Below are 84,025 nucleotides of genomic sequence, written 5' to 3' on the forward strand. Positions count from 1 at the left end.
ATATAACGCGACTGAAAGCTAGATAAAATCTAGCTTTCAGTTTAAGATTTTTTTATACTTTCCTTTACATTAAAAAATAAGGCAGCCAAAATGACTACCTTATAAATCTATTTTTATCCTAAAGTTTTTATTCTTGCTTCAACTGCTTCAAGCATTTCAACATATTTTTCCCTCTTAGCCTTTTCACCATCTACTACTGCTTGAGGAGCTTTAGCCACAAAGCCTTGATTTCCTAGCTTTTTATCTATTCTTTCTATTTCACCATTAAGCTTTGTAACTTCCTTGTTTAATCTTTCAAGTTCTTTTTCCTTATCCACTAAATCTAGAAGAGGCATAAATAACTCTCCACCTTTTACTACTAAGGATACTGCATTTTCTGGAACCTCACTCTTATTTTCAATAAAATTAACTTCTGAAGCAGATGCAAGCTTTTCTATATAAGCTACTCCTGATTTAAATGCCCCCTTAGCTTCTTCTCCAATATAACAAATAACCTTTGCTTTTCTTGAAGGTGGAACATTCATTTCAGCTCTTACATTTCTAAGCCCTTTAATAGCTTCTATTATATATGCCATTTCTTCTTCTGCATTTTTATCAACTAATTTTTCTTCAAATGCTGGCCATGGTGAAGTAGTAATTGTCTCTTCATCACTTAAGTGAGTAAATATTTCTTCTGTTATAAATGGCATTACTGGGTGTAATAATTTTAATCCTGTAATTAAAACCTTATTTAATACATTATAAACTACACCTTTAGATTTTTCATCTTCACCATAGAATACTGGTTTTACAAGTTCTATATACCAATCACAGAATTCAGTCCACATAAAGTCATAAACTTTTTGTATAGCTATTCCTAGCTCAAATTTATCCATATTTTCTGTAACTTCACTGATTAAATTATTCATTTCTGATAATATCCACTTATCTGCTAAAGAATATTCTGCACAATCTTTATACTTGTTCATAACTTCTTTATCTAAGTTCATCATTACAAATCTTGATGCATTCCAAATCTTATTAGCAAAATTTCTAGCTGATTCTACTTTTTCAGGATAATATCTTATATCATTTCCTGGAGCATTACCTGATACTAACATATATCTTAAAGCATCAGCCCCATAATTATCTATTACATCTAATGGATCTACACCATTTCCTAAAGACTTACTCATCTTTTTTCCTTCTGAATCTCTAATAATACCATGAATTAATACTGTATCAAAAGGAGTTTCATCCATATTATGAAGTCCTGAGAAAATCATTCTAGCAACCCAGAAGAATATAATATCATATCCAGTAACTAGTGTGCTTGTTGGGTAGAAGAAATCTAAATCTTCTGTTTTATTTGGCCACCCAAGTGTTGAGAAAGGCCAAAGTGCTGATGAAAACCAAGTATCTAACACATCCTTATCTTGTTCTAAATTAGTAGATCCGCACTTAGTACAAGTTTTAGGTGCATCTTCTAATACCATCATTTCTCCACAATCTTTACAATAGAAAACTGGAATTCTATGTCCCCACCATAATTGTCTTGAAATACACCAATCTTGAATATTTTCCATCCAGTTAAAGTATGTCTTTTCAAATCTCTCTGGAACAAATTTAGTTTTCTTGCTTTTAACTACATCCACAGCAGGCTTTGCTAAAGATTCCATCTTAACATACCACTGCTTAGATATTATAGGTTCTACAGTAGTCCCACATCTATCATGAGTACCAACATTATGAGAATGGTCTTTAACCTTTACTAATAATCCTGCTTCTTCTAAATCCTTAACTATTGCTTTTCTTGCTTCATATCTATCAAGGCCTTCATACTTTCCACCAAGTTTATTGATAATTCCCTTATCATCCATAACCCTTATAATTTCAAGATTATGTCTTTTACCCACTTCAAAGTCATTAGGATCATGAGCTGGTGTCATTTTAACTGCACCAGTTCCAAATTCTAAATCAACATATTCATCTCCAACAATAGGAATCTCTCTATTTACTAATGGTAAAATTACAGTTTTTCCTATAAGATGTTTATATCTTTCATCATTTGGATTTACAGCAACACCACTATCTCCAAGTAATGTTTCAGGTCTAGTAGTTGCTATTTCTAAACTTCCTGAACCATCAGTTAATGGATAGTTAATATGCCAAAAATGGCCTGCTTGTTCTTCATATTCAATTTCTGCATCAGAAAGAGCTGTTTGACAATGTGGACACCAGTTAGTTATTCTATTTCCTTGATAAATTAATCCTTCATTATATAGCTTAACAAATACATGTTTAACAGCTTTATCTAAATTATCATCCATTGTAAAAGCTTCTCTTGTAAAATCAGCTGATACTCCAACCTTCTTTAATTGGGTTCTTATTCTTTCTCTATATTCATCAGTCCATTCCCAAACTTTTTCTAGGAATGCTTCTCTTCCCATTTCTTTTTTATCAAAACCTTTTTTAGCTAGTTCGTTTGCAACCTTAACTTCTGTTGCTATTGAAGCATGGTCTTCACCTGGAACCCACAAAGTACAATAACCTTGCATTCTCTTAAATCTTATAAGCATATCTTGAAGTGTATTATCAAGAGCATGCCCTAAGTGAAGTTTACCTGTTATATTTGGTGGAGGCATAACTATTGAATAAGGTTTCTTACTCTTATCTACAACTGGAGTAAAGTATTTTTTTTCTTCCCAAGTTTTATATATTCTCTCTTCAAAGTCTTTTGGATCATATGTGGTTGATAAATTCTTGTTTTCTTCCATATCTATTTCTCCTTTTCTTTTTCTTTCAAAATAAAAAGAGCCTTCATCCTAAAAAGGACGAAGACTCGTGGTACCACCTTTATTCCTACTATAGTAAATTAAAACTATTATAGGCTCTTGTTTCAATAACGATTTAGAAAAACCGTCCTTAGCTACTAAAAAATTTCACTAAAGAAGCTCAAAAGCTACCTTCAGAACCTTCCATATAAGGGCTTCCACCTAATCCCTCTCTCTTAAATACATCTAAGTTCTTACTCCTCTTTATCACAGCCAATAAAATATTAATTTACTCCATAATATATTAAGAAAATAATTTTGTCAAATATTATTAATCGATCTTATCCTTTAAAAGCATAAGATCCATGATATTTATTTTACCATCCCCATTTAAATCAGCATTCTTTGTGTTGATATTGCTTATTTTACCTGTAAGATAATACTTTAAATTTGTGTAATCTAAAAGACTTATAATACCATCATCATTAACATCTCCTAAAAGTGCAGGTTTTACAACCATTCCAGTAACATGTGTACCATTAGTACCTAAATTAACTTGATGATCTAAACCTATAAATTTACCACTTTCATCTTGCCACAATGTAGGTCTAACAAGATCCATTTTTGCTTGATCAACTGTTTTGAAATCATATCCTAGTATTCCTCCAGTATCTCCTGAGTTTGCATTAACACACCAAAAAGTATGATTCAATTTATTTTCTTTAATTAAATCAGCTAAATCCCTCATCCATTTTTCATTTTTTCCACCATCAAGGTTTCCACCCCATTCTCCAATTAAAACAGGTGCTATATTATTTTCCTTAAGATAAAACCAATTATCACGCCACACATCTTTAATTAATGAATCCTTAGTAAAGTCACCTTCAAACCATGACTGAGCAGATACTCCTGGACCATAATCATGTGGAGAATAAACTATTTGATTTTTATATTTCCCTGGATTTACAGGAAAATCTTTAACTCCTCTAAGATTTCCTCCCCACCAAGAACCATAGTAATCACTTATTCCTTTAGCGTCATAAGTAAGTCCTTCTTTTGGATAGGTTTCTACTCCTTCAACTACAACTAAAAGATTTGGATTAATATCTAGAATCTTTTCTCCAACTTTTTCAGCTTCATATTTCCAGTTATTTTTATCAGCACTTCCATCCCATTTAGCTGATTCACCTGCCTGATAGGACTTTCCATGGGGTTCGTTAAAAACATCTGCAGCTACTACTGTGTCATCATTTTTATAATGTTCAGCTAAATACTCCCAGCAATCTTCAAAATCTTCTGTTGTATAATTTCCTGTGTACCAAGTAGGAGTTTGTCCACCACTTGCTATTCTATGCATATCTAACATTACTTTCATACCTACTTTTTTACAGTAAGCAATTACCATATCTAAAATTTCTAAGCTATTCTTCCCCTTTAAATCAGGATTAAGATAATCATTTGGTGAAGAAGGCATTGGATATGTACCTTGTCTCCATTGATTTACCAATTCTACTGATAAAGGCACCCTTAAAATATTAAATCCGTTATTAGCAACCGTATCTAAAATATTCCATGGTGTATTAGCCCATATTCCATGAAAGGAATAATCAGGTGTTTCATTTCCAAACCAAGCTATACCTGTTAACCTCACTTCATTCCCATTTGCATCTAAAATCTTACTTCCATCAGTATGCAAATAATCATCATTATTCTCTGCAGCTAAAGCTGTTAGTGAATTACTAAACATCATCATAGCTGACATTATAATTGAAAAACATAATGACCTCTTTTTCATCAAAAATTCCCCCTTAAATTTAAGTAAAACTACTGTAATCACAGCAAGTTTTATGCTATAATATTACATAAATACATATAATATGTAAAGTAACTTTACTTTAAATATCGATATTTAAATCGTAAATTGTAATTAAATATTATAAACCTATCCAAATACATAAGTTAAAGACTGAGTGACATATTATGGTTGTCCATAACGATTTATACTCTTTAAATAAATATCCAAAAACTAAACTCACCATAGTCGTAGTTATAGATGATTGTATTATATTTGTACTAGAATTTATCCATGTTGGAATATGAAGACTAACAAATATAATGGTGGTTAAAATATTAGCCAACCAAAAATTCATCTTACATTCTAACTTTTGGAAGAGAAATCCTCTAACAGGTATCTCTTCCAAAAATCCTACCATAGTTCCACTAAGCCAGAGTATTCCTATATTGAAATTTACATAATTTGTCCCATTAACTATATTTTTAAGTACAAGTAATATTACTAACATGATACTGACTATAAATCCAACTAAAATACCTTTAAAAGGATTTTCAGTTAATTTTAAATATTTTAATGGATTTATCCTGTCTACTTTATATATGTAAATGAAAACAGGTATATTAAACACTATAAGATATAAGAAAATTCCTAAAATTAGGTTTTTAAAATATATTTCCAAACCAACACCTCTTTAACAAAATTATGATATAATATGAAATTCATAGATATATTATATAGCAAATTATGTAATTTAGGTAATATTGTTATAGAAGAAAGGAGTTAAAAATGGTTATTACTGATAACTTAAGTAAAAAAATTACCAACTTTATTGGTGAGACATTGTCGAGTTCTACTGATGATTTAGAGAAAATTGAATATGGCATTAAAGTTATATTTGCAAATTTATTTAAAATGCTTATTCTATTTTTTATTGCTTATATGCTTGGAATATTAAAATATACCACTGTAGCTCTTACTATTTTTGCAATCTTAAGAATTTTTGCTTGCGGAGTGCATGCAAGTTCTAGCATTCAATGCATTATTATCATTCATGCACTTTTTCTTGGAAATGTTTATGCAAGCATGTATATAACTTTAAGTAAATTATCATTTTCTTTGATATTTTTAATTAGTGTTATATTAACATATAGCTATGCTCCGGCTGATACTTCTGAACGTCCTTTAGTTAGTAAAAAATTACGCAATAGTTTAAAATTCAAATCAATTATGACTATTGTTATTTCATTTATAATATGTATTTTTATTAAAGATAGTATCTATATTAATATAATTACCTTTGGAATTCTTGAAGAATCTTTATCGATTACTCCAATATCCTACAAGATTTTAGGTAAAACTTATAATAATTATGAAAATATTCAATTATAGACATATTAATGAAAATAATGTTATAATATACTGTAACTATTTTATGGGGGGAATTTACATGAATATAATACTTTGTGAAGATAGCTCACGCCAAAGAAAAGAATTTGAAGATATAATAACAAATGAAATTAATAATCTAGATTTTAAAATTGTCCTTTCTACAAATAATCCTCATAAGGTTGTAAAACACGTAGAAGATAATTCAACAGGCAACTTTATTTACTTTCTAGATATAGATTTACAAAGTGATATAAACGGAATTGAATTAGCAAAGAGAATCAGAAAGTATGACCCATCTGGTTATATTATCTTTTTAACAGGCCATGCTGAGTTAACCCTTCTTACTTTTCAATATAAAGTAAGAGCAATGGACTATATAATAAAAGGGGACAACCAGGTAGTAAGACAAAAAATTCATGATTGTATAACTCAAATATGTGATGATATATCAAATAGCAAAAACAAAAAAACTAATTTAATACCTATTGATATTGGTAATAATCTTGTATTTTTCGATCTAGATGAAGTACTTTTTTTTGAAACAGCTGATACTGAACATAAAATTAGAATTCATACACCAACAGGATATTCCGAATTTTATGGAACACTTAGAGATATAGAAACTACATTAACTCCATCATATTATAAGCCACATAGATCCTACTTGGTAAATACTAAGAAGATTAAATCAATAGATAAGGAAAATCTTATTATACATATGATGAATGGAGAAACATGTTACGTAGCTTCTCGTTACTTAAAAGGCTTACTACAAAAGTGTTTAAAATAATATTTTAAATCTTTGTTAAAATGTAAACGATTTCAAATTAATGGTATTTACAGAAGGATGTGTAAAAATGTCAAATTTAGTTTTTGGTGTAGTATTTCCTTTAATAATGTCACTTATTATGATACTGCCCTTAGTTTGTATTATTAATTTATCTTTTAGTAAGAAACCATTTTTTACATGTTTTTTTATTAATTATTTATGTATTATATCATTTCATATGAATATGAAAGATATAATTTGCATTTTTATATTACTTGCTACTTCCTTCGTTTATTTGTATTCTACATCAAAAAAAGTAATATATTCCATTTCAATTGTTATACTTATAAATATTGTTATATCTTTGAGTGATCATATTACAGAAATTATATTTACAAATATAATTAATTTGACTTTATTACAAATAGAAGAGAGCAGGCTTTTATATTTCATATTTGCATTTTTAACTTTATTATTTTCTTGCTTAATAAGCAGGATATTTAGAAAACTTTTCCTTAATATGAACAAAACTCATTTATGTTCTAATAAAACTAAAAACAAATAACTCATAAAAACCAATATAGTATTAAAAATTTTTACTATATTGGTTGTTCTTTTTATTTCAAACATATTAAATGAGCTAATATAATTTACAGAAAGGTGGATTTAAATGTCAAGTTTGACTTTTTATACATTATATCCGTTAGTTATGACACTTCTCATTTCTATACCAATTTCTATACTAAACATTATGAAAAGCAAAAAATTTTTTTTAATATATATAGTTTTATGCTACTTTTTTATGATTATTTTTTTATTCAAAAATTTAACAAATTTTGCAATAGTAATTGAAATGATTTTATCATCTTTTTATCTCTATATTAACAATAAAAATTTAACTTATTCTCTAATTACTCCTGTATTTGTATTTTTTATTATTGCTATTAGTGATACAGTTACTGGAATTTTTGTTACAAAAATATTACATTTTAGTTATATTGAAACTAAATCAAATTTAAATTTATATTTTTTTATAGGAATAGCTATACTTACCTTAACTATTTTAATTACTAAATTTATAAAAAAAATATATATACAAATTATTAGAAATATTGAGTTACCTAGATTCTCTAGTTTTTATCCCGTTATGGCAATTACCTCCATACTTATTTTTGTACTTTTATTATCCTATATTTCAGCACTTAGATTTTTTATTCCGTTTGTAACTGAAAACTTTATTGCTTTATATTCTTTATCTGTTCTTTTTTTTCTATTAATATTTATTATTATTATTTATTTAGCAGTACATTATGTAAAATTATCAATAAAACAAAATTTTATTGATAAAGAAAATAAACAATTAAAAGATTACTCTAATATGCTAGAAAATATGTCAACTGATTTAAGACGATTCAAACATGATTACATAAATATTCTTTCAACACTTGGAGAATTTATTAACCAAGGTGATATGGATAATCTAAAAGAGTATTATAAAAACGAATTACTGACTGAAAGCACAAAAATAATTAATAGAGATAAATATATTTCTCTTCTAAAAAATATAAAAATAACACCTTTAAAAGCTCTGATTTCTTCCAAAATCATTTATGCTCAATCAAAAGGAATAAAAACTATAGTTGAAATACTCGATGAAATAGATAAACTTCCTATTAGAACTTTTGATATATGTAGGATATTAGGAATATTTTTAGATAATGCTATAGAAGCTTCTTTACAGTGTGATAATAAATTTATTCATTTAGCTATTATCCAAAATGATGATGCTACAATAATTATCCTCATAAATTCCTGTTTAGAAGATACACCTCCTGTATATAAAATTTATACTAAAGATTTTTCAACAAAAGGAAAAGGTAGAGGAATTGGTTTAAAATCAGTTAAAGATATGTTAAATCAAAAATATAAAAATATTTTATTAAATACGACAATTACAAATTGTACATTTAAACAAGAAATGATTATGAATAAAAGTGATAACTAAAATTTGTTATCACTTTTATTTTTTCTCCTAGTCTACCTCATATAAAGATTTAGGCATCTTCGCTTCCTCTACCAAAAAAAAGAAGCATAAAGATGATGATGTTGTTGCAGCAAACATTGCAATTGCAGAAATAATTAATGCAATAAATTTCTTAACCCTAAAAGATTTCATTCCTTAGTCCCCCTAATAATCGTTTACATTAATTATAGCATAACTTACATATACATCTTATAATTTTTATAAAAACTTTACTTAATTTTTTTATTCTTAACATCCTACTGAGAATTAAATAAAAGCGTCCAACTTCTCCATCAGTTAATTCAATAAGCATTTCTAGTCAATTGTAACTTTAATTCATTTATTATATTTTTTCTTGTTGTTGACATAAAAATATCTAAGCAAAGATTTTTCCTTGCTTAGATAATTTTCTTACCCTTCTACTGGGAACTTCTTAATCTTTCCAGTTACAAATTTTTTAAGATATAATGAATCTACAAGAGTAACCTTGCCATCTCCATTTAAATCTGCAACTTTTTCACCTGCTTTATTTGGAATTGCATCTCCATAATTTAAATAATTTTGCATTAATAATAAATCACTTATATTTACTACTCCATCTCCACTAAGATCTCCATAAACGATTGGTTCTGGTGGAATTGTTGTTTCATGATTATCATCTATATAAGAAGTAATCCATGCAAATGGTGCATTCCAGTTAATTGTGATTTCGTTTGTTGACCAAGACTCTATATTATCCATAAAGCATTTTTCTGATGCCATTGCTCCTGGAAGCCATCCTGATCCCTTAACCCATGGATCTTGTAATCCTGAATTAGGTCCACCAGATATACATCCTGCTGGTGCTTTAGGGAATGAATTATCTGTTTGATATGCCCAGAAACGATGATGTGGATTTTCTAATGGATTTTCACCATATCCAGTTACATAACTTTGAACATTAGGATTACATCCAAGTAAATAATCCATTGATCTTGCAGCGCCATCAAGATACTTAGTTGTAGAACCATCACTAAAGTCATTAGCATAAGCCATTACTATAGCAGAATTTGTAACAAATGCATTTGATCCCCATGGAAGTCCTTTTATTTTATCCTTTGATTGTACAACAGATAAATTACTTTCACTAATTGGAGTACCATATCCTTGAGAATTTTCTATATCAATAAACTTATCAGCAGCTGCCTTAATGTTATTTTTAGCTTTTGTAAGGTCTGCTTGAGGTAAGTTAGTTTTTACTGTTGCTAATGTAATTGTTCCTAAACCTTGTGTATTACCCCAGTCAAAACAACCAACTGTTCCATCATCTTCTCCACCAGTTAATTCAGTAGGCATTTCTAGATAATGCTTAGAACTCTTAGCTTCATTTAAATAAGTATCATTTCCAGTTGTTGCATAAAGTTCGCAAGCTGCCCAGTAGAATTCATCTCCTACATAGGTATCACCATAGTTTCCTCCACCAACATCTCCTTCAAGAGTTTTATAAATGTCTGGATGAGCTTTAGCTGCTTTCCAAGCCTTTTCTGATGCTACTTGACACTTATTAGCAAAAGTAGGATCTATGTCTTTCCATAGACGAGCTGCTTGTGCTGTAACTGCTGCAAAGTTTAATGTGGCAGCTGTTGATGGTGGTTGTAAATAACGAGGTTGTGGATCTTGATCTGGACGAATTCCAAGTGCTGTCCAACGTTCATCATGTGCCTTGTGATGTACCATTCCTGCTAATGCTTGTCCATCTGGTACTTGCATCTTCAAGAATAGTTCCACATTCCAACGCGATTCATCAAGAATATCAGGAATTCCATTTCCACTTTCAGGTATATTCATTGAATTATCTGCAAATGGTGCTTTTGTTAAATCTCCACCTTTTGATTTAACTCTCTCAAATTGATTCATCATAGTCCAAGTAGAAATACCACCATTAACTATATATTTACCATGATCACCAGCATCATACCATCCACCAGTTACATCTAGTGTATAATTAGGATTATACTGTTGTTGATACCAAGTTTTTGTGCCATCTGTATTATACATAGCATTTGATAATACATCACTTGGATGTCCAGCGGCTCTAGCTAAATCTGGTCTTTCAACATATTGAGATTTTATATCTATACCACTTCTATTTTGATAGAAATACTTAATTGCATCAGATTTCATTTTAGTATATAAATCTGTTCCTATATCAAAAGACATACTTTCAGTTGAAGAAACATTTGAAGGCACATCAGCTCCATTAACAACTAATTTATATCCTTTTCCTTCTTTTTGGAAATCTGTGAAATCAATTATATGAACATTGTCTCCTGAAGCTTCATCAGCCCCAAATACTTTTGTCTTTCCTTGATAAACTTGATTACCATCAGCATCTACTAATTTCCAATCTATAGGACTTGTTGCACTTGATAATACTGTAGCTTTTTTCTCAAGCTTTGGGAAATATCCTACTTGATTAACACGTACAGCATTTGTTGGTTCTGGTATTGTCTTTGGATATCCAGCAAATTGTGGATCATCTACATAGATGTTATCAAATTTGAATGTATATGGTATTTTAGCTGCTGCACAATCACCAGCTAAATGGAATGCAAATTCACATTTAGCATCTGTTGCATCATTCATAGTAAACTGAGCAGTAACAGTCTTTGGAACTCCTGCTTGTAAATCATATGGATTCCAGTTGTTATTCCAGTATTCTTTATAAGGTTCCCCTTGTTGTCCTATTTTAGGATAAATTTTACAATTTTGATCGGCAGTTACTGTAAATTTTACAGTATAAGTATGACCTTGTTCAAGTGTTAATCCTCTATGACGAAATTGAACAGACCATCTATTATCCTTACTTGGATTATCAGCAATTTTGTTTACTGTAATATTATATGATCCACCTTTAATATCAAATTGTGCTGTAGATGGAAAAGTCTCAACCTCAGTCCATGGCAATCCAACTCCATTATCAAATGTACTATTTTTTATAAGATGTCCTTTTGTTGCTGGATCTAATTCAACTTTATTAGTTCCACTTGTTACTGTTGCTGCACTAACTTTTTGACTAGTATAGTTTGAAGCTGGTGTAAGCAATGATGTACTTATCACTCCTACAGCAAGAACTGTACATAATAATTTTTTCTTAATCATTCTTTTCCCCCCTATTTGTCCTTTTATATCATATCTTTAAGTGCTACTAAATCCATGATATTAACTTGCCCATCTTTGTTAACATCTGCATTTGTTTTGTTAATTTTGTAAGATGGATTAGTTAAATATTTCTTTAATGCAAGTACATCAGCTAATGATACTTGCCCATCACCATTAACATCTCCCAATATTGCATCATTTGGTAATTCCTTAACTAACATGGAATATGTTCCATTAGCTATAGCAATTTCTGATTGAGCCCAGAAACGGTGATAATTAAATTCAGGTGTCTCACCTTTATTATAAGCTTCTTGTAATTTTGCAAATTGAGGATCTTGTTTGTACTTTGAACGAATATCTATAAATTTGATACCTGACTTGATTTGATCTCCATTAGCCATCTTTCCATTATATCCACTTGGTACAAAAACTTCTTGTTCAAAGAACTTTTTGTAATCTGCTCTCTTTTCACTTACTGATAATCCTTTATCATCTGAATATTTTTTCCACATACGATCAAGCAATTCTTTTGAAAGTTTTCTAGCTTCTTTATCATATCCATCAGTAAATTTATCTTTATCATACTTGCTAGTAGCTGCAGTATAGTATGCTAATGTATTAGCTAAAGATGCTGTTGGACCAAGATCTTGTCCATAATCTGTAACTTTTACATGAAGATTAGAATTTCCAGTAGCAGAACCATTCCATGTATCAGGTTGACCTGTCCATTCTAAGTTACCTGGTATTTCAAAAGATCCATCATCTTTAAGATGTACTTCTCCTTTAACCCATTTAACCCATTTATCAAGAACATCGCCTGCTTTTTTATCTCCAGTATTATAATAATATTCAGCTACACGTTGCATTGACCAAACTTGCATACCAAACCATTTATTACTTGGTGGATCATTATAAACTGGTGCTGGATCATAAGCCATTCCGTAGAATGTTGCAGTTCCTGCTGGATAATTTTGATAACTACCATTGTCAGTAGTATATGAATTTGTAGCTCCACCAGCTATACCACCTTCTGAAGATTGTAGCCATTGATAGAATTCAAGCTGACGATCTAAACTCTTAGCCCAATCTGACTGACCTTTTTGAGACTTAGGTGTAAAATCTTTACTATTTGACATAATCCATGCTGTCATTGGATTTTGATATCCCATATGATTATGAGAACAAGATATCTTCCAAGACCAGTCTGCATTGTCGCTTCCACCCCAAGAATAGTACCAACCTAATAAATAGTGTTGATTAGTACCTTGCTTTTGGTCATTTGTAGCAGTTCCTATTTCTTTAAAATATTTATCAAACATAGAATATCTTAAATAATCACCCATTTTTGTAGCTTTTGATACTTCATCATTAACATCTGTTCCTTGCTCTTTAGCCCATTGATCAGCCCAATAAGTTGCTTGAACTGCACGTGCATCTGCATCTGAAGCTATAGTGTATCTCCATTGCTTTGAATAATTATTATCTTGACTGAATAAAGGTAAGAATCCTTTGTCACTACCCCAATTAAACTTTTCATATGATGGATGTGTAATTGCTTTCCATACTGATTCATTAGCACCTCTTTGATAATTGTTAATATATGCTGGATTAGTATCATTTGCATTACCACGATTTCCATATCCATACCAATTATCTGTATCAAGAAGCCAATGCATTCCATACATTTCTGATGAACCATATGCATTCTTCAAATCATCACTAATTGGATCTTGTCCAACTGGAGCTCCAAACATTATTTTACTTGGATATTTATTAATTGATGTATATTCATTCATAAGATCTGCAGGATGACTTGGTTTATAAGTATTCATACCCTTTTGATCTTCCCCATGAGGTATAATGTACGTATCTGCTGATTGCCATGCACTCTTAAATTCATCCCAATTGTTAGTAAACTTACCATACATAGCTTCAAGCCACATATAATAACTGTAAGTTTCACTTGTTGTCTCATGTCCATAATCAGGACCTTCAACCATTAAAGTTTCAACTGAATGGTATGGAACTTTTAAAGTCTTTCCATCAGAAGTCTTAATTTCCCTAAAATATCCATTAGTTGGATTATGAATTTTGTCTCTTAAATTTAAGAAACGCTCTTGATACTCTTGTGATTCTGCATCATTTGCAGCTTTAGCTGTTGAAGTTAATGCTGGTGTTACTACAAACGAAGCACCAAGAACAACTGCTAATATTAATTTAGATTTTGCCTTTATCACTATAAATTCCCCCCACATGTTTTAATATTATATATTGTAAAATCGTCTGTGTTTTCTTAAATTAATTTAACCAACCTCCTTATTTAATTTTCAACACTTCCGATTGACAACCAATTTATTTTTTAATTTAATATAGAATTAAATTAAATCCTTTAAAGCTACCAGGTCCATAATATTAATTAAGCCATCTTTATTTATATCTGCTGCTTTCAAATTAATATCTCCTGTTTTAGAAGTTATATATTTTTTTAGCAATAAATAATCTGCTAAAGTTACACTTCCATCATCATTCACATCACCTAATATTGTGTTATTTTTATAAGTTAATTGCACAATTCCTGCTAAAGCTCCTACAAAACCTGCATTATAATCAATTGCAACTTCACTAAACTGATATTGGCTTATCTCATCTGTATAGTTATCATTTGCGTCTGGTCCACCTACTAATGCTCCAGTTAATACATGTTTTGCTTCCTTTTTATAGTCATCATGTTCATAGGTATATCCATTAGCTGCTCTATGGTGTGGATGCTTTGGATAGTTTGACCCAAAACCTATCATATATGACATATTCTTTGGATTTTTACCTAATATATAATCTAATTGTGATTTTGCAAAATTCTTTAAAGACTCATCTTGAGTTTGCTTATAATATACTAATGCAAGCATTGATTCAGCTGCGGAATATCTAAGCACTCCCCATTCAGTTAAATATTTCAATCCACCTGGGGTTGTTCTTACAGAATTTTTCCAATAATCTAAGTTAAATTTCATCGCATCTTTATATTTACTTTCTCCAGTTATTTCTGCCAATTTCAGAATTACTGGAAGCTTCATACTATTCCAACACATTGTCCAGTTATCATTTAAAGAATTTGAATTTAGCATTATAAATTGCTTTGCTTCATCTAAGTACTGACTATTACCATCAGCTTTATATAACCATGTAGCAGCCCAAGCTAAATCATCACCATATGAAGATGACACATAATAGCTTTGTCCATTACCACATCCTTGTGTGCTTTTTCCCATATTGTATAAATCTTTAGCCGCCTGTAAGCATCTGCCAGCATAACTTGCATCTTTATCTTTATAATTTAAGTACATAAGACTCAAAGCTGCAGAGGTTTCACCCAAAACATCTGATGCTGGTTTACTTGAATCAGCAACATATAATGTTTTTCTTGCATCAGCTTGATTTTCTGGACTTCCCCAGTAATTATGGTCAACATCCCCATCTCCAACTTGATAATAAAATGTATTAGAATTTGGATGACATTTTAAGAAATAATCTGTAAAGTATTTCAATTGTTGAATTTGCTTTTCTTTATTGCCACTTAAATCAAAACCATCTTTAAATTCATATAAAGCCCATCCCATTACTGAAGCTGCATACCCTTGAGTTATTCCAAACTTCACATGGTCTCCAGCATCATGATATCCACCTGATAAATCAAATCCAACATCACTTCCATCAGTAACATGGCAAGCACTTCTCCAATTAAAATAATTATCCTCGCCAGCATCTTTACCACACTTATTTGCATCATAAAATATTATTGAATCTTTTAGTGCAGTTTTATAATCAATATCTTCACTGGCTTTAACCATAGTGCCAGGAATAATAGTTGTTGCTATCATTCCCAAAATTGCAAATAATGTGATATACTGCTTTCTTCTTTTAATCATTCCCTATCCCCCCTAATTCAAAACAAGATAGAATTTAATTAATAAAAAACTAAATAGCATCTTTTAATAATGCAAGATCTAAAATATTTATTGTATTATCCCCATTCATATCTGCATTTGTTTTATTAATTTCACCAATTTTTGAACTAATATATTTTTTTAACGCAAGTACATCTTGTAAACTTACTTTTCCATCCCCATTTACATCACCTAGTAGAACATTAGGTGTGTTTTTTTCACTCATAGCTTTTGCATTTTCCATAATTACACTTGCAATAGAACTTGGATATAGTACACGGAATCCATCATAATCTGGATAGTCTTGTTTTCCATCAAAACCCACTCCAGTTAAGATCCAAAACATTGTTCCTGCGCCACCATTATTTAACACTGTATCATTCCAAGTCTTATATACACTCTCTTGATTACTCTTTATTCCATACTCTTCTAATACCGAAGGTTTATTAACAGCTTTTGCTGCATCAATATGATCTTTTATCCATTGAGTACCCCATTCTACTGACCTACCCCAGCCATCTGGATACAAGTGGTAAGTACCATAATCAATTGAAGGAATTGTTATTATCTTCTCCCAATCTACACCAGCTCCACCATTATAGTCATAATCACTACTTCCTTTTCTATTAAAGAAACCTTCATCTCCAACAGCTACCATATGATCTGGATCTATACTCTTGATATATTCACTCATTTCTTTAACCCAATTATAAAGAGTAACACCTGAAGTATCAGCTCCACATCTAGGTTCATTAGCAAGTTCCCAAGTCATAATAGTTGGATCATCTTTATATTTAACTCCTGTTAATGAATTAGTTCTATTTAAGAAATGATTCACATAGTTTTTATATGCTGTCTTACAAGCTTCATTAGTAAAGAAGTTGTCATGATTACCTGCTCCTGTCCATTGAACATATTTATCAATTCCGCCAAAATCTTTCCAGTTGTTTATGAATGGAATTACCAATTTCATTCCTGACTCTTGAGCTTTTTTTACTGCATAATCAAACTTTTGAAATCCAGCTTCATCATAAACTCCAAGACTTGGTTGTAAAACTATATCACAACTCTTATCTCCATCTAAAAATCCCCAAGTACGCATTACCTTAAGTCCCATGGCTTGTGCTTTTTGGAATACATCATCTATCATATAATTAGGTGCATATGGTAAGTAATAGTTATTTGTACCTGCAAAGTAGAATTTACTTCCATCTAATTCAAATTCACTTCCATTAGCTTTTACAAATCCACTCTTTGCTGTTGTATCAGTAACTTCATTTGATTTACTATTAGAATCAACTGCTGCACTTACATTAACTTTATTTCCTGAAATAATAGTTGTTGCTAAAATCCCCATAGTAGCAATTATTGTAATTAAACTTCTTTTTTTTCTAATCATTTTCCCTATTCCCCCTTAAATTCAAATCACCATTTTTATATTAAATCTTTAAGTAATGTAAGATCTAATATATTAATTACTGAATCTCCATTGATATCTGCATTTAATGTATTTATTTCAACACTATTTGTGCTTATATATTTCTTTAATGCTATAAAATCTGCCAAACTTACTTTTCCGTCATCATTAACATCACCTAACTTTTTAGCTTTTGAATCTAATACTAGATGATAAACTGATAATTTTGGCACTTCATATGTTAAAGTATTATTACTTACATCAGTTATTGGTGTTTCTTCTTTTATATCTGAGCTATTTTCATCAAATCCCCAAACCTTTCCTGATGAATACACTTTATCCCCATCAAGTTTTAAATTAACTTTCATTGGCTTATCATAGTTTTTATTTATTAAAATAACATGAAGTTTTGAATCATCCTTACTATCTACTGCAGAATAAACTGATGAATTTTCAATATCTGATGTATCAGCTTTTACTTTTATATCTCCATAAGTCGAATTATTTCCATCATAATTTCTATATAAATTATAAGCAGCTTCAATATAGTTAGACCCTCCGCTTAATCCCCAAAGAGAAGCAAAGTATAAATTTTGATTAGCGAAAATACCAAAAGCATCTGCTTGTGCTATTCCTCCTGAAATATGACCACCGCCACCAAAATTGTATTCTGTTATAGCAAGCTTTGTTCCTGGATAATATTTATTTATTGAATCTTTCATTTTAGGAATTATCGGCGTTAAATTCTTACACCATTGTCCTATCCAACTATCTTCCGTAAAGCTTGAATCCCACAATGTTCTAGGTGCTTGAATACGTGCCTTGTTACAATCAACATTGCTATAATTTTTATCATCAGTTACCCTAATTCCACCACCTTTTGCTTCTGAATAATAATGAACATCAAAAACATCTACTAGTCTTCTACCTTCCTTAGCCTCAGCTTGTTTCATTTTGTCTAAATAGTAATCTACAAACCAAGTGTAGTTTCCTTGAGCTTTAACAGCATCCCAATCTGGAGCAGTTACTAGGGATTGAAAAGCTCCCATTCCAAATAAAGCTGGTCCATAAATTTCAGCTTTAGGATCTACATCCTTAACAGCTTTAGATAAAGCTACACTTTTATCAACAAGTTCACTACAACTAACCTTATTTGGATGTACCCTTGCATGTGTGGTATACCATAACCCTGGTTCATTGTCTAAAGAATATGCTTTTATACCTGTATCAGTATCTGCTTTTCCATATTTCTTATTTAAAAAGTTAACGAATTCGTCCATATATACTGCATTATCATTTAAATCTGGTGTATCTGTAAATGCACTATCTTTCTTTGGTTTTACTTCAATCCATCTTGAAGATGGTGCAACTTCAGCCTCTGAAACTGGTCCATTTTTATCTTTAGCAACATAACCTGCCATCTGTAAAGTAACTAATGAATATTTTGATTTTGTCTTTAATGTATCATCTTGAAATTTAGTTACTACTTGCCCTGGAATGTTTTGCTCAGAATAAGGACTATTCATATTTAAATAATTATCACTTTCATGAAGATAATCACTGCCAGCATTTGATGCATTATTTTCCCAATTATATGCTGTAAATCTATTTCCCCCAGCCCTAACAGCTGTAGCAACTTCTGGTATTCCCCCATTAACCTTATTAAAATCATAATTTGTTCCATATATATATGGACTAATATTTTGTCTGCCTGAATTTGTATCTATATTTACATTTATACTATTTACTTCAGTTTCATCTGCAAATGCTGGTCTACAAATGGAAACTGTTGATGTTATTGAAAAAATCAAACATAATGCCATTAATTTTTTAAGTTTCATTATTTTCACCCCTCATACTTTTACCCTATATCATTCCTTGTAAAAGGAATAAATCCATAATATTTATTGATCCATCATTATTTATATCAGCTGCCTTAGTATCAATTTTTCCATTCATTGTACTTATATATTTCTTTAAAGTTAAATAATCTAAAAGTGTTACTTCTCCATCTCCATTTACATCGCCAATATTTATAGTTTCTTTTGACTCTGGAGTATTTCCATATACTAAAACACCATCATCATAAACTGGTATCTTTTTTGTTTGAATTGGAGCTTCTCCAGGTGTTTTTTCTATTTCTTCATATGAATAATCATTTGTACTATCCCAATAAGGAGCATTTTGAGCAATAGATGGAGCTGACATTCTAAATTGAACTTCTTTCCTATAATGTGGTTGTCCACCTGGATATATTTTAGTTCCTGTAAAATCTACATTAACATAATATATATTCTTCTCTGCATCCCATGGTATTAAATTAGATACTTTAGCTCCTTGATTATAATTTGTACTTATTGAAACATCTTCAGCTTTATATCCAGCTTTGACAATTTCACTTATGTCTATAAAATACTTAAAAGAAAGTTTATCTCCAACCTTTGCTGGCCAACCTGATTTGTTATATAGATATGCTTTTACTTCCATAAAATTAGGTCCACTAGCATTTACAGAAGCTTCTACATAAAACTCATCATTAGTTTTAGGCTCTATTGACTTAAAGTTTTCTATAGGATTGCCTCCATGCTCCTTATACATTTTTGCTAATGCCCCAACAAAACCAGCATTATAATCACATGCTACTTCGTTATGAGTAAAATCTTCAACATCATCATTATAACTATCATCAGCACTAGGTCCTCCTACTAACCCTCCATAAAGGATATGTCTTTGATAACCTGGTACTTCTTTCTTATCTAACCAAGATCCTTGCGCTCCTCTATGATGTGGATTTTGGGGAGAATTAGTACCAAAACCTACTTCAAAACTTCTTCCTGTACTTCCTAATGCATAATTTAATTGACTCTCCATAAAATCTTTGTATATTGATACTTTTGAAGGCGTACATCCTGCCCATTCTGAATATACTCCTGCTAAAAAGGCTGTGGTAGTTGAATATCTTAATGCTCCCCATGAGCTTATCCATGCTAATCCTTTTGGTGTATATTGAACTCTATTTCCATTATATCCAGTTGTCCAATAATCTAAGTTTCTTTCTGCACTTTCTTTATATAATGAATTATTTGTTATTCTTGCTAACAAAATTTGAGCCCCAAAGTGAACATCATCCCAACATTGTCCCCATTTATAAGATATTGTTGTTGTTTGTTGTTCAACTCCCCAATGACTAACATAACTTTCTGCCTTCTGTAAATATGAATTATCATTAGTTGCTATGTATAACCAAGTTGCTGCCCATGAAAGTTCATCCCAAAATCCACTACTTAAAGAATAATATCCTGATGCTGCTTTATAACCTGTATCGCTTTGTGCTTCATCAGCAAATTCAAATAATTCTTTTGCATGTTTTAAGCAAGTTGCAGAGTATTCAGCATCTGTATCCTTAAAAACAATTGCTGCTGAAGCAAGCGAAGCTGCTGTTTCTGCACTAACTGTTGTTCCAGGATTTTGTTTGTCTAACTTGTATGATGGTCTTTCCATCTGCATTACTTCTGGAGGTCCCCACCAATTATGATCTTTTCCTCCATCTCCAACTTGATAATAGTAAACATCTTTTTCTGGATGACATTTTATAAAATAATCATTTGCCCATTTAATTGAATCCATTATATATTTAAGTTGTCCACTTTTTTCATAAGAATCTCTATCTTCATATAAAGACCAAGCCAACATTGTTGATGTATATGACATAGGCAAATTAAATTTCACATGATCTCCTGCATCATAAAAACCACCTGTAAGATCTAATCCAGCATCTGCCCCATCATTCATACCTGAATCAGCTCTCCAATTATCCCTTTTATCTGAAGGTAATTTGCCTGAACGTTGAAAATCGTAAAACATTATAGCTTTTTGTAAAGCCTCACCATAATTGAAAGTTTCATCTTCTGCTGCATTACTTACTAAACTTGGCATTATTATTGATGCACAGAAAGTAAGGATTAATAGAGTAACATATTTCTTCCTTTTCTTCATTGCTATCATCCTTTCTTAAAAATCATGTATCTAATTTTTTAGTGGCCAATCTTTATAAGCAACTATAAAGATTAGCCTTCTTATATTTTTTAATCTATTTCTTTTACTTTACATTAATAGTTCCAAGTTTAACTTCAAATGGTATAGAATCTTTTAAAGTTTTATACATATTAATTTTAAGTGTTGGATCTTCTTTTAATGTTGTTGTTCCTTTTGCTGCATTAGCCTTAACTTTGAATGTTACAGTTGCAAAAGTACCATCAGTCTTTATACTTCTTGCTCCAGCTTTACTTGATTGCATGAAATTCATACTAACAAGTGATAAATCAGTTGTATTTTCAGCAAAGAAATCAGAAGATGGATTTGTAATTAACGCTCCATTCTTTACTCCAACACATTCCAAAACTTTTGAGTCATAATCAATATTTACTGATCCAACTAAGATTCCATCTGCTGGAACACCCTTTAGTAATATTGGAACTTCAAATGTTTGTCCTGCTACAACATCAATTGAATCTGTTGCAATTGTTAACTGTTGTGATTTTTTTGCTGTTACATTAACAGTTAATGTTTGATCTTTACCTGCACTAAAGTCAAAAGTAAGAGTTACTGAACCTGCTGCTAATTTGCTTAAATAGCTTTGAGATAATACAATTGTGTTATCTTTTTCAGTATAGTCTGTTCCCTTTACTAGAGAATAGTTATTGCTATCTTTAATTCCATTAAGAGTATTTCCATTATATTGTACACCTACTGATACATCAGCTGGACTATTTGCATCAAAACTTGCAGAATCCTTATCTAACTTAGAATCTACTGCCACTACTGTTTTACTAACCTTAATAGTTAGACTTTGGTCTTTTCCATTATTGAAATCAAATACAAGTGTATTGTCTCCCTCTGGTAATGTGTTTAAATAATCTTTACTTAACACTACTTTTCCATTGGATTCTGTATAATCTTTACCCTTAGTTAAAGCAGTATCTCCATTTTTAATTGCATCAAGAGTATTTCCGTTATACTGTACATCTACATCAACATCACTTGGAGTTGTTTTATCGAATCCTGCACTGTTAGGAGTTATTGTTGAATCCTTTTGTTCATCAGTACCATTTTCTATAGTTACAGTACCTTCAGTATAACTTGTTACATAAGGATTAAAATCTACATCATCAGCTATTGCCTTTGGTACTCCATAGTATTCCCCTGCATCTTTTACTGTAATTGCACTTACACCAGCTTGTGCATTAGCTTTTATTTTGAAACTTACATTTATTAACACTCCATCACTAAAGATTGTTTCTGATGGATCATCATTTAATGTTGAATTTGTGAATCTAGCTTTAATTATTCCATTAGTTGTATCAACATCTGATGAGAATGTTGAGTCTGGATTTGGGCACCCCTCTGCTGGTGCAACTGTTACTGCTTCAAATTTTGTTGTATCATATCCTAACTTAAAGCTATATGCATATAAGCCCTTATCCTTTTTAATTCCCTTAACTGACACTGGTACCACTACTGTATCTCCTGGTTTGCCACTAACTTTTGCAATATCTACACCTAATGAATCTTCAACTACATTAATATTTAATGTTTGGTTTCCACCATGATTAAACTCAAATACTAAAGCAGTTTGTCCTACTGGTAATGTCTTTAAATATTCTCTACTTATTACTACTTTTCCATCAGTTATTGTATAATCTTTTCCTTCTTTTAAGGTAACATCTCCATTTTTAATTGCTACAAGCTTATTGTCCTTATAGTCTACACTTACATTTATTGAATCTGGTGATTGTTTACTTACCTCAGTTTTATCTGCTGTTATTACTGAACTAGGATAATTATCTTGTATCTCTATTGATCCAGTTGTATATCCTACCTTATATGCATTAAAGTCTATGTCTCCACCTAAATCCTTTGGTACTCCATAGTATTCCCCTGCATCTTTTACTGTAATTGGACTTACACCTGGTTCTGCACCAGCTTTTATTTTAAAGCTTATATTTACCAATACTCCATCACTAAAGATTGTTTCTGATGGATCATCATTTAATGTTGAATTTGTGAATCTAGCTTTAATTACTCCATTAGTTGTATCAACATCTGATGAGAATGTTGAATCTGGATTTGGACATCCTTCTGCTGGTGTAACTGTTACTGCTTCAAATTTTGTTGTATCATATCCCAACTTGAAGTTATATGCATATAAGCCCTTATCCTTTTTAACTCCTGTAGCCTTTACTGGTACTACTACTGTATCTCCTGGCTTACCACTAACTTTTGCAATATCTACATTTAATGAATCTTCCACTACATTAATAGTTAATGTTTGATCTTTTCCATGATTAAAATCAAATACTAATGCAGTTTGTCCTACTGGTAATGTCTTTAAGTAATCTCTACTAATTACTACTTTTCCATCAACTATTGTGTAATCTTTTCCTTCTTTTAGAACAGCATCTCCATTTTTAATTGCTACAAGCTTATTGTCTTTATAATCTACGCTTACATTTATTTGATCTGGAGATTGCTTACTTACTTCAGTTTTATCAGGTGTTATTATTGAACTAGCATAGTTATCTTCTATCTCTATTGATCCAGTTACATAATTCACCTTATAAGGATTAAAATCTACAGTATCTCCTACTTCCTTTGGAACTCCATAGTATTCTCCTTCATCTGTTACTGTAAGTGGACTTACACCTGGTTCTGAGCCTGCTTTTATTTTAAAACTTATATTTACTAATACTCCATCACTAAAAATTGTTTGTGATGGATCATCATTTAATGTTGAATTTGTAAATCTAGCTTTAATTACTCCATTTTCTACATCAACAGATCCTGAGAATGTTGAGTCTGGTTCTGGGCACCCTTCTGCTGGTGTAACTTTTACATCCTCAAATTTTGTTGTGTCATAACCTAATTTGAAATTATATGCATATAAGCCTTTATCTGCTTTAATCCCTGTAACTTTTACTGGTACCACTACTGTTTCTCCTGGCTTACCACTAACTTTTCCAATTTCTACACTTAATGAATCCTCTACCACATTAACAGTTAATGTTTGATCTTTTCCTCCATCAAAATGGAATACTAAAGAAGCTTGTCCTACTGGTAATGAACCTAAGTAAGACTTAGTTAATACTACTTTTCCATCAACTATTTTATAGTCTTTGTTTAAAGTTAAAACAGAATCTCCATTTTTTATTGTTTTAAGTGTATTTCCTTTATATTGAACATCTACAGTAGCATCTTTAAGTGCCAACTTATTTACATCTATACTGCTAGGTGTTAATACTGAATCTTGTGCATTAGAATTTATAACAGTAAGAGCTAAATTTGAATCTGCACCTTGGTTAAAATCAAATGCAAGTGTATAATCTCCTAATGATAATGTGCTTAAATAACTTTGACTTAATACTACCTTTCCATCAGCTTCTGTGTAATCTTTACCCTTAGCTAAAGTATAATCGCCATTTTTAATTGCACTTAAAGTATTTCCTTGATAATCCACATTTATAGTTGCATCTTTTATGGCAGCCTTATCTACTTCAACATTTTTAGGATTAATTACTGAATCTTTAATTGGAACTGGTCCTTGCCCCCATATAAGTTCACTTCCAAGTTCTGCTGTTACCTTGTTCCAAGGTGATGTACCATTTGCATTGAATGAATAATCATTTGATTGGTCATAGTTTGTCCAATTCTCCTTAGCAATTCTTGTTTGAACCTCCATTGTTTGACCAGCTTCAAGTGTTCCAGCTGCACTATTAAATGCAATTTGCAAATAAGTATTAGTGTTACCACCATCTGCTGTTGTATATGGATTAATACTTCCTACAACATTTCCTGTGAAGTTTTTGTAAGTTCCTGATGTTGTTCCTGAATAGTCACACCAGAAATTTTGTTTTTCACTTCCATCTGAATTGTAGTAATATTTTAATTTCAAATCTGAAAGATTTATTGCTTCCCCTGATGTATTTGTTATTTTAAACTTAGGGTTTAAAGCATTTGTACTAGTAGCATTATTACTATTTGTTACATCTATAGTAACTTTGCTGCTTTCTGTTGCAGCTATCTTATCTGAACTTAACATTTGTACATTAGTATTATTTTCTTTTGCAAAAGCTGTTGAATTGCTGATTGGTGCTGTTATTGATGCAGATACCAATGCTGCTGTAATAATTGAACAAACTTTTAATCTTTTCATTTATATTTCCCCTCCCAAATATTATAAAAATTTATTTATATACTAAAATTAATATAGGTAAAAACTCCATCTATATTAATTTTGAGTCTACTAACTTGAATATTGCCTTCCATATTATTACACATTTTTCTTCTATATTTCTACTTTTTTTCTTTTATTACCCTTATATTGTCATAAAACACTTTTTTATTACAATAAGTATTTTAAGATACTTTTTTTAATATTTTACGATATATTACATAATATCTTTTAATGTTGCTAAATCTAGTATGTTTATTACTCCATCTTGATTTACATCAGCATTTTTCAAATCAAAATTATTTAATTTAACTCCGCATATATATTTTTTTAGGAGTACAAAATCAGCTAAGCCTATTTCTCCATCATCATTTACATCTCCATAAAGTGGTTTTTCTTCTTCTTTTATATCTCCATATATAGCGCCTAAGCCATTAGTTGCTATATATACTCTTCCATAAATCCTTGGATCTCCTGAAATATCAGCATTTGCAGCTCCATATTGATGATTATCATCATTTATTCTTATCCATGTTTTACCTTCATCATCTGATCTAAATATTCCACGAATATCTCCTATTTTTGCACCAGTATAAATTGACATATAGTCTTTTCCTTCTCCTGCTTTACCAAATCCAACCGTCTCTGCTGATTGAACTCCATCTATCTTTGTAAAGCTATTACCTGAATCTTTAGAATGCCACATACCATCAGCACCACCAGCAAGCCATATTTCTCCTTCCATTCCTGGTACAGCTTTAAACTTACCATTAACAGGTAATCCTGCTGCAGATGTTTTAGCAAATGTTGCTCCACCATCAGTACTTACATAAAATTCTCCATTTACATAACCATAGAATTTCTTTGGATTAACACGATCTGATGCTACTTTTGCTCCATCAGGTAAACCACTAGTTGCAATCCACGCACTACCATTATTTGTTGAATAATAAGCTTTCTTAGTTCCAGATCCACTTGGACTCCAAACTACTACACTTGCATCTGCTGCTGCTGCAACAGTTCCACCAGCTTCTTCACTAATTCCAGGAATATCTTGTCCTGAAAACCAATTATGTCCTCCATCATAAGAAAATGCACAGCTCCTTGTAGTATTCTTTTTATCCTTAGAAACATTTCCTGATCTTACTACAAAGTTTGCCTTTGTTTCAGCATAATCTATGCTACATGTATTAAAGTTTGGTGTATTCATCATAGTTTTCGGAACAGCTGTTAAATCATCATGAACAAAACCACTTACATCTCCCATGCCAGTGATTAAATGTGCTGTTCCTGATGAAGGACTTGCCAATGCTAATACATTTTCTTCTTCAATACCTGTTGCTTTTACATCTATCTTAATCTTTTCACCTTTATCCCAATTTGTGAAATTATCACTACCATAAAGAGTAGCTCCTGTACCATACATCATCCTATCAGAGTTAAATGGATCTATAGATATTCCTCCAGTCATCCATCCAAGCTTTGGATTTACCTCTGGTATTTGTGCAACGGTTCCCCAATCAAGCCATGGTGCTTTAGATATATCCATAGTGTAATTAAGCTTACGTGTTGGATATCCTTCCCATTCCCATGCTGATTTCCATGTTGCTCCTCCATCTGTACTACGATAAATATGAGTATCAGGCCACCATGATGATATAGTTGTTACTGCTATTGTATTTGGATTTTGAGGGTCTACAGCTAAACCACCATACCCAAAGTAATTATCATCACTACTTGATGGTATTGGACTTACATTTTTCCATTCACCAGTCTTTGTATTATACTTCCAAACGTCTCCTCTACTTCCATCATAAGGTCCACAATCATTACTATATGTAATATACAAATTTCCATCTGATGCTAAAACCCCATGATATGGTAGGAACGCTCTTGGTATTTTTTGCTTTGTAGTGTCATCAATGGTTATCCAACTTGGTTGATTTGCTAAATTAGGTTGTCCTTCTACAGCATTCCATGTCTTTCCACCATCACTACTTTTATAAATACTATTTTTCGTATCAGCTACTCCAACATATATTGTTTGTGTAGCACTTCCTTTGCTTCCTGTGCTAGGATCAAATGTAACCCATACTACTCCAGTTGTATCCTTAAAGTTTGGATCAACATAATCACCTGTATTAGTAAATGACTCTACCTTATTCCAAGTTACTCCATAATCCTCACTTTTCCATAAACCATTTCCATTATGTGTTCCAAGATAAAGTATCTTATCATCATTTGGGTCGATTACCAATCTTTCTCCCATTGAACGTCCTGGCATATTTCCACCTATTTTAAATGGCAAATCTGTTTTTTCCCAAGTATCGCCTTTATCTGTAGATCTTAAAATTGCCCCATTTCCTGCCCAATCATTTGTATATGTACCTGCAGCTATATATACTCTATTTGTCTCTACAGGATCTGTAGCTAAACTTTCACAACCAAGCAGATTCCAATTATCATAGCCTATCCAATCTGATAATCCTATCCATGAATTAGTTTTTGAATCCCATCTATATGCTCCCCCCATATCTGTACGTGTATATATTAAATCTTTTTCACTTTGGTTGAATATGATGGCTGGGATATAACCGCCACCTGCTCCTGTATTTGCTTTGTTCCATGTATAAGTACTTTTATAGTTAGGCACAGGATTTTCAGTAGGTCCTGTACTTGCAATTGCATTAGTTGTAGTTAATATTGAACCTACAACTAATGCTCCTATTAAAGCACATAATTTTTTGTTCATTATTTCTCCCCCTCTAAGTCATAGTTTTTATTATTTTCTCACATATATTGTATTTTTTTCTACATATTTTCATAAAGTGTCCTGTAGTACTCGTAAATCCCCCAAAAATATATCCAATTATTCGTCAAAATAATTTAGGATAGAAAACTGCCTCTTTAAGATATTTGCAAAAAAGTAAATATTTATTTTTTTGCAAATTTTCAAACTTATTTTTTAATATCTCATATGTATATTTTCTCACAATTCCTTTCTATTTTATACCAATTTTCACAAAATACGCCTTTAATCAGCTTTAAGTAATTTTTATGTAAAATATCTATTTCATGCTTCTATTTTAGAATTTTATGATATCGATTACATTTTTGGCATAGAATTTGATTACTATATTCATGTTCAAAAAAAAGACATAAATATACCTTCTGTATATTTATGTCTTTTTCATATATATTTTTATCAAATTTTAAAATCTGTAGGATCATACTCTTTTGCTTTAGGATCTCCAAAAACAGATTTGACACTTTCAGCTTGTGGATTATGATTTATATTTTTCTTTTTTCTTGTATTATTTTCTTTCATTTTATTACTCATCATCATCACCTCCATAATATAATGTCCACCTTTATCTTTTTTATTCTTCATTTAAATTTTTAAAAAAAGATAGAATTATTAAAATATAATTCTACCTTTTCTAAATTTATTTTTTAATTTTCGCTAAAAAATATTCCATCATTGGTTATACTTGCTTCTCTATCAGCTGGTAATTCTAAAGTTATTTCTTCTACTTTTTTAAATGCAACTGATAACATTAACTTAATTCTATTAAGTTGGTTAACCTGAGAAGCTCCTGGATCATAGTCAACAGCAACTATATTAGCAGATGGATATTTTTCTTTTAATGCTTTAATCATCCCTTTACCTGTAACATGATTTGGTAAACAAGCAAATGGTTGCATACATATAATATTATCTGCTCCACTTTCAATAAGTTCAATCATTTCTGCTGTTAAGAACCATCCTTCTCCAGTTTGATTTCCAAGAGAAAGTATTGGTGATGCCATTTTACCAAGTTCTACTATATGCTTAGGTGCATGGAATCTCTTTGAAGCATCTAAAACCTTTTTCATAGTTTTTCTATAACTTTCCATATATCCAATTGCTAGCATATACATATTTCTATTTAGCTTGCTAGCACCTAAATTTTTATACTTAAAATCTTCATCATATGCAGAATAGAAGAAGAAATCCATTAAATCAGGCATTACAGCTTCTGCTCCTTCTGACTCAATTATATTAACTACATCATTATTAGCTGTTGGATGGAATTTAACTAATATTTCTCCAACTAACCCTACTCTAGGTTTAACTATGTCTAGACATTCAAGGTTATCAAATTCTTCAACAATCTTTTTAATATTTGAATTAAATTCTCTTTTACTTCCATTTTGAACATTTTCTTTAGCTATCTTGTTCCATTTTTCATGAAGAGCATTTGCTGATCCTTTAACTTTCTCATAAGGTCTAGTTCTATATAGAACTCTCATAAATAAATCTCCATAAACAAGTGCCATAAGAGCTCTCTGTATAAGCTTTAAAGAAACTTTAAACCCTGGTTGTTTTTCAAGTCCTACAGCATTTAATGAAAGTATTGGAATTTGCTCAAATCCAGCTTCTCTTAATGCTTTTTTTAAGAATCCGACATAATTGGTAGCCCTACATCCTCCACCTGTTTGTGTAATTATTACTGAAGTATTATTTACATCATATTTACCTGATTTCAATCCGTGTATTATTTGCCCTACCACTATTATAGAAGGATAACATGCATCATTGTTTACATATTTTAATCCATATTCAACAGCTTCATTATCAATTGATGGAAGAACTTCTAAATTATATCCGCAAGATCTCACAGCTTCTTCTATAATATCAAAATGAATTGGTGACATTTGTGGTGCAAGTATTGTATGATTCTTTTTCATTTCTTTTGTAAATATAGGGTTTTTATACTCTATCTTTTCAAAATATGGAATATATCCATCTCTTTCTCTTTCTTCCATAGCTGCTTTTAATGATCTTATTCTTATCTTAGCTGCACCTAAATTATTACCTTCATCAATCTTCAAGCATGTATATATCTTTCCTCTCGAAGCTAACAATTCAGCTACTTGATCTGTAGTCACTGCATCAAGTCCACATCCAAAAGAATTAAGTTGTATAAGTTCTAAGGAATCATTTTTTGATACAAAATTTGCTGCTCTATATAATCTTGAATGATATGTCCATTGATCAACAACTCTTAATGGTTCATTTAATTCTCCCAAGTACACTATACTATCTTCTGTTAATACAGGCATATCAAAAGAAGTAATTATATCTGGTATCCCATGATGTATTTCTGGATCTATATGATATGGTCTACCTGCTAGAACTATCCCCTTCTTGCCAGTCTTATTTATATATTCTAAAACTTCTTTTCCTTTTTCTCTTAAATCCTTATCAAACCTATCTCTTTCAAGAAAAGCTTCATAAACTGCTTTCTTAGCTTCTTCTTTGGTAACATTAAACTCTTTAAATTCTTCTACAATTCTTTTAGCCAAAACATCTTTGTCTTCTAATGATAAGAAAGGTTCCATAAATTTAATATTTTTTTCTTTAATTATATCCATATTATTTTTTATTACTTCTGGATATGAAGTTACCATAGGGCAATTATAGTGATTATTTGCATCACTAAATTCCTTTCTTTCATAAGAAATACATGGATAAAATATTGTTTCTATTCCTCTATTTACAAGAGACATAATATGTCCATGTGAAATCTTAGCTGGATAACATGCTGATTCTGATGGAATTGTCTCTATCCCCAACTCATAAACCTTTTTGCTTGAAATAGGAGAAAGTTCAACCCTAAATCCAAGGTTTGTAAGCAAAGTAAACCAAAGTGGATAATTTTCATACATATTTAGCACTCTTGGAATACCTATTGAACCTCTTTTAGCTTCTTCCTTCTTTAATGGAATATAATTAAAAGTTCTCTTTAACTTATACTTAAATAAATTAGGAACCTCTTCCTTAGTCCTTTCTATTCCTAGACCTCTTTCACATCTATTTCCTGAAATAAATTCCTCATCTGTAGAAAATTTATTTACAGTTAATAAGCAGTTATTTCCACAAAGTCCACATCTTCTAAAATCTGCTTTCATTGTAAAACTATCTATTTTTTCCTTGCTTAATAAGCTAGATTTATTTCCTTCAACATATCTTTCCTTTGAAATTATAGCTGACCCAAATGCACCCATAATACCTGCTATATCTGGTCTTATAGCTTCTCTTCCTGAGATGAGTTCAAAACTTCTAAGTACTGCATCATTATAGAATGTACCACCTTGAACAATTATCTTTTCGCCCATTTCTTTTTCATCTCTTATTTTTATAACCTTGAATAAAGCATTTTTAATAACTGAGTAAGATAGTCCTGCAGAAATATCTGAAACTTGTGCACCTTCTTTTTGAGCTTGCTTAACCCTAGAATTCATAAATACAGTACATCTAGAACCTAAGTCTACTGGTGCTTTTGATGATACTGCAGCCTTAGCAAAATCCTCAACTTTCATATTTAGAGATTTTCCAAAACTTTCTATGAAAGATCCACAACCTGATGAACATGCTTCATTTAATAATATAGAGTCTATTACTCCATTCTTTATTCTTAAGCACTTCATATCTTGTCCACCAATGTCTAGAATAAAATCTACTCCAGGTAAAAAATATTCTGATGCTTTGTAATGAGCAATAGTTTCAATTTCTCCAATATCAACATGTAGAGCTGCTTTTATTAAAGCTTCTCCATACCCTGTTACAGTTGAATTAACTATCTCTATATCTTCATTTAATTTTGAATACAAATCCTTCAAAATTTCTATAACCTTATTTAGTGGATTCCCCCCATTACTTCCATAATAGTTATATAATATATCCCCATTATCATTTATTAATACAACTTTTGTTGTTGTAGACCCTGCATCTATACCTAAAAAAGCTTTTCCTTTATAGTTTTTTATATCAGCTCTTTTTGCTTTTGCTCTGCTATGTCTTTCAGTAAACTTTTTATAATCGTCCTCATCTTTAAATAAAGGATTAAGTCTTTCTACCCCATCATCACTTATACCTGAAATTTTTTCAACTTTTTTAACTAAATCTTTTATTTCAATTTCTTTTGATTTTTGAGATAAAAGTGCTGCTCCATGAGCAACAAATAGCTGTGAATTTTCAGGAAATACTATTTCATCATCCTTTAATTCTAAAGTATCAATAAATCTTTGCCTAAGCTCTGATAAGAAGAACAAAGGGCCTCCTAAAAATGCCACCTTTCCTCTTATTGGCTTTCCGCAAGCAAGCCCACTTATTGTTTGATTTACTACTGCCTGTAATATAGACGCTGCTATATCTTCTGTTTTTGCCCCTTCATTTATTAAAGGTTGTACATCTGTTTTAGCAAAAACTCCACATCTAGATGCTATAGGATAAATAACTTTATAGCATTTAGCTAAATCATTAAGTCCTGATGCATCTGTATTTAAAAGTGCTGCCATTTGATCTATAAATGCGCCTGTACCCCCTGCACATGTACCATTCATTCTCTGTTCTATTCCACCCTTAAAATATGTAATCTTTGCATCCTCTCCACCAAGTTCAATAGCAACATCTGTTTCTGGCACTAATTCTTCTACTGTTTTAGTGCATGCTATTACTTCTTGTACAAAATCTACATTAAGCCACTTAGAAACAGAAAGGCCTCCTGATCCAGTAACACTTACTGTAACCAAGGCCTCACCAACACTGATATATGCTTCTTTAATTATTTCTATTATGGTACTTCTTATATCAGAAAAGTGTCTTTTATAGTTACTGTACAATATATTTTGGTTGTAATCTAATACAACAACCTTAACGGTTGTTGAGCCAACGTCTAATCCTATACTATATTTTTTCATTCATACACCTACTTATATATTTTATGACTACTTAATATTATACCGTTTCTATTATGTTTTTCAAGTTTCACATCATATTTTAAGATTGATTTAAACTTTCAATAAATGGTAATATGATATGTTATTTTTGTATATAATATAACAACTATGTCTATAATCATAAAGAACAAACTACTTTAAATTATATTAAAGGAGGGCATATGAGCTTTTTTAATGAAGGTAATAAACTCTATAATACTCAAGACTATAAAAGAGCTATCGATTGTTACAAAAAGGCAATTGAGATAAAAGATAATGAAGCCTGTTCATATTACAATTCTGGAGTTTGCTTCATTAAATTGAGAGAATACGATAATGCAATAACTATGATAAAAGAAGCTCTTCAACTACATAAGGAGAGCAAATATTACTTTAATCTCGGTTATTGTTATGCTATGAAAGAAGATACAAATAAAGCCCTAATAAATTTTAATATTGCATGGGCTCTTAATAATGAAGATACAGATTGTGAAAAAGCTATTAAACTTATAACTTCTCGTATAGTCAAAAAATAGGAGAGTTTCTAAAACTCTCCCGCTATATTTTTAGTTCTATATTCTTTATTAAAATTCTCACTATCAAAATATTCTCCTGCTGGATAAAATGTTGAATCTACATTAACCCACTTTCCTTCATCTTTAAGATATACTTGATTCCAAGAGTGACTTATATATTCATTTCCATTGAAGGCTTCTCCTATGACCACCCTGCTTTTAAGCCCAATTGCTTTTACCATAGCTGTATACAAACATGCATAATCAAAACATATTCCCTTTTTATCCCTAAATGCTGGTATTGCTCCACTTTCATAATTTGAAGAAGCTTGACTCATAACTTGAGTAGCTTTTGCATCATCATATACTATATTGCTTCCAACCCATGTATAAATACTTTTAGCTTTTTCTCTATCAGTTTTATCCTTTTTTGTTATTTCAACAGCTTTATTATCTATTTGATTATTTGATTTAACTCCTTCATCTATTGTGACACCATTATAATAATATACTTTATTATTAGAAACACTTTCTAGTATGCCATTTGAAACTTTTTGAATTTTACTTTCATCAATAATCCTTTCAAGTTTATTATATGCTGCTAAATTATCTAAAACATCTATATGTCTATTCCCCGAAGCAATACTATTATATAAAATTAGAGTAATACATAATATAACTATTCCTATCATTCCTCTTATAGCACCAAAAATAGTGGAAAATATAATTAAAAATCCTTTATTTATATTTAACTTTTTTATTGCATTACTCAATGATAAGGAATTTATTATTTTCAATAAAGTTTCTATTATAAACTTTATTAAAAAAAACACTAAAACTAAGGATAAAACACGTGATATTCCACTGTTAACTATACTACCTGAAAAATATTTATTTAAAATATTATTAGTTTCCAAACTAATTTTTTCATAGAAACCAATAATAATAAAAAATGCTATTATAGTTGCAAAACCTGATAAAATAGGTTCTATTGCATCATCTAAATCATCACTATGAATAACTCTTAACATTGTTGCAATTATGGAAATCAATATAACTCCTATACATAAAATTGTTTGAATATCAAAATTCATACTAAAATTTCTCCTTTAATCCATATGAATAACCTCTTGAATAACTTCTTTAGCTATAGAATAATTATAACCTTTTCCTAATAAAAATCTACAAAGTTTATTCCACAATTTATAACTATCACTTTCTTTTTTAATTAGTGATAAATACTTCTTTCTTGCTAGTTCTATAGCTATATTTTTTTCTTCATCTTTATCAATTAAACTAAATTCTTCTTCTATAAGATTATTATCGATACCTTTATTTAATAATGTATATTTTATTTTTTCTCTGCCTTGAGTTTTAAGCTTATCTTTTACATACATCTTGGTATATAATTCATCATTTACAAAATTATATTCTTTTAAAAATTCTAATGTTTTCAATACTTCTTCTAAATCATATCCCTTTTCCCTTAACTTTTCCTTAATTTCTTTTTCTGTTTTGTAATTTCTCTCAATTATCCTAAGAGATGCTTCTTTACACTTAATAAAATTATCTTTTTTAACTATTTCATAAAGTTTTTTTTCATCAATTTCTAAATTCAGTTTTAACCCTTCTTTGTAGACAAGTTCTATATTTACTGCAAAAGCATAGTTATGGTCTAAATATATATTTACTCTATCCTTATTTTTCTTTTGATTTTCTATTTGAGTTATCTTAGCCATTTTTCCTACTCCCTTGAAGATTTCAGAATATGTATCGTAGGATTTTTTAAAACAAGTTTTGATACTTCATATATTTTTCCCCTATTTAAGGTGTTTAATCCTTCCATATCCTTTAAAAACTCAAATATATCCTCATCTTCAAGGTCTTGATGAAGTATATAATTACATAATTCTGCTGAATCCTCCAAAGTAGATATAACTGCTGTTTTATGAACTTTCTTCATTATATCTAAGTCTCTATCTCCAACTACAATTTGCCCATTTACTATTCCATCTAATGTTTCATCTATCGCATTTATTGTCTCTTCTACATCTTCATCTGCTACTGCTGTATATATATATAACGTTTTTATATATTTTGTCATATCTAATTGAGTATATATATCATATGCCAATCCTCTTTTTTCCCTAATCTCTCTAAATAGCAATGAATTTGAACTTTCTCCCAACCTATGATTTAGTATTCTTAAAGGTAATTCATATTCCTTATCTAAATCATAAAATGTATATAAATATACTATTGTACTTTGTTCCATATCATTTTTATAACTAGTTATTTTTATATTTGCATTTTTTTCTTGGGTTACTTTTGGTTCTTTAACTTCTGAACCTTCCCATGAAACAAATTTTTCTTCTATAAGTTTTTTTGCCACTTCATGCTCCATTGAAGAAACAATTGTAATTAAGCTATTCTTAGGACTATAATACTTTTTGTAAAAGTTCACTATATCTTCTCTTGTAAAATTTTTAACTTTTTTTTCTATTCCAGTAACATCATATTTTAAAGGACTTGTCTCAAATGCTATCTCATTTACTTTTTTAAAACTTAAATCTTCTATATCGTCCTTACTAGTTCTTATTTCTGCAAGTATTACCCCTCTCTCTTTTTCAATTTCTTCCTTTGAAAAACTTGATGAAGTTATCATATCAGCAAGAAGTTCTACTCCGTTTGCAAGTTCTTCACTTAAACAACTTATCGTATAAACAGTAGAATTATATTCAGTATAGGCATTATATTCTCCCCCTAAAGATTCTAACTCATGATTTAGCTCTTCATTACTTCTCTTTTTTGTACCTTTGAAAATCATATGCTCAACAAAATGACTTATTCCCTTTTCCTCTAAAGTTTCATTTAAAGCTCCTACTTTTATTCCTATATTAATCGAGGCAATATGTGTGTCTTTTTTTATAGTTAAAATTTTCAATCCATTACTTAAAATATGCTTCTCTACATCGAAATTTAATTTTTCCATTCAAAATCTCCTCATCTTTTTTATATAATAAGTTTAAATATAACCTTTATCTATATACATTACAATAATAATATTATATTATTCTATTTTATATCTTGCTACTTTTATATATAATATTAGGTATACAACCTTAAATTAACATTTAAATTTACCTAGAATTGGAGAGATTATATATGAAGAAAACTATTCTTATAGTTGAAGATGAATTTAGAATAAGATTTTTGCTTAGAGACTACTTCTCAAAAGAAGGTTTCACAATTTATGAAGCAGAAAATGGTGAAGAAGCTTTAAATATATTTAAAGAGAAAAAAGTTGACCTTATAATATTAGATATAATGATGCCTGTTATGGACGGTTTAACACTTCTTGATAAAATTCGTGAAGTCTCTACCCTTCCAGTTATACTTTTAACTGCTAAGGACCAAGAAGAAGATAAACTACAAGGCTATGATATAGGTGCTGATGATTACGTTACTAAACCTTTTAGCCCTAAAGTCTTAGTTGCTAAAGTAAAAGCTTTGTTAAAAAGAACAAGAGAAGATGTTGATTCAAGCTCTCAAGATTACAAAGGACTTATAGTTAACAAATTATCAAGGGAAGTTAAAATAAATGATGTTCCACTATCACTTTCCCCTAAAGAATATGACTTACTAGTTTATTTAGTTGATAATGAATCGATAGCTCTTTCTAGAGACAATATTTTAGACCATGTTTGGGGCATAGATTATTATGGTGATATTAGAACTGTGGACACAAATGTAAAAAGACTAAGAGAAAAACTTGGAGAAAAAGCTGGCTATATTGTAACTGTACGAGGTAGCGGCTATAAATTTGAGGTGCATTAAAATGAAACAAAAATTATCATTTAAACTTTTTTTTATAACTTTAGGTTTACTAATTACATTAATGGCTACAACCTTAATTTTTCAGAAGGTTTTCTTCCAAGGTTTTTATGAAAAGCAAAAGCAAAGTCGTTTGGTTACTGAGGTTAGTAGTTTTAAACGCTTATATTCATTTGAATTATCTAATAGTTCTGGTCTACTTACTGCCATGAAAAACCTTGAAGAAAAGACAAATTCAAAAGTTGCTATTTTATCTTCAAATGGTGAGTTTTTAACTCTTCCTGACAAAAGTAATACACCATCTAGTGATAATACATTTCAAATATTTTTTAATATTTTGCTAAATAAAGGCTCTCTGCCTAAAATGCTTACAAAGGATCAACCTATAGTTGAAACATTTGATGATGACATTTCTGGAAATAGAAAAATAGGTGTTGCTTCATCTATGTCTTTGAATTCTAAAAATGATTGTTTTGTTATAGCTATAGCATCCATACAACCAATACAGGAAGCATCCGATGTTATGAGCCAATTTTATGTTTACATATTTATTGGATTTATATTTATTTCAATATTTCTATCATCATTCTACTCAAATCTCATTTCAAAGCCTCTTATTAGGCTAAATAATGTTGCACTTAAGATGAGTAAAATGGATTTTAATGAACGATGTACTATAAGTTCTCAAGATGAAATAGGAAGCCTTGCAAATACACTTAACTTCTTATCTTCAAATCTTGACAATGCTTTAAAAGATCTTAAAGAGAAAAATCAAAAATTAGAAGCTGATATTGAAAAAGAAAGAAGTCTAGAACTTATGAGAAAGGATTTTATAGCTTCTGTAAGTCATGAACTTAAAACTCCTATAGGAATTATAGAAGGTTATGCTGAAGGAATAAAAGATGGCATAGTATCAGGTGAAAATACATCTATGTATTTAGAAACTATTATAGATGAGTCTAAAAAAATGGGAGTTCTAGTTTCTAATATGCTTGAACTTTCAAAACTAGAATCTGGAGTTATAAAACCTAAATTTGAAACTTTCAATATTAATAGATTATTAAGCAAACTAGTAAAAAAGCATTCTGTTAATGCTGAAGAAAATCATCTACATATTATTTTTAATGAATCAACTGCATATTCTTATGTATTTGCAGATATATTTCAAATGGAACAAGTATTAACAAATCTTATTACTAATGCCATTAAATATACTCCTGAAAATAATGATATTGTGATATCTATTTGCGAAGAAGATGATTTATATAAAATTTCTGTTTTAAATAAAGGTAGTTATATTGACCCTAATGAACTTGACAAGCTATTTAATAAATTTTATAGAGTAGATAAAGCACGACAAAGAGTTCAAAATAGTACTGGACTTGGTTTATCAATAGTAAAGAATCTTTTAGAACTTCATAACTTTAAATATTCTTTAGCTAATACTCATACTGGTGTTGAATTTAAATATTACCTTCCTAAAGCTACAGATGTGAATAATTAAATAAAAATAGAAATAGATTAATTGAATTTCGTCTTTATCAATGTTAGACCAACTTCAATCAATCTATTTTTTTAAATATATGAACCATCAACTCTAATAATTTGGCCTGTAATATAACTTGAATCACTACTACATAAAAAAACTGCTGTTTTCCCTATTTCTTCTGGCAATCCAAATCTTCCAATTGGAATTTCTTCTTCTAAACGCTTTTTATCTTCTTCATTTAAAAAAGAATTCATTTTTGTATCTATTACTCCAGGAGCTATTGCATTTACTCTTATTTTTGATGGTGCCATTTCCTTTGCTAATGCTTTAGTAAATAAGTTTAAACCTCCTTTTGATGTTGAATATATAACTTCACAGGAAGCTCCTATATCTCCCCACATAGATGATATATTAAGGATTACACCATCTTTCCCAATCATATGTGGAATTGTATGTTTACTTAAATACATTGGCCCTAACAAGTTTGTATCAAGTAATCTCTCTATATCTTCTTTACTTGCATCCATAAATAATCCTATTTCACTTCTAGCTGCATTATTAACTAATATATCTATTTTACCAAAATGCTTTAAAACTTCACATACCAACTCTTTAGCTCCTTCAAAGGTAGATATATCTTTTTTTATTACATGAGATGTGACCCCCAAATCTGTAAGTATATTTAATGTTTCTTTAGCTCCATCATCATCTTTAGAATAATTAATAATTATAGATGCTCCTTCTTTTCCAAGCTCTATTGCTATAGCTCTGCCTATCCCTCTAGAAGCCCCTGTAATAATAGCAACTTTTCCTAATAATTTACTCATATTTTATGTCCTTTTCCTTATTTTAAATTTTCCTTAAACAACCTTAATGCATTTTTGTAATATATTTTTTCTATTTCTTCTTCTTTAAACCTTTCTTTTCTAAGAGCTAATTCCAACTTATTAAATTGAGATGCATCATTTATTTCAACTTTATTTTTTATCCCATCAAAATCACTTCCTAATGAAATAACATCTATTCCCCCCACATTTTTAATATGCTTGATATGAAATATCATATCTTCTACTGATGATATTTCATTTTGCCCTAAGAAATCAGAACAAAAATTTATTCCTAGAACCCCCCCTTTATCAGCTAAAAGTTTAATCATATCATCTGTTAAGTTTCTTGGATGTTCTGTCACTTTTCTACTATTTGAATGTGTAGCTAAAAATGGTTTCTTACAGATTCGTATTAAATCATAAAATCCTCCATCAGAAAGATGAGATGCATCTGGAATAATCCCTACCTTCTCCATTTCCTTAACCATTTCTATACCTAAATCACTTAATCCTTTGTCTTTGTATCTATACATATAATTAGGTGACCCTATTTTATTTTTATAATTCCATGTAAGAGTTATAATCCTTATACCTTTATCATAGACCTTTTTTACATTTTTAATATCATTTCCTAAAACTGCTCCTTCCTCGATGGATAAAAATGCTCCTATCTTTCCCTTTGCCTCTACTATTTTAAGCTCATTTATATTAGTAACTAGTTCTATATACTCTTTATTTTTATTGATCTCTACTTTAAATTTGTTATACATTAATTCAAATTCACCAAAAACATTTTTTGTATTTTCTGAGTCTATAAAAAAAGCAAAAGTTTGTGCTAAACAATTTCCTTTTTTAAGTTTGCCTAAATCAACTTGAAAATCATTTCTATTTAATTCTTGATTTTCATATAAAATTCTACCAGCTGTATCACAGTGTAAATCTATATATTTCATTTTTTCACCTCATAATAAATTATATCATAAGATTTTTCTTAACTTAAAATACTTTACTTTATTTTACAATTATTGAATTTTATTCATATTAGTGCTATACTAAAACAAATACTTAAGATAGGTGGTGGACTTATTGTATAAAATAATTACTATTCCTTGTGGTAATGTAAATTGTTATTTAATAGAAGGTAATAATTTTGCCATTTTAATAGATACAGCAAGAGAAAAATATAGAAACTATCTGTTAGAAAGACTTAAAAATTACAATATAATCCTAATAATTTTAACTCATGGTCACATTGATCATATAAGTAATGCTGCTTTTTTAGCTAAACATTTTAATGCAAAAATTGCAATGCACGCTGATGATTATAAATTATCTAAAAATAATTGTATTAATGATATTTATTCAAATTCCTTACTAGGCACTGTTTTTAAAATTATATCTCTAAGACATTTCAAAAATACATCTGTTGATGAATTTGAGCCTGATTTATTTTTAAATGATGGACAACCTCTTGAAGAATTTGGTATTAATGCAACTATAATTCATTTGCCTGGACATACTAAAGGATCCATTGGTGTACTTATAAATAACAATGAATTAATAGGTGGTGATATTTTTATGAATTATATATATCCTTCTGAAACCTTTATAGCAGAAGACATTGACATGTTAAGAAAAAGCATAAAAAAAATTGAATTATTAAATTTAAAATTATTTTATCCTGGACATGGAAGAGAAATTACCTCTGTAAAAGTTAGCATTTAATTCTGAAAACATTTTCTTAAATTTACCTATTGAGATACAATATGTGATAATTACAAAAGTATATATACATTTAATAAAATGGGCTATTATAGATCTAATTTTTTATTAGTTCTATAATAGCCTTAGAATTTCTAATATAAAGGATGTTTTGCACAAAGTTCTACAACTTTGGCTCTTAATCCATCTAAATTTTCATCTTTGTTTTTAATAGCTTCATCTATTATCTCTGCTACAACTTTCATATCATCTTCTTTAAATCCTCTTGTAGTTACAGCTGCTGTACCTATTCTAACTCCAGATGTAACAAATGGACTTCTAGTTTCATTTGGAACTGTATTTTTATTTAAAGTTACACCTATTGAATCAAGTAAATTTTCTGCTTCTTTCCCTGTTATATCTTTATTGTTTAAGTCAACAAGAATTAAGTGATTATCAGTTCCTCCTGATACAAGCTTAAATCCTTTTTTAGTTAATTCTTCACCAAGTACTTTACAATTCTTAACTACTTGAGTCATATATTCTTTAAAATTTGGCTCTAAAGCTTCTTTTAAGCAAACAGCTTTTCCTGCAATTACATGCATTAAAGGTCCACCTTGCATTCCAGGAAATATATTTTTATCTAAATCTTTAGCAAACTTTTCTTTACATATTATTAATCCACCTCTAGGACCTCTTAAAGTCTTATGAGTTGTAGTTGTTACAAAATCTGCATATGGAACTGGTGATGGATGTACTCCAGCTGCTACAAGACCAGCTATATGTGCCATATCAACCATAAAATATGCTCCTACTTCATCAGCAATCTCTTTAAACTTTGCAAAATCAATAGTTCTAGAATATGCACTAGCACCAGCTACTATAAGCTTTGGCTTATGCTCTAAAGCAAGCTTCCTAACATTATCATAATCTATAACCTCTGTTTCCTTATCTACTCCATATGAGACGAAATTGAATAACTTTCCTGAAAAGTTAACTGGTGAACCATGAGTTAAATGTCCACCATGGCTTAAATCCATTCCAAGAACAGTATCTCCTGGATTTAATATTGTAAAGTATACTGCCATATTAGCTTGTGAACCTGAATGAGGTTGTACATTTGCGTGTTCTCCTCCAAAAAGTTCTTTAGCTCTATTTCTTGCTATTTCTTCCACTTCATCAACTACGTGACAACCACCATAATATCTTTTACCTGGATATCCTTCTGCATATTTATTAGTTAAATGAGATCCCATAGCTTCCATAACAGCTTCACTAGTAAAGTTTTCTGATGCTATTAGTTCAATTCCATTTTGTTGTCGTTTTAATTCTTTTTCCATTAATTCGTAGATTTCTTTATCTACTTTTGATACATTGTCAAAATTCATTTTATACTGTCACCCCAATTACTCTTTTTAATCAATTATAAGGTTAATTATTACTTTTATCAACTAATTTTTATGTTATATATAATTTACTTGTGCTATAATACATAAAGAATTTGTTTAGAAAGTAGGAAGTTTTTATGGATTTGAATAAGCTTCTAAAGGTTGCTACCTTTGCAGGTAAAATTATGTTAGAGAGTGGTGCAGAAACCTATAGGGTAGAAGAAACTATCTGCAGAATTTGTTTATCCTTTGGTGTAGAAACTGCAGACAGTTTTGTTACTCCCACTGGTATAATGGTTTCTATTTCTAATAATAATGAGACCTTATCATTAATTAAAAGAGTCACTTCTAGAGGGGTTGACCTTAATAAAATAGATTTAATTAATAATTTATCAAGATCACTTCAAAAAAACACCAATCTTGATGATTTTTATAACTCTCTCCTTAAAGTTAATGCAGGAGATAGATATTCAACAACAACTACCCTAATTTTTTCTGCTATTGCTGCAGGTGCATTTTCATATCTTTTTGGTGGAGATATAAAAGATTTAATCTCAGCTACATTAGTTGGTTTAATAGTTAAAATAATTACCAATGAATTTGAAAAATTATCTGTAAATGAATTTTTCATTAACTCCATAGGCGGTGGCATTTCAGCCTTTTTTGCTATAATATTATTCTCACTTGGAATTGCAAGCCATATAGATAAGACCATAATAGGTGCAATTATGCTATTAGTTCCTGGTTTAATCATTACCAATGCTATAAGAGATACTATAGCTGGAGATTATTTATCTGGAATAACCAAGGCCTCAGAAGCTTTTTTAATAGCTATTTCAATTGCTGTTGGCACTGGTGCTATACTTAGTTTTTGGATTAATACCTTAGGAGGTTCTACTATATGATTATAGAAACTTTATTTTCAGTTATCGCTTCAATGGGATTTGGAATTATATTCAATATAAAAGGTAAGAAACTCTTATTTGCTTCTTTAGGTGGAGGTGTAAGCTGGTTCTTTTATACTTTAGGTCTTAGACTTGGATTTTCTGATATATTCTCTTTGTTTATTTCATCTATTTTTTTTAGTATATATTCAGAAATCTTTGCACGAATATTAAAAACTCCTGTAACTACTTTAGTAATATGCTGTCTTATACCTTTGGTTCCAGGGGCTGGAATGTATAACACTATGTATGAAGTTATTACTGGAAACATTCCCAAAGCATTAGAACTTGCTATAAACACACTCTCTAGTTCTGGAACTTTGGTTTTAGGAATTATTTTTGTATCTACTATAACTAGACAATTAAAAGAACTTAAAATATTAAAAGGAAAGTAGAATGTACACTACTTTCCTTTTATAAAGAGCACGTATTCATTGTGACAAAGCCAAAAACAAGATTACAATTTTTTACTTTCAAACCGATTTTAAATCACTTAATAAATGTATTTATTGTTTTCATAAGTTCCTTAAGTTGTTCTTCTCCTTCAAAATCTTCTCCTAAAGAAAGACAATTGCAAGCATAATTTTCAATCATGATTGCTCCAACTTTATTTATAGCTGATCTTATAGCTGACACCTGAACTAATATATCTTTGCAACAAACATCCTTTTCTACCATCTTTTGAATTCCTTTTACTTGGCCTTCAATTCTTTTTAATCTATTTAATATCTCTTTATTATTATCTCCATCCATATCTATGCCTCCTAAATATACCCATAGGGGTATATTTATAGTTTAACCTAAAATATTAAATTATAAAAGTAATTTTATCGACAAAAGAGCCCTCTCTATAGAAATTACTTCTATTTTGGAGATAGCTCTTTTAAAACTAAAACAATTTTAGTCTATATAATTTTCCTAACCTTTAGAGAATTCATCATTACCTTTAGAGTCAAAATCCTGTTTCCATGCTTCATCTGCATATGGCTTAAATTCTTCTGCCAAGTTATTTAATTTTTCTTGAAATTCCTCATTATTTAGCATAGCTTCTGCACTTTTATCTGTAGGATGAGCATTTACCTTTTTGGCTACTTCTCTTATCACATTAGGATTATCAATCATCATACATGGTCTTAGCATATTCTTATTATATGGTTGTCTCATCCTTAATTCCTTAAATAATCCACCTCTAAACACATCTATTAAGTTTTTTTCTTTTACATTATCAGTTGCTATATGTGCAAATATACAAGGTTCTACATCTCCATTTGAGTTAATGTGACAATAAAACTTTCCTGCTATACATCCCCCAACATATGGAGCATCATTAAAGAAATCTATTGCAAAGTATGGTTTTGTCACCCTTATGTTCCTAACTTTTCTTCCAAGTTCTATTCTTTGTTCTGGTTTTAACATAACTTCTATATCTGGTTTTTCTCCAACTGGCATATAAATAAAATACCAACTCATTCTAGCACCTTTTTCAATTAGCATATCAATAAACTTGTCAGATGTTACAATATCCATATTATGAGTTGTAGTAGCTGATGATACTCCAAATGGAATTCCTCTGCTCTTTAAAAGGTCCATTCCATTCATTACTTTATCAAATACACCTTTACCTCTTCTAGCATCTGTTTCCTTTTCAAAGCCTTCTAATGAAAACATAGGCATAACATTTCCAAGTTTACAGAGTTTTTCTGCTATTTCATCATTAAATAACGTTCCATTTGTAAAAGGAGTAAACATCACATCACTATATTTTTCATAAATCTTATACATATAGTCAACAAAGAAAGGTTCTCCTCCTAATACAACCATATAGTGTATTCCCAGTTCTCTTGCTTCTCCAACTATTTTATCTACTTGTTCAAAAGACAATCCTTGATCTTTTGGATAATCTGCTGCATAACATCCTGAACATCTTAAATTACATCTCATGGAAGGACTAAGTAAAATTACAAACGGAATTTTTGTATCCTCTCTATCCATCCACTTTTGTCTCATTTCAACACCATTCCAAATAGCATCTGCAAGGAAATTTTTAAAAAATTTTTGAAGGCAATTGGAATTAGTATTTAGTAATATATCTTGTATCTCTTCTTTAACTGTTGGAATCTCATTGTAATAATCTTCTATGTTTTTTATTGCCATTTTGCTATCTTCATCTTTTGATAATTTCTTAGCTACAGAAAATAACTTGTCTACATTTTTCTCTGGATTCTTTTCTAAAATCTTACCTAGTTGTCCTACAATTGCTTCTCTACTTCCTTTTTTTATACCTTCTATTATACCCATAGTAAATTTCCTCCATCTTGTTTATAATCTTAAGTCATTTTACTTTACTATATATATTCTAATTTATTTAAAATAAAACTTTAAAATAAAAAAAGTTGAAAAACTTTATGTTTTCCAACTTTTTTTGATATCTAATTAAATTTCAATTTTTTTAATCTTTCAGCTGCTTCTTCAACATTTTCTCTTAAAGCAAAACAACTAAGACGGAAGTATCCTTCACCATTATTTCCAAATCCAACTCCTGGAGTTCCAACTATATTAGCTTTTTCTAATAATAAATCAAAGAAATCCCAAGATGACATATTATTTGGACATTTTAACCATATATATGGAGAATTCTCCCCACCAATATAGGTAATTCCAAGTTCCTTTAGAGTTTTTCCAAGTATTTTGGCATTACTCTTATAACTATCTATTACTTCTTTACACTTTGCTCTACCTTCTTTAGTAAATACTCCTGCTGCTGCCTTTTGTACCACATAAGGAACTCCATTAAACTTTGTAGTTTGTCTTCTAAGCCAAAGTTTGTTTAATTGAACATCCTCACATTTTAAATCCATAGGAACAACTGTATATCCACATCTTAATCCTGTAAATCCAGCTGTCTTTGATAAAGAACATATTTCTATTGCACATTCTTTAGCTCCTGGAATTTCATAAATACTATGAGGAATATCATCACTGCTAATAAAAGACTCATATGCTGCATCAAATAAAATTACTGCATTCATTTCCTTTGCATACTCTACCCATTTAGTCAATTGTTCTCTATTATATACAGCTCCAGTTGGATTATTTGGTGAACAAATATAAATAAGATCAGCCTTAACATTATAATCTGGTAAAGCTAAGAAATTATTATTTATATTACTATCCATATAAATAATCTTTCTTCCTCCCATAACATTTGTATCCACATATGCTGGATAAACTGGATCTGGTATTAATACTATATTATCTTGTGCAAATATATCTAGTATATTTCCTAAATCACTTTTTGCTCCATCACTTACAAAAATTTCATTTGCATCTAAATCAACTGAAAATTCTTTATAGTAATCTTGAAGCACTTCTCTTAAAAATGCATATCCTTGTTCTGGTCCATATCCTTTAAAAGTTTCTATTGATGCCATGTCTTTAACACCTTCTTCAAGACCTGCAATTACAGGTGCACTTAAAGGAAGTACTACATCTCCAATTCCTAATGATATTACCTTTTTATCAGGATTGCTTTCTTTAAATTGGTTTACCTTTTGAGCTATGTTTGAAAATAGATAACTATTTTCTAATTCTAAAAAATTTTTATTAACTTTTAACAATTTTACTCCTCCTTTGCAGCTTTTACTAATCCAACAAATAGTGGGTGTGGTCTGTTAGGACGGGATAAAAACTCTGGGTGATATTGAACACCTACAAAGAATTTATGATCTTTTAACTCTACCGCCTCAACAAGTCTTCCATCTGGAGAAATTCCACTTAGTGTTAAGCCATTTTCTATGTATTGTTGTCTGTATTCATTATTAAATTCAAATCTATGTCTATGTCTTTCTTGTATAAGTTCTTCACCATAAAGTTCAAATAATCTACTATCTTTATCTATTTTACATGGATATGCTCCTAAACGCATTGTTCCACCTTTAGATTTAACCCCAATTTGATTATTCATTAAATCTATTACAGGATAATTTGATATTTCATCAAATTCTCTAGAATTTGCATGTTTAAATCCTAAAACATTACGTCCATATTCTATAACTGCAACTTGCATTCCTAAGCAAATTCCAAGGAAAGGTAAATTGTTTTCTCTAGCATATTTAACAGCTTCAATCTTACCTTCTACACCTCTGTTACCAAATCCACCAGGTACTACGATACCTTTGCATTCTTTTAATATATCCTTAACTGTTTCTTTAGTTATTTCTTCACTATCAATCCATTCTATTGTAACATTTATACCATTTTCATATCCAGCATGCTTTAAACTTTCAACTACTGAAATATAAGCATCATGTAACTGTACATACTTTCCTATTATACCAATCTTAATTTCTGACTGAGCTTCTTTTATCTTTTCTACTAAAGCAATCCATTCATCCAATTTACATTTTGTATTCTTTATACCAAGTTCTCTACAAACAATTTCTGAAAAATTACTATTTTCAAGCATTAATGGAGCTTCATAAAGTACTGGAACTGTACTATTTTCTATAACACAATCTCTTTTAACATTACAAAATAATGCTATTTTATTCTTTATATCATCTTTTAAAGGTATATCACATCTACAAATAATTATATCTGGATTTATTCCAAGCCCTTGTAATTCTTTAACACTATGTTGTGTTGGCTTTGATTTTAATTCATCTGATCCCATAATATAAGGAACTAGTGTAACATGGATAAATAGACAATTATCTCTACCAACTTCTAAAGACACTTGTCTTATAGCCTCTAAGAATGGTGTCGATTCTATATCTCCTACAGTTCCTCCAATTTCAGTTATTATTATATCACTATCTGTAACATCTCCAACTGAATATACTTGATTCTTTATTTCATTTGTAATATGTGGAATAACTTGAACTGTTTCTCCAAGATAATCCCCTTTTCTTTCTTTATTTAGAACATTCCAATAAACTTTACCTGTAGTTATATTAGAATATTTATTAAGATTTTCATCTATAAATCTTTCATAATGCCCTAAATCTAAATCTGTTTCTGCTCCATCATCTGTTACAAACACCTCACCGTGTTGAAAAGGACTCATAGTTCCTGGGTCAATATTAATGTATGGATCAAATTTTTGTGCTGTTACTTTTAATCCTCTACTTTTTAATAATCTACCCAAAGAAGCTGCTGTAATACCCTTTCCTAATCCTGATACAACACCGCCAGTTACAAAAATATACTTTTTATTCATAATTAATTAAATCCTTCCTTCAAAAACAAATTCCGCTGGGCCAGTCATATAAACAAGGCCATTAGATAAATACTTTATCTTTAAATCGCCCCCTAAAAGTTTTACTGTAACCTCTTCATCAAGCTTACAATATTTATTTAGTACTGATGCTACTACTGCTGCACAGGCACCTGTTCCACAGGCATACGTTTCCCCACTACCTCTTTCCCATACACGCATTTTAAGAGTTTTTTCATCAATAACTTGTATAAATTCTGTATTAATTCTTTCTGGAAACATAGAATGATTTTCAAATCTTGGACCTATTTTTTCTATCTCTAAATCATCAATATTATCCATGTATACTACACAATGAGGATTTCCCATTGACACACAAGTTATTTGAGCCTCTTCATTACCTACTTTAATCTTTTCATTTATCATAATATCTTTATTAGATAAAACTGGAATATCCTTAGAATTTAAGATTGCTTTTCCCATGTTAACTTCTACAAGTTTAACTTTGTTATCCTCAATAGAAAGTTTAAGTGTTTTAATCCCACCTAATGTTTCTAGTGTTATAACATCTTTATTAGTAAGTCCTTTATCATAGACATACTTAGCTATACATCTAACACCATTTCCACACATCTTTCCTTCTGAACCATCAGCATTAAACATCCTCATTCTAAAATCAGCTACTTTAGAAGGCAGAATTAAAATAATTCCATCTCCTCCTACCCCAAAATGTCTATCACTTAATTTAATAGCTAATTCTTCAGGATTTTCCAATTCCTTTTCCATACAATTAAAGTAAAGATAATCATTACCTATTCCATGCATCTTAGTAAATTCCATAACTACACTCCTAAATAATTTATTATTTTATCAGCTACTTCCCTTCTAGTCAACCTAGCATCCATAGCTTGTTTTTCCAAATATTTATGTGCTTCTTCTTCTGTCATATTATTATATTGAATGAGCAAACATTTAGCTCTATCAATTTTCTTAATATCTTCTACTTGTTTCATTAATTTATTCTTTTCATTTCTAAGGACACTAAACCTTTTTAATGAAGTAAAAACAAATTTTACGCCTTGATGAAAAATTGATTTAGTAAAAGGTTTCGGTATAACAAAAATTCCATACTCTTCAACCTTAGCAGATACCAGATCAGCATTCTCAGACTTTACCACTAATATAATACCACTATTACCACTTCTTGATAACTTAACAGCAAAATCACTGCCAAATTCATCTTTTAGAGGAGTATCTACTATTATTATACTATAATCCTCATGAATTAATCTTCTTCTTGCTGATCCACTATTACCCTCAGTGTCAATATGGACATACCCCATACTCTTTAAATTTTCAGTATATACCTTTGTTCCCTTATCTGAGCTACATACTAATAGTATTTTATCCATATAACACCTCCTACACTCAAAATTTTAACTATAGCCTATAAAAATAATTATTTATCTCCCATTCACTTATTTCATCATGAATTGTACATTTACTTTCATAATCTTGCCATTCTTTAGATTTAATTGCTAAATACTTATTATAAACAAAATCTCCCAGAACTTTTTTTACAAACTCACTATTTTTCATTATATGAAGAGATTCATTAAGATTTGAAGGTAATTTATCAAATTTTTCTACCTCTATATTATCTATATCACCGTAAAGATTTCCTTCCACTGCCTCTGGTAGTACTTTTCCTTCTTTAATACCTTCCATTCCTGCATAAATCAAAAGAGCAAATGCAATATATGGATTGCAAGTACTATCTGGACTTCTAAGTTCCATCCTGCTATATTCACCTCTTGATGCTGGTATCCTAATTAATTGTGATCTATTTTTATGTGACCATGTTACATATTTAGGAGCCTCAAAAGAACCAAATCTCTTATATGAATTAACTGTAGGATTAAGCACTGCTGTAATTTCTTTTATTCTATCCATTACTCCAGCAATAAATCCTTCTGCAACTTTGTTATGAGCTCCATCTGTGTGGAAAAGATTCTTATCTTCCTTTGATATGGATAAATTAATGTGAAGACCTGAACCACTTTTATTTAAAAGAGGTTTTGGCATAAAACTAGCATGTAACCCATTTAGATTAGCTATTGTTTTTATAACATTCTTGTAAGTTATAAAGTTATCTGCTGAAATTAAAGCATTATCATGCATAAAATCAATCTCATTTTGTCCTGGTCCAGATTCATGATGTGAACTTTCTGGTGTTACTCCCATTTCCTCTAAAGTTAAACATATTTCTCTTCTGATATTTTCTCCTTTATCAAAAGGTGCTACTTCAAAATATCCTGCTCCATCATGTGGAACTAATATAGGATCACCTTCATCATCAGTTTTGAATAAATAAAACTCACATTCTGGACCTACTTTTGTTGTATATCCTAAATTCCAAAGATCTTGTACAGCTTTTTTAAGTATATTTCTGCAATCACCTTTAAAAATATCTCCATCTGGAGTTTTTATATCACAAAAAAATCTAGCAACTCTTCCTTCTTGTGGTCTCCAAGGAAGTATTGCTAAAGTTGATGGATCTGGAAACAAAAACAAATCTGATTCTTCAATATTTAAAAAGCCTTTTATTGATGATGCATCAAAGCTTATTCCATGCAAAAATGCCCTCTCTAATTGAGATGACATTATAGATATACTTTTTAACTCCCCACAGACATCACAAAATTGTAACTTTATAAATTTAATATCATTTTCTTCTATAAAACTTAATATTTCAGCAATTGTTTGATCCATATAACTACCTCCTTATTTTTAAATTTTATTAATTATTTCTTATTTTAATTACAAAACTTAAAATAACCAACTTCATTAATATTCCTAACTATACTATTATACCATTGATTATTATAACTCTAACTATTGTAATTATAACTTTTCTTTCATAATTGTATCATCTAAAACCAAATAAGCAACTAAAAAATTTTAGTTGCTTGAAAAATTTTTATAACATTATTTTTAATTATTTAAATATAGGGTCAATTAATAAGCACTCCAAAAAGCACAATTAACAGAACCCCATTGTTCATGCTATAATTTTATTAAAAAACTAAATTATTGTCAATATTTTTTTTAATTCTATTGCATTTTAACTCCTTAAATTATATAATGTTATTAACAGCAAAGGCGCTGTACACTATAGGTGTACAGCGCCCTTTTTTATTAAGGAGGAATCTTGATGGATAATAAGAACTATGTACCAAATTTATTTGGAAGTATGGTATTCAATGAAAATACTATGAAAGAACGCTTACCTAAGCAAACTTATAAAGATTTAAAAAAGGCTATAGAAAATAATACAGAACTTAATCTTGAAATAGCCAATGTTATAGCTAATGCAATGAAAGATTGGGCTTTAGAAAAAGGTGTTACACATTTCACTCATTGGTTCCAACCAATGACAGGAATAACTGCAGAAAAGCATGATGCATTTATTCAACCAACTGCTGACGGAAGCATAATAATGGAATTTTCCGGAAAAGAATTAATTAAAGGTGAGCCTGATGCTTCTAGCTTCCCATCTGGTGGATTAAGAGCTACTTTTGAAGCAAGAGGATATACAGCTTGGGATCCTACTTCTTTTGCATTTATAAAGGATAATACATTATGTATCCCTACAGTATTTATGTCATATACAGGTGAAGTATTAGATAAGAAAACTCCTTTACTTCGCTCAATGGAAGCTTTAAACAAGCAAGCTTTAAGGATATTAAAATTATTTGGAAAAGATAATGTTAAAAGAGTAACTACTACTGTTGGTCCTGAACAAGAATACTTCTTAGTAGACAAAAAATACTATTCAAAGAGATTAGATTTAATGTTAACTGGAAGAACTCTTTTAGGCGCTAAAGCTCCTAAGGGTCAAGAATTAGAAGATCACTACTTTGGAAATATAAAAACTAGAGTAGCTGCATATATGGAAGAATTAGATAGAGAGTTATGGAAGCTTGGTGTGTTAGCAAAAACAAAACATAACGAAGTTGCTCCTGCTCAACATGAGTTAGCTCCAATATTTGCTTCTACAAATATTTCTGCAGACCATAACCAATTAACAATGGAACTTATGAAAAAAATAGCAGATAAACATGGTTTAGTTTGCCTTTTACATGAGAAACCATTTGAAGGAATTAATGGTTCTGGTAAGCATAATAACTGGTCTCTTTCAACAGACCTTGGAGAAAACTTATTAGATCCAGGTAAGAATCCTGAAGATAATGTTCAATTCTTGACTTTCCTTTGTTCTGTAATAAAGGCAGTTGATGAATATCAAGATTTATTAAGAATTTCTGTTGCTAATGCTGGAAATGACCATAGATTAGGTGCAAATGAGGCTCCACCTGCTATAGTGTCAGTTTTCTTAGGTTCTCATTTAGAAGAAGTGCTAGAATCAATAGCTAATAGTTCTGTTTATGCTTCAAAGAAAGCTACTAGAATGGAACTTGGAGTTGATATAATTCCTAAATTTGCAAAGGATACTACTGACAGAAACAGAACTTCACCTTTTGCATTTACAGGCAATAAATTCGAATTTAGAATGTTAGGTTCAACTTTCTCTGTGTCTGGCCCTAACATAGTTTTAAATACTATAGCTGCAGAAGCTTTAGAACAATTTGCTGATACTCTTGAGTCAGCTCCTGATTTTAAAACTGCTTTAGATGATTTAATAAAATCTACTATCCAAAAGCATAAGAGAATTATATTTAATGGAAATAATTATTCTGATGAATGGGTTGAAGAAGCTCAAAAGAGAGGTTTATTAAATCTTAAAACTACAGTAGATGCTCTTCCTCACTTTGTAGATGAGAAAAATATAACTTTATTTGAAAAGCATAATATTTTCACAAAAGTTGAAATGCATTCAAGATATGAAATACTTTTAGAAGAGTATTCTAAAGTACTAAACATTGAAGCTTTAACTACTGTTGATATGGTTAGAAGACAAATTCTACCTGCAGTAACTTCATTCATGAAAGAATTAAGCGATACAATAATCAGCAAGAAATCAGTTGGTTTAAGCACTAGCTGTGATATGGAAAAAGGTACATTGACACAAGTTTCCACATTTGCAAACAAGCTATATGAAGAAGTTGAAAAATTAAATACTCTATTGACTAAAGCAGAGGAACGTAAAGATGCATATGATAATGCAAACTTCTACAAAGCAAAAGTAATTCCTGCTATGGAAGCTACAAGAACTGCTTGTGATAGTCTTGAAGTCTTAGTTGGAGAAAATTACTGGCCAATTCCAACTTATTCTGATTTAATCTTCAAAATATAGTTCTTATTATCATAAATATAAACAGGTAGTTAATTAGCTACCTGTTCTATTTTTATCCTTAATATTTAATTTTCCACAAATTTATGTAATCCACTATATATTCCATCTAAGCTTATAAGCTCCTCATGTGTACCTCTTTCCTCTATCCCTTTATCAGTAAGAACAATAATCTCGTCAGCATTTCTAATAGTAGACAATCTATGTGCAACTACAATAGTAGTTCTGCCTTTGCATAACTCATCTAGAGATTTCTTAATATAATACTCTGTAGTATTATCAAGAGCAGATGTGGCCTCATCTAAAATTAATATTGGCGGATTTTTCAAAAAAACTCTTGCAATCGAAATTCTTTGCTTTTGACCACCTGAAAGCTTAACTCCCCTTTCTCCTATAAAAGTATCATATCCTTCCTCAAGACTTAATATAAAGTCATGAATATTAGCTTTTTTAGCAGCTTCATAAATATCTTCATCACTAGCTTCAAATTTTCCATACATTATATTTTCTTTAATGGTCCCTGTAAATAAAAACACTTCTTGCTGAACTATTCCGATACTTTCTCTAAGAGATCTAATAGTAACATCATAAATACTTTTATCATCTATAAGTATGTCGCCCTTGTCCAAATCATAAAATCTAGGTATTAAATTACAAAAAGTTGACTTTCCTCCACCTGATGGACCTACTAAAGCAAGCATCTTCCCAGCTTCAATTTCCAAAGACAATCCATCTAAAATTTTATTATCTTCATAGCTAAATTCAGTATCTTTAAAAGTTATTTTTCCTTTAACATTTACTAAATCTTTTGATCCTTTTTTCTCTTTTTCCATATCTTCATTTAATATTTCCATATATCTTTGAAATCCTGTAATTCCACTTTGATATTGTTCCATAAAATTAGTTAATTTTTTAATAGGATCAGTAAATATTTTTATATATAAAAGATACGCAAAGAAATCTCCAAGACCTATTATTCCCCAAAAAGTAAACAATCCACCAATTATTAAAACCACATAATTTAAAATATCTATAGAAAAAGTTGCTCCTGCAGAGTACTCTGCCATAATTTTATAGGCTTTTTCTCTTGCCTTCATAAAACTTTTATTACCTTCTTCAAACTTCTTCTCTTCAACTTCATGAGATACAAAAGCTTTTGCAACTCTAATTCCAGAAATACTATTTTCTAAGCTTGCATTTACTACCCCTGTTTTCACCCTTGTTTTAAAAAATGAATCATTCATTCTTTTTCTTTGTTTTATTGTAAATATCACTATTATAGGTATAAATATAAATATTATTAATGTTAAAGGAATATTTATTGTAGATAATATAATAAAAGATCCAAACAGCATTATAATAGAAATAAATATATCCTCTGGCCCATGATGAGCTAGTTCTGATATATCCATCAAATCATTTATAATTCTAGACATTATGTCCCCAGTTTTATTATTATCAAAATATGTATTTGGTAATTTTTGAAGATGATTAAATATTTCTCTTCTCATATCTCCTTGCATTCTAACTCCAACAACATGCCCCCAATAATTCATGAAATATCCACAAATAGCTTTTATTATAAATAAGATTATTAGTGTGATAGCAAATACTATTATCATTCTTATTTCTTTGTTTGGAATTGAACTATCAACTAACTCTTTGGTCATCATTGGATAAACCAAATCACAACATGCAGCTATCAATGCTGCTATTAAGTCTATAAAAAATAACTTTCTATAAGGCTTATAAAAACCGATAAATTTTTTAAACATATAACCTCCTATTTTTCTATATTAATGTTAAAATTTCTTTTTTATTTTCCTCTAATCCTTCATTAAAAACTTTCTTTATATTAAAAGGCTTTCCCCCTAAAATATAAATTTTTCCATTCATATATATTGCTTCATCCACATCATGGGTAACAAAAATAACCATTCTCTTTTCTTTTTTAAATATTTCAATTAATTCCTTCATTATAGAATACTTAGTCTTATAATCAAGAGATTTAAATGGTTCATCCATCAATATTAACTTTGATGGTTTTAAAAGAGCCCTTGCAATATTAACCCTTTGTCTCATTCCTCCACTCAGCTTTCTAGGATACTCTTTTTCAATATTCTCTAAATGCAGAAGCTTGAATATCTCTCGTATCTTTTTATTTCCTTCATCTTTTGAAAAATAATCATATATAAACAATTCCATATTTTCTTTAATATTAAGCCATGGCACTAATCTATCTTCTTGAAATATATAACTAATTTCATCTTCATTTATACCAATAACTTCTCCTGAATCTTTTTTAAGCAACCCTGACAATATATTAAGAAGAGTGCTTTTTCCCCCACCAGATTCACCAATTATTGAGTTAATCTTTTCTGAAGTAAATGAAATATTAAAATTACAAAACACGATTTTATCTTCAAAAGACTTACATAAATTTTTAATTTCAATCTTCATTTTGCCACCTATAAACCTTTTTATTTATTAGTTTATTTAGTAAATCAAATAATATTGATAGTATAGCTATAATTATAATCCATGCAAATATTGAATTTGTGTTAAAATTCACTTTTTCAATTTGTATGGATGATCCCACTCCATATTTAGGTTGTCCATACACTTCACCTGCTATCACTACTTTAAATACCAACGAAAAAGTAGACATTAAAATACCTGCAATATAAAATCCTATAACAGGCATATATATCCTTTTTACTTTTTGCCAAGTTGAAACTTTATAAATTCTACACATTTCTATAAGTTCTTTATTTATATTACCAATTGAACTTATCACACCATCATAAAGTATAGGAAACACTATAACAAATCCCACTATAAAAGGAGCTTCTTCTTTCTTAAACCAAATAAGCGTAAGTACTATCAAAACCATTGTAGGGATTGTCTTTCCTATAGCATTTATAGGCTTTAAGAAACTTTTGAAAATGGGGTACATCAAAGATAGCACCCCAAATATAACAGCTAAAAGCAAAGCTGCTAGAAAACTGATTAAAGTTCTACTAAGACTACTTAACATATTCCTTAGAAAATCGTCTTTACTTAGAATTTCTTTCATGGAAATCAATACATTTCCTACTCTAGGAAGATATATTTCATTATTTAATTTAATTGCTACTATATCCCAAAGACCTATTAATATCATACATGATATAATCACTTGTATTTTACTTTTCCATGTAAACACCTTCATCTGGCACCTTTCCTCCTATAGTCTTTGGATCTAATTCTTTTAACTTATTAAAATAAGCATCATACTCTTTATAACAATTCTTAATTGGTACATATTTTATATTCGCCTTTTCAATAGAATTAGAAACTATATCTTTATTAACTGATACTCCAAGTTCTTCACAATATGATGGTAAATTCGAATTATTTTCAAGAGCAAAATTACAACTAGATTCTATCTGTTTCAAGAAACTTTCCACAAACTTACTATCATTATCAACCAAATCCTTTTTAATTATGATAGTTGATTGCGGAAAACCATATTCTGAGTTATTTGCCTTTTTCCATTCTTCATTAAAATCCATTATTATTTTTGCATTTGTTTTTTTACTTAAAACTTGTGTTAATGCAGGTTCTGGTATAACTGCATAACTTGTTTTACCAGATAGTATAGTTGGTGTAAGCTCTGTAACGCCATTAACATATGAAAAATTAAAATCAGAATCTAAATTATATCCCTTATCCTTTAATACTGTTCTTGTAATTAAATCAGGAGTCAAACCTTTACCTATATTAAATATTTCTTTTCCTTTTAACTGATCTATTGAATTTTCTTCTCCAGTTGAAACTAGATAAAAAGCCCCCCAACCAACAGTACCTGCAACAACATATTTTCCTTCTTTATTATATTGGGTTGCTGCTACATTAGATGGAACTATTGCTATATCTGTTTCTCCTTTTAATACCTCAGAAACTATATTTTCAGGTGTCTTTTCAATAGAATATTCTATGTTATAACCTTTCGATATTTCAGGCTTTTCCTTCATTAGTTTTGCAGTAGCTATTGCTGTTAATCCATCTGGAATAACAACTGTAACTTCTTTTGTTTCTTTTGTTTCTTTTGACGAACAAGAAACAAATATTCCGAAAGCAAATATTACTGTTAATATTAGTGCAAATTTTTTCTTCATAAATTATCCCTCCTAATTTATTGTCTAAAATATATGATACTATAATTGAAATTAGATGTCACTTACATGCAAATTTTCTAGCTTTCGATAATAAAGAGCTATCTAAATTAAGATAGCTCTTTTAAGGGACATAAAAATAAATAACGAGTCCAAATTTGCCATAAATATTTTTCATCAGGCAAGGAAGCATATTGGTCTCATAGCGGACTATTAAGTCAATCTGCTGACACAAGATGATGGAAAATATTCTGGCGGATTGACTTGTTATTTTTTTGATTGTCCCTAATCATCTATAAATATCAACTATTAATCCTTGAATTTCATCTATAGTAGATGCAATATTCAAATTTTCCTTCTCATCTCCAAGAAGTACATCTGTAAGCTCCTCAAGTTTAGCATCAACAGTATCAACTGTTATAAAGTATTGGGTTTGCCAGAAACTTATATCTTTTTTAGTATCATACATAAATTGCAAGACAGATTCTAAATACTCTTTTATAAGCTTTTTATACATCCTAACATCAGCATATGTTTTAGTTAAAACAAGTCTATTTCCCTTTTTCTTTATATCATCACACATTCTTTTAAGCTGCTCTTCTGATTTTCTATCCCTTGCTTGGTTAAAACTCTGTGAAAAATCTTTTTTACCTGATGTAACTTTTCTCTCATCATCACGAGTTATAGTGTTTCTCGAAACTCTCCCAATTTCCATAGTACCATTCCTTTCTACTGATAATTATAACAAAAAAAATTTCATTAAACTATATACTAGTTTGCATAATAAAATATTTTTCTCGTTATTTCTTGCATAAATGTATATAATAATTATTATGAATATTAACTTAAGGAGAAATATATGGAATCTTTTAACGAACTAAATCTAAATAAAAAACTAATAGTAGGCCTAGAGAAACAAGGCATTACTGTTCCTACAGGCATTCAAGCCTCGGTTATCCCTGAAGCTATAAAAAATAAAGATATTATAGGTGAAGCACATACTGGTAGTGGAAAAACCCTTGCTTTTATTCTTCCTTTATTTGAGAAAATCAATACAGAAAAAAGAGAAATGCAAGCTCTTATTCTAGCTCCGACTCATGAATTGGTAATGCAGATAGATTCTCAAATAAAATTACTAGCTAAAAATTCAGAAATTCCAGTCACCTCATTATCTATAATTGGTGATGTAAATATTGATAAGCAAATAAAAAAACTTAAAGATAACAAACCACATATTATAGTTGGGTCTACTGGAAGAATACTTGACCTTATAAAGAAAAAGAAAAAAATCACTGCACATACTATAAAAACCATAGTAATAGATGAAGCTGACAATCTTCTTGATAATACAAGTTCTGCTATGGTTAAAGATGTTATTAAAACTACCATGAAAGATAGGCAACTTATGGTATTCTCTGCTACTATAAATGGAAATACTTTATCTACTGCAAAAGAACTTATGAATGAACCTATCATATTTAAAAACAATGAAAAAGTATCTTTAAATCCAAATATAGAGCATATTTATATAGAAGTTGATCCTAGAGAAAAATTTGAAACTTTAAGAAAACTCATAGCTGCTACTGATCCTCAGAAAGCTTTAGTATTTGTAAACAAAGGATATGAAATTAATATGATAGCTGATAAATTAAACTTCCATAACAAAGCTACTTTTGCTATTCACAAAGGTGTTAGCAAGGAACAAAGGCAAAATGCCCTTGAAAGTTTTAGAAATGGAAAAATAAATATACTGGTTTCTTCAGATATTTCAGCAAGAGGATTAGACATACAAGGAATTACACATATTATAAATCTTGATTTCCCTACCAATTCTAATGAATATCTTCATAGAGCTGGTAGAACTGCAAGAGGTGCAAATTCAGGTTACACAATTTCACTAGTAACTGCAAAAGAAAGAGCTGCTGTTAGAATTTATGAAAGAGAATTTGAAATTGAAATAAAAAAGAAAAAATTATCTCATGGCCAATTAATATAAGATAAAATATACAAATTTGTATCTTATCACTTTTAAGGAGCTGTCTAAAACAGAGATTTAAAATCTCCATTTTAGACAGCTCCTTAAAATGTCGTTTGCAAAGTAATTATAGACTTTTAATAAAATCCCAAATCATGTTTAACTATGAATATCTTCATTAATCCCCTAACTATATACTTTGAATTAGTCGTTATGTATTCAAAATATATATATTTATTTATATTCATAATAAATTAACATTACTTCCTCACCCATTAGTTTTTCTTAAAATATATATAATACCAAAACTACTAATGGGTTTCTCTCATACTTCCCCATCCTCCTTATAATATATTTTATGTCTAATTTGTCGTTTAATATGCTTTCCTATTTACTCTATTCTACATGGTTATCGCTTCTATTTAAACAATTTCATCTTAAAATGCCTCAATAAGCTCGTGAAATAAAATATTATTATTCACTCCAAACCATAACTTTTACTCTTTTACCCAATAACTCTTACAATCATTAGTTCTTTCTATATAACCATACTCTATTAACGCTCTTCTTAAAGTTACATAATCTTCATATATTCTCTTTAAAATCCTATTAATTTCTTTTTCTGAATAAGTTTTTCCCTTAGAAAAATTTTTAGTTATCTCCTCTAATATAATAATCTTCTTTTTAGCTTTAGCTGGGTAGTTTTTTAATGCACCATTCTCATACATATAATTTTTAATAGTATCCTCTTTTTCTTTATCTGTTATATTAAATCTATCATCTATGATAGTAGCTGTCTTATGCACATCACATATTACTGCTTTATCTAACTTATTTATCTTTTTGTTAGTACCTTTAGAAATCAAATCCATCATAGCTAGAAATAGTCTTGCTTGTTTTTCTTTTTCCCTTAACTTGTACTTATGATTTCTAATAGTTGATTGTGTTACTCCAAGCTTTGCTGCTATTTCTTTATCTGATAAACCTTCTGCAATTAGAGATACTACCTCTTTTTGAACATCTGAAATCCCTATGAAAGTTGAATTCATCCCTAAAAGATAATGAATCATTGATCCATGTCTTTCTTCTATATGAATTTCTGCAGCTTTCTTTGCTTCATATAATTCAGAATCAACTTCATATATACGTCCTTTTTCAAAAATTTCTTCACAAATGATACATCTATAATTCTTTTCATCTTCTACAAATCCTTCTTTAACCTCCTCTACTCTTGCATTCCAAAATAATTCATTTGATTTCATATCCATACAGAACAACCCTTTCCATTAATTTACTCTATATTTATATTACTCTCAATTCTAAGCTTTGTCTATATATTTATAGACTATTTTATTTTTTGTTTATAATATCGCAAACTTTTTACACTTTTGTTGCATTGCATATTTTGAATCTTTATTATATCTTCATACATATATCTATTTAAAAAATTTCACAATTAAATATGGCTCACTATCTTTATCTTTAAACTATTACTTATTACAATATTTAAAATACTTTTTACCTAGTCTAACTTTAAATTTCACATTATTTTCACATATTATAGCCATAGTATTCCCACAATACTCTAATATAATAATAAACATAAAGTAGTTAATCATTATTTATTTCCCCTATTAAAATAAATAATAACTATTAAAATGGCTTATCTTCCCCTATAGATAAGCCATTCTTTTTTATAAAAATACACATCTATCTCTTATTCCCCCATGCAAACAGTAAGCTTAATATTTATACCATCTTTTATATCTATACTTTCAAAATTTAATATATATCTCCTTATATTTTTTAGTAACACAGAATATATTTTTTCTTGTTAATATTTTGGTAATATTTTTACCATAATTAGAAACATTTATATATTATTATCTGAATGTAAAATAAATTATTAAGGAGATATAAATTATGAAAAAAATGAACAAAACAAAAATTAAAACACTATGTGCTGGAGTACTAGCAACTGTGCTTCTTTCTTCAACATCTGTCTTTGCTGCAACTGATATTAGTTCAACTACTAAAACTAATGCTAGTTCAACCACTAAATATATGTATGATCCTTCATCCATGTATCGCCAATATTATGATGGTACTGTATATGTGACAAACGTACATTTAGAAAACCCAATTACTTATAACGGCAAATCATATACGTATATAAACATTACTATGAGCGACAATTCACATATAAATACATTTGCAGAGTCTTTGGTTGATTATAATCACAAAAATAATGACATTTCTATAGCCTCATTACAAATATTATTAAATCATTATGGATACTGCTTACATGTTACTGGAATATTTGATACCAACACATTTGACGCATTATCTGACTTCCAAAGGAAATATCCTGATTGTGGTGCTATTAATGGAGTTTGTGGCGAAAAAACTTGGAAAACACTTGTTAATAACTTCTAATATTAATATATAATAAACATTAACTGACAAAGAAAAAATGACCCATCAAGGTCATTTTTCTTTGTCAGATAATGATATTTAATCTCTAATTCTAAAATAAATTCTTTATATTAGTTGTTTATAAAAATCCCTATTCATCCCATCCTTCAGGGAATTCAGCATTGTGGTAGACTTCTTGAACATCATCATCATCCTCAAGTAAATCTAACATCTTTTGAAACTTCTTAGCATCATCTTCGTTAATTTCAGTATATGTATCTGGTATCATCTTAACAGCAGCATCTAAGAATTCAATTTTTTCTGCTTCTAAAGCTTCTCTAACTGTTCCAAAATCATCTGGTTCAGTAGTTACTATAAATACTTCCTCTTCTTCTGCTGAGAAATCTTCTGCTCCTGCATCTAAAGCTAACATCATCATCTCATCTTCATCTCTATCAGCTTTTTCTATAACTATTTCTCCTTTTTCTTGAAACATGAATCCTACACAACCAGTAGCCCCCATATTTCCTCCACCTTTTGTAAAGGCACTTCTAACATTTCCTGCTGATCTATTTTTATTATCAGTAAGAGTTTCAACAATTACAGCAACTCCACTTGGCCCATAACCTTCATATACAATTGTTTCATAGCTTACTGAATTTATATCTCCTTCAGCTTTTTTAATTGCTCTAGCAATAATATCATTAGGCATATTTGCTGCCTTGGCTTTTGCTATAACATCTCTAAGCCTTGCATTAATATCTGGATTAGCTCCACCATTCTTAATAGCTAGTGCTAATTCTTTACCTATCTTTGTGAATATTTTTCCTCTTTTAGCATCAACTTTACCTTTTTTATTTTGAATGTTATGCCATTTTGAGTGTCCTGACATGCTTATTCCTCCTATCTTAATTACATAAAACCTATAAAATTATATCATATTTTTAAAGGAAATAAAAGACATACACCTTCCTATCATCTATTCTATATAGACATATCTCCATATAATCTATTTCCTTCTTTGAAGTATATACCCTCATGACTTCTATTAACTAAAGCTTTGCCATTGGTAGAATCAATCAGCTCTTTTTCTATTATAGCTAAATTTTCCATCTCAACTAAAATGTATAATTCTACCTTTTCCTCATATGATATATCATCAATATGCCAAAGATTCTGAGAGCAAACATACTGAACCTTTCCTAAAAGATCATAGTCTAGAATAATAGTAAGTTTTACTCCATCTACTTTTTCTATTATACCTGCAGCTTTAACAGCAATAGATGCCCCTTTAGTATAGGCCCTAGTAAGTCCCCCTGCACCTAAAAGTACTCCACCAAAATACCTTGTTACAACAACAGCACAATCTGTTATTCCGCTTTTTTTCATCACTTCAAGTATTGGTATTCCTGCTGTACCTTGAGGTTCTCCATCATCTGAATATCTCTGAATCCCCATATTTTTTCCTATTACATAAGCAAAACAGTTATGTCTTGCTTGCTTATGTTTTGATTTTATTTCATTTACAAATTCTCGTGCTTCCTCTTCAGACTCTACTCTTTTTGCATATCCAATAAATTCAGATTTTTTTTCTTCGAAGGAATCCTCTCCAAAATTTCTTATAGTTACATATGACATAATTCTAATTCCTCCTTAATAATTTCAAGCCCTTTTACTATCTTTTCTTTATCTGTTTGAGAAAAGCCTATTCTAAATGTCCTGTCTCCATCTTTCATATTTCTAAAGAACAAAACTCCTGGCGTTATATATACCCCTTTTTTAGCAAGTTTCAAAAAAAATTCCCTAGATTTAATATATTCCTTATTCAAGGTCAAATAAAAATTCAATCCTCCACCTGGCTTATTATAAGTAACATATTCATTGAGTTCTTTATCTAAAATATCTGTCATAAGCTTATATCTTTCATGATATTCTTTGTTTAACAACCCAATGTTATCTTTCCATTTATCTTCATCAATGTACATTTCTAGCGCTCTTTGCATAAGACTTGATGTTGCTATATCTGTATTAAATTTTGAATTTTGCATACTTTCCTTAAATACAGCTGGCATAACCATATAACCAATTCTAATACCAGGCAAAAATATCTTAGAAAAACTTTTAATATAAATAACTCTATCATCTCTGTCTAACCACTTAAAAGGCATGTACTCCACGCCTTCATCATAAATTAGCTCAGAAAGATAATCATCTTCTATAATATAAAAATCATACTTCTTTGCAAGTTTTATTATTTTTTTCTTTTTTTCCAAAGAATAACTTATTCCAGTAGGATTTTGAAAATAACTCATAGTATAAAAACAACTAATTTTATTTTTCTTTAAAATTTCCTCAAACTTATCTAAGTTAACTCCATCACTTTCCATTTCAACTTCAAATATATTTGCTCTTCTCCACATAAATACAGATAATGCGCCACCATAAGTAGGTTTTTCAACTATAACATTATCATTAATATTTAATATAACTTTGGATGCAATATCAATCCCTTGTTGAGCTCCTGAAACTATCAATATATCTTCATCTTGAAGAGTATCATCCCAAAAAGCTCTATTAATAGTTCCTCTAAGCTTTTCATACCCTAGAGCATTTTGAGAAATTAAAGCTTCTGCTCCATCCCTATCTAAAACTCTATTTATTATATCTTTAAAGTCTTCTATTGGAAACAATACTTCTCCTGTTGTTTCTCCAGCGAAATCTATTGCTTTTTCTATATTTCCTGACATTAACCTTTTAAAAATCTTTGAATATTCCTTTTTAAAAACGGATATATTTTCTTTTCTTTTAACATATGTTCCACTGCCTACCTTTTGGTAGGCAAATCCATCACTTTGAAGTTTTTTATATGCATTTACTATAGTAACCTTATTAACTTTTAAAAAATCAGTATATTCTCTTATGGTAGGAAGTTTCTCCCCATCTTCTACCACTTTTTTTTCAATTAATTTTTTTAAATGTAGGGCTATTTGTACATATTTAGGTATTTCTTCTTTAAAATTAACTCTAAACTGCTCATTCATTATAAAAGCTCCACTTCTACTTTTTTCTATTCCTTATTGCATATACATTTTCATCTATAATCTTATTTTCTTCATTATCTTTTAGTGCACTTCTCTTCTTTACTATTAAGCTACGTTTTTCAAGTTCATTTAGTATATTTTCTATTTTTATATCAAAATTTTTATATCTCTCATCTTTTAATATTTCATATGAATTTACAAAATCATTTCGTTCTTCTAAGTAATCTAATAATAGCTTACAAGAAATAACTATATTTTCATCAAGGAATCTATTAATATAGTTTATAATATTCATTATTTCTTCTTTTCTAGTTTCACCAATAAACAGCTTATCAACTACTTCCTTAAATTCATTATTCAAATTTGTAGCCATAGCTAAAGAATCCTTAGATACTACATAGCCATTTAAATTTATAAATAATCTTGCAAAACTATCTAAAGCTCGTATTAATACTTCAAACGAAGTCCTAAATCCTCCATTTGAAAAATATTTTCTACATACTCTTAAATCTTTTATAAGATCTCCTAAATAAACCAAATTCCATATTTCAACATCATAATCCGTTGAATATCTAGCTTTATTATAAATCTGCTCTATATCTTGATCTCTTGAAAAAACCATTCTAGATTTTATTAGTAAATTTCTAACAAAACCTTTTTGCCCCCCATTTTCATATAAATCAAGAAAGTTCTTTTTATCTAATAACTTAGTATGAACAGGCACTCCAAGTATTTCTGAATATACATCTCTGATCTTTTCATATTCATCAGAATAAACAACAAATAAATCTATATCTGATTCTTCCCAAACATCTCCTGTTACTATGCTTCCAAATGTAAAAATAGATAAAACTTTTTTATTTTTCTTTAATTTATTTACTATGGACTGAAAAGCATTTTGTAACTCTATAACAGTTTTTGCCATCGCCCATCTCCCTTCCTAATAGTAATCTATTTTTTCATTATAACATATTAACCTCTAACTAATCTCATACTCCTTACTTTTATTATAGACTTCTTCATCTACTTCAACCACCATAAAGGTTCCTTCATCTCTATATTCCTCTTCAAGAATTCTACCATTTCTGTGAAGGAATGATACCATATCTCCTTTATCATATGGTATTAAATATTCTACTTTAGAAAAATTATATGGTAATTTTTCTTCTACTTTAGTTAAAAGAAAATCCAAGTTTATATTTTCTTTTGCTGACACTTCAATTATGTCATCATAATTTTTAACGTCTTCTCTTAACCTATTTAAAGTTTCCTCATCTATCATATCTATTTTATTTAATACTAATATAGTTTCCTTATCTCTAGCTCCTAGTTCTCCTAGGACTTCTTCAACTGCTACAATTTGATCTAATGCACCACTTGCAGATGCATCCACTACATGACAAAGTAAATCTGAATATATTACTTCTTCTAATGTAGACTTAAATGCTTCAACTAAATCATGAGGTAACTTTCTTACAAATCCTACTGTATCTGTTAAAGTAATCAGCCCTTTATTTTTTAAAGTTATAGCTCTAGTAGTTATATCTAAAGTTGCAAATAACATATTTGCTTCAAATACCTTTTCTTTTGCCTTTCCTTCATTGGTTGCTGCTATATCACATAGTGCATTTCTTAATGTAGATTTTCCTGCATTAGTATATCCAACTAATGATACCTTTGGTATGCTCTCCTTATTTCTTTTTTCTCTTTGAACTTCTCTAACTTTTTTAATCTTTTTAAGTTCATTATTTAAATCATATATGCTATCATTTATATGTCTTCTATCTGTTTCTAATTTCTTTTCTCCTGGTCCTCTAGTTCCTATTCCTCCACCAGTTCTTGAAAGAACTGTACCTAACCCTTGAAGTCTACTTTTTCTATATTTAAGTTGTGCAAGCTCTACTTGAATTTTAGCTTCCTTACTCTTTGCACGTCTTGCAAATATTTCAAGGATTAATGTAGTTCTATCTATTACCTTAGCTCCTAATGCATTTTCTAAATTTCTAACTTGAGAGCCTGATAATTCATCATCAAATATTATCAAATTTGCTCTTTTAGTTTGCCTTAAAGAAGCAATCTCTAATACTTTTCCTCTACCTATAAAGAATGCTGGATCAATTTTGTTTCTACTTTGAAAAACAAGATTTAGCACAGGTATATCACAAGCATCTGCAAGCTCTTTTAATTCATCTAAACTTTCCTTTGTGTCAGAACCTACTAAAATTGCTTTTTCTTCATCATCTTCAATTACTTCATTTTCTTTTATCAAACTTTCGATATGTCTTGCCTTATCTAAAATATTTATAGATAGCAACTCTTCAAGTGATAAATTCTTCTTCTCCTCAAACATTAGTGTATTGTCAAATACAGAAAGAATACCTAAAGAATAGTCTATAATCTTTCCTTCATATATTCCTATAGCAACAATTGCATCAAGTTTCAATTTTAAAAGTGCTGATAAGTCTAATGCAGATAAGTTACATAAGCCGTTTGGATGAGTGTGTATAACCCTAACTCCTGATAATCTTCCTTCTCTAATATCTAATAAAGGTAATTCTACAGAAGAAGAATCTCCAATAGCCACTGATTGAACCTTCCCTCTTCTATCTATAGCCACACTAACTTCTCTCTCTATATCTGTTGATACCCTGCTCATTATTCTTACTATTTCTTCATTTACAACTTCATCTTTAAAATTTTTTATCCTATATATTTCTTCCAATTGGTCTAAAAAACTTTTCTTTACACCATCTACATTTCCATTTATCATAGTATCACCCCTTATATATACATATCTTTACAACATTCATTTAATTTTATACTATCTACTTACACTTGTAAACATTACACCAATATAATAAATTCCACTGAAATTAAAGTTGCAAGATTTATTAAAAATATGTAATATGAATTAAGAGAAATAAATAATCTTTAACGGTTTTGAAACGGAGGATACCAATGGAAAATAAAAAACGTAATATTCTATTATCTAAAGAAACTATAAATAGTAGAATTGAAGAACTTGGAGCTGAAATAACAAAAGATTATGAAGGAAAAAATCTTTATGTTTTATCTCTATTAAGAGGTAGTTTTATGTTTACAGCTGACCTAGTACGTGCCCTTGACACTAAAGTTAAAATAGGTTTTATGACTACTTCAAGTTATGGTCATAGTGAAACTAGCTCAGGGAAAGTAAAAATAGTAAATGATATTCCTGATAATATAGAAGGTTTTGATGTTTTAATAGTTGATGACATTGTTGATACTGGATATACTATGGAATTTATAATAGATCATGTAAAAAAGCTTGGTGCTGCTTCAGTAAAAAGTTGTGTATTACTTGATAAACCATCAAGAAGAATAGCAAATGTTCATCCTGACTACAGATGCTTTGAAATTGAAGATGTTTTTGTTGTTGGTTATGGCTTAGATTATGGTAACTATTACAGAAATATTCCTTATGTATTTAATTGGGAAGATTAAGATAATTGAAAATGGAGAATGAGTGTGAAAATTTCTAAAGGAATTTCATCCAAAATTCTCCATCTTCTTTTCTCAATTCTTAATTATTGCCCTTTATTAAAATCTATTGCTGTATTTGGTATCTTTCCAACAATAATAGTTTCTGCCACAGGAATTTCACATGTTATCTCCATTTCTTGACTATGAAGAGGTATTATAGTCTTTACTGTAGCTTCTACATTTAAATATATTTTATGTCTAGTTTGATTTATCCCCGCACTTTCAAATTTTGATTCATATGTTACCTTCATATTTCCAATAGGCTCAATTTTTACTGTAACATCTGGCCCTAAATTATAAAATGCACTTTGCTCTGTCATCCATCCCAAAGGGACCTTAATTCCGACTTCCCCCATTTCCTGTAATTTTTCATTACATTTTATGGATAGTTCAGAGGCTAAATAATTTAATTTTACTGTATTAGCCCTTATAAGATTGATATTATTATCTTTATCCCTATCAATAATTATCATTTCATCATATTTGAATTCATTGTTAAAAAGCTCCAAACTAGTTGAACTTATCGTATCAATAGTCTTAGCCCTAACAGTGCTTTCTGATTTGACTAATGCAGAAGGTAGAACCCTTTCATCAAATATGTACAAAAAAATTATTAACATGGTAAATATTGTAATAATAACCAATATATATGGGTTTATTTTCCTTTTTCGTGGTTTTACATAATATTTCATATTACACCTTATTGTTGAGTTATTGCTTTAATCATATTATAATTATGCTATAGTATAATATAATATAATCAAATATATAAAATCAGGAGGAACAAATGGCTATAGATAAAAATACAAATAAACCGAATAATGCCACTAAGTCTCCAGCAAAGAAAGTTGCTTCTAATAAATTACAAAAGAAGAAAAAAGAAAAAAGTAAGAAGAGAATTATTATCAAAAGAATTTTCTTAGGATTACTGTTTCTGATGTTAACCGTAATGGTTATAGGTGCTGGTTACGTATTTGCTGTTATCAAAAGTACTCCCCCTTTAGATATGGATGCTGTTCTTAATTTAAGTCAACCTACATCTGTATATGATAAAGATGGTGTATTTATGGATAACTTACATTCTGAAGTAGAGAGGACTGTTGTAACACCTGACAAAATTCCTCAACATTTAAAGGATGCATATACTTCTATTGAGGATCAAAGATTCTATTCTCATAAAGGGGTTGACCCCATAAGAATTGGAGGTTCTATAGTTACTGATATAACAAAAATATTCAAAAGACAATCAGGTATGCATGGTGGTTCAACTTTAACTCAACAACTTCTAAAAAACACCATTCTTACAAATGAAGATTCTTCTGTTGTAAGAAAAATTAAAGAGATTTGGTTGGCTCTTAGCTTAGAAAAAAAATTATCCAAAGATGAAATCATAAGTCAATATCTTAATACAATACCACTAGGGGGGACAGTTTATGGGGTTGAGGCAGCATCAAATCTTTATTTTGCTAAATCCGTAAATGAACTTAGCCTTATTGAATGTGCTTATATAGCAGGAATTACTCAAGCACCATCATATTATAGTGCTTATAATGAAAATAATAAAAAAGATCCTAGTCCTTATATTAACAGAACAAAAACTGTGTTAAGTAAAATGAAGGAATTAGGAAAAATAACCGATGCTGAATATACCCAAGCAATTGCTGATATTGATGGAGGTAAATTAGTTTTCAAATCTAAGAAAAATGATTATAAACTTCAATATGAGTGGTATCTTAATCCAGCAGTCTCTCAGGTTAGAGCTGATTTAAAGAAAAAGTACAAATATTCTGATGATGAAGTTTCAAAACTTTTAGCAAATGGTGGTCTTAAAATAACAACCAATATGGATAGAAAACTTCAAGACTACACTCAAAGCTTACTAGATAACTTTTCATCTACAAATGTAGGTTATAAGGAAACTTATATTAATGGAAGTAAAACACCTGAATTCCAAGCTTCTGCTACTATTGTTGATTATAAAAAAGGTAAGGTTTTAGCTATGATTGGTGGTAGAGGTGAACATGCTGCACAATCAGCTAATAGAGCTTATAGTTACTTACGACCAATTGGATCGACAACTAAACCTTTAACAGTCTATGGTCCAGCTATTAACGAAAAAAAATTAACTGCTGGTTCTACTATAGATGATACTGCTATTGAAAATAATATAGGGAAAACTCTTAATAACGGAAGTCCTTATGCTGTAAGAAATGATGATAGGAGTTTTGATGGTAATGTAACAATTAGAGAAGGGCTTAGAAAATCTAAAAATGTTGTAGCTGTGTCAGTTGAAAATACTCTTGGCATAAAGACTGGGGCAGAATATGGTGAAAAGTTTGGATTAGTTTACAACGAACGTACAAAAACATATATTTCAACCTTAGCACTTGGTCAATTTGAAGGTAATACAGATGGTGGAAACACATTTATCACATCATCAGCTTTTGGAGTATTTGGGAATAGCGGTACTTATACTACACCAAAACTTTACTCAAAAGTTTTAGATGCTTCTGGCAATACTCTTTTAGATACTGAAGAAAATATAGAAACAAAAGAAATATTTTCTCCACAAGCTGCATATATAATGTATGATTTGCTAAAAGGTTCTAGAGGTTATACTGGTCCAGCAGCTCAATGGGGCAAAATGCCTACAGCTGGTAAAACTGGTACTACTTCAGATAGTAAAGACCTTTGGTTCACAGGATTAACTCCTTATTTATCTGGCTCTGTTTGGCTTGGTTATGACACTCCAAAAGAAATGAGTAATGGTAGCTCTAATTTAGCTGCAGGTCTTTGGGGTAAAATCATGGCAAAAGCACATGAAGGTATGAAAGTTACAGATATAGACGAACCAAGTGGAATTGTTAAACGTACTATTTGTATGGATTCAGGTAAATTAGCTACAAATCTTTGTAATAGCGACCCTAGAGATAGAGTTTATGAAGAAATGTTTATTGAAGGTACAGAACCTGAGGAATACTGTGATGCTCATGTCTCTGTAGCAATTAACACTCAAAATAATAAACTTGCTACAAACAATACTCCAGCTTGGTTAAAAGCTAATAAAGTATTTGTTAAAAAGAAATATCCTAATCCTCAAACTGCTGATTATCAATATGTATTACCAACTGCTTATGATGATACACCAGCCATAACAACTCCGGTAATACCACCTACAAATACTGATAACAATAATGATAAAGATAAGGACAAAGACAAAGATAAAGACAAAGATAAAGATAAGAGTAATGGGAATAGTAATGGTAATGGAACTGATACAGGTAATGGTAACACTACTACTCCAACAACCACACCTACTACTCCAACAACTCCAACAACTCCAACTAAAGATCAAGAAAAAACAAATTTTAATATATTTAATTAAAAAAATAGCTGTCTCAATTTTAATTGAGACGGCTATTTTTATTAAGTTTTTATGAACTTGTATTTGTAATATTACTTTTTTCTGAATTAATAATGTCACCTGTTTCAGTTGATACAAAGTATTTCATTTTTATTTCCTTATTATCTTCATTTAGACATTTTACTGATATAACATAGCATAGTTCTAATTCTGTATTGTCTTTATCTTCTGAATAGGCCTTATAGATTTCTTCATTTAATTCAGCCGATTTATATAAATTTAAGGTTTCATTTTTTACTAATTCGTAAGCCTTAGATTCATCTATATTAATTTTTAATTCTTTTGGTTCTTTATACACAGAAGAATCCGAAAAACCATCAAGTCTCCCAGTTTCTTTATTAATCTTTAACAGTAAATTATAATTATAAAATGGATATCCTTCCTTGTATTTAGTAAACACCAAAGAATAATATGACAAAGATTCTGAATTTACTTCTTTCAAAATCTCTTTAAATTTAAATTCTCCTTTATAAATAATATCTAAATACTTTTCTCCTAATTCTTTAGCTTCATCCTCTGTAACTTTAATATCATAAGCCTTGCTTTGCTTATTTATAAATCCAATCACATTGTACTTGGCATCTACATCTATTGCATATTCTCCAGAAACAACACTGTAGTATTCTTCATTTTTAGCCGGATCACTCTTTTTAGTTGATTTATATTTATCATTTTCTTTTCCCATAATTATAATATCATTTGAAGAAAGTAATTGTAAAAATTCCTTTGCAGACTTTTTCTCCTTAGATCCAGAACCAACAAACATATACGATGTAATAAGTACACCTAATGATAGAATAAACAGTATAGTAAATCCTAATACAGTTGTCTTTTTGCAATTCATTAGTAACCCCTCCAAAACGGTATATGAAAAAATAATAGTTTACATTACCATTTTACAATATTAAATTTCTTTTATAAAGTCCTTTTCAATCATTCCAAGTCCTTTTTCTAACTTTTCCGAAAGTTTCCTTCCTCCAACTTTTTCTACCAGTGATAAAATCATTTCTAAAGTTCCAATAGCATTTGCACTTAAAATCACTTTACCATTATCTATAAAATTCTTATCTACTATTCTTTCTTCTGCTAACCCTTCAATGTAACTTTGAAGCCTTGGTATTCTAATTCCTTCTAAAGCTCTACATCTTACAAGAAACCTTATACCCTCTCCCACGGTACAAATATAGTCACAATGATTTAAATTCATCATAATAAATTTAATTGCTTCTTTATCTTGAACATGACTATCTACAAATTTTCCTCCTGGTATTATTAATATATCTGGTTTATAACTTTCTAAATCTATTATCTCTGTATTGATTGTAATTCCATTTTGAAATTCAATTGTATTTTTAAAAGCTATACCTATAACATTAAATATTTTTTTCCCTTTAATATCATTTGCCATTTCTAATACATCACTTACTATTCCATAATCTAGCATGTTCATTCCATCATACATAAGTACTCCTATATCCTTTTGATTATCCGCCTTGTTTTCTAGAAATTCTTCTTTTGTTACTTTCATTTGTGTTCCGTCCTTATATTGTCCAACTTCCTGAAACCCTAGTTTTTTAGCTATTCTAACAGCATTCTCAGTTGGTATATTATCCATTAAAATTTCTCCACCAAACTCTAAAAAATAATACTCTAACAAAAGTTTAAGAGCTTCTTCTCCATATCCTTTATTTCTATATCTATGATGTATCTTTAAATTAAACCTTGCTATTCTAGTTACAGAATCATATCCATGAAAACTAACTTCACCTATTGCCTTATCTCGTATTGTATAAACTAGGCAATAGAAATTTTTCCCATCAGTAGGGTATACCATCTTCTTGTAAAACATCTCCCATTTTTCTTCTGGAAATTTAAATGTTCCACCAATGTCTTTCATAGTTTCTTCATCTGACCATAACCTTGAAATAAAAACAAAGTCTTTATAATCAGGCTGTTTAATATAAATATTCTTTCCATTTCTTCTATAACTACCATTAATATTTGCCATAACTACCACCTAATTTTTTTCTTTATTATTAAATATCTCATATTTACGTACTATTATCAATAGCTTTGAATCTTATCTCCACTTATTTTCATAAAAATTCAAACTTTATTGAACTTATATTTTTATCTTAGTATTAGTAAACATAATAATTTAAATAAGTAAACTTTTTTTTCAGATAAGTTCAAATCCTTTACTAGGCCAAAACTTATCTTTAAAATTTTTTTTATAAAAATCTTGATTTTATTTAATAAAGTTAATATAATATGTATGTTTGTTTAGTAATTTTAAACATATAGTTTAGTAAAAGTTATTTTTTATAGTAGGTGAAAATATGCAAATAGGAAAAAAGATTCGAAGACTTAGAATCGAAAAACAACTTACTCAAGAAGAACTTGCAAATAGATGTGAACTTTCAAAGGGATTTATATCTCAACTTGAAAATGATTTAACATCTCCTTCTATTGCAACTTTAGTGGATATACTTGAAATCTTAGGTACAAACTTACAAGAATTCTTTAGTGAAACAGAAGAAGAAAGAGTTACATTTCGTAATGAAGATATGTTCGAAACAGAAGATAGTGAATTAAAGTATAATCTAATGTGGTTAGTTCCAAATGCACAAAAAAATATAATGGAGCCAATAATGATAACATTAGAATCTGGTGGAAGATATGCTATGGAAGAACCTCATGAAGGTGAAGAATTTGGGTATGTTTTATCTGGAAGTATATTTTTACATTTAGGAAATAAAAAATATAAAGTAAAAAAAGGAGAAAGTTTCTATTTCAAACCAAGAGAGAGTCACTACATCTCTAATTGCGGAAAGACTCAAGCAAAAGTAATTTGGATTAGTACTCCTCCATCCTTTTAAATATTTTAGAAAGAGGTGTTTATGATGGATAAAAACATAATTGAATTAAAAGGTATTACTAAAAACTATGGAAATAATACGGTACTTAATGATCTATCATTAAATATTAAAAGTAATGAATTCTTAACCTTACTTGGCCCATCAGGATGTGGCAAAACAACAACACTCAGATTAATAGCTGGGTTTGAAACTTCAGACTCTGGAGATATTTTATTTAATGGCAAGAATATTTCAAATGTGCCCCCTAATGAAAGACCAGTAAACACCATTTTTCAAAAATATGCTCTATTTCCACATATGAATGTTTATGAGAATATAGCATTTGGGTTAAAAATAAAAAAACTCCCTAAAGAAGAAATAGATAAAAAAGTAAAAGAAATGCTTACTATGGTTTCTTTATCTGGCTTTGAAAAAAGAAATATCGAATCCTTAAGTGGTGGTCAACAACAAAGAGTTGCTATAGCTAGAGCCCTTGTAAATGAACCAGAAGTACTTCTCTTAGATGAACCTCTTGGTGCTTTGGATTTAAAACTTAGGAAAGAAATGCAGCTTGAACTAAAAAAAATTCAACAAAGACTTGGAATTACGTTTATTTTTGTAACACATGACCAAGAGGAAGCCTTGACTATGTCTGATACTATTGTTGTTATGAATAAAGGTATAATTCAGCAAAAAGGTTCTCCTGAAGATATTTACAATGAACCTTCTAATGCATTTGTTGCTGACTTTATAGGTGAAAGTAATATTTTAGATGGTACTATGATTGAAGACTTCAAAGTAATTTTCTGTGGTAGAGAGTTTGAATGTGTAGATAAAGGATTTAATCTTAAAGAAAATATTGATGTAGTTATTAGACCAGAGGATATAAAAATAGTTTCAATTGATGAAGGCATGCTTAAAGGTACAGTTAAATCTGTAACATTTAAAGGGGTTCATTATGAAATGATTGTAGAGGAAAATAATAGAGAATTTATCATCCACAACACAAAATTTTATGATGTAAATTCAAAAATAGGACTAGTTATTACTCCTGAAGACATCCATATAATGAGGAAGGCTTACTAATATGAATAAGAAAAAAAGATCTATAGCAACTTATCCATATATTTTTTGGTGTTCTCTATTTATTATTATCCCTTTATTAATAGTTTTATTTTTTAGCTTAACAGAAAACTCTAATGGAAATTATATTTTTTCCTTAGATAACTACTCAAGATTACTAAATCCTCAATATGGGAAAATATTTTATCGTTCAATTAAATTAGCTCTAATTTCAACTTTAGCTTGTCTAATTTTGGGATATCCAGTTGCCTATATTATTTCTAGAATGAAAGCATCAAGAAGAAACCTTCTAATTATGTTATTCATTGTACCGATGTGGATGAATTTCTTGTTAAGAACTTATGCATGGCTTCCAATCCTAGGTAAAAACGGAGTAATTAATAATATACTGGAAAGCTTAAATATAGCTCCTATATCATTTTTATACAATGATGGTGCTGTGCTACTTGGAATGATATATAACTTTATTCCTTTTATGATCTTACCAATATATACAGTACTAACAAAAATGGATCAAAGCTTAATAAACGCTGCAAGTGATCTTGGTGCAAATAGAAAGATTATTTTTAGAAAGATTATCTTTCCATTAAGCTTTCCTGGAGTAATTTCAGGTATAACTATGGTATTTATGCCAGCCGTTTCTACCTTTGTTATATCAAGCTTACTTGGTGGTGGACAATATATGTTACTTGGTAACTTAATAGAACAACAATTTACAACTTTAAGTGATTGGAATTTAGGTTCTGCTATTTCAATACTTATGATGATTGTAATATTAATATCAATGACCTTAATGAATAAATTTGATAGTACAGATAAGGAAGGGAGTGTTGGACTTTGGTAAGTAGATTAGAGAATTTTCTAAAGAGATTTTATTTAATTGTTATTTTTATATTCCTATATACTCCTATAATCACTTTAATGATTTTTTCATTCAATGACTCAAAGTCTATGGCTAAATGGAATGGCTTCACATTTAAATGGTATGGCCAGCTTTTTCAAGATGCTACAATAATGAGAGCTTTATACTATACATTACTTATAGCTCTCCTAGCTTCAATAATCTCTACTATACTTGGAACTATTACCGCTATAGGTATTCATAATATGAAAAAAGGAACAGGAAAACAACTTTTACTTAATGTAAATCATTTACCTGTTCTAAACCCTGATATTGTTACTGGTATTGCATTAATGTCTCTATTTATTTTCTTTAAAATGGATTTTGGATTTATGACAATGTTACTTGCACATATTACCTTTAGTTTACCTTATGTAATATTATCTATTTTGCCAAAGTTAAAACAACTTCCCCAAAATACTACTGAAGCCGCATTGGACCTTGGAGCTACACCACTATATGCTATGAGAAAAATTATAATTCCTCAAATTAAACCTGGCATCTTCTCTGGTTTTTTGATGGCATTTACTATGTCTATAGATGATTTTGTTATCTCATTCTTTACTACAGGTCCTGGTGTAACTAATCTATCAATAGAAATATATTCAATGGCTAAACGTGGAATTAAACCTGAAATAAATGCATTATCAACCCTTATGTTTATAGTAGTGTTAATTCTATTACTTATAGTTAATAAAAAGCAATCTTCAGGAGGTAAAAACATTGAAAATATTTAATAGAATTATAGCTTTATCTTTAAGTACTTTATTAGTTTCTTCTATGTTTACTGGTTGCCAAACTAAAGAAAGTGATAATAAAGTAATTAACGTTTTTAACTGTGGTGATTACATAGATGAAAATTTAATAAGTAAATTTGAAGAAGAAACTGGATATAAAGTTCAGTATTCTACTTATGACACTAATGAAAAGATGTATTCTAAATTGAAGTCTGGTAGTAATAACTATGATTTAGTATTTCCTTCAGATTACACAATAGAAAAAATGATTTCCGAAGGTATGGTTGAAGAACTTAATTTTGATAATATTCCCAACTATAAGTATATAGATGACAAATTTAAAAACTTAGTATTTGATCCTGATAATAAGTATTCTGTACCTTATATGTGGGGTACTATAGGCATTATTTATAATCCTGAAGTAGTTAAAGAACCAGTTACATCATGGAATATCCTTTGGAACAAAAAATACAACAAAGATATAGTAATGTTTGATTCAGTAAGAGAGACTATGTCAATAGCTTTAAAACGACTTGGTTATTCTATGAATTCAACTGATTCAAAGGAATTAGATGAAGCTGCTAACCTTTTAATAGACCAAAAACCAATAGTAAAAGCTTGGTTTGTAGACCAAGTTAAAGATTGCATGATTCAAGATGAAGCATCTCTTGCTGCTGTATGGTCTGGTGATGCTAATTATATAATGGAGCAAAATCCTAAACTTAAGTATGTAGTACCTAAGGAAGGATCTAATAAATGGTTTGATGGAATGGTAATCCCTAAGGGTAGTAAAAATAAAGAAGGCGCCGAAGCCTTTATAAACTTTTTAACAGATCCAGATAATTCTAAGCAAAATGTAGATTATATAGGATATTACACTCCTAACTGGAAAGCATATGAAATGTTAGATGATGATATAAAAGAACGCTATCCTGATGATGAAACTTTATCTAATTGTGAAATTTATAGAAATCTACCTAATGATGTTCTAAAACTTTATAATGATAAATGGGTTAAAATTGGAAGTTACTAAAATTATAAATTAATTTCTTCATTGTGAAGATCTATAACCCCTTTAATAGATTAATATAAAAGAGACATCCAATTATTTGAGTGATGTCTCTTTTATCTTTATTTATTATTAAACCAAATTGAAATTTCTCTTTCAGCACTCTCTACTGAATCTGAAGCATGCACACAATTTTCTGTAACACTTTTTGCATACAGATTTCTTATTGTACCTTTTTCAGCTTTTATAGGATTAGTTGAACCATTAATTTTTCTAACTTTCTCTATAGCCTCTTCTCCCTCAACAATTAGAGCGCATAGTGGGCTTCTTGTAATATATTCAATTAGCTCCTGGTAAAAAAATTTACCTTTATGTTGCTCATAATGTTTCATTGCAATTTCCTCAGTAGCCCATTCCATCTTCAAGGCAACTATTTTTAATCCATCTTCCTCATAGAAGTTAATTACCTTTCCAATTATATTTCGTTCAACACCATCTGGCTTAATTAAAACCAAACTTCTTTGCATAATTTCACCACCATTCTCATATATTACCTGATTATTATAACACAATATTTTGAATTTTCAAAATATTTATATGTATATGATATATGCTTATATATCCTCTTTATTACTAATATTATTCAAAAAACTCTAAAGGATATCAAGCGTATTTATGACTATGTGTATTATAAATTGAAAATTGCAACATAGTATATATGCTATAATTAATTTATATTTTTTATCGGAGGAGTGTGTATGTTAAGATATTTTTTAGTCTTAGATGGTCGAGTTCAAGGAGTAGGATTTAGATTTTATGCTCAAACAAATGCTCTAAAATATTCTTTAACTGGATTTGTAAGAAATATGGCGAACGGTATGGTAGAACTAGAGGTTCAAGGTGAAGAAGAAAATTTACAGAAGTTTTTATCTGTAATTAAAAAAGGAAATATGTTTATTAAAGTTACTGATTTTTCCGCAAAAAAACTTCCTTTAGTTAAAGATGAAAAAAAATTTAAAATAGTATACTAACTCTTTTACTAACCTCTAATGTTAATATATGTAAAACTCAAATAATAATCTTTATATTTCTACATATACTAATATAAGTTTATAAAGGAGGTTTTCTAATATGAAAAAGAATTTTAAAGCCTTACTAATAGTTGTTATCGTAATTCTTTTATTAATAATTCCAACTATAGGCATGTATAATAGTTTAGTTACTCTTGAACAAAAAGTTTCAACAGCTGAATCAAATATTGATACTCAACTTCAAAGAAGGTCTGATTTAATCCCTAATCTAGTTAACACAGTAAAAGGATATGCTTCCCAAGAAAAAAATATCTTTACTGATATAGCCAATGCTAGAAGTAAGCTTGCTGGTGCTACAAACGTATCTGATCAGGCAAATGCAGATAGCGAATTATCTGGTGCATTATCTAGATTATTAGTGGTTGTTGAAAATTATCCTGAATTAAAGTCCAATCAAAATTTTAGAGATTTAACAGTTGAATTAGAAGGCACAGAAAATAGAATAGCAATATCTCGTCAAGACTATAATACAGCTGTAACTCAATATAACACTAAAAGGAGAAGATTTCCAAATAACATAATAGCTTCCTTGTTTGGCTTTGGAGAAAAATCACTTTATAAGGCTAGTGAAGGTTCAAAAGAAGTGCCTTCTGTGGATTTTTCTAATCAAAAATGAGAATAAAAAATAAATTTATAAAAATATTTTTATCTTCTCTTTTAATATTAATTTTCTTGTTACCACCTTCTGTTTTTGCAGCTGAAACGTATCCTTCACCTACTAACTATAAATACATTAATGATTATACTAATATTATATCTGATTCAGATAGTAAGAGTGTTATTTCTATAGGTAAAGAACTAGAAGATAAAACAGGTGCTCAAGCTGTTATTGTTATAATAAATTCAACAAATAATATTCCAATTGAATCTTATGCTAATGGTCTTTTTAGATCCTGGGGTATAGGACAAAAAGAAAAAGATAATGGATTCTTAATACTTGTAGCATTGAAAGATAGAGCTTGGAGAGTTGAAGTTGGTCGAGGTCTTGAAGGAGCAGTTCCTGATGTGCTTACTAGCCGAGTTATGGATTCTATCGCTAAACCTAATTTTGTAAAAGGTGATTATGGTAAAGGACTTACCGAAAGTTATAGTACATTCTGTGATTATATTGCTAAAGAATATAATACATCATTAGATAAATCACTAAACATTTCATTACCTAAAGAAAATACTCAAAGTTCTAAAGGCATGGAAATAGGTCTTATAGTACTACTTGGTTTATTCTTTATGGATTTACTTTTGAATAGAGGAAGAGTATCCCATTTCTTATTACAAATTTTATTTATAAATAGTTTTAATAATAGAAATGGTCCTGGAGGTTCTTCTGGTGGTGGTGGTTTTGGTGGTTCCTCTGGTGATGGTGGCTTTGGCGGTTTTGGTGGTGGTTCTTCTGGCGGTGGTGGTTCTTCCGGAAGTTGGTAAAAATCATAAAATAAAGAGTATGGTATGAAATTTATTCAAACATACTCTTTTATTAACTTTACTTATATAATCTATTTAATCCACTAAATACAGCCTTTATTGATGCAACTGTTATATTGCTATCTACACCTACTCCAAAAGTAGATGGCCCTTTATCATACAAATTCATGTTTACATAGGCTGCTGCCTTTGCTTCAGATCCCTTTCCAAGAGAATGTTCAGCATAATCATTTATATGAATATTTACTATATTAGCATCATGTAATGCATTTTTCAACGAGTCTATTGGTCCATTTCCTAATCCTTCAATAACCTTTTCTTCTCCTTTATAAGTGAATCTAACTGCAACTTTTGTATCAATATTTGTATCATCATCATGTAAATCTTTAATCATAAATTTAATAAGTCTGAATGGCTCTTGTTTTTCTAAGTACTCATCAGTAAACTTATCCATAATAATTTGTGGCGCAACTTCTCCCTTAGTTTCTGAAATCTTTTGAATAACATCTGCAAATTCCTTATGCATAGCTTTAGGCATCTTATATCCATAATATCTATCCATTACAAAGGCTATTCCTCCTTTACCAGATTGACTATTAATCCTAACTAATGCTTCATATTCTCTTCCCAAATCACTAGGATCTATTGGCAAATATGGAACTTCCCAATACTGCCCCTCTCTTTCTCTATATTTAACCATTCCTTTATTAATAGCATCTTGATGTGATCCAGAAAAAGCAGTAAAGACCAACTCACCAGCATATGGATGTCTTATATGCACTGGAATTTTACAACATCTTTCATAAACATCAATAATTTTTTGTATATCCTCAAGATTAAGTTCTGGGTCAACACCTTGAGCAAACATATTATATGAAATATTTAATATATCTACATTTCCAGTTCTTTCTCCATTACCAAACAATGTCCCTTCAACCCTATCAGCTCCAGCCAAAAGAGCAAGTTCAGCTGCTGCAACTCCTGTTCCTCTATCATTATGTGGATGTACACTCAAAATAATTCTTTCTCTATCTTTAAAATTTGTACTCATCCATTCAATTTGATCTGCAAAAATATTAGGAGTATCAATTTCTACTGTAGATGGAAGGTTTATAATAACTTTATTTTCTTTTGTTGCTCCCCATATATCAAGAACAGCCTCACATATTTCTAAAGCATATTCTACCTCTGTTCCCGTAAAACTTTCTGGAGAGTATTCAAGAGAAAGTTCTCCCTTAAAATCTTTTGCATACTCTTTTACAAGTGCTGTTCCTTCCACAGCTATATTTTTTATTTCTTCTTTACTCATATTAAATACTACATCCCTTTGAAGGATAGATGTTGAATTATAAATATGAACTACAGCTTTTTTTATTCCTTCTAAAGATTCAAATGTTCTTTCTATAAGATGCGGCCTAGCTTGTGTTAATACTTGCACTGCAACATCATCTGGAATTAAATTTTCATCCACTAGTGTTCTTAAAAAATCAAATTCTATTTGTGATGCCGATGGAAACCCTATTTCTATTTCTTTAAAACCAAGTTCTACTAAAAGTTTAAACATGTCTTTCTTTTCTTCTACTGTCATTGGATTTATAAGAGCTTGATTCCCATCTCTTAAATCTACTGAACACCAAATTGGTGCCTTTGTTATGATTTTATTTGGCCAAGTTCTTTCCTTAAAATTAATTGTTTGAAATCTTTTATATTTTTTACTATTTAACATTGCATTTGCCCCCTTAGATATTTTTATAGTTATATACTCTTTCTTTTCCATATCATAGATGTTCTATGACCCCATAGAGCTTTACTATAACTATTATCTTTTTGTCTACTGCTTTAACCCCATTTTTTTCACCTCTTTCATATATCTCGTGTACACGCTTGTACACGGCTTGACTTTACTTATTTTATGCATGGGTTACATATAAACCATGCAACCCA

At 29.7% G+C, this 84,025-nt stretch carries 66 protein-coding genes and 1 other annotated feature; of the genes, 22 read left to right on the top strand and 44 right to left on the bottom strand.

Annotated features, from left to right (window positions below; genetic code table 11):
- Positions 1-113: 113 nt before the first annotated feature.
- The 3 genes from NNC19_RS11685 to NNC19_RS11695 all read right to left on the bottom strand — a co-directional run bounded on the left by NNC19_RS11685 (position 114) and on the right by NNC19_RS11695 (position 5,227).
- Complete coding sequence (locus tag NNC19_RS11685; protein ID WP_310938836.1) at positions 114-2,756, bottom strand: valine--tRNA ligase; 2,643 nt, start codon at positions 2,754-2,756, stop codon at positions 114-116.
- 50 nt (positions 2,757-2,806) lie between these two features.
- Positions 2,807-3,033: a binding site (T-box leader), on the bottom strand.
- Positions 3,034-3,084: 51 nt separating this feature from the next.
- Entirely contained in the window at positions 3,085-4,548 is a 1,464-nt protein-coding gene (locus NNC19_RS11690) for a cellulase family glycosylhydrolase (protein WP_310938837.1), read from the bottom strand.
- 139 nt (positions 4,549-4,687) lie between these two features.
- Positions 4,688-5,227 (bottom strand): CPBP family intramembrane glutamic endopeptidase, encoded by a 540-nt coding sequence (locus tag NNC19_RS11695; RefSeq protein WP_310938838.1) that lies wholly within the window; start codon positions 5,225-5,227, stop codon positions 4,688-4,690.
- 107 nt (positions 5,228-5,334) lie between these two features.
- Here NNC19_RS11695 and NNC19_RS11700 point away from each other — a divergent pair, with 107 nt between their 5' ends.
- The 3 genes from NNC19_RS11700 (at position 5,335) to NNC19_RS11710 (ending at position 8,711) form a co-directional block, all read left to right on the top strand.
- Positions 5,335-5,937, top strand: coding sequence for an accessory gene regulator B family protein (locus tag NNC19_RS11700; protein WP_310938839.1), 603 nt, complete (start codon positions 5,335-5,337; stop codon positions 5,935-5,937).
- A gap of 58 nt (positions 5,938-5,995) precedes the next feature.
- Complete coding sequence (locus NNC19_RS11705) at positions 5,996-6,727, top strand: LytTR family DNA-binding domain-containing protein (protein WP_310938840.1); 732 nt, start codon at positions 5,996-5,998, stop codon at positions 6,725-6,727.
- Positions 6,728-7,376: 649 nt separating this feature from the next.
- Positions 7,377-8,711, top strand: coding sequence for a GHKL domain-containing protein (locus tag NNC19_RS11710; protein WP_310938841.1), 1,335 nt, complete (start codon positions 7,377-7,379; stop codon positions 8,709-8,711).
- A 27-nt stretch (positions 8,712-8,738) separates the two neighbouring features.
- Here NNC19_RS11710 and NNC19_RS11715 read toward each other — a convergent pair whose 3' ends face one another.
- From NNC19_RS11715 to NNC19_RS11765, 11 genes are all read right to left on the bottom strand, one after another.
- Entirely contained in the window at positions 8,739-8,882 is a 144-nt protein-coding gene (locus tag NNC19_RS11715) for an AgrD family cyclic lactone autoinducer peptide (protein WP_310938842.1), read from the bottom strand.
- 258 nt (positions 8,883-9,140) lie between these two features.
- Positions 9,141-11,870, bottom strand: coding sequence for a glycoside hydrolase family 9 protein (locus NNC19_RS11720; protein ID WP_310938843.1), 2,730 nt, complete (start codon positions 11,868-11,870; stop codon positions 9,141-9,143).
- Positions 11,871-11,893: 23 nt separating this feature from the next.
- Positions 11,894-14,125, bottom strand: coding sequence for a glycoside hydrolase family 48 protein (locus NNC19_RS11725; RefSeq protein WP_396136415.1), 2,232 nt, complete (start codon positions 14,123-14,125; stop codon positions 11,894-11,896).
- Positions 14,126-14,245: 120 nt separating this feature from the next.
- The gene (locus tag NNC19_RS11730; RefSeq protein WP_396136416.1) at positions 14,246-15,796 is read right to left on the bottom strand and encodes a glycoside hydrolase family 9 protein; all 1,551 of its coding nucleotides are present in this window, start codon (positions 15,794-15,796) and stop codon (positions 14,246-14,248) included.
- A gap of 49 nt (positions 15,797-15,845) precedes the next feature.
- Positions 15,846-17,213, bottom strand: coding sequence for a dockerin type I domain-containing protein (locus NNC19_RS11735; protein ID WP_310938845.1), 1,368 nt, complete (start codon positions 17,211-17,213; stop codon positions 15,846-15,848).
- Between the two features lie 35 nt (positions 17,214-17,248).
- On the bottom strand, positions 17,249-19,072 hold the full coding sequence (locus tag NNC19_RS11740) for a glycoside hydrolase family 44 protein (protein ID WP_310938846.1): 1,824 nt from the start codon (positions 19,070-19,072) through the stop codon (positions 17,249-17,251).
- A 25-nt stretch (positions 19,073-19,097) separates the two neighbouring features.
- Positions 19,098-21,227, bottom strand: a complete 2,130-nt coding sequence (locus NNC19_RS11745) for a glycoside hydrolase family 9 protein (protein WP_396136417.1) — start codon at positions 21,225-21,227, stop codon at positions 19,098-19,100.
- Between the two features lie 103 nt (positions 21,228-21,330).
- Entirely contained in the window at positions 21,331-25,440 is a 4,110-nt protein-coding gene (locus NNC19_RS11750) for a X2-like carbohydrate binding domain-containing protein (RefSeq protein WP_310938847.1), read from the bottom strand.
- Positions 25,441-25,675: 235 nt separating this feature from the next.
- Positions 25,676-28,210 (bottom strand): dockerin type I domain-containing protein, encoded by a 2,535-nt coding sequence (locus NNC19_RS11755; RefSeq protein WP_310938848.1) that lies wholly within the window; start codon positions 28,208-28,210, stop codon positions 25,676-25,678.
- 453 nt (positions 28,211-28,663) lie between these two features.
- The gene (locus tag NNC19_RS11760) at positions 28,664-28,798 is read right to left on the bottom strand and encodes a CPC_1213 family protein (RefSeq protein ID WP_310938849.1); all 135 of its coding nucleotides are present in this window, start codon (positions 28,796-28,798) and stop codon (positions 28,664-28,666) included.
- Between the two features lie 113 nt (positions 28,799-28,911).
- Entirely contained in the window at positions 28,912-33,204 is a 4,293-nt protein-coding gene (locus NNC19_RS11765; protein ID WP_310938850.1) for an acyl-CoA dehydratase activase-related protein, read from the bottom strand.
- A 200-nt stretch (positions 33,205-33,404) separates the two neighbouring features.
- Between NNC19_RS11765 and NNC19_RS11770 the strand changes: the two genes are divergently transcribed.
- Positions 33,405-33,758: a tetratricopeptide repeat protein gene (locus NNC19_RS11770; protein ID WP_310938851.1), complete on the top strand. Its 354-nt coding sequence runs from the start codon at positions 33,405-33,407 to the stop codon at positions 33,756-33,758.
- An 8-nt stretch (positions 33,759-33,766) separates the two neighbouring features.
- On the opposite strand, the gene NNC19_RS11775 is transcribed toward NNC19_RS11770, so the two are convergent.
- Genes NNC19_RS11775 through NNC19_RS11785 form a run of 3 tightly spaced genes read right to left on the bottom strand, consistent with a single transcriptional unit; the run spans position 33,767 to position 36,729 of the window.
- The gene (locus NNC19_RS11775; protein ID WP_310938852.1) at positions 33,767-34,831 is read right to left on the bottom strand and encodes a transglutaminase-like domain-containing protein; all 1,065 of its coding nucleotides are present in this window, start codon (positions 34,829-34,831) and stop codon (positions 33,767-33,769) included.
- 15 nt (positions 34,832-34,846) lie between these two features.
- Positions 34,847-35,476 carry a recombination regulator RecX gene (gene recX / locus NNC19_RS11780; protein ID WP_310938853.1) on the bottom strand — a complete coding sequence of 210 codons (630 nt, stop codon included), beginning with the start codon at positions 35,474-35,476 and terminating at the stop codon, positions 34,847-34,849.
- A gap of 5 nt (positions 35,477-35,481) precedes the next feature.
- A complete protein-coding gene (locus NNC19_RS11785; protein ID WP_310938854.1) occupies positions 35,482-36,729 on the bottom strand; it encodes a pitrilysin family protein in 1,248 nt (415 codons plus the stop codon).
- A gap of 173 nt (positions 36,730-36,902) precedes the next feature.
- Here NNC19_RS11785 and NNC19_RS11790 point away from each other — a divergent pair, with 173 nt between their 5' ends.
- Positions 36,903-37,574: a response regulator transcription factor gene (locus NNC19_RS11790; RefSeq protein WP_310938855.1), complete on the top strand. Its 672-nt coding sequence runs from the start codon at positions 36,903-36,905 to the stop codon at positions 37,572-37,574.
- A 1-nt stretch (position 37,575) separates the two neighbouring features.
- Positions 37,576-39,075: a HAMP domain-containing sensor histidine kinase gene (locus tag NNC19_RS11795; RefSeq protein ID WP_310938856.1), complete on the top strand. Its 1,500-nt coding sequence runs from the start codon at positions 37,576-37,578 to the stop codon at positions 39,073-39,075.
- A gap of 71 nt (positions 39,076-39,146) precedes the next feature.
- Here the strand turns inward: NNC19_RS11795 and ymfI are convergent, their stop codons facing one another.
- Positions 39,147-39,887 (bottom strand): elongation factor P 5-aminopentanone reductase, encoded by a 741-nt coding sequence (gene ymfI, locus NNC19_RS11800; protein ID WP_310938857.1) that lies wholly within the window; start codon positions 39,885-39,887, stop codon positions 39,147-39,149.
- Positions 39,888-39,904: 17 nt separating this feature from the next.
- Positions 39,905-40,840: a dipeptidase gene (locus NNC19_RS11805; RefSeq protein ID WP_310938858.1), complete on the bottom strand. Its 936-nt coding sequence runs from the start codon at positions 40,838-40,840 to the stop codon at positions 39,905-39,907.
- Between the two features lie 133 nt (positions 40,841-40,973).
- Here NNC19_RS11805 and NNC19_RS11810 point away from each other — a divergent pair, with 133 nt between their 5' ends.
- Positions 40,974-41,612: an MBL fold metallo-hydrolase gene (locus NNC19_RS11810; protein ID WP_310938859.1), complete on the top strand. Its 639-nt coding sequence runs from the start codon at positions 40,974-40,976 to the stop codon at positions 41,610-41,612.
- Between the two features lie 131 nt (positions 41,613-41,743).
- Here the strand turns inward: NNC19_RS11810 and glyA are convergent, their stop codons facing one another.
- On the bottom strand, positions 41,744-42,976 hold the full coding sequence (glyA, locus tag NNC19_RS11815) for a serine hydroxymethyltransferase (protein ID WP_310938860.1): 1,233 nt from the start codon (positions 42,974-42,976) through the stop codon (positions 41,744-41,746).
- Between the two features lie 137 nt (positions 42,977-43,113).
- Between glyA and NNC19_RS11820 the strand changes: the two genes are divergently transcribed.
- Together NNC19_RS11820 and NNC19_RS11825 are read left to right on the top strand one after the other, a co-directional pair.
- Entirely contained in the window at positions 43,114-43,881 is a 768-nt protein-coding gene (locus tag NNC19_RS11820) for a threonine/serine exporter family protein (RefSeq protein ID WP_310938861.1), read from the top strand.
- Positions 43,878-44,315, top strand: a complete 438-nt coding sequence (locus NNC19_RS11825; RefSeq protein ID WP_310938862.1) for a threonine/serine exporter family protein — start codon at positions 43,878-43,880, stop codon at positions 44,313-44,315. The genes NNC19_RS11820 and NNC19_RS11825 overlap by 4 nt, the downstream gene beginning before the upstream one ends.
- 94 nt (positions 44,316-44,409) lie before the next feature.
- Here the strand turns inward: NNC19_RS11825 and NNC19_RS11830 are convergent, their stop codons facing one another.
- The 7 genes from NNC19_RS11830 to glnA all read right to left on the bottom strand — a co-directional run bounded on the left by NNC19_RS11830 (position 44,410) and on the right by glnA (position 51,907).
- Entirely contained in the window at positions 44,410-44,673 is a 264-nt protein-coding gene (locus NNC19_RS11830; protein WP_310938863.1) for a metal-sensitive transcriptional regulator, read from the bottom strand.
- Between the two features lie 165 nt (positions 44,674-44,838).
- Positions 44,839-46,218: a radical SAM protein gene (locus NNC19_RS11835; protein WP_310938864.1), complete on the bottom strand. Its 1,380-nt coding sequence runs from the start codon at positions 46,216-46,218 to the stop codon at positions 44,839-44,841.
- A gap of 131 nt (positions 46,219-46,349) precedes the next feature.
- Positions 46,350-47,537: an LL-diaminopimelate aminotransferase gene (locus NNC19_RS11840; RefSeq protein WP_310938865.1), complete on the bottom strand. Its 1,188-nt coding sequence runs from the start codon at positions 47,535-47,537 to the stop codon at positions 46,350-46,352.
- Between the two features lie 2 nt (positions 47,538-47,539).
- Entirely contained in the window at positions 47,540-49,138 is a 1,599-nt protein-coding gene (locus tag NNC19_RS11845) for a CTP synthase (RefSeq protein ID WP_310938866.1), read from the bottom strand.
- A gap of 6 nt (positions 49,139-49,144) precedes the next feature.
- Positions 49,145-49,975, bottom strand: coding sequence for a diaminopimelate epimerase (dapF, locus tag NNC19_RS11850; protein WP_310938867.1), 831 nt, complete (start codon positions 49,973-49,975; stop codon positions 49,145-49,147).
- Between the two features lie 2 nt (positions 49,976-49,977).
- The gene (locus NNC19_RS11855; RefSeq protein WP_310938868.1) at positions 49,978-50,547 is read right to left on the bottom strand and encodes an ANTAR domain-containing protein; all 570 of its coding nucleotides are present in this window, start codon (positions 50,545-50,547) and stop codon (positions 49,978-49,980) included.
- A 28-nt stretch (positions 50,548-50,575) separates the two neighbouring features.
- Positions 50,576-51,907 (bottom strand): type I glutamate--ammonia ligase, encoded by a 1,332-nt coding sequence (gene glnA, locus NNC19_RS11860; protein WP_310938869.1) that lies wholly within the window; start codon positions 51,905-51,907, stop codon positions 50,576-50,578.
- A gap of 442 nt (positions 51,908-52,349) precedes the next feature.
- Here glnA and NNC19_RS11865 point away from each other — a divergent pair, with 442 nt between their 5' ends.
- Positions 52,350-54,449, top strand: coding sequence for a glutamine synthetase III (locus NNC19_RS11865; RefSeq protein WP_310938870.1), 2,100 nt, complete (start codon positions 52,350-52,352; stop codon positions 54,447-54,449).
- Between the two features lie 65 nt (positions 54,450-54,514).
- Here NNC19_RS11865 and NNC19_RS11870 read toward each other — a convergent pair whose 3' ends face one another.
- From NNC19_RS11870 to NNC19_RS11890, 5 genes are all read right to left on the bottom strand, one after another.
- A complete protein-coding gene (locus NNC19_RS11870) occupies positions 54,515-56,221 on the bottom strand; it encodes an ABC transporter ATP-binding protein (protein ID WP_310938871.1) in 1,707 nt (568 codons plus the stop codon).
- Between the two features lie 16 nt (positions 56,222-56,237).
- The gene (locus NNC19_RS11875) at positions 56,238-56,906 is read right to left on the bottom strand and encodes an ABC transporter ATP-binding protein (protein ID WP_310938872.1); all 669 of its coding nucleotides are present in this window, start codon (positions 56,904-56,906) and stop codon (positions 56,238-56,240) included.
- The gene (locus NNC19_RS11880; RefSeq protein WP_310938873.1) at positions 56,896-57,657 is read right to left on the bottom strand and encodes an ABC transporter permease subunit; all 762 of its coding nucleotides are present in this window, start codon (positions 57,655-57,657) and stop codon (positions 56,896-56,898) included. Before NNC19_RS11880 ends, NNC19_RS11875 begins: the two co-directional genes overlap by 11 nt.
- Positions 57,632-58,606 carry an MqnA/MqnD/SBP family protein gene (locus NNC19_RS11885; RefSeq protein WP_310938874.1) on the bottom strand — a complete coding sequence of 325 codons (975 nt, stop codon included), beginning with the start codon at positions 58,604-58,606 and terminating at the stop codon, positions 57,632-57,634. Before NNC19_RS11885 ends, NNC19_RS11880 begins: the two co-directional genes overlap by 26 nt.
- A gap of 286 nt (positions 58,607-58,892) precedes the next feature.
- Positions 58,893-59,318, bottom strand: coding sequence for a YaaR family protein (locus NNC19_RS11890; RefSeq protein ID WP_310938875.1), 426 nt, complete (start codon positions 59,316-59,318; stop codon positions 58,893-58,895).
- 144 nt (positions 59,319-59,462) lie between these two features.
- On the opposite strand from NNC19_RS11890, the gene NNC19_RS11895 reads away from it, so the two are divergent.
- Positions 59,463-60,599 (top strand): DEAD/DEAH box helicase, encoded by a 1,137-nt coding sequence (locus NNC19_RS11895; RefSeq protein WP_310938876.1) that lies wholly within the window; start codon positions 59,463-59,465, stop codon positions 60,597-60,599.
- A gap of 476 nt (positions 60,600-61,075) precedes the next feature.
- Here NNC19_RS11895 and NNC19_RS11900 read toward each other — a convergent pair whose 3' ends face one another.
- A complete protein-coding gene (locus NNC19_RS11900) occupies positions 61,076-61,846 on the bottom strand; it encodes a DUF2087 domain-containing protein (RefSeq protein ID WP_310938877.1) in 771 nt (256 codons plus the stop codon).
- Positions 61,847-62,068: 222 nt separating this feature from the next.
- On the bottom strand, positions 62,069-62,197 hold the full coding sequence (locus NNC19_RS11905; RefSeq protein WP_310938878.1) for a hypothetical protein: 129 nt from the start codon (positions 62,195-62,197) through the stop codon (positions 62,069-62,071).
- Between the two features lie 304 nt (positions 62,198-62,501).
- Here NNC19_RS11905 and NNC19_RS11910 point away from each other — a divergent pair, with 304 nt between their 5' ends.
- Positions 62,502-63,014, top strand: a complete 513-nt coding sequence (locus NNC19_RS11910) for a peptidoglycan-binding domain-containing protein (protein WP_310938879.1) — start codon at positions 62,502-62,504, stop codon at positions 63,012-63,014.
- A 130-nt stretch (positions 63,015-63,144) separates the two neighbouring features.
- Here the strand turns inward: NNC19_RS11910 and NNC19_RS11915 are convergent, their stop codons facing one another.
- The 5 genes from NNC19_RS11915 to hflX all read right to left on the bottom strand — a co-directional run bounded on the left by NNC19_RS11915 (position 63,145) and on the right by hflX (position 68,804).
- Positions 63,145-63,885, bottom strand: coding sequence for a YebC/PmpR family DNA-binding transcriptional regulator (locus NNC19_RS11915; protein WP_310938880.1), 741 nt, complete (start codon positions 63,883-63,885; stop codon positions 63,145-63,147).
- A gap of 92 nt (positions 63,886-63,977) precedes the next feature.
- The gene (locus NNC19_RS11920) at positions 63,978-64,631 is read right to left on the bottom strand and encodes a YigZ family protein (protein ID WP_310938881.1); all 654 of its coding nucleotides are present in this window, start codon (positions 64,629-64,631) and stop codon (positions 63,978-63,980) included.
- Positions 64,619-66,034 carry a PLP-dependent aminotransferase family protein gene (locus NNC19_RS11925; protein WP_310938882.1) on the bottom strand — a complete coding sequence of 472 codons (1,416 nt, stop codon included), beginning with the start codon at positions 66,032-66,034 and terminating at the stop codon, positions 64,619-64,621. Before NNC19_RS11925 ends, NNC19_RS11920 begins: the two co-directional genes overlap by 13 nt.
- Before the next feature lie 16 nt (positions 66,035-66,050).
- Positions 66,051-66,959: a nucleotidyltransferase domain-containing protein gene (locus tag NNC19_RS11930; RefSeq protein ID WP_310938883.1), complete on the bottom strand. Its 909-nt coding sequence runs from the start codon at positions 66,957-66,959 to the stop codon at positions 66,051-66,053.
- Between the two features lie 54 nt (positions 66,960-67,013).
- Complete coding sequence (hflX, locus tag NNC19_RS11935; protein WP_310938884.1) at positions 67,014-68,804, bottom strand: GTPase HflX; 1,791 nt, start codon at positions 68,802-68,804, stop codon at positions 67,014-67,016.
- A gap of 188 nt (positions 68,805-68,992) precedes the next feature.
- Here hflX and hpt point away from each other — a divergent pair, with 188 nt between their 5' ends.
- Positions 68,993-69,517, top strand: coding sequence for a hypoxanthine phosphoribosyltransferase (gene hpt / locus NNC19_RS11940; protein WP_310938885.1), 525 nt, complete (start codon positions 68,993-68,995; stop codon positions 69,515-69,517).
- Positions 69,518-69,600: 83 nt separating this feature from the next.
- Here hpt and yunB read toward each other — a convergent pair whose 3' ends face one another.
- Positions 69,601-70,248: a sporulation protein YunB gene (gene yunB / locus NNC19_RS11945; protein ID WP_310938886.1), complete on the bottom strand. Its 648-nt coding sequence runs from the start codon at positions 70,246-70,248 to the stop codon at positions 69,601-69,603.
- A gap of 95 nt (positions 70,249-70,343) precedes the next feature.
- Here yunB and NNC19_RS11950 point away from each other — a divergent pair, with 95 nt between their 5' ends.
- On the top strand, positions 70,344-72,941 hold the full coding sequence (locus NNC19_RS11950; protein ID WP_310938887.1) for a transglycosylase domain-containing protein: 2,598 nt from the start codon (positions 70,344-70,346) through the stop codon (positions 72,939-72,941).
- 49 nt (positions 72,942-72,990) lie between these two features.
- Here the strand turns inward: NNC19_RS11950 and NNC19_RS11955 are convergent, their stop codons facing one another.
- Both NNC19_RS11955 and NNC19_RS11960 read right to left on the bottom strand, forming a co-directional pair.
- The gene (locus tag NNC19_RS11955; protein ID WP_310938888.1) at positions 72,991-73,824 is read right to left on the bottom strand and encodes a hypothetical protein; all 834 of its coding nucleotides are present in this window, start codon (positions 73,822-73,824) and stop codon (positions 72,991-72,993) included.
- A 60-nt stretch (positions 73,825-73,884) separates the two neighbouring features.
- Positions 73,885-74,988, bottom strand: a complete 1,104-nt coding sequence (locus tag NNC19_RS11960) for a GNAT family N-acetyltransferase (RefSeq protein ID WP_310938889.1) — start codon at positions 74,986-74,988, stop codon at positions 73,885-73,887.
- 331 nt (positions 74,989-75,319) lie between these two features.
- Between NNC19_RS11960 and NNC19_RS11965 the strand changes: the two genes are divergently transcribed.
- Genes NNC19_RS11965 through NNC19_RS11985 form a run of 5 tightly spaced genes read left to right on the top strand, consistent with a single transcriptional unit; the run spans position 75,320 to position 79,592 of the window.
- On the top strand, positions 75,320-75,859 hold the full coding sequence (locus tag NNC19_RS11965) for an XRE family transcriptional regulator (protein ID WP_310938890.1): 540 nt from the start codon (positions 75,320-75,322) through the stop codon (positions 75,857-75,859).
- Positions 75,860-75,883: 24 nt separating this feature from the next.
- Positions 75,884-76,924: a spermidine/putrescine ABC transporter ATP-binding protein gene (gene potA / locus NNC19_RS11970; protein ID WP_310938891.1), complete on the top strand. Its 1,041-nt coding sequence runs from the start codon at positions 75,884-75,886 to the stop codon at positions 76,922-76,924.
- A 1-nt stretch (position 76,925) separates the two neighbouring features.
- On the top strand, positions 76,926-77,765 hold the full coding sequence (locus tag NNC19_RS11975; RefSeq protein ID WP_310938892.1) for an ABC transporter permease: 840 nt from the start codon (positions 76,926-76,928) through the stop codon (positions 77,763-77,765).
- Entirely contained in the window at positions 77,759-78,559 is an 801-nt protein-coding gene (locus tag NNC19_RS11980; RefSeq protein ID WP_310938893.1) for an ABC transporter permease, read from the top strand. The genes NNC19_RS11975 and NNC19_RS11980 overlap by 7 nt, the downstream gene beginning before the upstream one ends.
- Positions 78,546-79,592 (top strand): spermidine/putrescine ABC transporter substrate-binding protein, encoded by a 1,047-nt coding sequence (locus NNC19_RS11985; RefSeq protein ID WP_310938894.1) that lies wholly within the window; start codon positions 78,546-78,548, stop codon positions 79,590-79,592. Before NNC19_RS11980 ends, NNC19_RS11985 begins: the two co-directional genes overlap by 14 nt.
- A 98-nt stretch (positions 79,593-79,690) precedes the next feature.
- Here NNC19_RS11985 and ndk read toward each other — a convergent pair whose 3' ends face one another.
- Positions 79,691-80,095, bottom strand: coding sequence for a nucleoside-diphosphate kinase (gene ndk / locus NNC19_RS11990; RefSeq protein WP_396136418.1), 405 nt, complete (start codon positions 80,093-80,095; stop codon positions 79,691-79,693).
- Positions 80,096-80,326: 231 nt separating this feature from the next.
- On the opposite strand from ndk, the gene NNC19_RS11995 reads away from it, so the two are divergent.
- The 3 genes from NNC19_RS11995 to NNC19_RS12005 all read left to right on the top strand — a co-directional run bounded on the left by NNC19_RS11995 (position 80,327) and on the right by NNC19_RS12005 (position 82,081).
- Positions 80,327-80,599: an acylphosphatase gene (locus NNC19_RS11995; RefSeq protein WP_310938895.1), complete on the top strand. Its 273-nt coding sequence runs from the start codon at positions 80,327-80,329 to the stop codon at positions 80,597-80,599.
- 100 nt (positions 80,600-80,699) lie between these two features.
- The gene (locus NNC19_RS12000; protein ID WP_310938896.1) at positions 80,700-81,275 is read left to right on the top strand and encodes a LemA family protein; all 576 of its coding nucleotides are present in this window, start codon (positions 80,700-80,702) and stop codon (positions 81,273-81,275) included.
- Positions 81,272-82,081: a TPM domain-containing protein gene (locus NNC19_RS12005; protein WP_310938897.1), complete on the top strand. Its 810-nt coding sequence runs from the start codon at positions 81,272-81,274 to the stop codon at positions 82,079-82,081. The genes NNC19_RS12000 and NNC19_RS12005 overlap by 4 nt, the downstream gene beginning before the upstream one ends.
- A 58-nt stretch (positions 82,082-82,139) precedes the next feature.
- Here NNC19_RS12005 and leuA read toward each other — a convergent pair whose 3' ends face one another.
- Complete coding sequence (leuA, locus tag NNC19_RS12010) at positions 82,140-83,807, bottom strand: 2-isopropylmalate synthase (protein ID WP_310938898.1); 1,668 nt, start codon at positions 83,805-83,807, stop codon at positions 82,140-82,142.
- Positions 83,808-84,025: the final 218 nt, after the last annotated feature.

The organism is Clostridium sp. SHJSY1 (genome assembly GCF_031626875.1).
Lineage (GTDB): Bacteria > Bacillota > Clostridia > Clostridiales > Clostridiaceae > Clostridium.

Excerpts from the sequence above, each read along its gene's own strand:
- NNC19_RS11880 (WP_310938873.1), bottom strand. The coding sequence starts at position 57,657 with ATGAAGGTGTTTACATGGAAAAGTAAAATACAAGTGATTATATCATGT.
- NNC19_RS11725 (WP_396136415.1), bottom strand. The coding sequence starts at position 14,125 with ATGTGGGGGGAATTTATAGTGATAAAGGCAAAATCTAAATTAATATTA.
- ymfI (WP_310938857.1), bottom strand. The coding sequence starts at position 39,887 with ATGAGTAAATTATTAGGAAAAGTTGCTATTATTACAGGGGCTTCTAGA.
- NNC19_RS11775 (WP_310938852.1), bottom strand. The coding sequence starts at position 34,831 with ATGAATTTTGATATTCAAACAATTTTATGTATAGGAGTTATATTGATT.
- NNC19_RS11760 (WP_310938849.1), bottom strand. The coding sequence starts at position 28,798 with ATGAGTAATAAAATGAAAGAAAATAATACAAGAAAAAAGAAAAATATA.
- NNC19_RS11790 (WP_310938855.1), top strand. The coding sequence starts at position 36,903 with ATGAAGAAAACTATTCTTATAGTTGAAGATGAATTTAGAATAAGATTT.
- NNC19_RS11995 (WP_310938895.1), top strand. The coding sequence starts at position 80,327 with ATGTTAAGATATTTTTTAGTCTTAGATGGTCGAGTTCAAGGAGTAGGA.
- NNC19_RS11825 (WP_310938862.1), top strand. The coding sequence starts at position 43,878 with ATGATTATAGAAACTTTATTTTCAGTTATCGCTTCAATGGGATTTGGA.
- hflX (WP_310938884.1), bottom strand. The coding sequence starts at position 68,804 with ATGATAAATGGAAATGTAGATGGTGTAAAGAAAAGTTTTTTAGACCAA.
- NNC19_RS11845 (WP_310938866.1), bottom strand. The coding sequence starts at position 49,138 with ATGAATAAAAAGTATATTTTTGTAACTGGCGGTGTTGTATCAGGATTA.
- NNC19_RS11720 (WP_310938843.1), bottom strand. The coding sequence starts at position 11,870 with ATGATTAAGAAAAAATTATTATGTACAGTTCTTGCTGTAGGAGTGATA.
- NNC19_RS11955 (WP_310938888.1), bottom strand. The coding sequence starts at position 73,824 with ATGAATTGCAAAAAGACAACTGTATTAGGATTTACTATACTGTTTATT.
- NNC19_RS11730 (WP_396136416.1), bottom strand. The coding sequence starts at position 15,796 with ATGATTAAAAGAAGAAAGCAGTATATCACATTATTTGCAATTTTGGGA.
- NNC19_RS11915 (WP_310938880.1), bottom strand. The coding sequence starts at position 63,885 with ATGTCAGGACACTCAAAATGGCATAACATTCAAAATAAAAAAGGTAAA.
- leuA (WP_310938898.1), bottom strand. The coding sequence starts at position 83,807 with ATGTTAAATAGTAAAAAATATAAAAGATTTCAAACAATTAATTTTAAG.
- NNC19_RS11885 (WP_310938874.1), bottom strand. The coding sequence starts at position 58,606 with ATGAAGAAAAAATTTGCACTAATATTAACAGTAATATTTGCTTTCGGA.
- NNC19_RS12000 (WP_310938896.1), top strand. The coding sequence starts at position 80,700 with ATGAAAAAGAATTTTAAAGCCTTACTAATAGTTGTTATCGTAATTCTT.
- NNC19_RS11930 (WP_310938883.1), bottom strand. The coding sequence starts at position 66,959 with ATGGCAAAAACTGTTATAGAGTTACAAAATGCTTTTCAGTCCATAGTA.
- NNC19_RS11965 (WP_310938890.1), top strand. The coding sequence starts at position 75,320 with ATGCAAATAGGAAAAAAGATTCGAAGACTTAGAATCGAAAAACAACTT.
- NNC19_RS11835 (WP_310938864.1), bottom strand. The coding sequence starts at position 46,218 with ATGGGTATAATAGAAGGTATAAAAAAAGGAAGTAGAGAAGCAATTGTA.
- ndk (WP_396136418.1), bottom strand. The coding sequence starts at position 80,095 with ATGCAAAGAAGTTTGGTTTTAATTAAGCCAGATGGTGTTGAACGAAAT.
- NNC19_RS11925 (WP_310938882.1), bottom strand. The coding sequence starts at position 66,034 with ATGAATGAGCAGTTTAGAGTTAATTTTAAAGAAGAAATACCTAAATAT.
- NNC19_RS11875 (WP_310938872.1), bottom strand. The coding sequence starts at position 56,906 with ATGAAGATTGAAATTAAAAATTTATGTAAGTCTTTTGAAGATAAAATC.
- NNC19_RS11795 (WP_310938856.1), top strand. The coding sequence starts at position 37,576 with ATGAAACAAAAATTATCATTTAAACTTTTTTTTATAACTTTAGGTTTA.
- NNC19_RS11905 (WP_310938878.1), bottom strand. The coding sequence starts at position 62,197 with ATGATTAACTACTTTATGTTTATTATTATATTAGAGTATTGTGGGAAT.
- NNC19_RS11920 (WP_310938881.1), bottom strand. The coding sequence starts at position 64,631 with ATGTCATATGTAACTATAAGAAATTTTGGAGAGGATTCCTTCGAAGAA.
- NNC19_RS11750 (WP_310938847.1), bottom strand. The coding sequence starts at position 25,440 with ATGAAAAGATTAAAAGTTTGTTCAATTATTACAGCAGCATTGGTATCT.
- NNC19_RS11735 (WP_310938845.1), bottom strand. The coding sequence starts at position 17,213 with ATGATTAGAAAAAAAAGAAGTTTAATTACAATAATTGCTACTATGGGG.
- NNC19_RS11685 (WP_310938836.1), bottom strand. The coding sequence starts at position 2,756 with ATGGAAGAAAACAAGAATTTATCAACCACATATGATCCAAAAGACTTT.
- yunB (WP_310938886.1), bottom strand. The coding sequence starts at position 70,248 with ATGAAATATTATGTAAAACCACGAAAAAGGAAAATAAACCCATATATA.
- NNC19_RS11870 (WP_310938871.1), bottom strand. The coding sequence starts at position 56,221 with ATGTTTAAAAAATTTATCGGTTTTTATAAGCCTTATAGAAAGTTATTT.
- recX (WP_310938853.1), bottom strand. The coding sequence starts at position 35,476 with ATGGCTAAGATAACTCAAATAGAAAATCAAAAGAAAAATAAGGATAGA.
- NNC19_RS11715 (WP_310938842.1), bottom strand. The coding sequence starts at position 8,882 with ATGAAATCTTTTAGGGTTAAGAAATTTATTGCATTAATTATTTCTGCA.
- NNC19_RS11865 (WP_310938870.1), top strand. The coding sequence starts at position 52,350 with ATGGATAATAAGAACTATGTACCAAATTTATTTGGAAGTATGGTATTC.
- NNC19_RS11910 (WP_310938879.1), top strand. The coding sequence starts at position 62,502 with ATGAAAAAAATGAACAAAACAAAAATTAAAACACTATGTGCTGGAGTA.
- NNC19_RS11830 (WP_310938863.1), bottom strand. The coding sequence starts at position 44,673 with ATGGATGGAGATAATAATAAAGAGATATTAAATAGATTAAAAAGAATT.
- NNC19_RS11960 (WP_310938889.1), bottom strand. The coding sequence starts at position 74,988 with ATGGCAAATATTAATGGTAGTTATAGAAGAAATGGAAAGAATATTTAT.
- NNC19_RS11770 (WP_310938851.1), top strand. The coding sequence starts at position 33,405 with ATGAGCTTTTTTAATGAAGGTAATAAACTCTATAATACTCAAGACTAT.
- glnA (WP_310938869.1), bottom strand. The coding sequence starts at position 51,907 with ATGGATCAAACAATTGCTGAAATATTAAGTTTTATAGAAGAAAATGAT.
- dapF (WP_310938867.1), bottom strand. The coding sequence starts at position 49,975 with ATGGAATTTACTAAGATGCATGGAATAGGTAATGATTATCTTTACTTT.
- hpt (WP_310938885.1), top strand. The coding sequence starts at position 68,993 with ATGGAAAATAAAAAACGTAATATTCTATTATCTAAAGAAACTATAAAT.
- NNC19_RS11755 (WP_310938848.1), bottom strand. The coding sequence starts at position 28,210 with ATGAACAAAAAATTATGTGCTTTAATAGGAGCATTAGTTGTAGGTTCA.
- NNC19_RS11710 (WP_310938841.1), top strand. The coding sequence starts at position 7,377 with ATGTCAAGTTTGACTTTTTATACATTATATCCGTTAGTTATGACACTT.
- NNC19_RS11785 (WP_310938854.1), bottom strand. The coding sequence starts at position 36,729 with ATGGAAAAATTAAATTTCGATGTAGAGAAGCATATTTTAAGTAATGGA.
- NNC19_RS11890 (WP_310938875.1), bottom strand. The coding sequence starts at position 59,318 with ATGGAAATTGGGAGAGTTTCGAGAAACACTATAACTCGTGATGATGAG.
- NNC19_RS11950 (WP_310938887.1), top strand. The coding sequence starts at position 70,344 with ATGGCTATAGATAAAAATACAAATAAACCGAATAATGCCACTAAGTCT.
- NNC19_RS12005 (WP_310938897.1), top strand. The coding sequence starts at position 81,272 with ATGAGAATAAAAAATAAATTTATAAAAATATTTTTATCTTCTCTTTTA.
- potA (WP_310938891.1), top strand. The coding sequence starts at position 75,884 with ATGGATAAAAACATAATTGAATTAAAAGGTATTACTAAAAACTATGGA.
- NNC19_RS11745 (WP_396136417.1), bottom strand. The coding sequence starts at position 21,227 with ATGAAGAAAAGGAAGAAATATGTTACTCTATTAATCCTTACTTTCTGT.
- NNC19_RS11895 (WP_310938876.1), top strand. The coding sequence starts at position 59,463 with ATGGAATCTTTTAACGAACTAAATCTAAATAAAAAACTAATAGTAGGC.
- NNC19_RS11740 (WP_310938846.1), bottom strand. The coding sequence starts at position 19,072 with ATGAAACTTAAAAAATTAATGGCATTATGTTTGATTTTTTCAATAACA.
- NNC19_RS11855 (WP_310938868.1), bottom strand. The coding sequence starts at position 50,547 with ATGGATAAAATACTATTAGTATGTAGCTCAGATAAGGGAACAAAGGTA.
- NNC19_RS11820 (WP_310938861.1), top strand. The coding sequence starts at position 43,114 with ATGGATTTGAATAAGCTTCTAAAGGTTGCTACCTTTGCAGGTAAAATT.
- NNC19_RS11900 (WP_310938877.1), bottom strand. The coding sequence starts at position 61,846 with ATGGATATGAAATCAAATGAATTATTTTGGAATGCAAGAGTAGAGGAG.
- glyA (WP_310938860.1), bottom strand. The coding sequence starts at position 42,976 with ATGAATTTTGACAATGTATCAAAAGTAGATAAAGAAATCTACGAATTA.
- NNC19_RS11805 (WP_310938858.1), bottom strand. The coding sequence starts at position 40,840 with ATGAAATATATAGATTTACACTGTGATACAGCTGGTAGAATTTTATAT.
- NNC19_RS11705 (WP_310938840.1), top strand. The coding sequence starts at position 5,996 with ATGAATATAATACTTTGTGAAGATAGCTCACGCCAAAGAAAAGAATTT.
- NNC19_RS11690 (WP_310938837.1), bottom strand. The coding sequence starts at position 4,548 with ATGAAAAAGAGGTCATTATGTTTTTCAATTATAATGTCAGCTATGATG.
- NNC19_RS11975 (WP_310938892.1), top strand. The coding sequence starts at position 76,926 with ATGAATAAGAAAAAAAGATCTATAGCAACTTATCCATATATTTTTTGG.
- NNC19_RS11700 (WP_310938839.1), top strand. The coding sequence starts at position 5,335 with ATGGTTATTACTGATAACTTAAGTAAAAAAATTACCAACTTTATTGGT.
- NNC19_RS11765 (WP_310938850.1), bottom strand. The coding sequence starts at position 33,204 with ATGAAAAAATATAGTATAGGATTAGACGTTGGCTCAACAACCGTTAAG.